At 75.7% G+C, this 110,995-nt stretch carries 110 protein-coding genes (2 of these 110 cut by a window edge); 48 read left to right on the top strand and 62 right to left on the bottom strand.

The genetic code is table 11. The annotated features are described in order from the left end of the window. Positions 1-174, bottom strand: the start of a protein-coding gene (locus GD880_RS05255; protein ID WP_226909396.1) for a FadR/GntR family transcriptional regulator. 606 nt of this gene lie to the left of the window's left edge; 174 of the gene's 780 nt are visible here — the first part of the coding sequence; it begins with the start codon at positions 172-174; its stop codon lies off the left edge, out of view. A 111-nt stretch (positions 175-285) separates the two neighbouring features. Here GD880_RS05255 and GD880_RS05250 point away from each other — a divergent pair, with 111 nt between their 5' ends. The 4 genes from GD880_RS05250 (at position 286) to GD880_RS05235 (ending at position 4,396) form a co-directional block, all read left to right on the top strand. Further along, positions 286-1,377: an ABC transporter ATP-binding protein gene (locus GD880_RS05250; RefSeq protein WP_152230570.1), complete on the top strand. Its 1,092-nt coding sequence runs from the start codon at positions 286-288 to the stop codon at positions 1,375-1,377. 68 nt (positions 1,378-1,445) lie between these two features. Then, positions 1,446-2,636, top strand: a complete 1,191-nt coding sequence (locus tag GD880_RS05245) for an extracellular solute-binding protein (protein ID WP_152230569.1) — start codon at positions 1,446-1,448, stop codon at positions 2,634-2,636. A 53-nt stretch (positions 2,637-2,689) separates the two neighbouring features. Continuing rightward, positions 2,690-3,577, top strand: coding sequence for an ABC transporter permease (locus GD880_RS05240; RefSeq protein ID WP_226909395.1), 888 nt, complete (start codon positions 2,690-2,692; stop codon positions 3,575-3,577). Positions 3,578-3,586: 9 nt separating this feature from the next. Next, complete coding sequence (locus tag GD880_RS05235; RefSeq protein WP_152230567.1) at positions 3,587-4,396, top strand: ABC transporter permease; 810 nt, start codon at positions 3,587-3,589, stop codon at positions 4,394-4,396. A 92-nt stretch (positions 4,397-4,488) separates the two neighbouring features. On the opposite strand, the gene ctaD is transcribed toward GD880_RS05235, so the two are convergent. From ctaD to GD880_RS05205, 6 genes are all read right to left on the bottom strand, one after another. Beyond that, positions 4,489-6,285 (bottom strand): aa3-type cytochrome oxidase subunit I, encoded by a 1,797-nt coding sequence (gene ctaD, locus GD880_RS05230; RefSeq protein ID WP_152230566.1) that lies wholly within the window; start codon positions 6,283-6,285, stop codon positions 4,489-4,491. 315 nt (positions 6,286-6,600) lie between these two features. Next, positions 6,601-7,623, bottom strand: coding sequence for an NAD(P)/FAD-dependent oxidoreductase (locus tag GD880_RS05225; RefSeq protein ID WP_152230565.1), 1,023 nt, complete (start codon positions 7,621-7,623; stop codon positions 6,601-6,603). Next, positions 7,620-8,183: an isoprenylcysteine carboxyl methyltransferase family protein gene (locus GD880_RS05220; protein ID WP_152230564.1), complete on the bottom strand. Its 564-nt coding sequence runs from the start codon at positions 8,181-8,183 to the stop codon at positions 7,620-7,622. The genes GD880_RS05225 and GD880_RS05220 overlap by 4 nt, the downstream gene beginning before the upstream one ends. Further along, a complete protein-coding gene (locus GD880_RS05215) occupies positions 8,180-9,262 on the bottom strand; it encodes a type III polyketide synthase (RefSeq protein WP_152230563.1) in 1,083 nt (360 codons plus the stop codon). Before GD880_RS05215 ends, GD880_RS05220 begins: the two co-directional genes overlap by 4 nt. A gap of 79 nt (positions 9,263-9,341) precedes the next feature. Next, positions 9,342-10,145, bottom strand: coding sequence for a UbiA family prenyltransferase (locus tag GD880_RS05210; RefSeq protein WP_152230562.1), 804 nt, complete (start codon positions 10,143-10,145; stop codon positions 9,342-9,344). Between the two features lie 48 nt (positions 10,146-10,193). Then, positions 10,194-11,336, bottom strand: coding sequence for a PQQ-dependent sugar dehydrogenase (locus GD880_RS05205; RefSeq protein WP_152230561.1), 1,143 nt, complete (start codon positions 11,334-11,336; stop codon positions 10,194-10,196). A 44-nt stretch (positions 11,337-11,380) separates the two neighbouring features. Here GD880_RS05205 and GD880_RS05200 point away from each other — a divergent pair, with 44 nt between their 5' ends. Continuing rightward, positions 11,381-11,866: a pyrimidine dimer DNA glycosylase/endonuclease V gene (locus GD880_RS05200; protein WP_152230560.1), complete on the top strand. Its 486-nt coding sequence runs from the start codon at positions 11,381-11,383 to the stop codon at positions 11,864-11,866. A 172-nt stretch (positions 11,867-12,038) separates the two neighbouring features. Here GD880_RS05200 and GD880_RS05195 read toward each other — a convergent pair whose 3' ends face one another. Genes GD880_RS05195 through GD880_RS05165 form a run of 7 tightly spaced genes read right to left on the bottom strand, consistent with a single transcriptional unit; the run spans position 12,039 to position 17,570 of the window. Beyond that, positions 12,039-12,953 (bottom strand): prenyltransferase, encoded by a 915-nt coding sequence (locus tag GD880_RS05195; protein WP_152230559.1) that lies wholly within the window; start codon positions 12,951-12,953, stop codon positions 12,039-12,041. Continuing rightward, the gene (locus tag GD880_RS05190; protein WP_152230558.1) at positions 12,950-13,273 is read right to left on the bottom strand and encodes a lycopene cyclase domain-containing protein; all 324 of its coding nucleotides are present in this window, start codon (positions 13,271-13,273) and stop codon (positions 12,950-12,952) included. Before GD880_RS05190 ends, GD880_RS05195 begins: the two co-directional genes overlap by 4 nt. Beyond that, the gene (locus GD880_RS05185) at positions 13,270-13,641 is read right to left on the bottom strand and encodes a lycopene cyclase domain-containing protein (RefSeq protein ID WP_152230557.1); all 372 of its coding nucleotides are present in this window, start codon (positions 13,639-13,641) and stop codon (positions 13,270-13,272) included. The genes GD880_RS05190 and GD880_RS05185 overlap by 4 nt, the downstream gene beginning before the upstream one ends. Continuing rightward, positions 13,638-15,209: a phytoene desaturase family protein gene (gene crtI / locus GD880_RS05180; protein WP_152230556.1), complete on the bottom strand. Its 1,572-nt coding sequence runs from the start codon at positions 15,207-15,209 to the stop codon at positions 13,638-13,640. Before crtI ends, GD880_RS05185 begins: the two co-directional genes overlap by 4 nt. After that, positions 15,206-16,081 (bottom strand): phytoene/squalene synthase family protein, encoded by an 876-nt coding sequence (locus GD880_RS05175; RefSeq protein WP_152230555.1) that lies wholly within the window; start codon positions 16,079-16,081, stop codon positions 15,206-15,208. Before GD880_RS05175 ends, crtI begins: the two co-directional genes overlap by 4 nt. Further along, positions 16,078-17,121, bottom strand: a complete 1,044-nt coding sequence (locus GD880_RS05170) for a polyprenyl synthetase family protein (protein ID WP_152230554.1) — start codon at positions 17,119-17,121, stop codon at positions 16,078-16,080. The genes GD880_RS05175 and GD880_RS05170 overlap by 4 nt, the downstream gene beginning before the upstream one ends. Then, a complete protein-coding gene (locus GD880_RS05165) occupies positions 17,118-17,570 on the bottom strand; it encodes an NUDIX domain-containing protein (RefSeq protein WP_152230553.1) in 453 nt (150 codons plus the stop codon). The genes GD880_RS05170 and GD880_RS05165 overlap by 4 nt, the downstream gene beginning before the upstream one ends. A gap of 88 nt (positions 17,571-17,658) precedes the next feature. Here GD880_RS05165 and GD880_RS05160 point away from each other — a divergent pair, with 88 nt between their 5' ends. Next, on the top strand, positions 17,659-18,195 hold the full coding sequence (locus tag GD880_RS05160; RefSeq protein WP_152230552.1) for a MarR family winged helix-turn-helix transcriptional regulator: 537 nt from the start codon (positions 17,659-17,661) through the stop codon (positions 18,193-18,195). A gap of 16 nt (positions 18,196-18,211) precedes the next feature. Here GD880_RS05160 and GD880_RS05155 read toward each other — a convergent pair whose 3' ends face one another. The 3 genes from GD880_RS05155 to GD880_RS05145 form a co-directional block, all read right to left on the bottom strand. Beyond that, positions 18,212-18,769 (bottom strand): TOPRIM nucleotidyl transferase/hydrolase domain-containing protein, encoded by a 558-nt coding sequence (locus GD880_RS05155; protein ID WP_226909394.1) that lies wholly within the window; start codon positions 18,767-18,769, stop codon positions 18,212-18,214. A 35-nt stretch (positions 18,770-18,804) separates the two neighbouring features. Further along, positions 18,805-20,376, bottom strand: coding sequence for an SDR family oxidoreductase (locus tag GD880_RS05150; protein WP_152230550.1), 1,572 nt, complete (start codon positions 20,374-20,376; stop codon positions 18,805-18,807). Between the two features lie 161 nt (positions 20,377-20,537). Next, positions 20,538-20,951 (bottom strand): hypothetical protein, encoded by a 414-nt coding sequence (locus GD880_RS05145; protein ID WP_152230549.1) that lies wholly within the window; start codon positions 20,949-20,951, stop codon positions 20,538-20,540. Between the two features lie 182 nt (positions 20,952-21,133). Here GD880_RS05145 and GD880_RS05140 point away from each other — a divergent pair, with 182 nt between their 5' ends. Together GD880_RS05140 and GD880_RS05135 are read left to right on the top strand one after the other, a co-directional pair. Further along, entirely contained in the window at positions 21,134-22,066 is a 933-nt protein-coding gene (locus GD880_RS05140; RefSeq protein WP_152230548.1) for a hypothetical protein, read from the top strand. Further along, the gene (locus GD880_RS05135) at positions 22,066-22,428 is read left to right on the top strand and encodes a GntR family transcriptional regulator (RefSeq protein WP_152230661.1); all 363 of its coding nucleotides are present in this window, start codon (positions 22,066-22,068) and stop codon (positions 22,426-22,428) included. Before GD880_RS05140 ends, GD880_RS05135 begins: the two co-directional genes overlap by 1 nt. Positions 22,429-22,519: 91 nt before the next feature. On the opposite strand, the gene GD880_RS05130 is transcribed toward GD880_RS05135, so the two are convergent. Then, positions 22,520-24,019 carry an aldehyde dehydrogenase family protein gene (locus GD880_RS05130; RefSeq protein ID WP_152230547.1) on the bottom strand — a complete coding sequence of 500 codons (1,500 nt, stop codon included), beginning with the start codon at positions 24,017-24,019 and terminating at the stop codon, positions 22,520-22,522. A gap of 119 nt (positions 24,020-24,138) precedes the next feature. Here GD880_RS05130 and GD880_RS05125 point away from each other — a divergent pair, with 119 nt between their 5' ends. The 9 genes from GD880_RS05125 to GD880_RS05085 are packed head-to-tail and all read left to right on the top strand — an operon-like array spanning position 24,139 to position 34,536. Further along, entirely contained in the window at positions 24,139-25,833 is a 1,695-nt protein-coding gene (locus tag GD880_RS05125; RefSeq protein ID WP_152230546.1) for a carbamoyltransferase family protein, read from the top strand. Further along, positions 25,830-27,365, top strand: coding sequence for an HAD-IIIA family hydrolase (locus GD880_RS05120; protein ID WP_152230545.1), 1,536 nt, complete (start codon positions 25,830-25,832; stop codon positions 27,363-27,365). The genes GD880_RS05125 and GD880_RS05120 overlap by 4 nt, the downstream gene beginning before the upstream one ends. Then, complete coding sequence (locus GD880_RS05115; RefSeq protein WP_152230544.1) at positions 27,362-28,447, top strand: glycosyltransferase family 9 protein; 1,086 nt, start codon at positions 27,362-27,364, stop codon at positions 28,445-28,447. Before GD880_RS05120 ends, GD880_RS05115 begins: the two co-directional genes overlap by 4 nt. Next, the gene (locus tag GD880_RS05110) at positions 28,444-29,400 is read left to right on the top strand and encodes a glycosyltransferase (RefSeq protein ID WP_152230543.1); all 957 of its coding nucleotides are present in this window, start codon (positions 28,444-28,446) and stop codon (positions 29,398-29,400) included. The genes GD880_RS05115 and GD880_RS05110 overlap by 4 nt, the downstream gene beginning before the upstream one ends. Then, positions 29,400-30,635, top strand: coding sequence for a glycosyltransferase (locus GD880_RS05105; RefSeq protein ID WP_152230542.1), 1,236 nt, complete (start codon positions 29,400-29,402; stop codon positions 30,633-30,635). The genes GD880_RS05110 and GD880_RS05105 overlap by 1 nt, the downstream gene beginning before the upstream one ends. Then, positions 30,632-31,276 (top strand): D-sedoheptulose-7-phosphate isomerase, encoded by a 645-nt coding sequence (locus GD880_RS05100; protein ID WP_152230541.1) that lies wholly within the window; start codon positions 30,632-30,634, stop codon positions 31,274-31,276. The genes GD880_RS05105 and GD880_RS05100 overlap by 4 nt, the downstream gene beginning before the upstream one ends. Then, positions 31,273-32,760 (top strand): PfkB family carbohydrate kinase, encoded by a 1,488-nt coding sequence (locus GD880_RS05095; protein ID WP_226909393.1) that lies wholly within the window; start codon positions 31,273-31,275, stop codon positions 32,758-32,760. The genes GD880_RS05100 and GD880_RS05095 overlap by 4 nt, the downstream gene beginning before the upstream one ends. A gap of 19 nt (positions 32,761-32,779) precedes the next feature. Continuing rightward, on the top strand, positions 32,780-33,505 hold the full coding sequence (locus tag GD880_RS05090) for an SDR family oxidoreductase (RefSeq protein ID WP_152230540.1): 726 nt from the start codon (positions 32,780-32,782) through the stop codon (positions 33,503-33,505). Next, positions 33,502-34,536, top strand: a complete 1,035-nt coding sequence (locus tag GD880_RS05085; protein ID WP_152230539.1) for a glycosyltransferase family 9 protein — start codon at positions 33,502-33,504, stop codon at positions 34,534-34,536. Before GD880_RS05090 ends, GD880_RS05085 begins: the two co-directional genes overlap by 4 nt. A gap of 5 nt (positions 34,537-34,541) precedes the next feature. Here GD880_RS05085 and GD880_RS05080 read toward each other — a convergent pair whose 3' ends face one another. Genes GD880_RS05080 through GD880_RS05070 form a run of 3 tightly spaced genes read right to left on the bottom strand, consistent with a single transcriptional unit; the run spans position 34,542 to position 36,700 of the window. After that, on the bottom strand, positions 34,542-34,703 hold the full coding sequence (locus GD880_RS05080; protein ID WP_152230538.1) for a zinc ribbon-containing protein: 162 nt from the start codon (positions 34,701-34,703) through the stop codon (positions 34,542-34,544). A 60-nt stretch (positions 34,704-34,763) separates the two neighbouring features. Further along, positions 34,764-35,747, bottom strand: coding sequence for a UDP-glucuronic acid decarboxylase family protein (locus GD880_RS05075; protein WP_152230537.1), 984 nt, complete (start codon positions 35,745-35,747; stop codon positions 34,764-34,766). Then, positions 35,744-36,700, bottom strand: a complete 957-nt coding sequence (locus GD880_RS05070; RefSeq protein WP_152230536.1) for a glycosyltransferase family 2 protein — start codon at positions 36,698-36,700, stop codon at positions 35,744-35,746. Before GD880_RS05070 ends, GD880_RS05075 begins: the two co-directional genes overlap by 4 nt. 237 nt (positions 36,701-36,937) lie before the next feature. Here GD880_RS05070 and GD880_RS20250 point away from each other — a divergent pair, with 237 nt between their 5' ends. The 5 genes from GD880_RS20250 (at position 36,938) to GD880_RS05050 (ending at position 41,970) form a co-directional block, all read left to right on the top strand. Continuing rightward, a complete protein-coding gene (locus tag GD880_RS20250; protein ID WP_193314367.1) occupies positions 36,938-37,396 on the top strand; it encodes a pyridoxamine 5'-phosphate oxidase family protein in 459 nt (152 codons plus the stop codon). A gap of 222 nt (positions 37,397-37,618) precedes the next feature. After that, complete coding sequence (locus GD880_RS05060; RefSeq protein ID WP_226909392.1) at positions 37,619-38,707, top strand: YihY/virulence factor BrkB family protein; 1,089 nt, start codon at positions 37,619-37,621, stop codon at positions 38,705-38,707. Positions 38,708-38,787: 80 nt separating this feature from the next. Beyond that, the gene (locus tag GD880_RS20245) at positions 38,788-38,946 is read left to right on the top strand and encodes a hypothetical protein (protein WP_193314366.1); all 159 of its coding nucleotides are present in this window, start codon (positions 38,788-38,790) and stop codon (positions 38,944-38,946) included. Between the two features lie 73 nt (positions 38,947-39,019). Then, positions 39,020-40,336 carry a zinc-dependent alcohol dehydrogenase gene (locus tag GD880_RS05055; RefSeq protein WP_152230534.1) on the top strand — a complete coding sequence of 439 codons (1,317 nt, stop codon included), beginning with the start codon at positions 39,020-39,022 and terminating at the stop codon, positions 40,334-40,336. Further along, the gene (locus tag GD880_RS05050; protein ID WP_152230533.1) at positions 40,333-41,970 is read left to right on the top strand and encodes an NAD-dependent epimerase/dehydratase family protein; all 1,638 of its coding nucleotides are present in this window, start codon (positions 40,333-40,335) and stop codon (positions 41,968-41,970) included. Before GD880_RS05055 ends, GD880_RS05050 begins: the two co-directional genes overlap by 4 nt. Before the next feature lie 79 nt (positions 41,971-42,049). On the opposite strand, the gene GD880_RS20240 is transcribed toward GD880_RS05050, so the two are convergent. Then, positions 42,050-42,223, bottom strand: a complete 174-nt coding sequence (locus GD880_RS20240; RefSeq protein ID WP_193314381.1) for a hypothetical protein — start codon at positions 42,221-42,223, stop codon at positions 42,050-42,052. A gap of 72 nt (positions 42,224-42,295) precedes the next feature. Next, complete coding sequence (locus tag GD880_RS05045) at positions 42,296-43,255, bottom strand: NAD-dependent epimerase/dehydratase family protein (protein WP_152230532.1); 960 nt, start codon at positions 43,253-43,255, stop codon at positions 42,296-42,298. 142 nt (positions 43,256-43,397) lie between these two features. Here GD880_RS05045 and GD880_RS05040 point away from each other — a divergent pair, with 142 nt between their 5' ends. From GD880_RS05040 to GD880_RS05030, 3 genes are all read left to right on the top strand, one after another. Next, positions 43,398-44,132, top strand: a complete 735-nt coding sequence (locus tag GD880_RS05040; RefSeq protein ID WP_152230531.1) for a TetR/AcrR family transcriptional regulator — start codon at positions 43,398-43,400, stop codon at positions 44,130-44,132. Between the two features lie 77 nt (positions 44,133-44,209). Then, entirely contained in the window at positions 44,210-45,103 is an 894-nt protein-coding gene (locus tag GD880_RS20605) for an MOSC domain-containing protein (protein ID WP_226909391.1), read from the top strand. Positions 45,104-45,192: 89 nt separating this feature from the next. Further along, positions 45,193-46,242 carry a zinc-binding dehydrogenase gene (locus GD880_RS05030; protein WP_152230530.1) on the top strand — a complete coding sequence of 350 codons (1,050 nt, stop codon included), beginning with the start codon at positions 45,193-45,195 and terminating at the stop codon, positions 46,240-46,242. A gap of 14 nt (positions 46,243-46,256) precedes the next feature. Here GD880_RS05030 and GD880_RS05025 read toward each other — a convergent pair whose 3' ends face one another. Beyond that, complete coding sequence (locus tag GD880_RS05025; protein ID WP_152230529.1) at positions 46,257-47,159, bottom strand: ATP-grasp domain-containing protein; 903 nt, start codon at positions 47,157-47,159, stop codon at positions 46,257-46,259. 60 nt (positions 47,160-47,219) lie between these two features. Further along, positions 47,220-48,068: a nucleotidyltransferase family protein gene (locus GD880_RS05020; protein ID WP_152230528.1), complete on the bottom strand. Its 849-nt coding sequence runs from the start codon at positions 48,066-48,068 to the stop codon at positions 47,220-47,222. A 159-nt stretch (positions 48,069-48,227) separates the two neighbouring features. On the opposite strand from GD880_RS05020, the gene GD880_RS05015 reads away from it, so the two are divergent. The 3 genes from GD880_RS05015 to GD880_RS05005 all read left to right on the top strand — a co-directional run bounded on the left by GD880_RS05015 (position 48,228) and on the right by GD880_RS05005 (position 50,437). Beyond that, positions 48,228-48,413: a S1 domain-containing protein gene (locus GD880_RS05015; RefSeq protein WP_152230527.1), complete on the top strand. Its 186-nt coding sequence runs from the start codon at positions 48,228-48,230 to the stop codon at positions 48,411-48,413. A gap of 10 nt (positions 48,414-48,423) precedes the next feature. Then, a complete protein-coding gene (locus tag GD880_RS05010) occupies positions 48,424-49,209 on the top strand; it encodes a hypothetical protein (protein WP_152230526.1) in 786 nt (261 codons plus the stop codon). 112 nt (positions 49,210-49,321) lie between these two features. Continuing rightward, positions 49,322-50,437, top strand: coding sequence for a carboxylate-amine ligase (locus tag GD880_RS05005; protein WP_264372268.1), 1,116 nt, complete (start codon positions 49,322-49,324; stop codon positions 50,435-50,437). A 31-nt stretch (positions 50,438-50,468) separates the two neighbouring features. On the opposite strand, the gene GD880_RS05000 is transcribed toward GD880_RS05005, so the two are convergent. Further along, a complete protein-coding gene (locus GD880_RS05000) occupies positions 50,469-50,831 on the bottom strand; it encodes a lipocalin-like domain-containing protein (protein WP_152230524.1) in 363 nt (120 codons plus the stop codon). A 308-nt stretch (positions 50,832-51,139) separates the two neighbouring features. Here GD880_RS05000 and GD880_RS04995 point away from each other — a divergent pair, with 308 nt between their 5' ends. The 4 genes from GD880_RS04995 to GD880_RS04980 all read left to right on the top strand — a co-directional run bounded on the left by GD880_RS04995 (position 51,140) and on the right by GD880_RS04980 (position 54,825). Next, positions 51,140-51,604, top strand: coding sequence for an RNA polymerase sigma factor (locus GD880_RS04995; protein ID WP_226909390.1), 465 nt, complete (start codon positions 51,140-51,142; stop codon positions 51,602-51,604). Between the two features lie 114 nt (positions 51,605-51,718). Then, positions 51,719-53,098, top strand: a complete 1,380-nt coding sequence (locus GD880_RS04990) for a hypothetical protein (RefSeq protein ID WP_152230522.1) — start codon at positions 51,719-51,721, stop codon at positions 53,096-53,098. Positions 53,099-53,234: 136 nt separating this feature from the next. Next, positions 53,235-54,158, top strand: coding sequence for an alpha/beta hydrolase family protein (locus GD880_RS04985; protein ID WP_152230521.1), 924 nt, complete (start codon positions 53,235-53,237; stop codon positions 54,156-54,158). Between the two features lie 196 nt (positions 54,159-54,354). Further along, positions 54,355-54,825 (top strand): DUF4383 domain-containing protein, encoded by a 471-nt coding sequence (locus GD880_RS04980; RefSeq protein WP_152230520.1) that lies wholly within the window; start codon positions 54,355-54,357, stop codon positions 54,823-54,825. Here the strand turns inward: GD880_RS04980 and GD880_RS04975 are convergent. Continuing rightward, positions 54,813-55,928: a YihY/virulence factor BrkB family protein gene (locus GD880_RS04975; protein WP_152230519.1), complete on the bottom strand. Its 1,116-nt coding sequence runs from the start codon at positions 55,926-55,928 to the stop codon at positions 54,813-54,815. The genes GD880_RS04980 and GD880_RS04975 overlap by 13 nt on opposite strands. Positions 55,929-56,057: 129 nt before the next feature. On the opposite strand from GD880_RS04975, the gene GD880_RS04970 reads away from it, so the two are divergent. From GD880_RS04970 to GD880_RS04960, 3 genes are all read left to right on the top strand, one after another. Continuing rightward, the gene (locus tag GD880_RS04970) at positions 56,058-57,752 is read left to right on the top strand and encodes a patatin-like phospholipase family protein (protein WP_152230518.1); all 1,695 of its coding nucleotides are present in this window, start codon (positions 56,058-56,060) and stop codon (positions 57,750-57,752) included. 139 nt (positions 57,753-57,891) lie between these two features. Next, on the top strand, positions 57,892-58,131 hold the full coding sequence (locus GD880_RS04965) for a hypothetical protein (protein ID WP_152230517.1): 240 nt from the start codon (positions 57,892-57,894) through the stop codon (positions 58,129-58,131). Positions 58,132-58,174: 43 nt separating this feature from the next. Next, a complete protein-coding gene (locus tag GD880_RS04960) occupies positions 58,175-58,963 on the top strand; it encodes an ion transporter (RefSeq protein ID WP_152230516.1) in 789 nt (262 codons plus the stop codon). A 34-nt stretch (positions 58,964-58,997) separates the two neighbouring features. Here the strand turns inward: GD880_RS04960 and GD880_RS04955 are convergent, their stop codons facing one another. The 3 genes from GD880_RS04955 to GD880_RS04945 form a co-directional block, all read right to left on the bottom strand. Beyond that, positions 58,998-59,840: an SDR family oxidoreductase gene (locus GD880_RS04955; RefSeq protein WP_152230515.1), complete on the bottom strand. Its 843-nt coding sequence runs from the start codon at positions 59,838-59,840 to the stop codon at positions 58,998-59,000. A 201-nt stretch (positions 59,841-60,041) separates the two neighbouring features. Continuing rightward, a complete protein-coding gene (locus GD880_RS04950) occupies positions 60,042-60,374 on the bottom strand; it encodes a VOC family protein (protein ID WP_152230514.1) in 333 nt (110 codons plus the stop codon). A 24-nt stretch (positions 60,375-60,398) separates the two neighbouring features. After that, on the bottom strand, positions 60,399-61,373 hold the full coding sequence (locus tag GD880_RS04945; protein WP_152230513.1) for a threo-3-hydroxy-L-aspartate ammonia-lyase: 975 nt from the start codon (positions 61,371-61,373) through the stop codon (positions 60,399-60,401). A 469-nt stretch (positions 61,374-61,842) separates the two neighbouring features. On the opposite strand from GD880_RS04945, the gene GD880_RS20235 reads away from it, so the two are divergent. Continuing rightward, positions 61,843-61,980, top strand: coding sequence for a hypothetical protein (locus tag GD880_RS20235; protein ID WP_193314365.1), 138 nt, complete (start codon positions 61,843-61,845; stop codon positions 61,978-61,980). A gap of 144 nt (positions 61,981-62,124) precedes the next feature. On the opposite strand, the gene soxR is transcribed toward GD880_RS20235, so the two are convergent. Beyond that, positions 62,125-62,559 carry a redox-sensitive transcriptional activator SoxR gene (soxR, locus tag GD880_RS04940; protein WP_152230512.1) on the bottom strand — a complete coding sequence of 145 codons (435 nt, stop codon included), beginning with the start codon at positions 62,557-62,559 and terminating at the stop codon, positions 62,125-62,127. Between the two features lie 337 nt (positions 62,560-62,896). Here soxR and GD880_RS20230 point away from each other — a divergent pair, with 337 nt between their 5' ends. Next, the gene (locus GD880_RS20230) at positions 62,897-63,043 is read left to right on the top strand and encodes a hypothetical protein (protein ID WP_193314364.1); all 147 of its coding nucleotides are present in this window, start codon (positions 62,897-62,899) and stop codon (positions 63,041-63,043) included. Positions 63,044-63,074: 31 nt separating this feature from the next. Here the strand turns inward: GD880_RS20230 and GD880_RS04935 are convergent, their stop codons facing one another. Further along, entirely contained in the window at positions 63,075-63,560 is a 486-nt protein-coding gene (locus tag GD880_RS04935) for a GNAT family N-acetyltransferase (protein WP_152230511.1), read from the bottom strand. A 48-nt stretch (positions 63,561-63,608) separates the two neighbouring features. Beyond that, positions 63,609-63,950: a nuclear transport factor 2 family protein gene (locus GD880_RS04930; RefSeq protein WP_152230510.1), complete on the bottom strand. Its 342-nt coding sequence runs from the start codon at positions 63,948-63,950 to the stop codon at positions 63,609-63,611. A 114-nt stretch (positions 63,951-64,064) separates the two neighbouring features. Here GD880_RS04930 and GD880_RS04925 point away from each other — a divergent pair, with 114 nt between their 5' ends. Further along, entirely contained in the window at positions 64,065-64,391 is a 327-nt protein-coding gene (locus tag GD880_RS04925) for an antibiotic biosynthesis monooxygenase family protein (protein ID WP_152230509.1), read from the top strand. A gap of 50 nt (positions 64,392-64,441) precedes the next feature. Here the strand turns inward: GD880_RS04925 and GD880_RS04920 are convergent, their stop codons facing one another. From GD880_RS04920 to GD880_RS04910, 3 genes are all read right to left on the bottom strand, one after another. After that, positions 64,442-65,089 carry a CYTH domain-containing protein gene (locus tag GD880_RS04920; RefSeq protein ID WP_152230508.1) on the bottom strand — a complete coding sequence of 216 codons (648 nt, stop codon included), beginning with the start codon at positions 65,087-65,089 and terminating at the stop codon, positions 64,442-64,444. Positions 65,090-65,150: 61 nt separating this feature from the next. Continuing rightward, positions 65,151-65,705, bottom strand: coding sequence for a TetR/AcrR family transcriptional regulator (locus GD880_RS04915; protein WP_152230507.1), 555 nt, complete (start codon positions 65,703-65,705; stop codon positions 65,151-65,153). Continuing rightward, on the bottom strand, positions 65,698-66,522 hold the full coding sequence (locus GD880_RS04910; RefSeq protein WP_152230506.1) for an alpha/beta fold hydrolase: 825 nt from the start codon (positions 66,520-66,522) through the stop codon (positions 65,698-65,700). Before GD880_RS04910 ends, GD880_RS04915 begins: the two co-directional genes overlap by 8 nt. A gap of 436 nt (positions 66,523-66,958) precedes the next feature. Here GD880_RS04910 and GD880_RS04905 point away from each other — a divergent pair, with 436 nt between their 5' ends. Continuing rightward, a complete protein-coding gene (locus tag GD880_RS04905) occupies positions 66,959-68,302 on the top strand; it encodes a heparan-alpha-glucosaminide N-acetyltransferase domain-containing protein (protein ID WP_193314363.1) in 1,344 nt (447 codons plus the stop codon). Positions 68,303-68,425: 123 nt separating this feature from the next. Continuing rightward, on the top strand, positions 68,426-70,075 hold the full coding sequence (locus tag GD880_RS04900; protein WP_152230504.1) for an FAD-binding dehydrogenase: 1,650 nt from the start codon (positions 68,426-68,428) through the stop codon (positions 70,073-70,075). A 52-nt stretch (positions 70,076-70,127) separates the two neighbouring features. Here GD880_RS04900 and GD880_RS04895 read toward each other — a convergent pair whose 3' ends face one another. From GD880_RS04895 to GD880_RS04880, 4 genes are all read right to left on the bottom strand, one after another. Beyond that, positions 70,128-70,757, bottom strand: a complete 630-nt coding sequence (locus GD880_RS04895; protein ID WP_152230503.1) for a DUF998 domain-containing protein — start codon at positions 70,755-70,757, stop codon at positions 70,128-70,130. 802 nt (positions 70,758-71,559) lie between these two features. Then, positions 71,560-72,387, bottom strand: coding sequence for an ABC transporter permease (locus GD880_RS04890; protein WP_152230502.1), 828 nt, complete (start codon positions 72,385-72,387; stop codon positions 71,560-71,562). Further along, positions 72,344-73,156 (bottom strand): ABC transporter ATP-binding protein, encoded by an 813-nt coding sequence (locus tag GD880_RS04885; RefSeq protein WP_152230501.1) that lies wholly within the window; start codon positions 73,154-73,156, stop codon positions 72,344-72,346. The genes GD880_RS04890 and GD880_RS04885 overlap by 44 nt, the downstream gene beginning before the upstream one ends. A 162-nt stretch (positions 73,157-73,318) precedes the next feature. After that, the gene (locus GD880_RS04880) at positions 73,319-73,522 is read right to left on the bottom strand and encodes a cold-shock protein (RefSeq protein WP_152202843.1); all 204 of its coding nucleotides are present in this window, start codon (positions 73,520-73,522) and stop codon (positions 73,319-73,321) included. Between the two features lie 251 nt (positions 73,523-73,773). Here GD880_RS04880 and GD880_RS04875 point away from each other — a divergent pair, with 251 nt between their 5' ends. Then, entirely contained in the window at positions 73,774-74,208 is a 435-nt protein-coding gene (locus tag GD880_RS04875; RefSeq protein WP_193314362.1) for a GNAT family N-acetyltransferase, read from the top strand. On the opposite strand, the gene GD880_RS04870 is transcribed toward GD880_RS04875, so the two are convergent. The 7 genes from GD880_RS04870 to GD880_RS04840 form a co-directional block, all read right to left on the bottom strand. Continuing rightward, positions 74,190-74,717, bottom strand: coding sequence for a matrixin family metalloprotease (locus tag GD880_RS04870; RefSeq protein ID WP_152230499.1), 528 nt, complete (start codon positions 74,715-74,717; stop codon positions 74,190-74,192). The two genes, GD880_RS04875 and GD880_RS04870, sit on opposite strands and share 19 nt — an antisense overlap. Positions 74,718-74,839: 122 nt before the next feature. Then, entirely contained in the window at positions 74,840-78,904 is a 4,065-nt protein-coding gene (locus GD880_RS04865; protein WP_226909388.1) for a Pls/PosA family non-ribosomal peptide synthetase, read from the bottom strand. Next, entirely contained in the window at positions 78,901-80,241 is a 1,341-nt protein-coding gene (locus tag GD880_RS04860; RefSeq protein WP_152230657.1) for a diaminobutyrate--2-oxoglutarate transaminase family protein, read from the bottom strand. The genes GD880_RS04865 and GD880_RS04860 overlap by 4 nt, the downstream gene beginning before the upstream one ends. Before the next feature lie 156 nt (positions 80,242-80,397). Beyond that, on the bottom strand, positions 80,398-81,714 hold the full coding sequence (locus GD880_RS04855; RefSeq protein WP_193314379.1) for an aspartate kinase: 1,317 nt from the start codon (positions 81,712-81,714) through the stop codon (positions 80,398-80,400). Positions 81,715-82,138: 424 nt separating this feature from the next. Beyond that, on the bottom strand, positions 82,139-82,876 hold the full coding sequence (locus tag GD880_RS04850; RefSeq protein WP_226909385.1) for a 4'-phosphopantetheinyl transferase family protein: 738 nt from the start codon (positions 82,874-82,876) through the stop codon (positions 82,139-82,141). A 68-nt stretch (positions 82,877-82,944) separates the two neighbouring features. After that, a complete protein-coding gene (locus GD880_RS04845) occupies positions 82,945-83,430 on the bottom strand; it encodes a methylated-DNA--[protein]-cysteine S-methyltransferase (RefSeq protein ID WP_152230498.1) in 486 nt (161 codons plus the stop codon). Between the two features lie 105 nt (positions 83,431-83,535). Next, positions 83,536-84,471, bottom strand: a complete 936-nt coding sequence (locus GD880_RS04840; protein ID WP_152230497.1) for a cation diffusion facilitator family transporter — start codon at positions 84,469-84,471, stop codon at positions 83,536-83,538. Between the two features lie 168 nt (positions 84,472-84,639). On the opposite strand from GD880_RS04840, the gene GD880_RS04835 reads away from it, so the two are divergent. The 3 genes from GD880_RS04835 (at position 84,640) to GD880_RS04825 (ending at position 87,853) form a co-directional block, all read left to right on the top strand. Next, complete coding sequence (locus GD880_RS04835; RefSeq protein WP_152230496.1) at positions 84,640-85,578, top strand: cation diffusion facilitator family transporter; 939 nt, start codon at positions 84,640-84,642, stop codon at positions 85,576-85,578. A 96-nt stretch (positions 85,579-85,674) separates the two neighbouring features. Next, the gene (locus GD880_RS04830) at positions 85,675-86,235 is read left to right on the top strand and encodes an alpha/beta fold hydrolase (RefSeq protein WP_152230495.1); all 561 of its coding nucleotides are present in this window, start codon (positions 85,675-85,677) and stop codon (positions 86,233-86,235) included. Positions 86,236-86,347: 112 nt separating this feature from the next. Next, complete coding sequence (locus GD880_RS04825) at positions 86,348-87,853, top strand: gluconokinase (protein ID WP_152230494.1); 1,506 nt, start codon at positions 86,348-86,350, stop codon at positions 87,851-87,853. A gap of 1 nt (position 87,854) precedes the next feature. Here the strand turns inward: GD880_RS04825 and GD880_RS04820 are convergent, their stop codons facing one another. From GD880_RS04820 to GD880_RS04780, 9 genes are all read right to left on the bottom strand, one after another. Then, positions 87,855-88,118 (bottom strand): hypothetical protein, encoded by a 264-nt coding sequence (locus GD880_RS04820; RefSeq protein ID WP_152230493.1) that lies wholly within the window; start codon positions 88,116-88,118, stop codon positions 87,855-87,857. Positions 88,119-88,282: 164 nt separating this feature from the next. Beyond that, positions 88,283-89,209 (bottom strand): dioxygenase family protein, encoded by a 927-nt coding sequence (locus tag GD880_RS04815; RefSeq protein WP_152230492.1) that lies wholly within the window; start codon positions 89,207-89,209, stop codon positions 88,283-88,285. Positions 89,210-89,303: 94 nt separating this feature from the next. Further along, on the bottom strand, positions 89,304-90,407 hold the full coding sequence (locus GD880_RS04810) for a maleylacetate reductase (RefSeq protein WP_152230491.1): 1,104 nt from the start codon (positions 90,405-90,407) through the stop codon (positions 89,304-89,306). Positions 90,408-90,601: 194 nt separating this feature from the next. Further along, entirely contained in the window at positions 90,602-91,282 is a 681-nt protein-coding gene (locus tag GD880_RS04805; protein WP_152230490.1) for a response regulator, read from the bottom strand. After that, the gene (locus GD880_RS04800; protein ID WP_319593245.1) at positions 91,279-93,855 is read right to left on the bottom strand and encodes a DUF4118 domain-containing protein; all 2,577 of its coding nucleotides are present in this window, start codon (positions 93,853-93,855) and stop codon (positions 91,279-91,281) included. The genes GD880_RS04805 and GD880_RS04800 overlap by 4 nt, the downstream gene beginning before the upstream one ends. After that, a complete protein-coding gene (gene kdpC, locus GD880_RS04795; RefSeq protein ID WP_405002725.1) occupies positions 93,852-94,499 on the bottom strand; it encodes a potassium-transporting ATPase subunit KdpC in 648 nt (215 codons plus the stop codon). Before kdpC ends, GD880_RS04800 begins: the two co-directional genes overlap by 4 nt. Then, entirely contained in the window at positions 94,496-96,631 is a 2,136-nt protein-coding gene (kdpB, locus tag GD880_RS04790) for a potassium-transporting ATPase subunit KdpB (protein ID WP_152230489.1), read from the bottom strand. The genes kdpC and kdpB overlap by 4 nt, the downstream gene beginning before the upstream one ends. Then, positions 96,628-98,292 (bottom strand): potassium-transporting ATPase subunit KdpA, encoded by a 1,665-nt coding sequence (kdpA, locus tag GD880_RS04785; RefSeq protein ID WP_152230488.1) that lies wholly within the window; start codon positions 98,290-98,292, stop codon positions 96,628-96,630. Before kdpA ends, kdpB begins: the two co-directional genes overlap by 4 nt. A gap of 119 nt (positions 98,293-98,411) precedes the next feature. After that, the gene (locus GD880_RS04780) at positions 98,412-100,466 is read right to left on the bottom strand and encodes an APC family permease (RefSeq protein WP_152230487.1); all 2,055 of its coding nucleotides are present in this window, start codon (positions 100,464-100,466) and stop codon (positions 98,412-98,414) included. A gap of 210 nt (positions 100,467-100,676) precedes the next feature. On the opposite strand from GD880_RS04780, the gene GD880_RS04775 reads away from it, so the two are divergent. From GD880_RS04775 to GD880_RS04770, 3 genes are all read left to right on the top strand, one after another. Then, complete coding sequence (locus GD880_RS04775; protein WP_152230486.1) at positions 100,677-102,056, top strand: DedA family protein; 1,380 nt, start codon at positions 100,677-100,679, stop codon at positions 102,054-102,056. 114 nt (positions 102,057-102,170) lie between these two features. Beyond that, positions 102,171-102,887 (top strand): rhomboid-like protein, encoded by a 717-nt coding sequence (locus GD880_RS20225; protein WP_193314361.1) that lies wholly within the window; start codon positions 102,171-102,173, stop codon positions 102,885-102,887. Next, positions 102,884-104,386, top strand: a complete 1,503-nt coding sequence (locus tag GD880_RS04770; RefSeq protein WP_193314360.1) for a glycosyltransferase 87 family protein — start codon at positions 102,884-102,886, stop codon at positions 104,384-104,386. Before GD880_RS20225 ends, GD880_RS04770 begins: the two co-directional genes overlap by 4 nt. A gap of 23 nt (positions 104,387-104,409) precedes the next feature. Here GD880_RS04770 and GD880_RS04765 read toward each other — a convergent pair whose 3' ends face one another. The 4 genes from GD880_RS04765 to GD880_RS04750 form a co-directional block, all read right to left on the bottom strand. Next, complete coding sequence (locus tag GD880_RS04765) at positions 104,410-105,069, bottom strand: DUF1345 domain-containing protein (protein WP_152230484.1); 660 nt, start codon at positions 105,067-105,069, stop codon at positions 104,410-104,412. Further along, positions 105,066-105,917 (bottom strand): hypothetical protein, encoded by an 852-nt coding sequence (locus GD880_RS04760; protein ID WP_152230483.1) that lies wholly within the window; start codon positions 105,915-105,917, stop codon positions 105,066-105,068. The genes GD880_RS04765 and GD880_RS04760 overlap by 4 nt, the downstream gene beginning before the upstream one ends. After that, positions 105,914-107,545 (bottom strand): bifunctional lysylphosphatidylglycerol flippase/synthetase MprF, encoded by a 1,632-nt coding sequence (locus GD880_RS04755; protein ID WP_152230482.1) that lies wholly within the window; start codon positions 107,543-107,545, stop codon positions 105,914-105,916. Before GD880_RS04755 ends, GD880_RS04760 begins: the two co-directional genes overlap by 4 nt. An 86-nt stretch (positions 107,546-107,631) precedes the next feature. Beyond that, complete coding sequence (locus tag GD880_RS04750; protein ID WP_152230481.1) at positions 107,632-108,774, bottom strand: alpha/beta hydrolase; 1,143 nt, start codon at positions 108,772-108,774, stop codon at positions 107,632-107,634. Positions 108,775-108,921: 147 nt separating this feature from the next. On the opposite strand from GD880_RS04750, the gene GD880_RS04745 reads away from it, so the two are divergent. Then, entirely contained in the window at positions 108,922-109,815 is an 894-nt protein-coding gene (locus GD880_RS04745) for a PIG-L deacetylase family protein (RefSeq protein ID WP_152230480.1), read from the top strand. 146 nt (positions 109,816-109,961) lie between these two features. Here the strand turns inward: GD880_RS04745 and GD880_RS04740 are convergent, their stop codons facing one another. Together GD880_RS04740 and GD880_RS04735 are read right to left on the bottom strand one after the other, a co-directional pair. Next, positions 109,962-110,201 (bottom strand): hypothetical protein, encoded by a 240-nt coding sequence (locus tag GD880_RS04740; protein WP_152230479.1) that lies wholly within the window; start codon positions 110,199-110,201, stop codon positions 109,962-109,964. A gap of 237 nt (positions 110,202-110,438) precedes the next feature. Next, positions 110,439-110,995 carry the final stretch of a vitamin B12-dependent ribonucleotide reductase gene (locus tag GD880_RS04735; protein ID WP_152230478.1) on the bottom strand. The gene runs 2,260 nt beyond the window's last position, so the window shows 557 of its 2,817 coding nt (coding positions 2,261-2,817); its start codon lies beyond the right edge, outside the window; the stop codon is at positions 110,439-110,441.

Below are 110,995 nucleotides of genomic sequence, written 5' to 3'. Positions count from 1 at the left end.
GCGCTCACCGGCGGCGAGCACCCCTCCGGTGATGGCGTCGGCGATCCGCCGCTCGACCAGCTCCGCGCGCCCCTCGTCGCCGAGCGGCAGGAAGACGGCGTTGTGGACCCGGGAGGGCCGGCCCCGCGCGGGCCCGCGAACGCCCTCGGCCCGAACCGGGTCGTCCTGGCGCACCAGGCCCCCTTCCCTCCCGCGTGCAGTTCCGCTACCTTACGCGAGCGAAACATTACCTATGGAACTGTATGTTTTGTGGTTTTCCCGGACTGCCGGTGAGGAGAGGCCGATATGACGCAGACCAGCACAGATCGCTCGGAGCAGGCCCGCCCCGGCCCGGCCGGCGTCTCCGGTGCGCCGGCCGCGGTCGCGCTGCGTGGCGTGCACAAGCGCTTCGGCGACTTCACCGCGGTGGCCGACCTCGATCTCGACGTCCCCGCCGGGGAGTTCTTCTCGATGCTCGGCCCCTCGGGGTCCGGGAAGACGACGGTGCTCCGGATGATCGCCGGCTTCGAGCGCCCCACCGCCGGCACCATCCTGCTCGACGGCGCCGACGTCACCCGGACGGCGCCGTTCGACCGTGACGTCAACACGGTGTTCCAGGACTACGCGCTCTTCCCCCACCTGAGCATCGCGGCGAACGTCGCCTACGGGTTGCGGGTCCGCAAGGTCGGCAAGGCCGCGCGGGCCGAGCGCGTGACCAGGGCCCTCGAGAAGGTGCGCCTGGCGCACCTGGCCGAGCGCATGCCGCACCAGCTCTCCGGCGGCCAGCGGCAGCGCGTGGCCCTCGCCCGCGCCCTGATCCTCGAGCCCAAGGTGCTCCTCCTGGACGAGCCGCTCGGGGCACTGGACAAGCAGCTGCGCGAGGAGATGCAGGTCGAGCTCAAGCAGATCCAGCGCGATGTGGGCATCACCTTCGTCTTCGTCACCCACGACCAGGAGGAGGCCCTCACCCTCAGCGACCGGGTGGCGGTGTTCGACAACGGCCGGATCGAGCAGGTCGGCAGCCCCGGCGACGTGTACGAGTTCCCGGCCACGGAGTTCGTCGCCGGCTTCCTCGGGGTCTCCAACCTCATCCCCGCCGAGCAGGCGCGTCAGCTGCTCGGGGTCGACGCGGCGATCAGCATCCGGCCCGAGCGCGTGCGGCTCGTGCCCGCCGGCACCGCGGCCGCGCCGGCGGAGACCGCCGTCCCGGGCACCGTCGTCGAGACCGTCTACACCGGTCCCTCCACCCGGTACATCGTGCAGAGCCGCTCAGGTCTGCGGCTGATCGCGGCCGTCCACAACGACCACCGGCCGGGCTCGCGGGCGCCGATCGCCCGCGGCGAGGAGGTCCTCGCCGTCTGGACGAGCGACCACGTGGCCACCATCCCGTCGTCCTGACCGCGGTCAGGCACCGGGCGGGCCGAGACCGGCGCCCGCCGACACCGTCCCACCGAACGGAGCCCCCTATGAAAGTGCGCACGATCGTCCCCGCCCTGGCAGCGGCCGTCGTCCTGGGCCTGGCAGGCTGCTCGTCGTCGTCCTCGTCCTCGGACTCCCCGAGCGGCGGCCTCACGGTCCCCGACGTCCCGGCCCTGGAGAAGCTGGGTGAGTCCGAGGACGAGCTGAACATCATCGCCTGGCCCGGCTACGTCGAGGACGGCACGACCAACCCCGACGTCGACTGGGTCACGACGTTCACCGAGGAGACCGGCTGCAAGGTCAACCGCAAGATCGGTGAGACCAGCGACCAGATGGTGTCCCTCATGCGCACGGGCGACTACGACGTCATCTCCGCCTCAGGCGACGCCAGCCTGCGCCTCATCGTCGGCGGCGACGCCGCCCCGCTCAACACCGACCTCATCCCCAACTTCGCCAATGTCGTCGAGGGGATGAAGGAGCAGACCTACAACAGCCTCAACGGCAAGACGTACGGCATCCCGCTCGGCCGCGGGGCGAACATCCTGCAGTACAACACCGACGTCGTCACCGAGGCGCCGACGAGCTGGGACGTCGTCTGGGAGAAGGACTCCCCGTACGCCGGGAAGGTCATCGCCTACGACTCCCCCATCTACATCGCGGACGCCGCCCTGTACCTCATGGCGCACCAGCCGGAGCTGGGCATCACGAACCCCTACGCCCTCGACGAGGAGCAGCTGCAGGCGGCCGTCGACCTGCTGAAGCAGCAGAACGAGCTGGTCAGCGAGTACTGGGCGCTCTACACCAACAACGTCTCCTCCTTCCAGAGCGGGTCCTCCGTGCTGGGCACGAGCTGGCAGGTGATCCTCAACGAGCTCGGCGACGGCTTCGCCGGCACCGTTCCCGAGGAAGGCGCCACGGGCTGGGCCGACACATGGATGGTCTCGGCCAAGGCGCAGCACCCGAACTGCGCCTACAAGTGGATCGACTACGCGACCTCGCCCGATGTCGACGCCGCCATCGCCCAGAACTTCGGCATGGCCCCTGCCAATGCGCTCTCCTGCGAGGGCTCGCCGGAGAACGCGGCGCACTGCGAGACGTACCACGCCACCGACGAGGAGTACTTCAAGAACGTGTGGTTCTGGACGACCCCGATCGAGCAGTGCCTGGACGGACGCAAGGACGTCACCTGCACCACCTACCAGCAATGGACCGAGGCCTGGGCCTCGGTCAAGGGCTGACCGCGCGGCGGTGGGGTCCGGCAGGACCCCACCGCCGACAGGAAGGATCACACGTGACGACGGCCGCACACCCGCCGCGCCCCAGCCGCGCCCCGCTCTCCTCGCTGCTCTACCGCAGGCCCGGCCTTCGCCTGGCCGGCCTGCTCACCGCGCCTCTGCTCTGGCTGGTCGTGATCTACATCTTCGCGCTGGTGATGCTCCTGGCGACGGCCTTCTGGACGACGAACTCCTTCACCTCGAAGGTCGAGCCGGGCTTCACCCTGGACAACTTCGCCACCGTGGTCAGCAGCCCGGCCTACACCGCGACCGCCCTGCGCACGGTCGTCATCGCCGCGGTGGTCACGCTGTTGTGCACCGCGTTCGCGCTGCCCCTGGCGGTGTTCCTGGCGAAGGTGGCGCCCCCCGCGTGGCGCCCCGTGCTCGTCATGGCCATCACCCTGCCGCTCTGGGGCGGCTACCTCGTCAAGGTCTTCGCCATGCGCGTCAGCTTCGGGGAGAGCGGCCCGGTCAACTGGCTGCTCGCGCCGCTGGGCCTGCACGGGCCCGGCTACAGCGAGGCCACCGTGGTCATCACCCTCGCGTACCTGTGGTTCCCCTACATGGCGGTCCCGGTGTACACCGCGCTCGAGCAGATCCCCGAGAACCTCTTCGACGCCGCGGCCGACATGGGGGCGCGCACGTGGACGACCGTGCGCACCGTCGTCCTGCCCCTCCTCGTGCCGTCGATCCTGGCCGGATCGGTGTTCACGTTCTCCTTGAGCCTGGGGGACTACATCTCTGCCCAGTTCGTCGGCGGCAAGACGCAGCTCATCGGCAGCGTCATCGCGGCCAACATCAACCTCAACCCGCCGCTGGCCGCCACGCTGTCGGTCGTGCCGATCGCCGTCGTCATCCTGTACCTCGTCGCCGTGCGCCGCACGGGCGCCCTGAAGAACCTGTAGGAGCTCGCGATGCTCAGGCTCTCCCGTCCGGCCAAGATCGCTCTCGCGGTCGTGGTGGCCGTGGTGCTGCTCTTCCTCTACGCACCGCTCGGGCTCGTCGTGCTCAACTCGTTCAACGGCGCGCGAGTCGCCGGCTGGCCCATCGACGACTGGTCGCTGCGCTGGTGGGGCGCGGCGTTCGGCAACGACGGCGTCCGGGCGGCGCTCGGCACGTCGCTCGTCACCGCGGCGGGGGCCACGGCCGTGGCCATGGTGCTCGGCACGCTGGCCGCGTTCGCGCTCCAGCGTCATGAGTTCTTCGGCAGAAGCTCCGTCAACCTCATGCTCGTCCTGCCGATCGCGCTGCCCGGCATCGTCACCGGCGTCGCCCTGAGCAACACCTACAAGAACGTCCTCGAGCCGATCGGCATCCAGCTCGGGTTCTTCGGTCTCGTCGTGGCCCACGCGACGTTCTGCATCGTCATGGTGTTCAACAACGTCCAGGCCCGGCTCGGCCGGATCTCGCCGAGCCTGGAGGAGGCCTCGGCCGACCTGGGCGCCGGCCTGGGTCAGACCTTCCGGCTCGTCACGTTCCCGGCGTTCCGCACCGCCTTCGTCGCCGGCGCACTGCTCGCCTTCGCGCTGAGCTTCGACGAGATCGTCGTGACGATCTTCACCGCGCCGCCGGGCGTCGAGACCCTGCCGATCTGGATGTACAACAACATGGCCCGCCCCACCCAGGCGTCGATCCTCAACGTCGTCGCCACCGTGGTCATCGCGTTCTCGATGATTCCCGTCTATCTCTCGCAGCGGCTCGCGCGCAGCATCCACCTCCGGTGATCGCCCGGGCGGGCGGCGCGGGCGCGGGCGACCCCCTCCCGCGCGAGGACCCGGGCGCACGCCCGGGTCCCCGCACCGACGTGGCCGTCCCGTCAGGAGAGCCCCTCGGTCCCGGGCGGTCCCTCGTCGTGGTGCTTGCGCTCGACCCGCTCGCGCACGACCGCGGCCCGGCCCTTGGCCTCCGGTCCGGCGTAGGCGGACTGGAGCACGTTCTGGTTGGGCGGGGTGACGTCCAGGGCGGCGACCTCCGGGTGGTGCAGGTCGAAGGCCGGGCGCTCGGAGCGGATGCGCGGCAGGAAGTGGAAGTTGTGCCGCGGGAACGGCGAGTCGGTCGCCCACTCGAGGGAGTTGCCGAACCCCCACGGGTCGGCGACGAACACCGTGCGCGGGCCACGCTGCGTGATGTAGACGTTCCACAGGAACGGCAGGGTGGACAGGGCGATGATGAACGCCCCCACGGTCGAGATCTGGTTGTAGAGCGTGAACCCGTCCTCCGGCAGGTAGTCGGCGTACCGCCGCGGCATGCCCTGCACGCCCAGCCAGTGCTGGACGAGGAACGTCATCCAGAACCCGATGAACAACAGCCAGAAGTTGATCTTGCCGAGCCTCTCGTTGAGCATCCGGCCGGTGAACTTCGGCCACCAGAAGTAGAAGCCGGAGTACATCGCGAACACCACGGTGCCGAAGACGACGTAGTGGAAGTGGGCGACGACGAAGTAGGTGTCCTGGACCTGGAAGTCCATCGTCGGGCTCGACAGGATCACCCCGGTCAGGCCGCCGAAGAGGAACGTGACCAGGAAGCCCAGCGCGAAGAGCATCGCCGACTCGAACGTGACCTTGCCGCGCCACATGGTGCCGATCCAGTTGAAGAACTTCACCCCGGTGGGCACCGCGATCGCCATGGTCAGCAGCGAGAAGAAGTTCAGCATCACCGCGCCCGTGGTGAACATGTGGTGCGCCCACACGGTCATCGACAAGGAGGCGATGGCGATCGTGGCGAAGACCAGGCCCTTGTACCCGAAGACCGGCTTGCGGGAGAACACCGGCAGGACCTCGGTGATGATCCCGAAGAACGGCAGGGCGATGACGTAGACCTCCGGGTGCCCGAAGAACCAGAACAGGTGCTGCCACAGCAGCGCCCCGCCGTAGTCCGGGTTGTAGATCTGCGCGCCGACCACCCGCTCGAGGCCCAGCCCGAACAGGGCCGCCGCCAGCACCGGGAAGGCCATGAGCACGAGCAGCGAGGTGATGAGCGTGTTCCAGGTGAAGATCGGCATCCGGAACATGGTCATGCCCGGGGCGCGCAGGGTGACGATCGTGGTGATGAAGTTGACCGCGCCGAAGATCGTGCCGAAGCCGGTCATCGCCAGCCCGAACACCCACAGGTCGCCGCCGAGCCCCGGGGAGAACATGACGGTCGAGAGCGGGGTGTACGCCGTCCACCCGAAGGACGCGGCGCCCTTGGGGGTGAGGAACCCGCCGACGACGAGCAGGCCGCCGAACAGGTACAGCCAGTAGGCGAACATGTTCAGCCGGGGGAAGGCCACGTCCGGCGCGCCGATCTGGATCGGCATGATGACGTTCGCGAATCCGCTGAACAGCGACGTCGCGAACAGGAACATCATGATCGTGCCGTGCATCGTGAAGAGCTGGTTGTACTGCTCGTGCGACTGCACGATCTGGAGCCCGGGCTCGAACAGCTCCATGCGGATGAGCAGCGCGAGCACCCCGCCGATCATGAAGAAGATGAACGAGGTGGTGAGGTACAGGTAGCCGACGACCTTGTGGTCGGTGGAGGTGACCCACTTGACGAGCAGCTTGCCCAGGTTCTGCCGCTGGGGCGGGAGCCCCGGCACGGCCTCGATCCGCGGACCGGTGATGGTGGCCATCAGCGCACCCTCCGGCGCTCGACGGGCGGAGTCGCGACAGCTGCCATGCTGATCACCTCGCGGTGTGGCGCGCCCCCGGCACCGTGGTGCCGAGCCACCCGCCACGGTTGGGCGAATGCTCAGGTCTTCCCACTGTACGAGCCGCGAGGTGCCCCGCAACGTGGGGCCGCGGTCCGTTGACGCGAGCGTAGCGCCGCCGGCCGGCCGGCGAAACGGGCATCGCGGATCCCCGCGAAAACTGCCGTTCCCGCCCGGGAACGCGGCCGGGCCGTCACGCCGGGCCGGGCGCCGCGGCCCGCGCGGGCCGGGCGCCGCTCACGCCGGCCGGGCCAGCTGCGCGACGGCGCCGGCGAACACGCCGGGCAGCGCCCGGGCGGCCGGCACGATCGCCCGGCGCACCGGCCCGACGGCGCTCGCCGTCACCAGCACCCGGGTCAGCAGCCGGTAGCGCCGGACGATCCGGCGCCAGTCCGCCTCGTACGCCGCCGGGCGGCCGGCGGCCACCGCGGCGACGGCCGCCTCCGCCTGCGCCAGGGCCAGGGAGACGCCCTCGCCGGTGAGCGCGTCGACGTACCCGGCCGCGTCCCCGACGAGCAGCACCCGCCCCGCGACCCGGGCCCGCGCCCGCTGGTGCAGCGGCCCGGCCCCGCGCACCGTCGAGGTCGGCTCCCCCAGCCGCTCGCGCAGCGCCGGGAACGCCGCGAGCTGGGCGGCGTAGGGCTCCCGCCGGGTGGTGAGGAGCGCGACGCCGACCTCGCCGGGCCCGACTGGGGTCACGTACGCCTCGGCGTGCTCGGCCCAGTGGACCTCCACGTGGTCGGTCCAGGGGGCGACGGCGACGTGGCGGCGCAGCCCGTAGCGGCGCCGGCCCGCCGCCGGGGCGTCCAGGCCCAGGCCACGGCGCAGCGGGGAGTGCAGCCCGTCGGCGGCCACGAGGTAGCGCGCCCGGGTGCCGTCGACCAGGACGCCGTCGTCGTCCTGGCGCACCTGGCTCACCCGCCGCTCCTCCACCACCACCCCGGCCGCGGCCACCGCCGCGCGCAGGGCCTCGTGCAGCGCGGTGCGCCGCACCCCGCGCCCGGGCGGGCCGGGGAAGCGCGCCTCGGCCGCGGTGGTCCCGGCGACGTACCGGATGCCGCGCAGCGGCTGGCCGGGCGGGTCGAGCCCGAGCCGGGCGAGGCGGTCGACGGCGCCGGGCATGAGGCCCTCGCCGCAGGCCTTGTCGATGGCGCCCGGCCGCGGTTCGCGCACGACGACGGTCAGGCCCGCGGCGGCGGCGTGCAGCGCGGTGGCCAGGCCGGCCGGGCCGCCCCCGGCGACGACGACGTCGGGGGTCACGCCGGCCCCCGCGCCGGGGCCGGGCCGCCGGGTGCCGCCGCGGGGGCCGCGGCGCCCAGCGCCCGGTTCTCGGCGCGGACCCGGACGGTGAGCAGCACGGCGTTCGCGGCGGTGAACACGGCGGCGGTGACCCAGGCCGAGTGGACGAGCGGCAGCGCGAAGCCCTCCACGACCACCGCGACGTAGTTGGGGTGGCGGAACCACCGGTACGGGCCCCGCCCCACCAGCGGCAGGCCGGGCACGACGATGATCCGGGTGTTCCAGCGGGGCCCGAGGGTGGCGATGCACCACCAGCGCAGCCCCTGGGCGGCGAGGGTCAGCGCCAGCATGGACCAGCCCAGCGCCGGGACGAAGCCGGGATGGCGCCACCACACCTCGGCCACCGCGCCCACGAGCAGCGCGGTGTGCAGGGCCACCATGACGGGGTAGTGCCCGCGCCCGGTCTCCACCCCGCCGCGGGCGAAGCTCCACCGGGCGTTGCGGGTGGCAACGACGAGCTCGGCCAGCCGCTCGAGCCCGACGAGCAGCACGAGCGCGGTGAACCACGCGGCCGACGTCATGCCTGCAGCAGGACGAGCTCGGCGCTGAAGCCCGGGCCCATCGCCATCATCACGCCCGGCGAGCCGGGCTCGGGCGGGCGGTGGTCGAGGGTGTCGCGCAGGATGTGCAGCACCGACGCGGAGGACAGGTTGCCCACCCGGCGCAGGGACTCGGTGGTCAGGGCGAGCGCGTCGGCGTCGACGCCGAGGGTCTCGGCGAGGGAGTCGATGACCTTCGGCCCGCCCGGGTGGCACACCCACCAGCCGACGTCGTCCACGCCGAGCCCGTGCTCGCCCAGGAAGGCGGCGACGTCGGCGCCCACCCGGTCGCGCACGAGCGCGGGGACCTCCGCGCCGAGGACGATCTTGAAGCCGCTGCCGCCCACGTCCCAGCCCATCACCGCCTCGGTGCCCGGGTAGAGGTGGCTGCGGCTGGCCCGCACCGCCGGGACGGGCGCCCCGGCGGCGCGTTCGCCGGGCGCGGCGAGCGGGTGCTCGGCCCCGACGGCGAGGAGCGCGCCGGCGCCGTCGCCGAACAGCCCGGAGGCCACCAGGTTGGCCGGGGAGGTGTCCTGGCGCTGGATGGTGAGCGAGCACAGCTCGACGGCGACCAGCGCGGCCACGGCGCGCGGGTGGCCGAGGAGGTAGTCGTGCAGGCGGGCCGTGCCGGCCGCCCCGGCCATGCAGCCCAGCCCCAGCATCGGCACCCGCACGACGTCCCCGCGCAGCCCCACCCGGGCGGCGATGCGGGCCTCGAGGGAGGGCACCGCCAGGCCGGTGATCGTCGTCGAGACGATGAGATCGACGTCGCCCGGGGCCAGCCCGGCCCGGTCGAGGGCGCCGGTGAGGGCGCGCGTGCCCAGGTCCACGGCCGCCTCGATGAAGGCGTCGTTGGCGGCGGTGAAGCCCGCGAGGGCGGCATAGCGCTCCAGCGGCAGGGCGAGGTGGCGGTGGTCGACGCCGGCGCTGGCGTGCACCCGGCGCAGCAGCGCGTGGGTGGGGCCCTCGGCGCCGATCATCGCGGCGACGGCGTCGGTGACATCGCCCTGGGCGTAGCGGTGCTCGGGCAGCACCGCCTCGACCGCCACGAGGTGCGTCATCCCGGCAGCGTATGGGCGCGGGGCGCCGGGCGCGCCGCGAACGCGAGTCACACCCGGCGGGGGGCCGGGCCCCGGGCCATCATCCGCGGGCGGCGAGCATGACGACGTCGACCACGGCGAGGACCATCGCGGCCCGGAACGGGGCCTTGCCCCCGAGGCGCAGCGCGCCGGCGGCGCCCGCGACGCCCCCGGCGAGCACCGCCCACGCCCAGCCCGGCGTCGGCCCGGCGGGGCCGAGGACGATGACGGCGGTGGCGGCCACCAGGCAGCCGACCGCCAGGAGCCCGCTGGCCCGGGCGCCCAGGCGGTGCGGCAACCCGCGCACCCCGGTGGCGGCGTCGTCGGCCAGGTCGGGCAGCACGTTGAGCAGGTGCGCGCCCAGGCCGAGCAGGCTGCCCGCCGCGACCATCCACGCCGGCGGCAGCCGGGCCGGGTCGCCGGCCAGCCACACCAGCACCGGCAGCGCGCCGAAGGCCACGGCATAGGGCAGGAACGACCACACGGTGCGCTTGAGGCCGAGGTTGTACGCCCAGCCCGAGCCGACGCCGAGCACGAGGTGGACCAGCCCGGACAGCAGCCCGGCGGCCAGCGAGGCCACCGCGCACACCGCCAGGACGACCGCGAGCGCGCGGCGCACGACGGCGCGGGGCAGCGCGCCGGTGGCGACCGGCTTGTCGGTGCGGCCGACCAGGGCGTCGCGGTCGGCGTCCAGCAGGTCGTTGGACCAGCCGATGGACAGCTGCCCGGCGAGCACCGCGGCGGTGAGCACCACGCCGGTGACCGGGGGCAGCCCGGCAACGACGACGAGCACGGCCACCACCGCGGTCACCGCCAGCGTGGGCGCGAGGTGGCACGCCCGCAGCAGCGCCAGCGTCGTGGCCATGGCGGCAACCCTGGCACCGCCGCGCCCCGGCGGGAAGGGGCGGCCGCGTCAGAGGGACGCGGGGTCGAGCACGACGATCCGGTCGTCGCCCGGCCGGGGCCGGCCGCGGAAGGTGTTGTCGGTCAGCACCCACAGCTTCCCGGTGGGGTCGACCGCGACCGTCCGCAGCCGGCCGTACGTGCCGTCGAGCAGACGCTCGGGCTGCCCGGCGACGCCGCCGTGGATCGGCACCCGCCACAGCGACTGCCCCCGCAGCGCCGCGACGTACACGGCGTCGTCGAGCACGGCGATGCCGCTGGGCGAGGCCTCGGCGGGGCGCCACTGCACGAGCGGGTCGACGAACCTGGGGGCGCCGCCGCGGCCCTCGACCACCGGCCAGCCGTAGTTGGACCCGGGCGTGATGAGGTTGAGCTCGTCCCAGGTGTCCTGCCCGAACTCGCTGGCGTACATGCGGCCGTCGGCGTCCCAGGCGATGCCCTGGACGTTGCGGTGCCCCAGCGTCCACACCGGCGAGCCGGGGAACGGGTTGCCCGGGGCGGGGTGGCCGTCCTGGTCGATGCGGAGGATCTTGCCGCCGAGGGAGTGCAGGTCCTGCGCGGGGGTGCGGGTACCGGCCTCGCCGGTGGTGACGTAGAGGTAGCCGTCGGGGCCGAAGGCGAGGCGGCCGCCGTCGTGGATGCTCCCGCGCGGGATGCCGCCGAGAATGACGGTGTCCGGGGTGAGCGTCTCGCCGGTGAGGTGCATGCGCAGCACCCGGTTCTCGCGGGCGGCGCTGAGGTAGACGAACACCCGGCCGTCCTGGGCGAACGTCGGGGAGACCGCGATGCCGAGCAGGCCGCCCTCGCCGCCGGGGGCGACGCCCGGCACGGTGCCGAGGGGGTGTGGCCGCTCGCCGCCGACCAGGTGGAGGACCTCGCCGCGGTCGCGCAGCGTGACCAGGGCCGAGCCGTCGGGCAGGAACGCGAGCCCCCAGGGCACGTCGAGGTCGGTGGCCACGACCCGGGGCGCGGCGGGGGCCGGAGGCGTCGGCGGCGTCGGCGTGGTGGGCGGCGCCGCGGTGGGGGCCGGGGCCGTCGTCGTCGGGCCCGGCTCGGTGCCCCCGCTGCCGGCGCAGCCGGCCAGGGCCAGCACGGTGGCGAGGACGACGGCGAGCCGCGACCGGTTCGCGAGCCCGCCCGTGTGCGCACGCATGCCTCATTGTCCCGGGCGGCACGGCTGGGTGGGAGGATCTGGCGGTGAGGATCTGGTCCCTGCACCCGCGCTACCTGGACCGGCAGGGGCTGACGGCGTGCTGGCGCGAGAGCCTTCTGGCGCAGGCGGTGCTCGCCGGCCGGACCCGGGGCTACCGCCGGCACAGCCAGCTCGAGCGCTTTCGCGCCCAGTCCGACCCGCTCGCCGCCGTCGGCGCCTATCTCGTGGTGGTCGCCGAGGAGGCCGCGGGGCGCGGGTACCGCTTCGACACCGGGCGCATCGACCGGCCCGCCGCGATCGCCCCCGCCGACGGGGCCGACGGGGCCGACCGGCTCGTCGGCGTCGGGCCCCCGCCGGTGCCGCGTGTACCGGTGACCGAGGGGCAGGTCGGGCACGAGTGGGGACACCTGGCCGCCAAGCTGGCCGTCCGCAGCCCGGAACGGGCCGCCGCGCAGCGCGCCGCGACCCCGGCGGTGCACCCGCTCTTCGTCGTCGTCCCCGGGCCCGTGGAGGCGTGGGAACGGGTCTGAGGGCCGGGCGCCCGCGGGCGCGTCCTCGCCTTGCCGGGACAACCGCGGCGGCGCGCGGTACAGGGGTCCGCGGCGCTTCACCGCCGACGGCACCCAGATGCGGTGGACCTGTCAGCGCCGCTGCGGCTCCGGGCGGCTCCAAGACCAATTTCCACGGCGGTAGGCGCGCCCGTCAGGCCAGCGCTGCCCAGATGAGCAGCTGGGTGACGCAGAAGCCGGTGACGAGGTTGAGCCAGAGGAAGCGGCGCCAGCCCGCGTGCGCCTCCTCGCAGCGCTCGTCCGGCAGGGACCGGAACGGGGCGATGCTGACGATGTAGGGCACCACGAGCACCGTGGCGAGCCGGGCCGGCCAGCCCGCGGCGAGCAGGACGAGCCCGGCGGCGGCGTACAGGACCATGGCGGCCCGGACCGTCCGCGCGGCGCCCAGCCACGTGGCCACGGAGCCGATGCCGGCGGCCCGGTCGGCGCCGACGTCCTGCACCGCGCCGAAGGCCTGGGACGCCATGCCCCACAGGAAGAACGCCAGCAGCGCCGCGGCCGCCGTCGTCGTGGCCGGCGCGCCGACCAGGGCGAGCCCGAACAGGGCGGGGCTGACGAAGTGGGTGCTCGAGGTGATCGAGTCCAGCCCCGGCCGCTCCTTGAACCGCAGCCCGGGCGCCGAGTAGGCGATGACCGCGAACACGCTCACCACGAGCACCGCCGTCGAGGCCGGCGAGCCGAGCGCGACGAGCGCGACGAGGAACGGCACGTTCGTCACCGTGGCGGCAAGGAGGGTGAGCCGGTGCAGGCGGCGGTCGAGGACGACGCCCTCGATGCCGCCCTTGCGCGGGTTGCGCAGGTCGGACTCGTAGTCGAAGACGTCGTTGACCCCGTACATGAGCAGGTTGTACGGGACGAGGAAGTACACCGTGCCGACCACCCACGCCGCCGTGACCCCGCCGCCGGAGGCGAGGTAGGCGGCGGCGAAGGGGTAGGCGGTGTTGATCCAGCTCACCGGGCGCGAGGCGCCGAGCAGCTGCCGGAGCGCCGCCCGGGGGGCCTGGCCGGCGCGGGCCGTGTCCGCCCGGGTCTCCTCGGCGCCGCTCATGATTCCTCCTCTGCCGCGGCCGTCGCCGGCCGCAGCAGCTCCGCGAGCGCGGGCAGCAGCAGGGCGGCGGCCAGCGGCCAGGCGAGGTCCTCGACGGGCGCGAGCAGCAGCCGCGGCCCGGCCAGGGCGGCGGGGTCGTAGCGGAACAGGTCGGCGGCGATCATGACGCTGTCGAAGACGACCGTCAGGACCAGCAGGACGACGGCGACGACGCCGGTGCGCGCCCACCAGGCCGGCCCGAGCCGGCGGCGCCACGTGGCCACCGCCGCCACCGCCGCCGCGGCCGGCAGGAACAGGCCGGCGATCCCGACGTACGTCACCGGACCTCCTCCTCGGCCCGTACGGCCCCGGCGCCGGGCAGCGCCCGGGAGCCCCGCGCCCGCGCGACGACGTCGACCAGGCCCCGCAGCACCAGGGTGAGGTAGCACAGGAACACGACGAAGAACAGCTCCTCGAGCGGCAGCTCGGGCGCGAGGAGGACGCCGGTCATCGCGGCGCTGCCGCCGCGCTCGTAGACGCCCGCCGCGATGGCGGCGGCGTCCCACAGGAGGAACAGCACCGCGCCGGCCAGGAGGACGACGGCGCCGCGCCGGGCGTCGGCCCACAGCACTAGCCGCCACCGGCGGTCGAGGAGCGCCAGGCAGCCCAGCGCCACCAGCAGCGCGGCGAGGTAGAGCCAGCCGGTCATCGTGCCACCACCGCCCGCGCGGCGGGCGGGCGCGTCGCGGCGCGCACCCGCGCGGCCATGATCTCGGCGCTGATGAGGCACATCGGCAGCCCGACGCCGGGGATGGTGCTCGACCCGGCGTAGTACAGCCCGGCGACCTTGCGCGAAGCGTTGCCGGCCCGGAACATCGCGCTCTGGCGCAGGGTGTGCGCCGGCCCGAGCATCCCCCCGCGCCAGGCGTTGAGCCCGGCGGCGAAGTCCGCGGGGCCGATGGTGCGGCGCACGACGACGCGCTCGCGCAGGTCCGGCACGCCGGCCCAGTCGGCGATCTGGTCGATGGCCGCGTCGGCGATGGCCTCGACCACCGGCCCGCCCCGGCCGGCGATGCCGCCGCCGCCGATCCCGACGTCGGCGGGCACGGGCACCAGGACGAAGAGGTTCTCGTCCCCCGGCGGGGCCACGGAGGGGTCCGTCGCCGACGGCTTGCACACGTACGCCGAGGCCGGGGCGGGCACCCGACCGCCGAAGACGGCGTCGAAGTTCGCCCGCCAGTCGCGGGTGAAGAACAGCGAGTGGTGGGCCAGCCCGGGCAGCCGCCCCCGCACGCCGAGCAGGACGAGCACCGCGCCGGGCCCGGAGGTGCGCCGGTCCCACCACTCCTGCGGGTAGGTCCGCAGCCACGGGGGCAGCAGCGCGGTCTCGACGTGGTGGAGGTCGGCGGCCCCGACGACGACGTCCGCGCCGAGCTCGAGCTCGTCCCCGGTGGGGCCCGTGTACCGGACGCCGGCGACCCGGGGCCGCCCGTCCCCGGCGCGGGTGGTGATGGCGGTGGCGGTGCACCCGGTGTGCAGCCGCGCGCCCCGGGCTGTCGCGAGCGCGGCGACGACCTCGATGAGCCGGGCGAAGCCGCCCCGGGGGTAGAGCACGCCCCCGGTCAGGTCGAGGGCGCTCATGAGGTGGTACATGCTCGGGGCCCGGTCCGGGGAGGAGCCGAGGAAGACGGCCGGGTAGCCGAGGATCTGGCGCAGCCGCGGGTCGGTGACGTGCGCGGCGGCGAGGTCCTCCAGCGGGCGCAGCAGCAGCGGCGCCAGCCGGTGGGCGTGGCGCAGCACCTCGGGCGCGAGGAAGGGCCGGACCGAGGTGAAGCTCGTGTAGAGGAACCGGTCCAGGGCCAGGTCGTAGGTGCGCCGGGCCGAGGCGAGGTAGCGCTCGAGCTGGGCGCCGGCGCCCGGCTCCAGGCGCTCGAAGGTGGCGACGTTCGCGGCGGCGTCGGCGACGATGTCCACCGGCTCGGCCTGCCCCTCGAAGAAGACGCGGTACGCCGGGTCGAGGGGCACGAGGTCGAGCTGTTCGGCGGCGCTGGTGCCCAGCTGCCGGAAGAAGTGGTCGAACACCTCCGGCATGAGGTACCAGGACGGGCCGGTGTCGAACCGGAAGCCGCCCGCGCTCCACGACCCGGCGCGCCCGCCCAGCTCGCCGCGCTGCTCGAGCAGGTCGACGGCGTAGCCGTCGCGGGCGAGCAGGGCCGCGCCGGCGAGGCCGGCGATGCCGCCGCCGACGACGACGGCGCGGGGGGCTTGCGCGGTCATCGGCGTCCCTCCAGGACGGCCCGGGCGAGGATGCGGGCCTTGACGAGGCCGGGCACCCGGACCCGGGTGCGGGTCAGCGTCGCGGCGGGGGTCGCCCGCAGGCGCCGGGCGAGCTCGGCGAAGAGGTCGTGGGCGGCGCGCACCGCGCGCCGGCTGCTCGCGGGCAGGTGCGGGATGGCCGCGCGGGCGGCGGCCAGGTCGGCGGCGACGTCGTCGAGCAGCGCGTCCCGGCAGGCGTCGTCGAGGCGGCCGACGTCCACGCCGGGAAAGTAGCTGCGGCCGCGCAGGTCGTGGTCCTCGGCGAGGTCGCGCAGGAAGTTGATCTTCTGGAATGCCGCTCCCAGCCGGGCGGCGCCGTCGGCGAGCTCGGCGTACGCCCGTTCATCGCCGGCGAGGAACACCCGCAGGCACATCAACCCGACCACCTCCGCCGAGCCGTGCACGTACTCCGCGAAGGAGCCGGCGTCGTGCGCGGTGACGGACAGGTCGGCCCGCATGGAGCCGAAGAACGGCTCGACGAGGTCGCGGCCGATGCCGCACCGGCGAGCGGTGAGCGCGAAGGCGTGGACGACGAGGTTGGCGCTGTGGCCGGTGCGCAGGGCCTGGTAGGTCTCCTCCTCCAGGACGGTGAGCAGGTGCGCACGCTGGTCGGCCGGCCACTCCCCCGGCTCGTCGACGATCTCGTCGGCCACCCGCACCAGGGCGTAGACGTTGCGGACGTGGGTGCGCACGGGCTCGGCGAGCAGCCGGGTGGCCCACCCGAAGGACGTGGAGTAACCGGCGATGACGACGGCGGCGCTGGTCTGGGCCACGGCGTCGTACCGGGCGGCGTGGTCGGTCAGGAGGCGGCGCCGCACCGCGGGGGCGCTCATGCCGCCCGCGCCAGGCCGGCGGTGGTGGCGGCGACCCAGCCGCCCAGGTCGGCGCCGAGGTCCAGCGGCTCGGCGACCGCCCGGGCGACCTCGCCATAGCTGGCCGCCAGGTCCTCGATGAACCGGCGCGACCCGGAGGCGGTGAGCAGCTCGCGCACGCGGGCCGCGCCGGTGGGGTCGATGCGCGGGTCGCCGACGTAGGCCGCGAGCTCGGGCCACCAGGGGGTGGTGCGGGCGTGGGCGACCAGCGGGGTGCACTTGCCCTCGCGCAGGTCCGACAGGGCGGGTTTGCCCGTGTCGGCCTCCTCCCCGAAGACCCCGTCGAGGTCGTCGCGCAGCTGGAAGGCGACGCCGAGCAGGCGCCCGAGCTCGCCGAGACGCGCGATGACCGCCTCGTCCGCCCCCGCGAGCACGGCGCCGGCCTGCAGGGGCAGCTCGAAGGAGTACACCGCGGTCTTGTGCTCCTCCATGGTGAGGATCTCCGCCAGGTCCGCCCCGCCGGTCAGGCTGAGGCGCACGTCGGCCAGCTCTCCGGCGGCGCTGATGCGCAGCGCCCGCTCGAGCAGGTCCAGCAGCCGGCGCACCGTGGCGGGCGGCGCGCCGCACAGGGCGACGGTGCGGACCGCGCCGGCCAGGGCGAGGTCGCCGGCGAGGAGGCCGGCGACGTCGCCGTAGCGCTCCGCCCGCGCCGGCGTCACGCCGGCCCGGCGGGCCCGGTCGGTGAAGGTGCCCGAGACGTTGGGGCGCCCCCGGCGCGTGCGGTCGCCGTCGATGACGTCGTCGTGGACGACGAAGGCGGTGTGGAGCAGCTCCATGGCGGCGGCCACCTCCGCCGCCACGGCGACGTCGGTGCCGCCCAGGGCCGCGTGGACGGACAGCAGGAGCCGGGGGCGGACGCGCTTGCCGCCGTCGGCCGCCCGCTCCAGCGCCGTCCACAGCTCGGCGTCGTGGGCGTCCACGCCGCCGCGGCGGGTGGTGAGGAACCGGCGCAGGGCGGCGTCCGCCGGGCCGGTCATCGCGCCGTCGCCCGCGCGGGTCATCCCGCCACCTCCAGGGTCTCCCCGGCCGGCAGGTCACCCAGGCCGCGCACGAGCTCGACGAGCGCCGGGCTCAGCGCCCAGGGCGCGGCGACGACGGCCCGGCCCAGCTCCTCGGGGTCGACCCAGCGGTGGGCGAGGACTCGGGCGGGGTCGGGGTCGCGTCGGCCGGTGACGGAGGCGAGGTAGACCCCGCGGGTGGCGATGGTGCCCGGCCGCACGCACACGGGCTCGACCAGGGCGAGGCCGAGGTCGTCGCGGCCGTGCCGGGCCACCGCCCGGGTCATGGGCTCGGCAGGGCGGGCGCGGCCGTCGAGGGCGTGGCTCCACAGCGCCGGCCACGCGCGGCGCACGAGCAGCACCCGGCCGGCGCCGTCGATGACGAAGCAGGCGAAGCCGCGAAGGTCGGGCACCGGCGGCGGCGCCTGGCGGTGCGGAGCGGTGGTGGTCATGGCTCCTCCTGGGTGGGCCGGTGCGAAGGAGATTACTAGCCAGGCTAGTTAAACGCTAGGGGAGATTTCGGGTGGTAGCCTCGCCCGCATGGCCGACCGCGCGCACTACTGGTACGCCGACGGCGAGGAGACCGTCGCCGTGCTGCGGGCGCTGCGGCGGTTCCGGCGCGCCGACGAGGAGATGCGCCGGCGGATGAGCGCCGACATGGACATGAACGTCACCGACCTGCAGGCCCTCCAGGTCGTCATCGCCGCCGAGCGGACGGAGACGCCCGCCACGCCGCGCATGATCGCCTCGCGGCTGCACATCTCCACCGCCTCGACGACCAAGCTGCTCGACCGGCTGACCGCCTCCGGGCACCTGGTGCGCTCCCCGCACCCGCGCGACCGGCGCTCCCTGGTGGTGCGGGCGACGGCGCACGCGCACGCCGAGGTCCGCGAGCGGCTCGGGCACATGCACGAGCGCATGGGAGAGATCGCCGGCGCGGTGCCCGAGCACTGCCGGCCGGCGGTGGTCGCCTTCCTCCTGGCGATGGCCGAGGAGTTCGACCGCACCGGCACCGTGGCCCCGCTGACGCCGTCGCCGCAGCCGCCCGCCTCCCAGGCCGGCCGGGTCCGGCCCTAGCGGTCGGCCGCCGCGCTCACACCCGGGCGAGCACCCCGGCGAGCGGGGCGGGCACCCGTCCCGGGTCCAGCGCCGCCACCAGCAGCGCGGCATAGCGCGCCTTGCGCCCCGACCGGACGCCGAGGAAGCGACGCAGCACCGCCTCGCGGGTCCAGGTGCGCTGGGCGGGCATGCCGGCGAGGAGTCGCAGCGAGCGCGCCTCGCCCGCGGCCGCGATGACCTCCTCGACGGCCGCCACGCCGAGGGCGCGGATGAGCTCGTCCTCCAGGTCCGCGGTGCACGCGAAGAAGCCCAGGGCGGGCAGCGCCCCGGGCTCGAGGGCGGCGGGCAGGCCGGCCGCCGCCAGGCCGCGGCGCAGGTGGGTCTCCTCGGGGGCGTCGTAGAGCCCCGCGAGCGGCACGCCCAGCCCGCGGGGCCCGTAGCGCGCGGCGAACGCGCGCGTGTTGGTGATACCGCCCATCGCGACGACCTCGACGCCGTCGGCGGCGAGGTCCCGGCCGGTGCGCGCGGCGAGGGTGAGCAGCGCCGTCCGGTCGCTGTTCCCCTCCACCAGCACGACTGCCCGGGGTGTCACCACTCCCCTATTGGCGTGGCCCGCGCAGCCGGCCGTCAACTGATTTCCCCGCGTGATTTCCCCGCGGCGCCGCTCCCGTGCGACCGGTCCCCGCCCGGGGCCGGCGCCGTCGGCCCGGGCGCACCGGCCGCGGCCTCGGCCTCGGCCGCCCGGGCGATGTTGCGCTGCATGCCGCCGAAGACGATCCCGTGGAAGGGGTACACCGCCCACCAGTAGAGCTGGCCGAGCAGGCCGCGCGGGTGGTAGATGGCCCGCTGCCGGAACACCGTGGCGCCGTCGTCGCTCTCCACGCCCAGCTCGAGCCAGGCCAGGCCGGGCAGGCGCATCTCGGCCCGCAGCCGCAGCAGCCGGCCGGGCTCGATCTTCTCCACCCGCCACCAGTCCAGGGCGTCGCCGACGGCGAGGTGGTGCGGGTCGCGGCGCCCGCGGCGCAGTCCCGGGCCGCCGAAGACGCGGTCCATGACCCCGCGGGCCACCCAGCCCAGCCGCCAGGAGTACCAGCCGTGCGCCCCGCCGATGCCCTCGATGACCGACCACAGCGCCTGCGGGTCGGCGGCGACGGCCCCGGCGCGCTCGTCCACCTCCAGGCTCCCGCCGGCCCAGGCGGGGTCCTCCGGCAGCGGGTCGGACGGCGCGCCCTCGGTGGAGGCCGAGCGCCAGGAGGTGCGCACGTCGAACTCGCGGATCTTGGCCAGCGCCAGCTCCACGGCCCGGTCGAAGCCGACGAGGCCCTCCGGCGGGTCGGGCACGTGGGCCGCGATGTCGTGCTCCTTGGCGACGACCTCGTGGACCAGCGAGCCGACCAGCGGGCGCGCGATGCCGGACGGAACCGGCGTGACCAGCCCGACCCACAGGCTGGCCAGGCGCGGGGTGAGCACCGGGACGGCGCGGATCACCCGCGGCGGCAGGCCGGCCACGGCGGCGTAGCGCTGCATCATCTGGCGGTAGGTGAGGACGTCGGGGCCGCCGATGTCGAAGGCCCGGCTCACCTGCGGCGGCATCGCGGCCGAGCCGACGAGATAGCGCAGCACGTCCCGGACGGCGATGGGCTGGATGCGGTTGCCGATCCACCGCGGCGCCACCATGGCCGGCAGCCGCTCGGTGAGGTAGCGCATCATCTCGAACGAGGCGCTGCCCGAGCCGATGATCACCGCGGCCTGGAGCACGGTGGTGGGCACCCCGCTGGCGAGGAGGATCTCGCCGACCTCGCGGCGCGACTCCAGGTGCGGGGAGAGGCTCTCCTCCCCCGGGTGCAGGCCGCCGAGGTAGACGATGCGCCGCACGCCGGCCTCGCGGGCGGCGACGGCGAAGCGGCGCGCGGTGGCGCGGTCGCGCCGGCCGAAGGCCGCGCCGGTGCCGAGGGCGTGGATGAGGTAGTAGGCGACGTCGACACCGGCGAGGGCGCGGGCGAGGTCCTCCGGGTTCGTCGCGTCGGCGGCGACGACCTCCACCCGCGTGCGCCAGTCGCGGCCCTCGAGCCGGTCGGGGTGGCGGGCCATGGCCCGCACCCGGTAGCCGGCGTCGAGGAGCTCGGGCACCAGCCGTCCGCCGATGTACCCGGTGGCTCCGGTCACCAGGGCGAGGGGCGCGGCGGCGGCGGCGCTCATCGGCTCAGTCTGCGACGGGCACTTGCGCCGCGCGAGCGGGTGCGCCCCGGCGCCCGGGGGCGGGAGAGGCCGGGATGCGCCGCTGCCGGGGCACCAGGCCGCACGCCCCTGGTCGTGGACGACGCCGGGCAGGGGCGGGGTCCGCACGCCGTCCGCTCACCTCACCGGGTGGCCGCGCGGATGGCGGCCACGATCCCGGCCACGAGGAGCGCGAGCAGGAGGAGGACCAGGACGACCGGGAGCAGGAGCACGAGCAGCACCACGGTCAGGACGACGAGGACCTTGGTCTTGGTCTCGGCACCCTTCCAGGCCCCCCGGGCGGCCGCCCACACCGGGCTCTTGCCGGCGGCGAAGGCCTGCACCCCCTCGACGATCGCGCCGCCGAGCATGCCCTTCGGGACCACGCCGACGTCGAGGTCCGCGAGGACCTCCCCGACCCGGCCGGCAACCTTCACGACGGCGTAGCGGATGGCGCTCTGGACGAGCTCGCGCAGGGCGTCCCTCAGCCGCTCGAGCGCCTGCGCCAGCGGGTCCTCGCTCGCGTGTGCGGGCGGCGCGACGGTCGTTGCGGTCATGGCGGCGCCTCCTGCGCTCGACCGTACGCCGGCCCTCCTGCGCCGACATACGGGACCAGTGCCGTCGGAGCGTGGGGCGCGCTCGCCCGGCGTCCGGGCACCCGGGCACCCGGGCACCCGGGCTCTTTGTATCAATATTGTTGTGCTACCTTGAGCCAAGACTGATACGAAAGGGGTTGTTGATGGATCGGCACGCACTCGTCCTCCTGCTCGCCGTCGTGATCCTCGGCGCCGCTGCCGCCCCGGGCCTGACCGCGCTGGCCGGCCGGGGACGGCGGCGCCTGGCGCACCGGGTGGCACGCAAGGTCGATCTCGCGCTCGACCCGCCGGTCGGCGCCGTCGTCGTCCGACGGCTGGCGCACCGCGAGCTGGTCGCCTCGGCCACCGGCACGGCGGCGGGGCTGGCGACGCTCCTCGCGGTCGCGCCGCTCGGGACCGCCGGCGAGCCCGGGCAGTACGACCTCATGTGGGTGCTCGTGGCGGTGCTCGGTGGGCGCGCCCTCGGCGCCGCCGCGGCGGCCGTGTACGGGACCCTCGGGCGGGCGCCGCGCGCCGCGGTGCGGATCGCGCGGGCGTCGACGCCGGCGCACCGCGACTACGTCCCGCCGATGGAGCGGGTCGGCGCCTGGGTGGCCGCGGGTGTCGCGGCCACCCTGTCCCTCGCTCTTGTCGTGCTCGACGCGACCGGCGCCGTGGACCTCGGTGACCCGCCGCCGCTGGCGTTCGTCCTCGCCGCGGTCGCGCCTGCCGCCGTGGCGGCCCTCGACGAGGCCCTGGCGCGGCGCGTCCTGGCGCGACCACAGCGCGCCGAGACGACGCTCGAGCTGGCCTGGGACGACGCGCTGCGCGCCCGCGCCCTGCGGGACATGGTGACCGTGCCACTGACGATCGGGGTCGTCGCCCCGCTCGTGCTCCTCGGCGTCGTCGGCGCGGGTCTCGAGGGCGGCTGGCCGGCGAACCCGGCGGTCGGGCTCGTGGCCGGCCTGGTGGCCGCCGTGCTGTTCGGCGTGCTGGTCGTCGTCCTGGTCGCGGCGACCGTGTCGGCGGCCCAGCGGCCGGAGCGGTACTTCCGGCAGCGGCTCTGGGGCGGCCCCGGTCCGGGGGTGCGGTCGTGATCGTCGTCGTCGACGCCGCCTCGCACGTCCCGCCCTACGAGCAGGTCCGGTCCCAGCTCGCGGCGGCGATCGACGACGGCACCTTGCCGGCCGGGCACCGGCTCCAGCCGATGCGCCGCATGGCGGAGGACCTGGGCCTCGCGGTCAACACCGTGGCGCGGGCCTACCGGGAGCTCGAGCAGGCCGGGCTCATCGTCAGCCGCGGACGGCGCGGGACCTTCGTGACGGCCCGCGGTGCCGACCGCGAGCGCGAGGCCCGGGCGGCGGCGCGGCAGTACCTCCGCCGCACGGCCGAGCTCGGGCTGACGCTCGACCAGGCGGTGGACGAGGTCCGGCGGCTGGGCGCGGGCGCTCGCGGCTGAGCCGGCCGCGTGCCGGCGCGGCTGAGCCGGCCGCGTGCCGGCGCGGCCGAGGCTGCCGCGGGCCGGGGCGGCGCCCCGGCGGCGCGCCGGGTCAGGCCACGCTCGATGTCCCGCCCGTCGGCAGCGCCTCCAGGTGCACGGCCTTGAGCTGGGTCATCGCCGCGAGCAGGTCCGGCCCGTACCCGGCGCCGGCTCCGCTGTCCCGGCGCGGATCGGCCGAGCCGCCCGGCGCGCCGCCGAAGACGGCGTTGATCTTGACGGTGCCCACCTCGAGCTCGTCCGCCGCGCGCAGCGCGTGCCCGAGGTCCGGGGTGAGCACCGTGGCGGCCAGCCCGTAGCGCCCGGAGCCCGCCCGGCGCAGCCCCTCCTCGAAGCTGGCCACCCGGGTCACCGCCGCCACGGGGCCGAAGGTCTCCTCGCGCATGACATCCATGTCGTCGGTGCACCCGTCCAGCACGGTCGGCGGGTAGTAGCTGCCCGGGCGGTCCAGCGGCGCCCCGCCCGCGAGGCACCGCGCCCCGGCGGCGAGCGCGGCACGCACGTGGGCGTCGACGACGGCGAGCTGGGCGTCGTCGACGAGCGGGCCCAGCTCGGTCTCCCCCTCGGTGGGCGGCCCGACCCGCATGCCGGCGGCCACCTCGACGAGGGCGGCGAGGACGTCGTCGGCCACGGACTCGTGCACGTAGACCCGCTCCACGGAGGTGCACAGCTGGCCGGTGTTGGTGAAGGCGCCGGTGGCGATCTGCCGGGCGGCCCACGCCGGGTCCACCCCGGCGTCGACGAGGAGGGGGTCCTTGCCGCCGTTCTCGCGCAGCAGCCGGGCCCCGCGCGCCCCCACGGCCTGGGCGATGGCCCGTCCGGACGCGGTGGAGCCGACGTGCGCGACGAGCGCAACCCGGGGGTCGGCCGCGAGCGCCGCGCCGGTCTCGCCGTCGCCGTTGACGACGTCGAGCACGCCCGGCGGCAGGGCCGTCGCGACCAGCCGGGCGAGGCGCCAGCCGGGCACGGCGCTGCGCTCGGAGGGCTTGTGGACGACGGTGTTGCCGGGGACCAGCGCCGCGGCGAGCAGCCCGGCGGCCGCCGGGTAGGGGTCGTTCCACGGGGTGATGACGGCGACGACGCCGTGCGGCTCGCGGCGCACCACGTCGAGCGCGGACGCCGCCCCGGCGAGGGTGCGGCCGGCGGGCCCCAGCCCGGCGGTGGCGGCCTCCTCGAGCAGGTCGGCCGCCACGAGGGCGGACTCGGTGGACTGGCCGAGCAGCCGTCCGGTGCTCGCCGCGAGCGCGGCACCCAGCTCCTCGGCGGCCGCGCGCACCGCCTCCGCCGCCCGGCGCAGCGCCGCCGCCCGCTCCCCCGGCGGGGTGCGCCGCCAGCCGGCCCGCGCCTCGTCGGCGGCGGCGACGGCGGCCGCCACCTCCTGCGCGGTCGCCGGCACGACCACCGCCGCGGGGGCGCCGGTGGCCGGGTCGGCGCGGCGCACCTCGCGGGTGCCCGCGGCCGGCACGTCGCGGCCGGCGAGGTGATGCGAACCGAGCCGATATGGCCGTTTTTCGGCGATTTCCTGCGAGCGGACGGCGGGCGTCGTGGTCATCCGGCCTCCCATTGCCTCGAAGTGCGAGAAGTGGTTCTCTGCCCCAGAGTCGGCGTGTGATGTGAATCACCCATAGGTGACTCGTCGACTCTGACCGACGACCCGGAGGTCCGCCACTCATGCGAGTGCTCGGCGTCAACGCGCTCTTCCACGATCCCTCGGCCGCGCTGGTCGTCGACGGCCAGGTGGTGGCCGCCGCGGAGGAGGAGCGCTTCAGCCGACGCAAGCACGGCAAGCGGCCGGTGCCCTTCGCCGCGTGGGAGCTGCCGGAGCTGGCCATGCGCTGGTGCCTGCGACAGGCGGGGCTGCGCCCGGAGGACCTCGACGCCGTCGCCTACTCCTTCGACCCGGCGCTGGCCCGCCCGGCCGCGGCGATGGGCCTGGAGGACCCGTGGGACCACCTGCGCCTGACCTACGCCGAGCGCGCGCCGCAGTTCCTCGCCGCCGCGCTGCCGGGGCTGGACCCGGCGAACGTGCGCTTCGTCGCCCACCACGTGGCCCACGCCGCCTCCGGGGCGCTGGCCTCCCCGCACCGGCGCAGCAGCGTCCTGGTGCTGGACGGGCGCGGGGAGCACGCCTCCCACCTCGCGGGCCGCTACGTCGGCGCGGAGCTGGAGGTCCTCGCCAGCCAGGAGCTGCCGCACTCCCTCGGGCTGCTCTACGAGTCCCTCACCGAGCACCTGGGGTTCCTGCGCTCCTCCGACGAGTACAAGGTCATGGCGCTGGCCTCCTACGGCACTCCCCGGCATCTGGAGGAGCTGCGCGAGACCGTCCGCGCCACCGACGACGGCGGGTTCCGCGCCCCCATCCCCGACTGGGCGCGCTGGGCGCCGCCGCGCGACCGCGACGCCCGGCTGGAGGAGGAGTCCTGGCGTGGCGCGTGGGCCGACCTCGCCTGCTCGGTGCAGGCACGGCTGGAGGAGGTCCTCGTCGACCTCGCCCGGTGGGTGCACGCCCAGACCGGGGACCGGGTGCTGACCATGGCCGGGGGCACCGCGCTGAACTGCGTGGCCAACTCCCGCATCTGGCGCGAGACCCCCTTCGAGGAGGTGTGGGTCCAGCCCGCCGCGGGCGACGCCGGCACCGCGCTGGGCGCGGCGCTGCAGGTCGCGGCCGGCGCCGGGGAGGAGCCGGTGCCCATGCCCGGCGCGGGCCTGGGCCGCGGCTGGTCCGACGACGAGCTCGCGGGCTGGCTGCGCGGCGCGGCGGTGCCCTTCACCACCCCGGACGACCTGGCCGAGGAGGTGGCCGACGTCCTCGCGGGCAACGGCGTGGTGGCCTGGTTCGAGGGGCGCAGCGAGTTCGGGCCGCGGGCCCTGGGCCGGCGGTCGCTGCTGGCCAACCCGGGCGTCGCGGCGAACCTCGAGCGGCTCAACGAGGTCAAGGGCCGCGAGCAGTTCCGGCCGGTCGCCCCCATGGTGCTCGCCGACCGCGCCGCGGAGATCTTCACCGACGGGCCGCTGCCCAGCCCGTACATGCTCTTCGTCCACACGGTGCGCCCGGAGTGGCGCGAGCGGATCCCCGCGGTGGTGCACGTGGACGGCACCGCGCGGATCCAGACGGTGGACCCCGCCGACCAGCCCCGGCTGGGCGCCGCCCTGCGGGCCTTCGAGCGGCGCACCGGGCTGCCGGTGGTCGTCAACACCTCCCTCAACACCGCCGGGCGGCCCATGGTCGACGACCCGCGCGACGCCTTGGAGCTGTTCGGTTCGGCGCCGGTCGACGCCCTCGTCATGGGGCCGCACCTGGTGCGCCGCGCGGCGCTGTTCGCCGCCGCCGCGCCCGAGGCGGTCGGTATCGGGGGCGCCCGATGACGGGCGGGCAGCTCGTCGTCGTCATTCCCACCGTGGGGCGCCCCTCGCTGCGCACGCTCCTGACCGGCCTCGCGGCCCAGGCGCATGACCCGGGTCATCTGCCGCCGGCTGAGGTCGTCGTCGCCGACGACCGCCCGCTGGGCGACGCGGCGCCGCTGGACCTGCCGCCCCGGCCGTGGCCGGTGCGCCTGGTCCGCTCCGGCGGGCGGGGCCCGGCGGCCGCCCGCAACGCCGGGTGGCGCACGACCGCCGCCCGGTGGGTGGCGTTCCTCGACGACGACGTCGAGGTGCCGCGCGACTGGTCGGCGCGCCTGGCGGCGGACCTCGCCGCCGCGGCGCCGGACGTCGCCGGCGTCCAGGGCCGGGTGCGGGTGCCGCTGCCGGCTCACCGCCGCCCCACCGACTGGGAGCGCAACACCGCCGGGCTGGAGACGGCCTGGTGGATCACCGCCGACATGGCCGTCCGCCGCGAGGCGCTGGTGGAGGTGCACGGCTTCGACGAGCGCTTCCCCCGCGCCTTCCGCGAGGACGCCGACCTCGCGCTCCGGCTGCGCCAGGCGGGCTGGCGCCTGGCGCGCGGGGAGCGGGAGATCGCCCACCCGGTGCGCCCGGCCGACGCGCGAGTGAGCGTGCGGATGCAGGCCGGCGCGGCCTCCGACGCCCTCATGCGGGCCCTGCACGGGCGGGCGTGGCGCGCGCTGGCCCAGGCCGGCCGGGGCCGGTTCCGTTGGCACGTGGTCACCGTGGCCGCCGGCGCCGCGGCGGGCGCGGCCGCGGCGGCGCGGCGCCCGCGGCTCGCCGCGGCGGCCGGGGCCGCCTGGGCCGGGCTCACCGTCGACTTCGCCGCCCGCCGCATCGCGCCGGGACCGCGTGCGGGCGAGGAGGGCTGGCGCCGGGAGTGGGCCACCATGGCGGCGACCTCCGCGGTCATCCCGTGGGTCGCCGTCGCCCACCGGGCCCGGGGCTCGCTGCGGTATCGCGGCGCCGCCGCCTGGCCGCCGCCGGTGCGGGCCGTGCTCTTCGACCGGGACGGCACCCTGGTCCACGACGAGCCCTACAACGGGGACCCGGCCAAGGTGCGGCCGGTCGACGGCGCCGTCGCGGCGCTGCGCCGGTTGCGGGCGGCCGGGCTGGCCGTCGGGCTGGTCACCAACCAGTCCGGCGTGGCCCGGGGCCGGCTCACCCGGGCGCAGGTGGCGGCGGTCAACGCGCGGGTGGCGGACCTGCTCGGCGGGTTCGGCACGGTGCAGGTGTGCCCGCACGGGCCCGACGACCGGTGCCTCTGCCGCAAGCCCGCGCCCGGGCTGGTGCTGCGCGCCGCCGCCGCCCTGGGGGTGGCGCCGTGGGAGTGCGTGGTGGTCGGCGACATCGGCGCCGACGTGGGGGCGGCGCTGGCCGCCGGGGCGCGGGCGGTGCTCGTGCCCACGGCGGTGACCCGCCGGGAGGAGGTCGCCGCCGCCCCGGTGGTGGCCGCCGACCTGGCCGCGGCCGCGGAGATCGTGCTCGCCCTCGCCGCGGAGGTGCCGGCATGAGCCGCGTGCTCGCGGTGCGCCTGGACAGTGACGGTGACGTGCTGCTCACCGGCCCGGCGCTGCGCGCCCTCGCCGCCACGGCGGACCGGCTGGACCTGCTCGTCTCCCCCGCCGGCCGGGCCGCCGGCGAGCTGCTGCCCGGCGTGGACGCGGTGCTCGTGTTCGACGCGCCGTGGAGCGGGTACGCCCCGCCGCCGGTCGACGCCGCCGCGGTCCGCGCGCTGGTGGCCGACCTGGCCGCCGGCCGCTACGACCGCGCCGTGGTCTTCACCTCCTTCCACCAGAGCCCGCTGCCGATGGCGCTGCTGGCCCGGCTCGCCGGGATCCCCTTCGTCGCCGCCACCAGCGTGGACTACCCGGGCTCCCTGCTCGACGTGCGCCATCGCCGGCCCGCGGGGCACGAGGTCGAGGCCGCCCTCGACCTGGCGCGCGCCGCGGGCGGCGCCCTGCCCGCCGGCGACGACGGTCGGCTCGCCGTGCGCGGCCCGCTGCCCGACGTCGCCCACCTGGTGCCTGCCGGCCCGTACGTGGTGCTCCACCCCGGCGCCTCCGTGCCGTCGCGCGCGCCCGCCCCGGCCCACGCCGCCCGGATCGCCGCCGCCCTGCGCGCCGCCGGCTGGCCGGTGCTGCTCACCGGCGGCCCGGGCGAGCGCGACCTCGCCGCCGCCGTCGCCCGCACCGCCGACGACCTCGCCCCCGCCACGGGTGCGGGCGCCGTACCCGAGGCGGACGCCGCAGGCGCCCCGCTGCACGACCTCGCCGGGCGGACCAGCCTGGCCGAGCTCGCCGCCGTCCTGGCCGGCGCGGCGTGCGTCGTCGTCGGCAACACCGGCCCGGCCCACCTCGCCGCCGCCGTCGGCACCCCGGTGGTCTCACTCTTCTCCCCCGTGGTCCCCGCCGAGCGATGGGCGCCCTACGGCGTGGCGGTGGCGCTGCTGGGCGACCAGGCGGCGCCGTGCCGGGGCAGCCGCGCCCGCGAGTGCCCCGTGCCCGGCCACCCGTGCCTGACCGGGGTGGCGCCGTCCGCCGTCGTCGACGCCGTGCGGAGCCTGGCGCCGCACGCGCTGGGGGTGCCGGCATGAGGATCCTCATCTGGCACGTGCACGGCTCGTGGGCGACGGCGTTCCTCCGGGGCGGCGAGGACTACCTCCTGCCGGTCGTGCCCGGCCGCGGCCCGGACGGACGCGGCCGGGCGGACACGTGGACCTGGCCCTCGCGGGCCCGCGAGGTCACGCCGGCGCAGCTGCGCGAGGAGCGCTGCGACGTCGTCGTGCTCCAGCGCCCGCACGAGCTCGACCTGCTCGAGGAGTGGACAGGACTGCGCGCGGGGGTGGACGTCCCGGCGGTGTACGTCGAGCACAACGCCCCGCCGGAGCGGGCCGCGGCCACCGTGCACCCGCTGGCCGGGCGCGGCGACATCCCGGTCGTGCACGTCACCGCGTTCAACGCCCTCATGTGGGACTGCGGCGCCGCGCCGACCACCGTCATCGAGCACGGGGTGCCCGACCCGGGCTACCGCTACACCGGCGAGCGCGAGCGCCTGGGCGTCGTCGTCAACGAGCCGGTGCGCCGCTGGCGGGTGGCCGGCACCGACGTGCTGCTCCGCCTCGCCGAGACCGTGCCCGTGGAGGTGTACGGCATGGGCATGGCCGCCCTGGCCGAACGCGCGCCGACGCTGTCGGGCTTGTTGCACGACGACGTCCCGCAGCCGGCCATGCACGACGCGCTCGCCCGGCACCGGGCCTATCTCCACCCCTACCGGTGGACCTCGCTGGGGCTGTCCCTCATCGAGGCGATGCTGCTCGGCCTGCCGGTGCTGGCCCTGGCCACCACCGCCGCCCCGGAGTCGGTGCCCGCCGCCGCGGGGGTGGTCAGCTCCGCCCCGGACACGCTCGCCGCCACCGCCCGGCGGTGGCTGGCCGACCCCGACGAGGCCCGCGAACGGGGCCTGGCGGCGCGCGCGCACGCGTTGGACCGGTTCGGTCTCGAGCGGTTCCTGTCGGACTGGCAGAGGGTGCTGAAGGAGGTGGTCTGATGAGGATCGCGATGGTCTCGGAGCACGCGAGCCCGCTCGCCGCCCTGGGCGGGGTGGACGCCGGCGGGCAGAACGTGCACGTCGCGGCGCTCGCCTCGGAGCTGGCGCGCGCCGGGCACGAGGTGGCCGTCTACACCCGGCGGGACGACCCGGCGCAGCCGGTGCGCGTGGAGATGCTGCCCGGGGTGCAGGTGGTGCACGTCCCGGCCGGCCCACCGGTGGCGCTGCCCAAGGACGAGCTGCTGCCCTTCATGCCCGACTTCGGCCGGTGGATGGGACGCGAGTGGGCCACCGGCCGCGCGCCCGACGTGGTCCACTCCCACTTCTGGATGTCGGGGCTCGCGGCGATCGAGGCGACCCGCGCGGTGCCGGTGCCGCTGGTGCACACCTACCACGCGCTCGGCTCGGTCAAGCGCCGCCACCAGGGCGCCGCGGACACCTCCCCACCCGGCCGGGTGCGCCTGGAGGCCGACCTCGGCCGCCGCGTCGACCTGGTCGTCGCCACCTGCTCGGACGAGGTGAGCGAGCTCGGCCGCCTCGGGGTGCGCGCGAGCCGGGTGCGCGTGGTGCCGTGCGGTGTCGACGTCCAGCACTTCTCCCCCGCCGACGGCGCCCCGGGCCGGTTCACCCCGGCAGACCCGCTGCCGCGACGCCAGCCGCACCGGCTGCTGACCATCGGCCGGCTGGTCGAGCGCAAGGGCGTCGCCACCGTCGTCGAGGCCCTCGCGGCCCTGCCGACGGCGGAGCTGGTCGTGGCCGGCGGGCCCGCGGCCGAGCGCCTCGACGACGACCCCGAGGCCCGGCGCCTGCGCGCGCTGGCGGAGCGGCTCGGCGTGGCCGACCGGGTCCGGCTGCTCGGCGCCGTCGCCCACGCCGCCATGCCGACCCTCATCCGCTCGGCCGACGTCGTCGTCGCCACCCCCTGGTACGAACCGTTCGGGATCGTCCCGCTCGAGGCGGCGGCGTGCGGGCGCCCGCTGGTGGGCAGCGCCGTGGGCGGCCTGCTCGACACCGTCCGCGACGGCGTCACGGGCCTGCTCGTCCACCCGCGCGACCCCGCCGCGCTCGCCGCCGCCCTGGGCCCGCTGCTCGCCGACCCGGCGCGACGCCGGCAGTACGGCGCCGCGGCCCGCCGCCGGGCGGTGGAGCTGTACGGGTGGGACCAGGTGGCGGCGCGCACCGAGGCCGCCTACGAGACCGTCGCACTGCTTGCCGTGAAGGAGGCGACCGCATGACCGCCGAGGTGTGGATCGACGAGCACGAGCGCGAGCTGCGCCAGGCCCTGGCGAGCCTGCGGGGGGACGCGGCCACGGTGGAGGCCTGGGGGCACCACCTCGCGCACCGGCTGCGCGACGGCGCCCGGCTGCTCGCCGCCGGCAACGGGGGCAGCGCCGCGGAGGCCCAGCACCTGACCTCCGAGCTGGTCGGCCGGTTCGTTGCCGAGCGCCGGCCGTTCTCGGCGATCTCGCTGTGCGCGGAGAGCTCGAGCGTCACCGCCCTGGTCAACGACTACGGCGTGGAGGAGATGTTCGCCCGGCAGGTCGAGGGGCACGGCCGCGCGGGCGACGTGCTCGTGCTGCTGTCCACCTCCGGGCGCAGCCCCAACGTGCTCAGGGCGGCCGAGCGCGGCCGTGAGCTGGGGCTGCACGTGTGGGGGCTGACCGGCCCGGCACCCAACCCGCTCGCGGCGCTGTGCGAGGACGCGCTGTGCGTGGACGCGCCCTCGACGGCGGCCATCCAGGCGGCCCACCTCGTCGCCATCCACGCCCTGTGCGCCGCCGTGGACGAGCACCTGGCCGGCGCGCCGCCCCTGCCCGCGCGGCGCGAGGCGCCCCGGCGCGCCGTCCGCCCGCCGCTGCGCGAGGCGATCGCGTGACCCGGCCCACCGCCCGCCCCCACGTGGTGGTGGTCGGCGACGTCGTCCTGGACGCCGACATGGACGGGCGGGTGGAGCGGCTCAGCCCCGACGCCCCGGTGCCGGTGGTCGACGTCACCGGCCGGCGCGAGAGCCCGGGCGGGGCCGGGCTGGCGGCGCTGCTGTGCGCCGCCGGCGCGCAGGTCACGCTCGTCGCGCCGGTGGCCGACGACGCCGCCGGCGCCCGCCTGGCCACCCAGCTCGAGCGGGACCTCACCCTGGTGCGCCTGGCGCACCAGGGCGGCACCAGGACGAAGACCCGGGTCCGCAGCGGCGGGCAGTCCCTCGTCCGGGTCGACGACGGCGGCCCCGGCGCCCCGGGCGAGCTGGACGCCGCCGTGCGGGAGGCCGTGCGCGCGACGCTGGCGGCAGCCGACGCGGTGCTCGTCTCCGACTACGGCGCCGGGGTCACCCGCCACGCGTCGCTGCGCGACCTGCTCGCGGCCGCCGCGCGCGCCCGGCCGCTGGTGTGGGACCCGCACCCGCGCGGCGGGGAGCCGGTGGCGGGCGCGACGCTGGCCACGCCGAATCTTGCCGAGGCGCGGGCGGCGTGCGCGGAGGACGCCCCGCCCGACGTCCTCGCCGCCCGGCTGGCGGCGGCGTGGGGCGTGCGCGCGGTGTGCGTGACCGCCGGCGCGACCGGGGCCTTCCTCGCCGCCGCCGGCACCGAGCCGGTGTTCGTGCCCGCCGTGGTGGCCGCGGGCGGGGACCCGTGCGGGGCCGGGGACCAGTTCGCCGCGACGGCCGCCGTGGCCCTTGCCGGCGGGGCGCTGCCGTCGGAAGCGGTGGAGCGGGCCGTCGCCGACGCCTCGGCGTGGGTCGCCGCCGGCGGCGCCGAGGGCTACCGCGCCCGCCTCGCCGCGGCCGACGCCGAGCCGGACCGCTCCCCGGCACAGCCGGACGGGCAGGCTGGTCGCCCCGCCGCGCAGCCAGGATGGCTGGTTGGTCGCTCGGCGGCGGAGCCGCACGGGCATCCCGCGCGCACGCTGGAGGAGCTGGCCGCCCGGCTGCGCGCCGCCGGCGGCACCCTCGTGGCCACCGGCGGGTGCTTCGACATCGTCCACGCCGGCCACGTCGCCACCCTCCAGGCCGCCCGCCGCCTCGGCGACCACCTCGTCGTCCTCATGAACTCCGACGCCTCCGTGGCCCGGCTGAAGGGCCCGGGCCGGCCGGTGGTCGGCGCCGCGGACCGGGCCCGCGTGCTCGAGGCCCTCGACTGCGTCGACGCCGTCGTCGTGTTCGACGAGGACGACCCCCGCGAGGCGCTGCGGCGCCTGCGCCCGGACGTGTGGGCCAAGGGCGGCGACTACGGCGGCGCCCAGCTGCCCGAGGCGGAGGTCGTCCGCGCCGGCGGCGGCCGCGTCGTCCTCCTGCCCTACCTGGGTGGGCTGTCCACCACCACGATCATCGAGCGCTCGGCCGCCTCGGTCGGGCGCGCGTCCTGAGACCCCGAAGGAGAACCGCGTGACCCAGCAGAGCACCCGTCCCGCCGCCGACCTCGCCCCCCGGGCGATCGGCACCGTCTACGTCACCGGTGGCTCGAGCGGCCTCGGTGCCGCCGTCGTCGAGGCCGTGCGGCAGGCGGGTGGCACCCCGGCGGTGCTGGACCGGGTGCCGCCCGCCGACGGCGTCGCCTTCGCCGCGGTGGACCTGGCCGACTCGGCGGTGGCCGCCGCGGCGGTGGCGGACCTCGTCGAGCGGGTGGGGCCGCCGTCGGCCGTGGTGACGGCGGCGGGCACCGACGCCTGCGGGCCGCTGGCGGAGATCGACCCGGAGGCGTGGGAGCGGGTGGTGCGCGTCAACCTCTTCGGCACGGTCGCCGTCGTGCGCGCCTGCCTGCCCTCCCTCGAGCAGAGCCGCGGGACGGTCGTCACCGTCTCCTCGACCCTCGGGCTGCGCGGGGCCGACGCCGCCACCGCCTACTCGGCGTCGAAGTTCGCCGTCCGGGGCTTCTCCCAGGCGCTGGCCGCGGAGTACGCCGGCCGGGTGGGCGTGACGTGCCTCGTGCCCGGCGGGATGCGCACGGCGTTCTTCGACGGGCGCGACGAGCGGTTCCGCCCGGCGCCCGACCAGGACCTCAACGATCCCGCGCACACCGCCGCCACCGTCATCACCGCGCTGCGCCAGCCGGTGGGCAGCGAGATCCGCGAGATGCTGGTCATGGCGTCCAGGGAGACCTCCTGGCCGTGACGACGGCGGCCGCCGGGCAGGGCGGGCCGGACGGCGACGTCCTGGTGCTGCGCGCCCTGGGCCTCGGCGACGCCCTCACCGGGATCGCGCCGCTGCGCGGGGTGCGGCGGGCGTGGCCGCGCCGCCGGATCGTGCTGGCCGCCCCGGCCGGCGTGGGCGGGTGGCTGCGCGGCCTCGGGGTCGTCGACGCCGTGCTGCCGACGACGGCCGTCGAGACCCTGGACGGTGTCCGGCTCGACCCCGCGGGGCTGCGCCCCGGGCACGTCGCGGTGAACCTGCACGGCCGCGGGCCGCAGAGCCACCGGGTCCTGGCCGCCACCCATCCCGCGCGCCTGGTCGCCTTCGCCAACGCCGAGGCCGGGCACGACGGCCCGCCCTGGCGGACGGGAGAGCACGAGGTGACGCGCTGGTGCCGCCTGGTCCGTTCGGCCGGCGGCGCGTGCGACGCCGAGGACCTGCGCCTGCCCGTCCCGCCCGGTCCGCGCACCACGGTGGTGCTCCACCCCGGCGCGGCGTCCGCGGCGCGGCGCTGGCCGGTCCGGCGGTGGTCCGCCCTCGCCCGCCGGCTCGTCGCGGCGGGGCACCAGGTGCTCCTGACCGGCTCGGCCGGCGAGGCCGACGTCTGCGGCGAGGTTCTCGCGGGCGCGTCGGCCGGGGGCACCCCGGTCGAGGCGTCCGGGGCCGCGCCGGCCAACGGGCCCCGGACCACCCCGCCCATCCGCTCCCTCACCGGCACGCTCGACCTGTCCGACCTGGCCGACGTCGTCGGCCGCGCCCGCCTCGTGGTCTGCGGCGACACCGGCGTGGCCCACCTGGCCACCGCCCTCGGCACGCCGTCGGTCCTGCTCTTCGGCCCGGTCTCCCCCGCGGCGTGGGGCCCGGCCGTCGACCCGCACCTGCACACCGTCCTCTGGCACGGCGACGGCGCCGGCGATCCCCACGGCACCACCGTCGACCCCGCGCTGGCCGCCATCGGTGCCGACGAGGCGTGGGCCGCCGTCGAGCGTGCCCTGGCCGCCGTGGCGGCCTGACGGCGTCAGCCCTTCGTGCCCGGCTCGTTGCGGCGGGTCTCGAACTCGCTGTGCCCGTTGGGGCACTTGGGGATCTTGTCGCCCTGCGTGACGTGGACCTTCTCGTCGCACTTCGCGCAGTAGAAGTCACCCGTCTTCTGGGCCCTCTCGCCCGCGTGCGCTGCCATGTCCCACCTGTGTCTCCGGGGCGCCTCCTCGGGCGTCCTCTTGCCGGTTCGTCCAGCGAGTCACGCCGTCTCGCTCTGCGCCCGGGCGAACCACTCCACCGTCCGGGCCAGCCCCTCCTCCCACGGCACCCGCGGGCGCCAGCCGAGGACGTGCAGGGCCCGCGTGGTGTCCGGGCGGCGCACCTTCGGGTCGTCCACCGGGCGCGGGACGTGCTCGATCCGCGAGGCGGAGCCGGTGGCGGCGATGACGTCCTCGGCGATCTCGCGCACCGAGCGCTCGTGCGGGTTGCCGATGTTGATCGGGCCCGGGTGGTCGCTCGCGGCCATCGCGAGCACCCCGGCCACCAGGTCGTCGACGTAGCACACCGACCGGGTCTGGCTGCCGTCGCCGGCCACGGTCAGCGGCTCGCCGGCCAGCGCCTGCCGGATGAAGGTCGGGATCGCCCGCCCGTCGTGGGGGCGCATCCGCGGCCCGTAGGTGTTGAAGATCCGCACGATGCCGGTGTCGACGCCGTGCGCGGACCGGTAGGCCGTGACCAGCGCCTCGCCGTAGCGCTTGGCCTCGTCGTAGACCCCCCGCGGCCCGATCGGGTTGACGTGGCCCCAGTAGTCCTCGCCCTGCGGGTGCACCTGCGGGTCGCCGTAGACCTCCGACGTCGAGGCCAGCACGAACCGGGCACCCTTGTCCCAGGCCAGCCGCAGCGCCCGCTCGGTACCGACCGATCCCACCCGCAGCGTCTCGATGGGCAGCTCGAGGTAGTCCACCGGCGAGGCCGGCGAGGCGAAGTGCAGCACGAGGTCGACGTCGCCGCGCACGTGGGTGTTCTCGGTGACGTCACAGTGCACGAGCTCGAAGCCCGGGTGCCCCAGCAGGCCCGCGACGTTCTGCGGGGTCCCGGTGAGGAAGTTGTCCAGGCACACCACCTGCCAACCGCGGGCCAGGAGCGTCTCGCACAGGTGGCTGCCGAGGAACCCGGCGCCCCCGGTCACCACCGCACGGCCCGGCGCGCCGGCCGGCCTGTGCACCGCCTGCAGCGTTCTCATCGGCGTCCTCCTTCGGACATCGGTTCGGGCGCCGGCCCGGCTGGCGCGGCCCGCTCCAGCAGGTCCAGCTGCTCCAGCACGTGGGCGGTGGTGCGGTGGCGGGCACGCCGGGCGGCGGGCAGCTCGCGCAGCGCGTCGCGCACCCCCGCCCGCGCGGGCGCCCCCGCCCGCGCCGCCCGCCAGCCCCGGGCGACCGCCCGCCGCCACGGCAGGCGCATGGCCCCGGTGAGCACCGAGGCACGGGTGATGGCGCGCACCCGCTCGTCCGGGGCGTGCCGCCGAGGTGACGGGTGGTGGTGGACGACGACGTCGTCCAGATAGCTCATCGCCCACCCGAGCCGGGCGAGGTCGAGGGCGAGGCGCTCCTCCTCGCCGGGGAAGCGCACCACCGGGTCGAACCCTCCCGCCATGAGGAAGGCGTCCGTGCGGACCATGGCACCACAGGCGACGAAGCCGAGCAGCGGCGCACCCGGCACCCCGTCCGGCCGGGGCAGCGGCGAGGCCGCCATCTCCGCGCACACCGGGTCCAGCCGCTCCTCCGGACCGACGAGGATGCGGGCGTTGACCACCGCGAGGCGGGGGTGCGCCGCCAGCGTCGCCGCGGCGGCGCCCAACGCGCCGGGCGCCCACCAGGAGTCGTCGTCGGCGAACGCGACGAACTCCGTCGTGGCGCGGGCGACGCCCAGGGTGCGGGCGAAGGCGCCCATGTTCCGCCGTAGCCGGACGACGGTGACGTCCGGATGCGCGGCCCGCACCGCTTCCGCGCTGCCGTCGGTCGAGGCGTTGTCGACGTAGACCACCGGGGCCCGGTGCCGGGCGAGGCTGGCCAGCAGCTCCTCGCGACGGTTGCGGCTGGCGACGACGACCGTGACCCGGACGTCCTCGATGAGGGAGCGGCTGACATGGGCATGCTCGAGGCGGTGGACCCCCTCGGCCACGGTGCGCTGCAGCATCGCCCTCCCTCGCGAACGGCGGCGGGACGCGCCGGGATACCGGCCCGGAGTAGGCGCCACCGTGGCACGAGCCCCGGGCGCCCGCATCCCGAGCCCCGGCCCGGCTGGATTGCGCCGGACGTCCCGTGGTTTCCGCCGGTGGGCGGTGCCACACTGGTGGTGTCGCGACGCACGGGTGCCTGTCCTGGCATGCGCCGTGGCGCGACCGGTTTTCTCGTCGGGGGAAGGGGAACCGGAATGCCCACCGGGGTCGAGTTCGACGTGCTCTCGCGGGCCGAGTGCCTGCGGCTGCTGCCGCCCGCCGGGTTGGGCTGGGTGTGCTACGCCGGTGCCGAGCACCCGCGCATGGTGCCCGTGCGCTTCGTCGTCCACGAGCGCGAGATGGTCTTCCGCACCGGGTACGGCGAGCGACTGGCGGCCGCGGTGCACGAGCCCGTGATGACGCTCGGCGTCGAGGCGCTCGACCCCGTCATGGGCACCGGCTGGTACGTCACCGTGACCGGGCGGGCCCGGCTCGTCGGCGACCCCCTCGTCAACGTGGGCCTGCCGCCGCTGTGGTTCGGTGCAGGGCAGCTCCTGGTGGGCATCCCCGTCGAGGAGGTCGCCGGCCGGCGGATCCTCCCCGAGGCCGCGTCGTCCCCGCGGGTCCGTCCGCTGCGCCGGGTGGAGCGCGACGCCACGCTGCAGATCGCCTGACGGCCGGGCCGACATCCTTCAAGTGCCGGCGGGGCGCTCGGGTCCGGCGCCCACGGCGGTGCACCCGCGCGGCTTCGTCGAGTTGCCGACCGGTCCGGCCCGGCAGAACCTGGGGGCCGAGCCATCCGGCCGCCTCGGCCTCCACGGCATCGCGCCGCGCGATCGTCGAGGGACCGGGCACCCACGCCGGCGCCCCGCCCGGCCTTCCCCCGAGGAGACGCCATGGCCACGGCCCGTCAGGCCCCGCACGAGGAGCATCCCGCGAAGCCCGACTCCCCCACCGACCTCCGCAAGCCGTCGTGGGTCTACGTCACCAAGCGCACCTTCCGCGAGTTCATGGCCGACGACTGCACGGACCTCGCCGCGGGCCTGACGTACTACGCGGTGCTGTCGCTGTTCCCCGCGATCATCGCGCTCGTCTCCATCCTCAGCCTCGTCGGCCAGGCGGAAACCACGACGAAGACGCTGGAGAGCATGCTCGCTGACGTCGTGCCCGACACGACGATGCAAACCCTCGGTCCGGTCATCGACGCCCTCACTCACGTCCCCGCCCCAGGCGCCGGGCTCGTCATCGGTCTCCTCATCGCCCTGTGGAGCGCATCGAACTACGTCAACGCCTTCGGCCGGGCGATGAACCGCATGTACGAGGTGCCCGAGGGCCGGCCGATCTGGAAGCTGCGGCCCTTCATGTACGCCCTCACCGCCGTGGTGCTGGTGCTCGTGGCCATCGCCGCCGTGCTGCTCGTGGTCAGCGGGCCGATCGCCCGGGCCATCGGCGACATCATCGGGCTCGGCGACGTCGCGCTGACGGCGTGGAACATCGCGAAGTGGCCGGCGCTGCTGCTCGTGACCATCGTCGTCGTCGCCCTGCTCTACCACTTCACGCCCAACGTCAAGCAGCCGCGCTTCCGCTGGATCAGCCTGGGTGCCGTCATCGCCATCGTCACCGCGGCCCTCGCCGTCCTGGTGTTCGGCTTCTACGCCTCGCAGTTCGGCAGCTACAGCAAGACCTACGGCGCCCTGGCCGGTGTCATCATCTTCCTGCTGCTGCTGTGGATCACCAACCTCGCCCTGCTCTTCGGCGCGGAGTTCGACGCCGAGCTCGAGCGCGGCCGCGAGCTCCAGGGCGGCATCGAGGCGGAGGAGACGCTCCGCCTGCCGCCGCGGGACACCCGCGCCAGCGACAAGAAGGCCAAGAAGGCCGAGGAGGACATCGAGCGCGGCCGCGAGCTGCGCGAGCAGTTCGCGGACGAGCACGACGAGCGCGAGCCCGAGCCCGAACGCGTACCCGAGCGCGACCCGCGCCCCTGAGCCGCCGCGGCCGAGGGCCGAGGGCCGAGGGCCGAGGGCCACCGGATGCGACCGCCCTGGGCCGGTGCCACGGTGGATCCATGAGCGAGAACACCGGTGTGAGCCCGTCCGAGGAGCCCTACGACCCGGACAAGGACCCCGACGCCGACCCCGAGTCCCTGACCTCTCACGAGGCGTCCCACCAGCCCTCGCAGGCCGAGGGCGAGGACGACGAGGAGCAGTCCACGGGCAACGCCTGACGGACCGAGCAGCCACGTCGCCGCCCGCCTGGCCCGCGGCCCGCGGGCGGCACCACCGACGACGGGAGACCATGTGCGCGCACTGACCTGGCAGGGCAAGGAGGACGTCCGCGTCGAGGACGTCCCGGACCCGGAGATCGCCGAACCTACCGACGCCATCGTCAAGATCACCTCGACCGCCATCTGCGGCTCGGACCTCCACCTCTACAGCGTGCTGGGGGCGTTCCTCGACCCCGGCGACGTCCTCGGCCACGAGCCGATGGGCATCGTCCAAGAGGTCGGCCCGGAGGTCACGCACATCAAGCCCGGCGACCGGGTCGTCATCCCGTTCAACGTCTCCTGCGGCAGCTGCTGGATGTGCGCCCACGGGCTGCAGAGCCAGTGCGAGACCACCCAGGTGCGCGAGCAGGACAAGGGCGCCGCCCTGTTCGGCTACACCAAGCTCTACGGCCAGGTCCCCGGCGGCCAGGCGGAGTACCTCCGCGTGCCCCAGGCGCACTACGGCCCGATCCCCGTCCCCGACGACGGCGAGCCGGACGAGCGCTACCTCTACCTCTCCGACGTCCTGCCCACCGCCTGGCAGGCGGTCGAGTACGCCGACATCCCCGACGGCGGCTCCGTCGTCGTGCTCGGGCTCGGCCCGATCGGGCAGATGTCCGCCCGGATCGCCCGCCATCGCGGGGCGGCCGAGGTCATCGGCGTCGACCTCGTGCCCGAGCGGCTCGCGATGGCCCGTCGCCACGGCATCGACACCCTCGACCTGCGCGACGTCGAGGACCTGCCCGAGACCGTCCGCGGCCTGACGGGCGGGCGCGGCCCGGACAGCGTCATCGACGCGGTCGGGATGGAGGCCCACGGCTCGCTCGGCTCGAGCGTCGCCGAGGCGGTCCAGAAGGGCGCCGGCCTGCTGCCCGACGCGCTGGCCCGCCCGATGATCAAGAACCTCGGCGTGGACCGCCTCGGCGCGCTGCACCTGGCCATCTCCACGGTCCGGCGCGGGGGGACGGTCTCCCTCTCCGGCGTCTACGGCGGCGCGGTCGACCCCATGCCGATGATGGAGCTGTTCGACAAGCAGGTGAACCTGCGGATGGGGCAGGCCAACGTGCGCCGCTGGGTCGACGACCTCGTGCCGCTGGTGAGCGACTCGGCCGACCCGCTCGGCGTGCTGGACCTCCGCACCCACCGGCTGTCGCTCGAGGACGCCCCGGCGGCGTACGAGACCTTCCAGAAGAAGCAGGACGGCGCGATCAAGATCGTCCTCGACCCGACCATCCCGGCCACCCGCGCGCTGCACACGCCGGCCACCGACGCCGAGATCGCCGCGAACACCGCCGCCGACGTCGCGCCCGGGGCCCCCGAGGGGGCAGGACCGGCGGTGGACCGGCCATGAGGGTCGCCGTCGTCGGGGCCAGCGGCAACGTCGGCACGGCGGTGCTGCGGGCCCTGGCGGCCGAGCCGGCGGTGACGTCGGTGGTGGGCGTGGCCCGCCGGCCCCCGGACCGGCGGGCGGCCCCGTACGACGCGGCGGAGTGGGTCAGCGCCGACGTCGGCGCCCTGGCGATGAACGACGCCGCGGAGGAGGCGGTGGTCGCCCGCCTCGCCCGCGCGTTCGCGGGCGCGGACGCCGTCGTCCACCTGGCCTGGGTGCTCCAGCCCAACCACGACCGCGACGAGTTGCGGCGGGTCAACGTCGAGGGCACCCGCCGGGTCGCCGCGGCGTGCGCGCGGGCGGGCGTCGGCCAGCTGGTGGCCGCCTGCTCGGTGGCGTCCTACTCCCCGGTGGACGACGACGTCCCGCGCGAGGAGTCCTGGGCCACCGGCGGCATCCGCTCCTCGCACTACAGCGTGGACAAGGCCGCCGAGGAGCGCATCCTCGACGCGTTCGAGGCCGAGCACCCCGAGATCGCCGTCGCCCGGATGCGCACCGCCCTGGTCTTCCAGGCCGTGGCCGGCGCGCAGATCGCCCGGTACTTCCTCGGCCCCTGGGTGCCGGCGGGGCTGCTGCGCCCCGGCACGCTGCCGGTGCTGGCGCTGCCGGCCGGGCTGCGCCTGCAGGTGGTCCACGCCGACGACGCCGCCCGGGCGTACCTGCTCGCGGTGCTGCGCCGGGCCCGCGGGGCGTTCAACGTCGCCACCGACCCGGTGCTGCGGGCCGACGACCTCGCCCGGGTCCTCGACCACGGCCGCCTGGTCGAGGTGCCGCCGCGGCTCGTCCGCCCCGTCGTCGACCTGGCGTGGCGCTCCCGGGTCCTGGCCTCCGACGCCGGGTGGCTCGACATGGCCATGGGCGTGCCGCTCATGGACACCGCCCGGGTGCGCGCCCAGCTGGGCTGGGCGCCCCGGCACGACGCCGAGGAGACCCTCCGCGAGATGCTCGAGGGCATCGCCGACCGCGACGGCACGCCCAGCCCCACCATGCGCCCAGGCGACCGGCAGTTCCGCGACGTCCGCGAGACCGGCGGCCGCCACCGCGAGAGTCCGACCCCTGGAGACGTCATGGCCGCCCGCGTGCCTTCGCACATCGACGCCCACCTGCTGGGCCTGTACCTGTCGGACCACCTCACCGGGGCCACCGGGGGCGCCGACCGGATCCAGCACATGGCGCACGCGTACGCGGACACGGCAATGGGACCCGACCTGGCGGCCCTGGCCGACGAGATCACCGCGGCCCGGGAGGCGCTGCGCGCGATCATCGAGGCGCTCGACCTGCGCCAGCGGCCCTACCGGCAGGCGGCGGCGTGGGTGGCCGAGCGCGTCGGCCGGCTCAAGCTCAACGGCCGGGTCCTCACCCGGTCCCCGCTCACCCCCCTGCTCGAGCTCGAGCTCATGCGCGGGGCGGTCAACGGCCAGGCGGGGCTGTGGGAGACGCTCGCCGAGCTGGCCCCGGACCTGGGCCTGCCGCCCGAGCGCTTCGAGGAGCTCGTCGAGCGCTCGAAGGGCTTTTCCCCGCGACTGGAGCGGCTGCACGAGCTGGCCCGCGGGGAGGCGTTCCGCGCCGAGGTGGGCACGCAGCAGCCGGCCTGACCTCCCCACAACTTCCCCACGGCCAAAATGACGTTCTGGCTGCGACCAGAATGGCGTCCTGGTCGTACGGGGTGGGGGGTCAGCGGGGGTTCTCGTCCGGCTCGGAGCGCAGCAGGTCCGCGGCCTCCTCCTCGGGCCGCGGAGGCACCGTCTCGTCCTCCTCGAGCAGGACCGGCTCGTCGAAGTGCGGATCGTGGCGCAGGTGCGCCTCGTCGCGTCCCGCGACGCGCGGGGGTTGCGGTTCCGGCACCATGGCGACCTCCTCGCCGTCGTCGCCTCGTGCCCCCCAGCCTAGTGAGCATGGTCCGGGCCGGGTGCCTGGGGGCTACGCAGTCACGTGGCCGGCCGGCGCCAGCCGCCCGGCCCAGTCCGCAGCCGTCGCGGCGAGGATCTCCGACCATGGCGTCGGCTCGACCCTCAGGGCGGCGACCGTGGCCGCGGCGTCCATCTCGAAGGGCCGCTCGAACTGGTAGAGCAGCTCGCGGAGCTCGCGAAGGACCGGGACGACCGGCGAGAGCGCGGTCACCGCCACCCGCGGCAGACGACGGATCCGCGGCGCCGGCCGGCCGGCGATCCGGGCGAGCTCCTCGAGGACGGCGCGCACCGGGACGGGGCGGTTGGTCGGCACGTGCCAGGCCTGGCCCCAGGCCCGCTCGTCCGCCGCCGCGGCGGCGAGCGTGCGCGCGGCGTCGGGCACGTACGTCCAGCTGTGGGGGGCGTCCGGGTCGCCGAGCACCCACGTCGGCCGGCCGCTGAGCACCGGCCCGGCGTAATGGGCGAGGAGCCCGGTGGCGGGCGTGACGGCGGGCCCGAGGTAGTCCGAGGCACGGATCTCCACCGCCCGCAGACGACCCGCGTGGTGGGCGTCGAGCGCCTGCTCCCACAGCCTCGCCCGGAGGCGACCCTTGCGGGTGGTGGCGGCGAGGGGGTGGTCGGCCGTGATCGGGCCGCTGACGGGGCCGTAACCGTAGAGGTTGCCCATGGTGACAAGGACCGCGCCGCTGTCCTCGGCCGCCCGCAGCATGCCGGCGGCCAGCGGGGGCCAGTCCCGCGCCCACGCCTGGTAGCTCGCCGGGTTGGCGCAGTTGTACAGCGCGACCGCGCCCGCGACGTGGGGCATGAGCGCGCCGGGGACGGCGACGTCGGCGCTCACCCGGGCGATGCGGGGGTGCACCGGACCGCGCCCGGAGCGGGTGACGACACGGACGTCGTGCTCCTGCCCGGCCAGCAGCGTGGCAAGCGCGGAGCCCACCGGCCCGGCCCCGATGACGACGTGCAACGACATGCCAACCTCTACTGAAGAGAGCGGTGTTCTCGATTGCGATCACTGTCCTCTCCTGCCCGCCTGCGTGTCAAGAGCGGTGCTCACGTTGCAGAGCAGCGCTGCACAACCGGTGCACTGTTCGCTCCGATGGCAGACTGGGCCCATGGCCGCCACCCCGGGAGTGCGCGAGCGAGCCCGCCGCGAGCTCGTCCGCGAGATCACCGATGTCGCCCGACGCCAGCTCGCCGAGCTCGGCGCCGCCAACCTCTCGGTCCGTGCCGTGACCCGGGAGCTGGGCATGGCCCCGTCCGCGGTCTACCGCTACTTTCCCAACCGGGACGCGCTCCTCACCGCGCTGATCGTCGACGCCTACGAGGGCGTGGGGGCGGCGGCAGCGGCCGCCGAGGAGGCCTGTCCCCGCGAGGACCACGCCGCGCGCTGGCTCGCTGTCTTCCACGGCGTGCGCGAGTGGGCGCTCGCGCACCGGCACGAGTACGCCCTCGTCTACGGCTCGCCGGTGCCGGGCTACGAGGCGCCGCCGGACACCGTCGCCCCCGCCACCCGCGTGGTCTTCCGGCTGGCCGGCATCGCCATCGAGGCGGCCCGCGGCCCGGGGCTCACCCCGCTCCCCGCCCCGCCCCTGAGCGAGACGCTGCGCCAGGACGCCGCAGCCCGCGCCGCGGACGCCGCCGCCACCCTGCCCACGGACGTGTCCGCCGGGCTGCGCGAGGTCGACCCGGCGGTGGTCATCGCCGTCGTCGACGCCTGGACGCTGCTCTTCGGTGCCGTCAGCTTCGAGCTCTTCGGGCACTACCACCGCACGATCGAGGCCCGCGCCGACCACCTCGACCATCTCGCCCGCACCAGCGGACGGGCCGTCGGCATCCGAGGCCTCTAGGCCCGCCCCGGTCCTCGGCACGCTCGCCGGTAGCATCGCGGTGTTTCGCCATCGCCGGCGCCCACCATGGAGGCGAGATGCTCGAGGTCGATCTGCCCGACGGGCCGGGCAGCGCGCTCGTGCGCGGCTTCGCGGCCTGCCTGTCGGCCGTCACCGAGGTGCCCCTGGCGGAGCTCCCGGCCCTGGCCGACGAGCCCCTCCCCCACGCCCTCGCGGCATGGAAGGGCTGGCTGGCCGGCTGGGGCTCCGGCCTGGTGCCCCTCGCCGACCCCCGGTCCTTCCAGTGGGCGGGGTGGTGGATCGCCGTCGTCGACGGCAGCGCGAGCCCGTCCGCCGACGGGCCCCGGCGGCAGGCGGCCGCGCTGGCGTTCGGGACCCCGCCCGGCGTGGTGCTCAGCCCGCAGGACCCCGCCCTGCTCGGCCGGGCCACCGCGGACCTGCCCATCGACGCCGCCTACGTCGTCGCGTCGCTGGACCCGGTGCTCGCGCCCCAGGCCGCGCAGCCGGCCCTCTCCGGCACCGTCGAGCAGATCGCGATCGCCCCGGACGCCGAGGCGCCGATGCGGATCGTCGACGTCGCGCGGGCGATCGCCGGGCGGGGGCTGGACGGCGACCGCTACGCGCGCCAGGCCGGCACCTTCAGCCCCCGGGCGGGCCACCGGCCCGGCTACGAGCTCACGCTGATCGCCGCCGAGGTCGTCGAGGAGCTCACCGCCCGGGACGCCGCGCTGGACTTCGCCAGCACCAGGCGCAACGTCCTCACCCGGGGGATCGACGTCAACGCGCTGGTCGGCCGCGACTTCCGCATCGGCGACGTCCGCTGCCGCGGGCTGCGGCTCGCCGAGCCGTGCGCCCACCTGGAGCGGCTGGCCGGGCCGGGTCTGCTGCGCCCGCTGATCCACCGCGGCGGGCTGCGCGTCGACATCCTCAGCGACGGAGAGATCCGGCCGGGCTCCGCGATCACGACGTAGCTGGGCCAGCGGCCGCGCGGCGGCGGTGCATCTCCGCCCCGCACCGCGCGGCCGCGCCCGGATCGCGGCCGCGCCCTACGATCGGGCTCGTGCGTGCGACGACGATCTACGGCCCCCAGGACGTCCGGCTCGAGGAGGTGCCCGACCCGCAGCTGATCCGGCCCACCGATGCCGTGGTCAAGGTGGTCGCCGCGTGCGTGTGCGGCTCGGACCTGTGGCGGTACCGCGGCGTGGTGCCGGTGAAGCCGGGCAGCCGGATCGGGCACGAGTTCGTGGGGGTCGTGCAGGAGGTCGGCGACGAGGTCCGCACCCTCACCCCCGGGGACTTCGTCGTCGCCCCGTTCTCGTACAGCTGCGGCGTGTGCGTGAACTGCCGCAACGGCATCCAGACCTCCTGCGTGCGGGGCGGCTTCTGGGCCGGGCCGGACCGCGACGGCGACCTCGTCGACGGCGGGCAGGGCGAGTACGTGCGCGCGCCGCTGGCGGACGGCACCCTCGTCAAGGTGCCCGAGGCCCCGGCCGAGGACCTGCTCGCCTCCGTCCTCACCCTCACCGACGTCCTGGGCACCGGCCACCACGCCGCGGTCCGCGGCGGCGCCGGACCGGGCAGGGTCGTCGCCGTCGTGGGCGACGGTGCCGTGGGGCTGTGCGCGACGCTGGCCGCCAAGCGGCTGGGCGCCGACCGCGTCATCACCTTCTCCCGGCATCCGGACAGGCAGGCCGTCGCCCGCTCCTTCGGCGCCGACGAGATCATCGCCGAGCGCGGGGAGGAGGGCGCCGCCGCCCTGCGCGACCTCACCTCCGGCCCCGGCGCCGACGTCGTCATCGAGGCGGTGGGCAACCAGGCCTCGATGGAGCAGGCGATCGCCAGCGCCCGCCCGGGCGGCAACGTCGGGTACGTCGGCGTGCCCAACGGCGTCTCCCAGCTGCCGATCAAGGCCTTGTTCAACGGCAACGTCAACCTGCTCGGCGGCGTCGCGCCGGTGCGTGCCTACATCGAGGAGCTGCTGGCCGACGTCCTGGCCCGCCGGATCGCGCCCGGCCGGGTCTTCGACCGCACGGTGCCCCTCGCCGACGTCGCCGACGCCTACGCGGCGATGGACCGGCGCGAGGCCATCAAGGTGATGCTGCGCCCCTGACGTGCCCCGCCCGGTCAGCCGAGCAGCGTCAGGAGGTGGTCGGCGAAGCGGCCGGCCGCGCCCGGGGCGTGGGTGAGGAACAGGTCCGGCTCGATGAGCTCGAGCTCCATCAGCGCCGGGGCGCCGTCGAGGTCCACGAGGTCCACCCGGGCGTAGGCGGCCTCGCCCGGCACCGCGGCGAGGGCGTGGGCCGCCACCGCCAGCTCCGCCGCCGTCGGCTCCACCGCCCGGGTCTGCCCGCCGTGGTGGCCCTGCACCCGGTAGTCGCCCGCGGCCGGCACCTTGCGCACGGCGTGGCTGTAGGCCCCGCCGAAGAACACCAGGGAGGTCTCGCCGCGCTCGACGACGGCGGGCACGAAGGGCTGGACCAGCGCGTCGCCGGCGGTGGTCAGCCCCGCCAGGTGCTCCAGGGCGCCGGGGGCGTCGGCGGGCACCCGGAGCACCCCGGCCGCGCCGGCGGAGACGGCCGGCTTGAGGACCACCTCGCCGTCGAAGCGCCCCAGCACGGCGCCGAGCTCCGCGGTCCGCGCGGGGACGTGCATGGTCGGGACCACTGGCACGCCGGCGGCGGCGAGGTCGGCGAGGTAGCCCTTGTGCGCGTTCCACCCGAGCACCTGGGCGGGGTTGACGAGCGCGGACCGTTCGGCCACCGCCCCCGCCCAGGCGAGGAACTCGGCGCAGCGGGTGATGTAGTCCCAGGGGCTGCGCACCACCGTCAGCGGCGCCGCGGCCCAGTCCGTGCCCGGACCCCACGGCCGCACCTCGGCCCGCACCCCGCGGGCCACGAGCTCGGCCACCAGCAGCGGGGCCTCCGGGTCGGCCTCGGTGTGCCCGGTGACGAGGAGGACGTCGGCGGGGGCGTCCTCGGTGGCGGGCGGCGGGGCGGCCACGAGATAACGGTCGGAGGTGTTCGGCATGGGAGGACCCCACCACGTCGCACCCGCCGCGCGCCAGCCCGGGCCCAGGCGGAGCCGTCCTCAGGCGGCGGGCCGGCTCCGCAGCCGCTTGCCCACGTCGCGCACGAGGACGACGGCGGCGGCCAGCGCGCTCTCCAGGGGCTCGGCGGCGGTGTCGAGGCCGGCGAGGATGGCGTGCGCGCGGGCGGCGAACCCCTCGGGGGCCCCGGGCAGCCGGTCGGCGGCGGCGATGGCGCCTCGCTCGTCCACCAGCCAGCGCCCCGCCCGGCCGTGGATGGCGTGGGCGCACATGAGCAGGGCGCGGGCGAGGCACGCGGCGACGTAGGTGGTGTCGTGGCGCGGCACGCCCCGGTGCGCCACCTCCACCAGCAGGTTGGCCTCCCACAGCGAGGCCACGAGCGCCTCGGCGAGTGCCTCCGGGTAGTCCTGGAACCGCTCGTGCCAGACCGCCAGCTCGCCGGTGGGGTCTGCCAGCACGACGCCGAGCGCCAGCTCGCCGACGTAGGCGAAGTCGGGCACCCCCAGCGGGTGCCCCACGGCGTGGTGGAAGTCAAAGGTGCCGTCGCGGGCGTCGTCCCAGGCGCGCAGCACCCGGCCCAGGTCGCGGTAGCTCCAGTCGACGACCACCCCGCCCACGTGCAGCCAGGCGCCGCCGTCGGCCCACCGCCCCCACTCGCCGGGTGCGGTGACGGTCGCCGTCGGCCGGTCGACCTCGCGGGCGATCGTCCCGAGCGCGGCGATGTCGAGCGGCGGGCGGTAGTACAGGGCCAGCTCCACGTCGGCGCCGGGGTGGTGCTCGTCCCGGGCACGGCTGCCCCCGAGGACCGTGCCGACGACGCCCTCGACGGCCGCGAGCCGCTGCGCGAGGCTGTCCAGCGCCTCGCGGCCGAAGGCGGTGCCGCTCGTCACGGCTCGATTGTGCGCGCGCCGCCCCCCTCGGGCGAGCGGATACCCCTCGCACCGTCCATCGGACGATGGTCGTCTCGCCCTGCCTCGAGCAACCGCGCTGGCCTACTGTCAGGGCACAGCGCGTCGGGCGACCGGACCGTCCAGCGGGGGGAGTGCGCCATGACCACCGGATCGGTGACGTGGGTCGACACCGGAAGGGGAAACGGGTTCCTCGCTGCTGCCGACAGCGGCGGCGACGTCGTGGTCCCCGCCTCCGCGATCGCCTTCCGATCAGCGGAAGTGCGCCAGGCGGGCGAGCCGGACGTCGGCCGGGGCTCCCAGGCCGCCAGCACCTGGCCCCTCTAGGACACCCGCCGTGCGGAATGCTCCGGCTCGCGAACCGCCACCCGCCAGCGTCGTCAGCCTGACCGTTTTCCACGGGGCCGGCCTCGCCGACCAGACCCCGCTGCTGCGCCCCTGGGGCGCCTCCCTCTACCTCGAGAGCCACGGCGCCCCGACCCTCCTGCTCGGCAGCTCCATGGGATTCCTCGCCGACCTCCGCTCGGGCGGGAATGCCGTCGCCGACCAGCTCGATGTCCTCACCCGGGACTCCGTCGCCAGCACCGCGCTGCTGCGCCGGATCAACCGCGCGCTGTCCCGGCCCACCAGCGCAGCCCACGTCACGTCCCTCATGAGCGACACCGCCGCCATGAGCGCGCTGCTGCGCCGGACCGGCGGCACCTTGTCCCCGCACACCAGCGCCCAGGCCGCCCTGCTGATCCAGCACGTCACGCTCGAGCCGTGGTGCCGCGGACACGGACTCGGCGCGCCCTTCGCCGGCACGCTCATCGACGGGTTCTCCCTCGGCCGGGACCACCTCCCCGTCCTGCTCGTCCCCCGACCCGACGGCTGGGCCGAGATGCTCGCCGCCGAGCGTCGCGTGGCGCAGACCGCGATCGAACGCTCCTGGGCGCGCATGGGCTTCACCCGCCACCGGGCCAGCGCCGAGGTGTGGTGGCTCGAGTCCGCGTCGCTACCACCGACGACCTGGCCGCCGGTGGACCACCTCACCCGGCCCCCGCACGGCTACCAGCCGGGGCCGCCCCGCGACATCCGGCGCCCCGACGCGAGCAACCATCAGCGCCGCACCCCGCTGGAGTGAACCACCCGCCGACGTGGCGGTCGCGGTCCGCACCCGGCGCGGGCACGTTCCCGGTGCCGAGCGCCCGCGGAAGCCGGGTGCCGAGCGGGCCGGACTGCCTCAGACTGTGCACGTGCGCACCGTCGGGATCGAGGAGGAGCTCTTCCTCGTGGAGGCCGGCAGCGGGCGTGCGCTCGGTGCGGCCGGGCAGGTCCTCGCGCAGGCGCGGGCGGCGGGCACGGATCGGCTCCCCGGCGAGGGGCCCGGCGGCGAGATGGTCCACGAGATGTCCGAGCAGCAGGTCGAGGCCGACACTCGCCCGCACGCCAGCATGACCCGGCTGGAGACGGAGCTGCGCGCCTGGCGGGCGGCGACGGCGGAGGCGGCCCGGGCGGTCGGCGCCGCGGTGGCCGCGCTCGGGACCTATCCCGCCGCGGTGCAGCCCCAGATCGTCCCCTCGCCCCGCTACACGGCGATGGTCGAGCGGTTCGGCATCGTGGGTCGCCAGCACCTCAGCTCCGGCTGCCACGTGCACGTCGCGGTCACGGACGCCGAGGAGGCCGTGGCGGTGCTCGACCGGGTCCGCGTGTGGCTGCCGGTCCTGCTCGCGCTCACCGCCAACTCCCCGTTCTGGCAGGGCGAGGACACGGGGTACGCGAGCTACCGCCACCTCGTCATGCACCGCTGGCCCTCGACCGGCCCCATCGAGACCCAGGGCTCGGCCGCCGCCTACGAGGCGCTCATCGCCCAGATGGTCGCGACCGGCGTGCTGCTCGACCGCGGGATGATCTACTTCGACGCCCGCGCCTCGCACCGCTTCCCCACCGTGGAGATCCGCATCGCCGACGTGTGCCTGCACGCCGCCGACGGCGCGCTCGTGGCCACGCTGTGCCGGGCGCTGGTGGAGACCGCGGCCCAGCAGTGGGCGGCCGGGGAGCCGGCGCCGCCGATACCCGGCGTGGTCCTGCGCCTCGCCGCCTGGCAGGCGGCGCGGGAGGGGCTCGACGGCGTGCTCCTCGACCCCGTGACAGCGGCGCCGCGGCCCGCACCGGAGGTCGTGGCCGACCTCGTCGAGCACGTCCGGCCGGCGCTGCGCGGCCTGGGCGACGAGGACCTGGTCGACGAGCGGGTGGCCACCGTCCTGCGGCGCGGCACGGGCGCCCGGCGTCAGCGCGAGGTCCTCCGGCGCACCGGGAGCCTGACCGCCGTCGTCGACGACGCCGTCCAGGTCACCGCGGGCGCCGACTGAGCGGATCGCGCCGGGAGCCGCGCGCCGGGCTTCAGGCCGCGACGACCCGCGCGCGCCGCCACGTCAGCGCCGCACCGTCGCGGTGCAGCCGCAGCTCGTCGCCGTCGAGGGTGACCTGGTGCTCGGCGCCCAGGCGCTCCACCAGCGCGGCGGCGGGCAGGTCGAAGGTGAGGGTGCCGGCGGCCTCGTCCAGCCGGACCGGTCCCACGGAGGCCAGCGGCGCGGCGTCGCCGCCGGCGAGCTGGACGGCGGCGTACCCGTCCGGGGTGAGCAGCAGCAGCCCCTCGGCGTCGTCGTCCGGTCCCACCAGGGTCCAGGCCCCGACGAGCTGGTCGCCCAGGCTCAGTGGGAGCCGGTCGCTGCGATCGCGCACCGGGGTGTTCACTTCGGACATGTCCGTCCCCCTCCATGGACAAGCGGTGCGGCCGCACCCGGAGGCCGGGCGCGCCGCGCGAAGGCCCAGACGGTAGCCCGGGCCCCGGGCATCTTCGCACCTCAGAGGCTCGGCCGCCGTGCCGTCCCGCTGCGCGGCGGGTCTAGACCCACCCGCGTCGCCCGCTCGTCGTCCGATTCTTCGGCCGTTCGCGGCACATGACCGGCCCCCACCGGCAAGATGACCAGTGCCGCCGACGACGGCGCGCAGCGCCGCGCGCCGTCGCCACGCAGCGGCGCCAGCCGGAGGACCGGGACCAGGGAGCCGCGGTGGACGAGGAGTGGTTCGAGCGTCTGTTCCGCGCGCACGCCCCGCGCGTGCACCGCTACCTCCTGCGCCGTGCGCCGGCGGACGCGGAGGACCTGGCCGCCGAGGTCATGGCCATCGCCTGGCGACGCCGCGCGGACGTGCCGGCCGGCGCGGAACTGCCCTGGCTGTACCGCACGGCGGGACACGTCCTGGCCAACCACCGCCGCCGGCGGCGCGCCACTCCCAGCGGGCAGACCCCGCCAGAGGCGCACGACGTCGACCCCGCCGAGCTGGTCATCGCGGACCAGGCCGTGCGCGCCGCCCTCGCCGCGCTCTCACCACGAGACCGCCGGATCCTGCTGCTGCACGCGTGGGAGGGACTGACCGGGGAGGACCTTGCGGCCGTGCTCGGCATCAGCCGCGGCGGCGCCGACGCCGCCCTGTCCCGGGCACGGGCCCGGCTGGCGGCCGCCTGGGACGCCTGAGGAAGCCGGTCCGGGCCGCGTACGGGCCGTCGGTGCAAGATGCGCGGGTCCCGAGACATATGCGGGGTGAGACGGTCCGGGACGACCGGACGCGCGACCCCGCAGGAGGCAGACGTGACCCACCGTGAGGACAAGGCCGACGACGCCCTCGCAAGAATCGGCGCGGCCGACCCGGCCGCGACCGCCCTGACGGACCTGCCCCGCCTGCGCGAGGCGGTCGACGCCCGACTCGCCGGCGACCTCCCGGCGTCCGGCACTCTCGGCGCCGTCGTCCCCCTGGCCGCCGCCCACAAGCGGCGTGCCGGATGGGTCCGGGTGGCCGCCGCCGTGGCCGGCGCGGCCGTGGTGGGCGCCGGCGGCTTCCTGCTCGGGCGGTCGGAACCCGCGGCGCCGCCGATCGGACTGCCGGTCCCGGCGATCGGCTCGTCGTCGGCTGGGCCCGCACAGGAGCGCGGCGTCGCAACGGACGCCACGATGCTCTGGCCGTCGGCCACCGGCCGCACGGTGTTCCGGGCCGAGGGCCTGCCGACCGCGGCCGAGAGCGCGGCAGCCTGGGCCTTCGACGCCCCGGCGGTGCTCTCCGCCGACCGGGTGGGAGCGGTCGCGGCCGCGCTCGGAGTGACCGGCGACCCGCAGCAGCGCGACGGCGTGTGGCAGGTCGGGCCCGCGGACGGCACGGGCGCCTCGCTCAGCGTCTTCCCCGACGGGCAGGCCGGGCTGAGCTACCACGACCCCGCGGCGGACCCGTACCTATGCTCCGGGACGGCGGAACCCGCCATGCCCGTCCCCGAAGCGGAGCCCGCCGCGGCCGCCCCCGGCGGGGCGGAACCTGCGCCGGCGGACGGCGCGGGCTCCTCCAGCTCCTCTGGCTCCTCTGGGACGGCGGGCGCCTGCTCGACGGAGACGGGACCCGGCCCCGACGCCGAGGCCGCCACCGGCCGGGTGCGGGACCTCCTCGCCGCGATCGGCCTGGACCCCGCGGGCTTCGAGTACGAGGTGCCGGGAGCCACCGAGCCGGTCACGACCGTGCTGGCGCACCAGGTCGTTGCCGGTCAGCGCACCGGGGTCCAGTGGTACGTGGGTCTCAGCGGGGCCGGGGTGGTGTCGGCCTCGGGGCCGCTCGCGCCCCTCGTGGACCTCGGCGACTACCCCGTGGTCGCCCCGGCGGCGGCGGTGGAGCGCCTCATGGACCCGCGCTTCGGGCCCCTCGGCGGCGTCTCGATGCTGGCGGCCGGCGGGTCGGTGGAGCCGCGACCCGCCCCGGACACCGCGGTTGCCACCTCCCCCGGCCGGCCCCCCGCGCCCGCCCGGCGCGGCGCGCCGGTTGCCTGGCCGGTGCGCGAGGTGACCGTGACCGGGGCGCGCCTCGGGCTCACCGCCTACACCGACCCGGATGGCACCGCCCTGCTCGTGCCGGCCTACGAGCTGACGTCCGACGACGGGACCTGGTCCGTGCTGGCGGTGGCCGAGGAGGCGCTGGACCTGGCGTCCTGATCGTCCGCCAGTAGGAGCACGGTGGTGAGCAGCCGGCGGGTGCGCCCGTCGCCCGGGCGGTTCTCCTGCAGCGGGCGGACCGCGTCGCGGACGGCGACGAAGGTCATGACAACAGCCAGCCCGATGGAGGCCCCCGATGCGCGAGACCACCCTGACCTTCCCCTCCGGCGCCCTGACGCTCGCCGCCACCCTGGCGGTGCCCGAGGGCGCCGGCCCGTGGCCCGCCGCGCTCCTCGTCAGCGGCAGCGGCCCGATCGACCGGGACGGCAACCACAAGAGCCTGCGCCTGGACATCCAGCGCCAGCTCGCCGTCGCGCTGGCCGAGGCCGGCGTCGCCACCCTCCGCTACGACAAGCGCGGGGCGGGAGCGAGCCAGGGGGACTTCCTCCGCGCCGGGTTCTGGGACAACGTCGACGACGCGGGCGCGGCCCTGGCCGCGCTGCGCGGCCAGGGCGGTGTCGATGCCGACCGCGTCCTCGTCGTCGGGCACAGCGAGGGTGCGCTGGTGGCCACCGCGCTCGCCGGCCGCGGCACGCCGCTCGCCGCGCTCGTGCTGCTCTCCCCCACCGCCCGCCCGGGCGAGGAGACCCTCCGGTGGCAGGCGCGCGCCGTCGAACCGAGCCTGCCGACCCTGGTCCGCGGCGTGCTGCGGCTCCTGCGCATCGACTTCGCCGCCCAGGTGAGCAAGAACCACCGCAAGATCAAGGCCACGCGCACCGACGTCGCGCGGATCGGCGGCCGCCGGCTCAACGCCCGCTGGCACCGCGAGTTCCTCGCCTACGACCCGCGCACGGACCTGGGCACCATCACCGCCCCGGTGCTGGCCCTCACCGGTGACCACGACGTGCAGGTCCCGCCCGAGGACCTTCAGACCCTCGCCGGCCTCGTCCCGGGCGACGTCGAGACCGTCCTCGTGCCGGACCTCAACCACATCCTCCGGCACCAGGCCGGAACCCCGACGCTGAAGACCTACAGGACGGACGTACGTCATCCGGTGGACCCGCGGGTGACGGAGCTGGTGGCGTCCTGGGTCGCTCGCCGGGTGGTCTCGACCGCCTGAGACGGCATCGGCCCGACGACGTCCCGATGCGCGCCGCCGGGCCGCTCCCTAGCCTGGGAGCGACCCGCATGCATTCAAGGAGGACAGCATGGTGGGCCGCCGGGGTGGACAGCGCCCGGCACCGCCCGGGGCCCGCCGCTCGCACACCGGCGGGCGCGGCCTGCCCCGCCGAGGTCGGTCACCCCCGGAGGCCCCGATGTCCACCAACCCGACGCTCGCCGGCCAGCCCAAGCGCACCAGCGTCCAGACCGCCGCCCTGGTCCTCGGCATCGTCTTCCTCGTCGTCGGCGTCCTGGGCTTCGTTCCCGGGATCACCAGCCACTACACCCTCATCGCCGTCGCGGGGCACCGGTCCTCGGCGATGCTGCTCGGGATCTTCCAGGTCTCGATCCTGCACAACATCGTCCACCTGCTGTTCGGGATCGCCGGCATCGTGCTGTCGCGCTCGGTCGCCGCCGCGCGCGGCTACCTCGTCTGGGGCGGTGTCATCTACCTGGCGCTGTGGCTCTACGGGCTCATCATCGACCAGGCGTCGCCGGTCAACTTCGTGCCGGTCAACACCGCCGACAACTGGCTGCACTTCCTCCTCGGCGTCGTGATGATCGTCCTCGGCGTGGCGCTCACCCGGCGCAAGGCGGCCCCGACCGCCGCGGGCTACGTGCCCTGAGGCGGGCCGTCGTGGCCCGCGGCGCCGCCCTCGGCCGCGTCGGGGGCCGGGCCGGCGTCGTCGCCCTCGTGGAACCAGCCGTGCGACTCGCGCAGGCTGCGCGAGCGCGCCTCGTCGGCCTGGCGCCGGCGCGCCGAGCGCTCGATGGCCCGGGCGTCGCGCACCACCACGCGCACACCCCGGTCGGCGTGGATGCCGGACCGGAGCTGACGGGCGCGCTCGATCTCGGCGTCGAGCTCGGCGCCGAGCAGCAGGGACATGTTGATGATCCACAGCCAGACGAAGAAGACGACGACGCCGGCCAGCGCCCGGCCGTACGTGAGGTCCAGGCGCCCGAAGGCCTCGATGTAGACGTTGAACGCGTAGGACGCGGCCGCCCCGAGGCCGAGGGCGAGCACCGCCCCCGGGGAGATCCACCGGAACCGGGGGTGGCGCACGTTCGGGGTGGCGAAGTAGAGCAGTGCCACGACGAGGATCGCCGCGGCGAGCAGGGCCGGCCACCGGGCGACCTCCCAGACGACGAGGGTGGCCTCCTGCAGGCCGAGCACCTGCCCGACGGCGCGGGCCACGGGCCCGGAGACGAAGAGGAGGACCGCGACCAGCGCGGCGAAGGCCACGAGGATGACGGTGGTGACCAGGTGCCACAGCGTCAGCTTCCACAGCGGCCGCCCTTCGGCGACCCCGTAGATCTGGTTCATCGCCCGCCCGAAGGACCCCACGTAGCCCGAGGCCATCCACAGCGCGGTGGCGAGGCCGATGACGAGCGACCAGCCCGCCCCCGGGTGGCGCAGGACGGCGAGCACCGGCTCGCTCACGGTGGCGAGCGCCTGGTCGTCGGGCACGAGGATGCGCAGGACGTCGAGGATCGCCTCGGTGCTCGCGCCCTGGCCGAGGACGGCGAGCACCGAGGCGAGGGCCACGGCAAGTGGCGGGAGGGAGACGACGCCGAAGTAGGTCAGGCCCGCCGCGCGGTCCCAGCAGTCGTGCGAGAAGAAGTCGCGCACCGCCTTGCCGAGCATCAAGCGGCGCGAGGGGCGCCGGCCGGGCACGACGGGCTCCACCCGGCGCAGCGGCGGGCCCGGGTACCCGAGGTCCTGCGGCATCTCGCCCTCCTCCTCAGGTGGCGGCGCGACCGGGACGCGCCGACGCCGCCGACGAGGCTCAGACAAGCACGCCCGACGGGACGCCGCGCGCCGGGCCGGGCCGCGGAGGGGGCCCGATAGCCTGGGTCCATGAGGTGGAAGCCCTGGTCGCGGCGCCCCGTCCGCCCCGAGGTGGTCGGCCTCGTGCTCAGCGGCGGCGGGGCCCGGTCGGACTTCCAGATCGGGGCGCTGCGCTACCTCTACGACCGGGCCGGCATCACCCCGCAGGTCATCACGGGCACGTCGGCCGGCGCGATCCTCGGCGCCGTGCTGGCACAGTCCGCCGAGCACGAGGGCCAGCGCCGGGCCCTGGACCATCTCGAGCGCATCTGGCGCGCCATGCGCGCGGACGCCGACATGTTCACCGAGCAGGAGTGGTACCGCCGGCTGCGGGAGCGCGGCCCCGAATGGGTCAAGGCCTTCTCCCGGCAGCAGCGGCGGCAGGGCTCCCTCGGGCGCACCTTCTCGCGGGTGGCGAGCCACGCCACCCACTACGCCGGGCCACCCTTCCGCCGCGGCGCCGCGGCCGCCGGCAAGCTCCCCCGGGCGGGGGCCGACGGCGCGGAGCCCACCTCGCACGACGGGGCCCTGCCCTCGGCCCTGACCCCGGACAGTGCGCCGAGCCCGTCGGCGTCGAGCCCGGCCGCGGCGACGGCGCCCGAGGGCACGCGCGCCGCGGGCGCCCCTCGGGAGGCGGTGGAGGCCGAGCGGCCGACGGCGGGGAGCAGCTGGAACCCCATCAACGTCGTCGAGATCCTCACCGCCCTGCGGGAGGCGGGCCGGGCGCGCCCGGACCTGGAGGTCATCGTGCGCGGCGCGCGGCGCGAGCGGTCCATGTACCGGCCCGGGCCGATCGTCGCGCACCTGCTCGACCCCGAGGTGTTCCGTCCCGAGCGGGTGGCCACCTCGGGCGTGACGCTGCGGGTCGCCGTCGTCGCCCTGGAGTCCGGCGAGCTGCGCTACGTCACCGAGACCGGGCGGCTGGTGGGCCGGACCGACGCGCCCGTGCCCGGCGTGGCACCGCTGCCGCTGGTCGACGGGATCGTCGCCTCGTGCGCCATCCCCGCGGTCTTCCCGCCGGTGCGCCTGGGCGAGGAGCACTACGTCGACGGCGGGGTGCGCGAGTCGCTGCCGGCGGAGATCGCCCTCGAGCACCTCGGCGTGACCCGGTGCTTCGCCGTCGTCGCGTCCCCGCCGGGGGTGCCGCGCCAGGAGAGCTATGCCGAGAAGGACATGCTCTCGATCGTGCTGCGCAGCACCGCCGGCATCATGTCGGACGAGGCGCTGCGCGACGAGGTGGCCTACGCCCGGGCGGCCGGCTGCGTCGTCGTCGCGCCCGAGCTCGACGTCCACGACGCGTTGACCATCGACCCGGGCCTGGTGGCGATCGCGATCGACTACGGCTACCTGCGGGCGGCCGAGGTGTGCGAGGGCGCGACGGCGGAGGAGGCGCAGCTGGTGCGCGACATCGTCACGCTGCGCCGGCAGATCTGGCACCACGAGGCCGAGCTGCTCGCCCCGGCGGCGGGGGCGTCCGGCAACGGTGCGCTCCGCGGCGCCCCGGACGAGGATCGTGACCGACGCGGCGCCGGCCAGAACCGGCCGGACGCCGACCCTGGCACCGACGCGCCGGACCTCACCGAGCTCGTGGCCCTCAAGCACCGGCTGCGGGCGCTGGTCGACCAGGCGCCCGTGGGCTGGCTGCCGCCCGGTGCGCGCGACTGGTGGCGCACCTTCGAGGCCCACCCCTGGGAGCCGGCAATCGCCCCGACCTGGGCCCGCTGAGGACGGGTACCCGAGCTGGGCCCCGCGCCTCTGGGTACCGGTGACGCCGTCGGGGCCTTGCCCGGGCCGGGCACCACGCCGCACCCTCGTTGTCGAGGGTCCGCCCCACGGCGGGCCGCCTTCGGAGGTTTCGAGCGCCATGGCGACGCAGCACCGCGACAGCGCCCCCGACCCTGGGCGCGACCACCTCGACGACCTCCGCGCCCAGCTGCCGGCGCCGTACCGGCAGGCACCGGGCTCCCAGGTCGCCGGCCTCTGGGTGGCCTGGTCGGCGGCCCGTCACGGCCACGACGTCGCCTACCTCGAAGACGTCCTCGGCCTGCCCCCACCGGTCGCCGAGGGCCTCGTCGCTCACGCACGCCGGGCCCACCCCCGGTAAGCCGCTGTCGCGGACCCGATCGGCGCTGCGAGGAGGGATGGGGATGACCGGCACCACCGCGGCCCACCGTGAGCTGGGGAACACCGGATACGAGATCTTCGTCGGGGCGCTGTCGATCCTGTCGCTGGTCAACCTCGTGCTGGTGGTCCTGCTGCGGGATCCCGCCACCCAGACGGTCATCCAGGCGATCGACCTGCTCCTCAGCGTCGTCTTCCTGGCTGATTTCGTCGCCCGTCTGCGCCGAGCCCCCTCGCGCTCGGGTTACTTCCTGCGCCAGTTCGGCTGGGCGGACCTCCTCGCGAGCCTGCCGTTCCCGCAGGTCAAGATCCTGCGGGTGTTCCGGCTCGTCCGGGTGGTCCGGTTGCTGCGCCGCTACGGTGCCGCCAACATCGCCCGCAGCCTGGTCTCGGACCGGGCCGGCAGCGCCCTGTTCACCGTGCTGCTCATCGGCGTCCTCGTGCTGCAGTTCGGCAGCGTGGGCATGCTCCAGCTGGAGCGCACCGAGCCCGCCGCGAACATCACCACCGCCTCGGACGCGCTGTGGTACACGATCGTGACGATGTCGACCGTGGGCTACGGCGACACCTATCCGGTCGGCAACCCCGCCCGGGCGCTCGGCGTCGGCATCATCGTGGTCGGCGTCGGCATCTTCGGCACCCTGACCGGCTGGCTGGCGAACTTCTTCCTGACACCGCACCGGGGGCAGCCCACGTCCGAGGCGCCTCCGACGCTGCGCGAGGCGCAGCAGCGCATCGACCAGATGTCCCGGCTGATCGACCAGCAGCGGGCCACGCTCGCCGAGCTGCAGACGCTGCTGCGCAAGCGCGGCTGACCGCGCCGCCGGCGGAAGGCGGTCGCGCGCCGGCCTACCTGCGGGCCAGGAGCTCGGCCAGGGAGGTGGCGGGATGGCCCGTGAGTCGGGGGACGACGTCGGAGACGCCGGCCATCTCGCCCGCCGCGATGGCGGTGTAGGTGCTCACCCAGCCGTCCACCTCCCAGCCGGGGGCGCCGAAGCCGGCGCGGGAGGCGTAGGCCTCCTCCACCGTCTCGTCGTGGAAGCGGATCTCGCGGCCCAGGTGCGCGGAGAGGATGGCGGCGGCCTCGGCGAGCGTGAGCTCCTCGGGCCCGGTGAGGTCGTAGACCCGGCCGTCGTGACGGGCGGGGTCGAGCAGCACGGCCGCGGCGACGTCGGCGATGTCGTCCTGGGCGACGGCGGAGACCCGGCCACCGTCGGCCGGGCCCCGGATGACGTCGTCGTCGCCCACGAGCGCGGGCATGAAGTCCAGGTAGAGGTTGTCGCGCAGCGCCACGAACGCCAGGCCGCAGGCGCGCAGGTGCTGCTCGGTGGCCCAGTGCAGGCGGGCGTGGGTGAAGGTGGCGTCCGGCGCGGCGCCGTAGAAGGAGATGTAGACGACCCGCTCGACCCCGGCGGCGGCCGCGGCGTCGATGAAGGTCTCGTGCTGGCGCAGCCGGTCGGGCGACTCGCTCGCGGAGACCAGGAGCACGGTCGGCACCCCGCGCAGGGCCGCCTCGACGGCCAGGCCGTCGTCGTAGCCGGCGGTGGCCACCTCCGCGCCCGGCAGCTGCGGGGCCCGCTCGGGGTCGCGCACCACCAGCCGCTGGGGCACCCCGGCGGCGGCGAGCCGGCGGGCGACCCGCCCGCCGAGCCGGCCGGTCGCGCCGGTGACGGCGATCGCGGGACTGGGCATGGCGGGTCCTCTCGATCGTCCCGCGCCCAGGCCCTCAGGCGGCGGGGACGCCGTCGCGCTCGGGGTGCAGGTTCGGCTGGAACGGCTGTGCCTGGGACATGTCCCCTGCCTACCATCGCCCGTCGGGCCGCGCGCGGCGGGTCGGCGCGGGGCAGGCGCGAGCCGCGCGCGGCGGGCCCGCGCCGGCGCGACCGGGCGGAGTCACCTCTGCAGGATGCAGAACTCGTTGCCCTCGGGGTCGGCCAGGACGGTCCAGCGGGTGCCGTCGTCGTGGTCGGCGAGGCGGGCGGCCCCCAGGGCCACCAGGCGCTGGACCTCGGCCTCGCGGTCCTCGGCGTCGAGATCGAGGTGCATCCGGTTCTTGGCGGTCTTGGCCTCCGGCACCTTGATGAACAGGTAGGCGCCGTCGTCGACGACGGCGAAATCAGCCGTCCCGCCGTCGCGCACCGCCTTGCCGAGGGCGGCGGACCAGAACTGGGCGAGGCGCAGGGCGTCCTCGGCGTCGAACGTGACGGCGTGCGGCGTGAGGCTCATGCCCGCACGGTACGGGCGGGCCGGTCAGGCCGGAAGCGACCCGCCGAGCAGCGCGGCGTAGCGGTCGACGTCGACGTTGCCGCCGGTGACGATGACGCCGACGCGCCCGCCGGCCAGTTCGGGGGCCAGCCGTCGCAGCCCCGCCAGGGCCAGCGCCCCGGTGGGTTCGACGACGATCTTGAAGGTGGCGGCGAAGGTGCGCATGGCGTCGACGAGCTCGGCGTCGGTGGCCGTGAGGACCGCGGCGACCTCGCGGCGCAGGATGGGAAAGGTCAGCTCGCCCAGGTGCTGCGTCTGCGCCCCGTCGGCGATGGTGCGCGGCGGGTCGATGTGCACGATGCGACCCTCCTGCAGCGAGCGGCGGCCGTCGTCGCCGGCCGCCGGCTCCACCCCGTACACCCGGGCCCGCGGGCTCAGCGCCCGGGTGGCCAGCGCGGTGCCGGCGAGCAGGCCGCCGCCGCCCAGCGGCGCGACGACGGCGTCGAGCTCGCCGGCCTCCTCGAGCAGCTCCCGGGCGGCGGTGCCCTGGCCGGCGATGACGTCGAGGTGGTCGTAGGGCGGCACGAGGGTCAGGCCCCGCTCGGCGGCCAGCGCCCGGCCGATCGCCTCACGGTCCTCGGTGTAGCGGTCGTAGGTGACCACCTCGGCGCCGTAGCCGCGGGTGGCGGCCAGCTTGCTGCCCGGGGAGTCGAGCGGCATGACGATGGTGGCCGGGACGCCGAGCAGCTGGGCGGCGAGAGCGACCGCCTGGGCGTGGTTGCCCGAGGAGTAGGCCACCACCCCGGCCCGGCGCTGCTCGGGGGTGAAGCGGGACAGCGCGTTGAACGCGCCGCGGAACTTGAAGGCGCCGACCCGCTGGAAGTTCTCCGCCTTGACGAACACCCGGAGCCCGAGCTCGGCGTCCAGCCGGCGAGAGGTGAGCACCGGAGTGCGGTGGGCGTGGCCGCGCAGCCGGTCGGCGGCCGCGCTGACGTCGTCGTAGGTGGGCAGGTCGACCATGCGAGGAGTCAACCACCCACGACGGCGCAAAATACGTTGCGGCCCGGCGCGGCCACCTGCTGGGATGAGGTCATGTTCACCGACCACCTTGAGATCGTGTGCCGCGCCGGCAACGAGGTCGTCGGCAGCGCCGTCCGCGGGGCCACTCCCGCCGGCATCGCGGGCGCCGCCCGCATGACGACCGCCTGACGCATCCGGCGGGGGACGCCTCCGCCGACGTCCCGCCACGCGGCCTCCACCGCGCACCCCCCGATCACGCCCGCTCCCCCTGCGGGCCGCGACCGCGCGCGCACCGGCGTGCCCGCGCCCCACGCTCCAGCGACCGCCCGGCGCTGGGTCCCACCGGAGGAAGGACACCCATGGATCCCCGCACCGCACGCACCATCCGGCGCGGCGCGCCGGTGGCCAACACGCCCACCCCGTACCGCGCTCCCGTGACCAAGCAGCAGTACATGAGACGGAGAAGCAGATGAACTGGCTGGAACTGCACGACCTGCGGGCGCTCGACCTCATCCGCGAGGCCGAGGCGGCGCACCGCCGCCGCGGCGCCTCGCGTGAGCGACGCTCGACGGTCTACCTGCGGCGTCACCGCAACGCCGGCCTGTGAGCCGGACCGACAGGACCGCCGACCCCACGGGGTCGGCGGTCCTGTCGTTCTCCCGCGCGGCGCGGGGGGTAGATGGATGCCCGACGCCGCGCCCGCCGGGCCGTCGCGGCCGGAGCCCGGAAGGTCCTGTCAGAGGAAGACGGCTCAGAGGAAGACGGCGCCCGGGCCGCGAACGGCCGCCTCGTCGTCGGGGTTGCTCAGCGCGCACCGGTCCAGGCTGAGGCAGCCGCACCCGATACAGCCGTCGAGCTTGTCGCGCAGCCGCTCGAGCCGGGCGATCTGCGCGTCGAGGCGGGGCCGCCAGGTGGCGGAGAGCCGGGCCCAGTCCGCCCGCGCGGGGGCGCGTCCCCCGGGCAGCCCGGCCAGCGCCTCGGCGATCTCGTCGAGGGAGAGCCCGACCCGCTGGGCGGTTCGGACGAAGGCCACCCGGCGCAGCATCGCCCGGGGGTAGCGCCGCTGGTTGCCGGCGGTGCGCTCGGAGGAGATGAGGCCGCGCGACTCGTAGTAGCGCAGCGCCGACGGCGCGGCACCGGACCGCGCGGCAAGCTCACCGATGGTCAGCGTCGCGGCGGGGGGCACGGGCCCACCGTAGCGGGACGCCGCCACCCGGGGAGCGCACCGGCCACGACCGGACGCACCCGTCGCCGCGTGGCCTGGGCGCGCGACGCCCGGCTTGACCTCAAGTCGACTTGAACATGCATCGTCCTCTCAGGTGCTCCCACCGCGGCACGACACCTGACCTGGGAGAACGATGTGATGACCGACGACGCCGCCGGCCCGGCCGCGGCCCTGGCCGACAGTCGCGACGGCGAGCCCTCGACGCACCTGAGCCGCGCTCGGCACCGCACCGCCCGCTGCCCCGGCCGACCCGGCCGACCGGCCCCGACCTCGACTCACCAGATCGAAGGAGACCCGCATGGAGCACTGGCTCCAGCTGCACGAGTACCGCAACGCTGAACTCATCCGTGAGGCCCGGGACGCCGCCTGGGTCCGCCGCCTGGGCCGGCGCCCGGAGGGCACGCGGTTCCTGCCCCGCCCGCGCCACGGCAATCAAGGGCGGTGAAGGCGCCCGGCGAGGCCTGGCGACCGCCGTCTCACGCCAGGGCGAGGGCGTAGCGCTCCTGGCCCCGGCAGGGGTCGGAGGTCAGCTCCAGCACCTCGCCGGTGGGCTGGAAGCCGAGGCGCTCGTAGAGCCGGCGGGCGGGTTCGTTGCCCTCGGCGACGAAGAGCGTCAGCCGGGTCGCCCCCTCGGCCGCGGCCGCCCGGCGCACCACCCCCACCAGGGCCGCTGCCACCCCGGACCCGCGGGCCTCCGGCGCGACCCACATGCCGACGAGCTGACGCTCGTCCTCCCGTCCGGGCTCGGCGTAGAACGAGGCGATCCCCACGACCGCGCCGTCGCGGCGGGCGAGGAAGGTCCGGCCGGTCGCGACCCGCTCGCGCCAGAGGTCGTCATCGAACGCCAGCTCGCGCGCGAGGGTGGAACCGAACGCGGCCGGGTCGGCGGCCAGGGCCCGCAGGCGCACCTGCCTGACCGTCCGCCACTCGGCGACGGCGGCGGCGCTGACGGTCACGCCCATGACGTGATGGTGCCAGGACGCGGGGGCGAGCGGCGCCGGCTCGGGCGCTCAGGTGACGGGCGTCTGCTGGTGCAGCGCCAGGCGCGGGACGCCGTCGCGCAGGACGTAGGTGCTCGAGAGCACGGCCCGGTACGTCGTGCCCGACCGCACCCCCTCGAAGGTGTAGACGACGGCGGCCGCGGCGGCGCCCATGGGCACGAGGGCGGCGTCGGCGAAGTCGGCCCGCTCCCACGGCGGGCTGGCGTCCATGGCCCGCGCGCACGCCTCGACGTCGAGCACCATGCCGGGGACGACCACGAGGGCGTCCTCGGTGAGCAGCCGCCGGTAGGTGGCGCCGTCGCCGTGCGCGAGCTCGCGCTCGGAGGCCATCAGGGTCGCGAGGCTCAGCATGAGCAGCAAGGTAGGGGCGCGACGCCCGCGGCGCACGGTCAGAACGACGGCGACGTCGGCCCCGGGACACCGGCCGGGGAGCGCCCGCGCTCGCGGTGGGGCGATGATGGCGCCATGAGCATCGTCAAGATCAACGCCATCACCGTCCCGGCCGACAGCGGCGACGAGCTCGCCCGGCGCTTCGCGCACCGCGCCGGCGCGGTGGACGGCGTGGACGGCTTCGAGGGCTTCGAGCTGCTCCAGCCCACCGACGGGCGCACCACGTGGTTGGTGGTGACGCGATGGCGCGACGAGGAGGCCTACGACGCCTGGGTGCACTCGGAGAGCTTCGGCCACGGGCACCCGCACGGCGGCGGCGAGCACCCCCGGCCGGTCGGCCTCGCCGCGGAGCTGTGGAGCTTCGTCCCGGCCGGTGGCAGCCGCGGGGGCGCGGGCGCCTGAGGGCGACCTGCCGCACGGGCGGGTTCGGTCGAAGCGATCGGCCGGCGGGGTCAGGCGTCCGAGGATAGGCCCAGCTCGTTGTGGCCGAACTCCTCGAGGAAGCGCGGCCCGCGCTCGGCGAGCTCGGCGTCGAACCGGTCCCGCCAGGTCGCGAACGGTGCGCCGGCCAGGGCGTCGTTGGCGAAGCGGGGGTCGTCGGTGACCTCGGTGACACAGAAGTCGGGGATCGCCAGGTCGGTCACGGGCCCGCCGCGCTCGCACTCGGCGACGACGAGCGGGGCGTTGGCGCCGAGGAACTCGTCCAGCACCCACCCGTCGCTGCCCAGCCACACCGAGTGCCGGTACTTCACCACCCGCTGGCCGCCCAGTCGCACCATGTGGAGCCCGACCGTGGGGTCGAGCTCACGCTCCGCCTCGTAGCGGGTGCCCCCGACGTAGGGCCCCTTGGCGGTGAGCTCGCAGAAGCTCACCTTCCCGGCGAGCGCGGCGAGCAGCGCGTCGTCCGCCGCCGCGGCGGCGGCCGGGTCGAGCTCGCCGGCGGGTGCCGCCAGGCGGATCCGCAGCGCGTAGCCCTCGGCGGCGAGGAAGTAGCTCTGCACGATGAGGACCGGCTCGGGCTCGGTGCGCACCACCGCGGGGAGCTCGCGGACGAAGAACTTCCGCTCGAACTCGAAGTCGCCGCACCCGGTGTCGCTCATGGCACGAACGTACCCGCGGCGGACCCGTGCGCGGGCCGGGCGCGCGGGCCGCGGCCGGCCCTCAGGCCAGCGCCCTCAGGGCCGCGTCGAGCCCGGTGACCATGCGCTCGAAGGTGCGCCCGACGTCGCGGGCCATGCGAAACCCGCCACCGGCGTCGAGGGCGACGAAGCCGTGCAGGGCGCTGCGCACGATCCGCACGGCGTCGACCAGGTCGTCCCCCTCCAGGCCGTAGGCGGCCATCGCGCCGTCGATGACCTCGAGCAGGGCACCGCCGGCCGCGGCGAGCTCAGGCTCGTCCGGGCCGGCCGCCCGGATCACGGCCGGGTACCGGCCCGGGTGGGCGCGGGCGAACGTCAGGTACGCCCGCGCCAGCCCCGCCAGCCCCTCCCCGCGCTCGAGGGCGGGGACGAGGGCCGCGCGCAGCTCGTCGAGGGTGCGCACCGCGATCCGGGTGCGCAGGTCCTCGACGTTGCCGACGTGCTTGTACAGGGAGGGCAGCCGCACGCCGGCGCGCTGGGCCACGGCCGCGAGGGTGAGGCCCTCCCAGCCGACGTCGTCCGCCACCGCGCAGCCGAGCTCGACGACCCGCTCGGGGGTCAGGCCGGCCCTAGGCATCGGCGCGCAGTGCCAGGCGGGCCAGGAACGCGGTGACGGCGGGGCCGACCGCCGTCGGGTCGTCGGCGTGGGGATAGTGGCCCGAGGCGGGACGCACGAGCACCTCGGCGCCGAGCGTCTCGCCCAGCCACGCCGCCTCGGCCGCGGGGTCCTTGAAGTCCGGGTCCTTCCCGCCCATGACCACCAGGGCCGGCGCGCCGATCTCGCCCAGCCGGGCCGCGACGGGGGCGTGGGTCAACGTGGTGACGGTGGCCCGGAACGCCCGCCAGCGCGCGGGGTCGCGCAACGAGGCCCGGATCCGGGCGCGGTGGGTGGCGTGGTCGGCCGGGGGGCGCCCGGCGAAGAGCGACTGCTGGTAGGCGGGCCAGACGGCGGGTCCCCACGGCCGGGTGAGGGCCGCGCGCATGAGCCAGCCCAGGACCGGGGACATCGGGACGTCACGGGCGACCGGACCGAGCAGCACCAGGCCGGCGACGCGATCGGGCCGCTCGGCGGCCGCCCAGCACACCGCGGCGGCGCCCATGGAGTTGCCGACGAGCACCACCGGAGCGTCCGGCGAGAGCGCGTCGGCCAGCGCCAGCACGTCCTCGGCCGTGGGGATGTCGCCGTAGGCGTCGAAGCCGGCGTCGGAGTCGCCGTGGCCGCGCAGGTCGGTGGTGGCCACGCGATACCCCGCCGCCAGGAGCTGCGGGCCGAGGTAGCGGTACTCCTGGCGCAGGTCCCCCATGCCCGGGACGAGGACGACGAGCGGCCCCTCACCCTCGACGTCGTACGCGACGCGACCACCGGGCCGCTCGATCCACTGGGTCGCGCCCATTTTCTGCCTCCAGCTCTCATGGCTAACCCTATTAGCCGATTGGCTAATATTCTTAGCCTGCTTGCTCGCCCTGTCAAGCGCTTCACCCCGCACCGGGTGCCGGTGCCTCTCGGGAACGCCGGCAGGTGCACGTCGGGAACGCCGTCTCGGGCTCACCTCGGGAGCGCTCGTGAGCGCCCGGGATGCGCCTCGGGAGCGCAGCGAGATGGGCTGGCGCACCGGGACAACTCCGCGTCACCCGCACGGTCCGACCGGCCTCTCGGCACATTTCAGGCGGTCTCTCGGCACATTTTCAGGTTCCGGTCCTTGGATCACATCCCGTACCGCATCACCACCGCGGCGCGTCATCCGACCACCTGTCCAGCCGGCGCAGCGCCACCTCTCGGTCCCCGCCGACGACGTCATGACGCACGAGCAAGAGATCGAGGTGACGAGGATGCCCGCACACCACGAGGTGGGTGCCGCACCGGATGCCGCCGTCGCGGCGCCGGTCCGGAACACCGGCGCGCCGAGCAAGCCGAGGTTCCTGGGCGTCGACGTCACCCGCGGGATCGCCCTCGTGGCGATGCTGGCCGCGAACATCTACGACCCGCTGGGACCCGACGGCGGGCCGTCACTGGCCGGGATGACCGTGATCGGACGGTCGGCCACCCTGTTCGTGATGGTCGCGGGCATCAGCCTGGCCTTCATCACCGGCGGGCGGCACCCCGTGCAGGGCCGCGCCCGGCGCGCGGCCCGCGCGAACATCGCCGCCCGCGCCGTGCTGATCGGCGCCATCGGCCTGGCCCTTGGCTACGTCGCGACGATCTCGGTCATCCTGGCCTACTACGGGGCGTTCTTCCTCCTCGCCATCCCGCTGGTCGGGCTGCGCCCGCGGACGCTCGCGGGTATCGCCGGCGGACTGGTCGTGGTCAGCCCGCTGATCCTGCTGGCGTCCTACGCCCTGGGCTGGAGCCCCGCATTCGACCCGCTCACGCTCACCTCCCCCCTCACCGACCCGGTCGGCTTCGCCCAGCAGCTGCTCGTCACGGGCGACTTCCCGGCCGTGACCAACATGGCCTACATCTGCGCCGGCCTGGCCATCGGGCGGCTCAACCTGTCCTCCACGACGGTGGCCCGCCGTCTGCTCGTCGGCGGCCTGGCGACGGCGGTCGTCACCTGGTTCGTCTCGTGGCTGGTGCTCTACCCCCTGGGCGGTCTGCAGCACCTCCTCGCCGCGGGCGCGGGGGCGACGCCGGACCAGGTGGTCTGGGACTCGGAAACCGTGCCCTCGTGGTGGTGGCTCGGCCTCCTCGTCCATCACTCCGGCACACCGCTGGACATGCTGCACACCCTGGGCTGCGCGATCGCCGTCCTCGGCGCCGTCCTGCTGGTGACGAAGCTCCCCGCCGCCCGGCGCCTGCTGTGGCCGATCGGCGTGGCCGGGGCGATGACGCTGACCATCTACTCGGCCCACACCCCGTTGGCGGACTCCGACCTGATGGGCGACAACCTCCTCGCCCGGTACCTCGTCATCATGGCCGTGGCGCTGCCGTTCGCGGTCCTGTGGCACAAGTACCTCGGGCAGGGCCCGCTGGAGCGGTTCGTGGCGGCGGGGGCGAACCGGGCGCGGGCCGCGGTGCTGGCCGCTCCTGACCGGTCGGGCGTGGATCGGCGCGGCGGCCACCTCGCTCCTGTTCCCGCGGTTCCGCGCACCGAGTCCCGCCCCTCCGATCGCCGCATCGGGTCCGACCCCGCGGACCGGCCGGCGAGCGACCCCCCGGGTAGCACGGCCCGGTGACCGGCTGAGGCGTCGTAGGCGGCGGCCCACACCCTGCCCCGCGGCGCGCGGCGCGCGGCCGGCGAGCCGAACCTGTCGGACCGCGTCCCTTACGCTGGCGCCAGCCGAGCCGAGGGAGCGCCGATGGACGCCGACGTCATCGTGGTGGGGGCCGGACTGGCCGGGCTCGTCGCCACCGCCGAGCTGGCCGCGGCGGGCAGGCGCGTGCTCCTGCTGGACCAGGAGAACGCGGCCAACCTCGGCGGCCAGGCGTTCTGGTCCTTCGGCGGCCTCTTCCTCGTGGACTCCCCCGAGCAGCGCCGCATGGGCGTGCGCGACAGCCACGAGCTCGCCCGGCAGGACTGGGCGGGCACCGCCGGGTTCGACCGGGACCGGGAGGACCGCTGGCCGCGGGAGTGGGCGCGCGCGTATGTCGAGTTCGCGGCCGGAGAGAAGCGCGCCTGGCTGCACCGGCTCGGGGTGCGGTTCTTCCCGGTGGTCGGCTGGGCGGAGCGCGGCGGCTCCGGGGCGGCCGGGCCGGGCAACTCCGTCCCGCGCTTCCACGTCACCTGGGGCACCGGGCCGGGGCTGCTCGAGCCGTTCGTGCGCCAGGTGCGCGCCGCCGTCGACGCAGGCCTCGTCCAGGTGGCCTTCCGCCACCGGGTGGACGGCCTCACCATGACCGACGGCGTGGTCGACGGCGTGCAGGGCACCGTGCTCGAGCCCAGCTCCACCCCGCGCGGCGCGCCGTCCTCCCGCACCGCGGCGGGGCACTTCGAGCGGCACGCCGGCGCCGTCGTCGTCACCTCCGGCGGCATCGGCGGCAACCCCGGGCTGGTGCGCCGGTACTGGCCCGCCCGGCTCGGCACGCCGCCCGCGCACCTGCTCACCGGGGTCCCGGCGTACGTCGACGGACGCATGCTCGAGACCGCGGTGGCCGCCGGCGCCAGCGCCGTCAACCGCGACCGCATGTGGCACTACACCGAGGGCATCACCAACTACGCGCCCGTGTGGCCCGGCCACGGCATCCGGATCCTGCCGGGCCCGTCGTCGCTGTGGCTCGACGCCACCGGCCGGCGCCTCCCGGTGCCGCTCTTCCCCGGCTTCGACACCCTCGCGACCCTGGCGCACCTGCGGCGCACCGGGCACGACCACAGCTGGTTCGTCCTGACCCAGCGCATCATCGAGAAGGAGTTCGCCCTCTCGGGATCGGAGCAGAACCCGGACCTGACCGGCAAGGACCTGCGCCTGCTCGCGCAGCGGCTGCGCCCGGGCGCCCCCGGACCGGTCGAGGCGTTCAAGGAGCATGGGGCCGACTTCGTGGTCGCCGACACGCTCGCCGACCTGGTCGCCGGCATGAACGCCCTGACACCGGAGCCGCTGCTCGACCCGGCGCGGGTCGAGCGCGAAGTGGTGGCGCGGGACCGGGAGCTGGCCAACCCGTTCACCAAGGACCTACAGGTCGCGGCGCTGCGCCAGGCCCGCACCTACCGCGGGGACCGGCTCATCCGGGTGGCCGCGCCGCACCGGCTGCTCGACCCGGCGGCCGGACCGCTCATCGCGGTCAAGCTGCACGTGCTCACCCGCAAGACGCTCGGCGGGCTGGAGACCGACCTGGACGGGCGGGTGTTGCGCACCGACGGTGCGCCGCTCCCGGGGCTGCACGCCGCCGGGGAGGTGGCCGGCTTCGGCGGCGGGGGGATGCACGGCTACCGCGCCCTGGAGGGCACGTTCCTCGGCGGGTGCCTGTTCTCCGGACGCCAGGCCGGGCGAGCGGCGGCCGCGGCCGTCTGAGCGCGCCCCGCCAAGAGCTCCACCTCGTCCCTCGCCGCTCCGGTTGCGTGGCTCACCGCTGCGCCGCGGCCTCCCGGTACAGGCGCGCCGCGACGAGCGAGACCCAGGCGGCGAGCAGGACGACGTCAACGGCGAGCCGCACGCTGACCAGGGTGGGACCGCGCCACCAGGCGAGGACGGCCAGGGGCGCGGCGGTGGCCAGGCAGTAGCCGGCCCACCCGCGCGCGCCGGCACGGGAGAACCGGTGGGCGAGGACCACCGCGGCGGCGATGCCGGCGTTGAGGCCGACCGCCGTCGCCGCGGCGTGGGCGAGCCCGTGCCAGGTGGTCCCCGCCGCGGCGTCCTCGGGCGGGAAGCCCAGACCGCCGGGATCGGTGACGAACGCGCCGGCCCCGACGAGCCCGGCGCCCAGCGCGGCGAGCGCGACCGGCGCCGCCGCGGCGGCCGGGCCGGGCCGGAGGAGCCGGCGGACGCCGACGGCGTAGCCGCCTACCAGGACGCCGGCGACGACGAAGTTGGTCACCTGGACCCAGCCCGCCGCGCCCCGGCTGAGGAGGCTGAGGGGGTGGTGCAGGACGTCGAAGCCCTCCCGGGTCAGCATCTGGGTGGTCGTGACGGCGACGAACACCGGCCCGGCGGCCACGCCGGCCCCGAGCAGGCGCCGGGTGAGTCGGTCCGCCATGGGTCCACGATGCCCCGCGACGGCGCCCCGAGTATTGCGGACGTTATACAAGCGTTACCCTCGGCCGAGCAGGAACGCGCCGCGGCGGGACCGCGAGCCGGACGGAGCCGGGGCGCCGAGGGGAGCTCGGCGCCTCCATTGGTCCCGCACGAGACGAAGGAGCGGACACATGCGTGCACCGAGACTCCGCCGCCGCAGCTGGGCGGAGGGGGCGGCGGTCGTCGTCGGGCTCGGGATCGGGCTCGGCACCGCCGCGGGCCTCTCGGCCGTCGGCCTCGGCGCGGAGCCCGCGCGCGCCGAGGTCGCCGAGCCCGTGCCGGTGCCCGGTCCGACCGGCGTCCCCGCCGTCGTCCCGCAACGGCCCCCCGCGCCACCGTCGGTCGCCCCGGCGCCGGAGCCGTCCACCGAGCGGCCAGACCCATCTCCGGCCGAGCCTCACGAGCTCCCGGCCGCCTCCTCCGAGGCGACGTCCGACACAACGTCCGAGGCGACGTCTGAGGCGCCGGCTCCTTGGCCAGCGCCCGCGGCGCCCCACACCCCCGCCACGAGCGGCACAACGGCGCCCGCGCCCGTCCCCACTCCCGCCGGTGCTCACGAGGCCGCCGGCCCCACGACCGCCGCGGACCCCGGGGCACAGGACGGCACGCCGCAGAACCCCGGGTCTCAGGGCGCCCCGACCGAGGCCCCCACCGAGCGGACCGACGATCACCGGCGGCGCGCTCCCGGCACCCCGCTGCTCTGGTGGCTCGGCGGTTGACGACCCGTCGTCGTCAGCCCGGAGCGTCGCGCTGCAATCGGGGGGCTACCGGGCGAGCCGGCCGAGCAGCGCGGCGGCGGCCGCGATGGCCGCCACCGCGGCCGCCAGGAGCACCGCGAGGTCGAGCGCGAGGTGCGCGGGGGTGCCGATGAGGAGCCCGCGCAGGGCGTCGACCTCGTAGGAGAGCGGGTTGACCCGGCTGATCGCCTGGAGCCAGGCGGGCATGATCGCCAGGGGGTACAGCGCGTTGGAGGCGAAGAACAGCGGCATCGTGATGGCCTGCCCGATGCCCATGAGGCGGTCTCGGCGCAGCACCACGCCGGCGATCGTGATCGACAGGCAGGCGAAGAAGGCCGAGCCGAGCATGACCACGACGACCATGCCCAGCAGGTCGAGCGGGTTGCGCGACAGGGCCACCCCGAGGAGGGCCGCCAGCACGAGCACCACGACCGCCTGGGCGAGGGCACGCACCCCGGCGGCGAAGGCCTTGCCCGTGACCAGGGCGGCCCGCGGGGTGGGCGTGACGAGCAGCTTGGCCAGGACGCCGGCGTCGCGGTCCCAGATGATCTGGATGCCGTAGAAGATGGCGACGAACAGCGCGGACTGGGCGATGATGCCCGGGGCGAGGAAGTCGAGGTAGGGCACGTTCCCGGTCGGGATGGCGTGCAGGTGGGTGAACGTCTGGCCGAACACGAGCAACCAGAGTGCCGGCTGGACCGCCCGGGTGAACAGCTCGGTGCAGTCGTGGCCGAGCTTCTGCAGCTCGACGAGGCAGAAGGTCACGACCCGGGAGGGCAGGACCTGCCACCCCGACGGGTCCGACGTCGCCTCAGCCGCGACCGCTGGCGGCGCGGCGCGTGCTGCGGATCGCACGGAAGTCCTCCCCAGTCTCGGCGCCCAGGTGCGTCCCGGCCCAGCGCCGGAACACGTCCTCGAGCGTGGCGCCCTCCCCCTCCGCGGCGCGCAGCTCACCGGGCGTCCCGGTGGCGCGCAGCCGGCCCAGGTGCATGAGGGCGACGCGGTCGCAGTGCTGGTCGGCCTCCTCCATGTAGTGGGTGGTCACCAGGACGGTGGTGCCCTCGGTGGCGACGAGCCCGCCGATGTGGTCCCAGACCTCGTCACGGGCCACCGGGTCCAGCCCGATCGTCGGCTCGTCGAGCACGAGCAGGCGCGGGCGGTTGACCAGCGCCTGGGCCAGCTCCAGGCGGCGCACCATGCCGCCGGAGTAGGTGGCGGCGAGGCGGCCCGCGTGCGGGGCCAGTCCGACCTTGTCGAGCACCTCCGCCACGCGGCGGCGCCGCTCGCGGCGCGGGACGTCGTAGAGCCGCGCGAACAGCGCGACGTTCTCCAGGCCGGTGAGGGCGGGGTCGGCAGAGAGCTGCTGGGGGACGTATCCGAGCATGCGGCGCGCCCGGAGCGGGTCGCGGCGGACGTCGACGCCGAACACCCGCACGGCGCCCTGCTGCACGGGCAGGAGGGTGACGATGAGGCGGATCGCCGTCGTCTTGCCGGCGCCGTTGGGTCCCAGCAGGCCGAACACCTCCCCGGGGCGGACGGCGAGGCTGACGCCGTCGACGGCGCGATGCTCGCCGAAGCGGTAGGTGAGGTCGACGCACTCGACCGCCGTGACGCTCTCGGTCACCTGTTCACGGTACGTCCGGCGGCTGGGAGGAGCCAGGGCGCGCCGGGACGGGCGCCGGGACCGGCCCGAGGGTGCCCGCAGGGCCGGCCGGAGATGCACGAGGGCCCCGGCGCGCAACGCCGGGGCCCTCGGTGAGGCGGAGGTCAGTCCACCCTGATCAGATCAGAGCGGGCGGACGTTCTCGGCCTGCGGGCCCTTGGGGCCCTGCGTGATGTCGAACTCGACCTTCTGGTTCTCGTCGAGCGAGCGGTAGCCGCTCGAGTTGATGGCCGAGTAGTGCACGAACACGTCGGCGGAGTTGTCGTCGGGGGCGATGAAGCCGAACCCCTTCTCAGCGTTGAACCACTTCACGGTTCCGGTTGCCATGGTGTCTCCTTCAAAGAAGCTCAAACAGTGCCGCGGATTGGGCCCTGCTTGTCACGGTGTTCGTCGTCTGCTCCCTGAAGGAAGAGCAACCCAGCTGGATGCGGGGGCCGTACAAACTCTGAGTGCACTGTAACTGTGGCTAGGAGCCTACGGCATCACCCCCGGCCGCGCTAATGGTTTTCCCCACGTTCGGGCGGCCGGTCCCGGCCGGCGGGGACGGGGCCACGTCCGGCGCTCCTACCATGGTCGCCGTGCTGATCGTCTCGCCCCCGCCGCAGGACCCGGAGCTGGTCCGCCTGCTCGTGGCGGCGGTGGACGAGCTGAACGCCCGCTACCCCGAGGACCCCACGGCCCACGGGCTCGACCCGCGCGCCCGGTTCCTCCTCGCCGATGTCGAGGGCGAGGCGGCGGGTTGCGTCGCGCTCGTGCCCTACGCGCCCGGCGTCGGGGAGATCAAGCGGATGTTCGTCGCTCCCGGGCACCGCGGCCGCGGCATCGCCACCCAGCTGCTGGCCACCCTCGAGGACCGCGCCCGCGCCCAGGAGATCCGCACGCTGCTCCTGGAGACGGGCGTGCGGCAGCCGGAGTCGGTCGCGCTGTACGAGAAGCTCGGCTTCCGCGCCGTCGAGGCGTACGGGCCGCACGCGGGCAACCCCCTGAGCCTCTGCTACGCCAAGGCGCTCTGAGCCGGCCCCTCCCGCCCGTAGATGACGGCGAGATTGGCGAAGTCGGTGGCGTCCGGGATGGGGTTGGTGTGCTGGTCCGTGTGGGAGTTCATCACCGAGGCGGTGTCGAGACGGTGCACCAGCCCGAGGGCGTGGCCCATCTCGTGGACGACCGTCGCCAGGGCGCCCTGGTCGGTGTTCCGGTCCAGCAGGGCGGTGTAGAGGGTGATCTTGCCGCCGTGCCGGTACTTCTTCCCGTCCTTCCCCTTGAACTCGCCGTCGGTGGAGCGTCCGTCCGCCTTCTGCTCCACCACCCGGACGCAGTTGTCGCCCTCGGCGCACCGGTCGGCGGCGACGGCCGCGATGCACGGCGAGGCGGACCAGATGTCGGCCGCCCGGGTCACCATCTGCCGGTAGCGGTCCGAGAGCGCGTGCGTCTCGAAGACCACCCGGACCTTGGCGTCGCCCTCGCGTCGCCACGGCTTCTCCGGTGAGTCCTTGGGGTCCACGTCGGTCTGGGTCGCGGTCACGGGCGCCTCGCAGGCTGTCGGGGCCGTGTCGGTCCACGGTTGCTCGGACGGGGTCGTGGAGCAGCGGCACACGCACGCCGCACCGATCAGCACGACGGCGGCCAGCAGCCCACGTCGGCGCATCAAGCTCGCCGCTGGGCCGGGACCGGCATGCGGCTGAGCGGGCGCGCCGGGTTGCCGCCGTAGCGGGTGCCCTCCGGCACGTCCGTGCCCTTCATGAGGAAGGAGTCGGCGGCCAGTGTCGCCCCGCGCTCGAGGGTCACGCCGTAGTGGACGAAGGCGCGCACGCCGAGAGTGGTGTCCGGACCGATCTCGATGGCCTCCATCTTGAACGCCCCGTCCTCCATCGAGTGGCACTGGATGTCGCTGCCCGCGTTGAGCGTGGCACGGTCGCCGATGCTGACGAGGGTCTTTTCGACGATGCCGGCGCCGTCGTCGAAGACCCGGCGGCCGATCCGGACCCCGAGGAGTCGCCACACCAGAGGCTTGAACGGTGTGCCGTTGAAGATCGCCGCGCTCTCGCCGAAAAACTTCCAGTGGCGCTCGTGCCGCCAGAAGCGCGCGTCGTAGATGGAGCAGAAGAGCGGCTCGAGGGGGCGGAACCGGCGGGAGGCGTTCTCCAGCAGGACCGAGGACCCGACGGTGAACAGCACGAGGGCGACGCCGGCGCCCACGACGGCAAGCGCGCCGACGTCGTCCGCCGTGCCCGCGCCCACGGCGATGGCCAGGAGGGCGAGGACCATCCGCACCCACTGGGCGAGCAGGTACAGCGCGAGCGTGCCGGCGTTGTGCCGGTTCTTCCCCGGCAGCGCGGCGGCCAGCCCCTCGGGGGTGCGGCGGTCGTCGAAGGACCGGTCGCGGTCGACCGTGCGCGGGATCTCGAACGGGGGCGAGCCCAGGAGCCCGACGCCCTCCCGGAGCGGCCCGTCGACCGGCACCATGACCTTCGTCGCCAGGAGGCAGTTGTCCCCCACGCGGGCGCCGGCCGGGAAGTTGATGTTGTTCCCGAGGAAGTTCCTGGCCCCGATGGCGGCGGTGCTCACCCGGAAGGAGGTGCTGGAGTAGTCGGCATTCATGACGGACAGCGCGTCCGAGATCATGGTCCCCGACCCGATGACCGTCAGGTGCGGGTTGACGTGCTGGAGCGCGACGCCGAAGTTCGAGCCGGTCTGCACCAGCCCGGGCTGGTGGTAGCCGAGCAGGCGGAGGTAGTGGACGACCAGCGAGCTGTCGCCGGAGATCCGCATGAGGAACCGGTTGTTGGTCAGCCGCCAGACGGCCCGGTGCGCGGCGTAGGCGAAGCCGTACAGCGGGTAGGTCCTCCCAGGGACCACGAACCTGCTCAGCAGCCGGGGCACGGTCACCACCGCGACCAGCATCGCGGCGAGCCCGCCGAAGTACAGCACCGTGGCGGCGACGAGCAGCACGACCCAGAACTCCGCACGGTTCGCCTGGATGTGCCCGAGGTTGGCGTAGGCGTAGAAGTTCGTCCCCCCCATCGCGAGGAGCAGGAACCCGACGGGGGCGACCAGCCCGAGGCGGTTGAGCACCACCATGACGCCGTAGGCCGCGCGCCGGCCGGCACCGCGGGGCACGGGCGGGACGACGTCGTAGTCCGTGGCGGTGCGGCGGGCCGGTGACCCGTGCCAGTGCTCCCCGGCCGGCACCCGCTGACCGCGGTGCAAGGAGGAGGTGTGCCCGAGCTGGGACCGGTCGCCCATCTCCGTGCCGATCTCGATGACGGAATGCTCGCCCACGAGGACGTCGCGGCCGATCGTGACGCGCCCGGTCTGGATGCGCCCGGCCTCGGCGCGGTAGCACCGCACGTCGGTGTCCTTGCGGATGACCGTGCGGTCACCGACGGTGAGCAGGTCGGGGCAGCCCACGGGCGCCGTCGTCAGGATCGTCACGTCCCGGCCGATGTGGGCGCCGAGCGCGCGCAGGTAGAGCGGATAGAGCGGTGTGGCGACGAAGAACCGCATCGGGTTGATCGTCAGCGTGGCCTTGAGGAACCAGAAGCGCACGTACCGCAGGCTCCAGACCGGGAGCTCTCCCTCGGTCCAGCGCCCCACCAGCAGCCACTTCAGCGCGACCGGGACCAGGGCGGTCGCCAGGACGGTGCCCATCCCGAAGCTCACCGAGCGGACCCACATGTCCACGAGCCCGGTGCCCGCGGCGACCCAGTTGTACCCGACGACGGCCCCGAGCGCGAGGAGGTAGGAGTACGCCAGCACGAGGGCGGTCTGCAGGGCCCCGCACAGCACGAACGCCCCCGCGCCCACCTGGGCCACGGGCTCCGGTTCCTCGGCGGCGTCGGCAAGGTCGGTGGCGTCCTCCGCCGCCGCGTCGGAGACCTCGGCCAGCTGCCGCACGGTCGGGTGCTGGTAGAGGTCCTGGATGGCCAGCGGCGGGAGGGTGGTGTGCTGGCGGACCCGCGCCGCGAAGTGGGCCAGCAGCAGGGAGTTGAGCCCGAGGTCCTCGAAGAAGTGCGCCTCGACCGAGACCCGGTCGAGGCCGAGGACCTCGGCGAGCTCGCGCGCGAGCGCCTCCTCGGTGGGGGTCGCCGGCGGCACGACGTCTCCCTCGGGGGCACCGCGCCGGGTCGGCGGCGGCAGGCTCTTGCGGTCCGCCTTGCCGCTGGGCAGCATCGGGATCGTCTCGAGCCGCTCGAGGTAGGCGGGCACCATGTACGCGGGCAGCCGCTCGCGCAGGCGCCGCACCAGCTCATCCTCGGCGGCGGGAGCGTCCCGGCGCGCCGTGTAGTAGGCGGCCAGTTCCACCACGCCGGGCCGCGGCTCGTGGGTGGAGACCACCGCCTGGGCCACCCCGGGGGCCTGCAGCAGCACGGACTCGATCTCGGACAGCTCGATCCGGTAGCCCCGGACCTTCACCTGGGTGTCGATGCGGCCGTGGTACTCGATCCGCCCGTGCTCGTCGAGGCGGCCGAGGTCCCCGGTGCGGTAGATCCGTCCCGTCGGGTTGTCCGGCATCCCGAGGAAGTCGGGGATGAACGCCTTGCGCGTCAGGTCGTCCCGGCCGACATACCCGCGGGCCAGCCCCACCCCGGCGATGCCGATCTCGCCCATCTCGCCCGGCGGCAGGGCGCGGGCCTCCTCGGGGTGGAGGATGACCGCGGAGTACGTGGGCAGCGGGACGCCGAGGGTGACCGGCTCGTCCGGGTCGACCACGTCCCACGTCGCCGTCACGGTCGCCTCGGTAGGGCCGTAGACGTTGAGGAACCGGCGCCCGTCCCGGTGCCAGCGCACGATGAGGTCGCGCGGGCACGCCTCGCCGGAGACCAGCAGGAACCGCAGCTCGGGCAGGTCCTCCTCGAGCGTGGCCAGCAGGGTCGGCACGCAGCACATGGCCGTGACCCGGCGCTCGCGCAGGAAGGTCGCGAGCTCGAGGCCGAGCAGGCTGCCCCCCTGGGGCCGCGGCACGAGGGTGGCCCCCACCATCCACGGCACCCAGATCTCCTCGACGGAGAAGTCGAAGGCGATCGTCATGCCCTGGTAGACCCGGTCGGTCGGGTCGTAGCCGTAGACCTCGGCCGCCACGCGCACGAAGTTGCAGATGCTCGCGTGCTCGACGGCGACGCCCTTGGGCCGCCCGGTCGACCCGGACGTGTAGATGATGTAGGCGAGCTCCTCGGCCGCTCCCCCGGCCGGCCCGGGCTGGAGGCGGGAGTCCTCGGCGGTGGCCAGCGCGGGGGCCGCCTCGTCCAGGCAGACCACCCGGGCGCCGGTCCGTGTCAGGCGTTCCCGCAGGTGGGAGACGGTCAGCACGGTCGTCGCGCCGGCGTCGGCGACGATGTAGTCGATCCGGTCGTCGGGAAACCCGGCGTCGAGCGGGACGTAGGCGGCCCGCAGCTTCAGCACCGCCAGCATCGCGGTGTAGGCGCTCACGGCGTGGTCGAGGAGCAGGGCCACCCGGTCCCCGGGCCGGGTGCCCCCGGCGAGCAGGTAGCGGGCCAGGCCGTTGGCGCGCCGGTCGAGCTCGTCGTAGGTGAGCGCCTCCTCGGGGGCGTCCACCGCCAGCGGGCTGGACCCGTCCGGACGGCGGAGCCGGTCGCACGTCTCCTCGAACAGCGACTCCATCCGCTCCCCCGGGCGCCACCGCAAGGTCCGGTCCGCCCGCGGCACGAGCACCGGCCCGAGCAGGTCGACCTCGGTTCGGGTCGTGGTCATGCAGCCCTCCCCTGCTCCCCGACGGCGCTGACGGCGTCGACGAGCACGCCGCAGGCCGCGGCGACGTGGTCCTCCGTGACATTCAGCGGTGGCAGGAGCCGGACGACGCAGCCGTCCCGGCCGCCGGTCTCCACGATGACGCCGTGGCGCAGTGCCTCGGCCTGGACCGCCTCGGCCAGCTCGCCGTCCGGGCGGCCGGTGCCGGGGTGGACGAGCTCGATGCCCCACATCAAGCCCCGGCCGCGCACCTCCAGCACCCAGTCAAGGGTCTCCAGCGGCGTCAGCAGCGCGGCGACCTGCGCGCCCCGCTCCCGCACGTTCTCCAGCACCCGGTCCCGGCGCACGATCTCGACCGCGGCCGCGCCGGTGGCGAAGGCCAGCTGGTTCCCGCGGAACGTGCCGATGTGCGCGCCGGGGGCCCAGCGGTCGAGCTCCTTGTCGTACAGGATCACGGCGACCGGCGTGCCGATGCCGCTGAGCGCCTTGGACGCGACGATGACGTCCGGCTCGATGTCGTACTGCTCGAACGCGAACCAGGTCCCGGTGCGGCCGCAACCGGTCTGGACCTCGTCGACGATGAGGGGGATGCCGAGCTCCCGGGTGAGGCGGCGCACCCGCTGGGCGAACTCGTACGTGGCGGGGATGACGCCGCCCTCGCCCTGGACCATCTCCATGATCACCGCGGCGGGCAACGGGATGCCGCCGAGGGGGTCGGTGAGCGCGTTCTCGAGGTAGTGGGCGCACCGGGTGCCGGAGGACTCCTTGCTCAGCCCCAGCGGGCAGCGGGCGCAGTAGGAGTAGGGGAAGAAGTGGACGCCCGGCATGCCGCCGCCCACCGGCGCCTTCTGCTCGACGAGCCCGGTCACCGCCATGGCGGCGGCGGTGCTGCCGTGGAAGCCGCCGGCGAAGCTGACGATGTCGTCCCGGCCGGTGGCGGTCTTGCACAGCTTGATGGCCGCCTCGACCGCGTTCGCCCCGGTGGGGCCGCAGAAGTGGATCTTCATCCGGTCCTTCAGCGCGGCGGGGAGCATGGAGAGCTGGGCGGTGACGAAGTCGTCCTTCGCGGGGGTGGGCAGGTCCAGGCCGTGGGTGAAGATCTCCAGCTGGCGGGCCGCCACGCGCACGAGCTCGGGGTGGTTGTGCCCGAGGGAGAGCACCCCGGCGCCGGCGAGGAAGTCGATGAAGACGTTGCCGTCGACGTCGCGGACCAGCGAGCCCCGCGCGTCCGCGATGGCGATGGGGAGGTGGCGCGGGTACGTGCGCGCGTTGGACTCGCGCTGCTCCTGACGCTCGAGCAGGACGCGGGAGCGGGGACCGGGAAGGTCGCCGGCGACCATCGGGCCGGCGAAGCCCTCCTCGGTCAGGGCCGGGGGTGAGGTGGGAACGGGCAGGGTCAGGGGCTGGATTGCCACGCGGATCGACCTCCGTCATCGAGGGGGCGGGATGGTGCGGCACCCGCCGAGGACGCGCGCCGCCCGGGCGCGCACATCTGGTCACACGAGCGCCGGCACCTCCGCCCACGTCGCGGAGAACGCCTCGCCGACCGCGTCCTCGGCCCGGGCCAGCGCGTCGGCCCGGACGACCACGGCGATCCGGAACTCGGAGGCCGAGATCATCTCGACGTTCACGCCGGCGCGGGCCAGTGCCGCGAGCACACGGGGGAAGACGCGGTGGCCCTGACGCATGCCGAACCCGCGCACCGAGAGCAGGGCGATCTCCTCGTCGCGGTCGACGGCGAGGAACCCGACGTGCTCGCGCGCCTCGCGGAGCAGCTTCACGACGGCGGGCCCGTGCTCGGCGGGGACGGTGAAGGAGATGTCGGTGCGCCCCGACCCGAGGGTGCCGGCGTTCTGCACGATCATCTCGACGCGGACGCCGGCGCGGGCGACGAGGCGGAAAATCCGGGCCGCGGCACCGGCCGCGTCGGGGACGCCGGTGACGGTGACCTTCGCCTGGTTCGGGTCGGCCGTCACCCCGGTGACGATGGGTTGCTCCAGCTCCACGGGCTCGCCCGGGACGCTCCGTCGGTCAGGCAGGACGAGGGTGCCGGGCTCTTGCGTGAAGGACGACCGGACGTGCAGGACGACGCCGAAGCGGCGGGCGTACTCCACGCAGCGCGGGTGCAGCACCTTGGCGCCGGCTGCCGCCAGCTCCAGCATCTCCTCGCTCGTGAGGGAGGGGATCTTCCGGGCGGCGGGCACGACCCGCGGATCCGCCGAGTAGACGCCGGCGACGTCCGTGTAGATCTCGCACTCGGCGGCCCCCAGCGCGGCGGCCAGCGCGACCGCAGTGATGTCGGACCCGCCCCGGCCGAGCGTCGTGACCTCCTTCGTCGACCGGGACTCCCCCTGGAATCCGGCGACGACGGCGATCCCGTCCTGGCGCAGGAAGCTGCGGATCCGGCGGGGGTTGACGTCCACGAGATGGGCCTTGCCGTGGGTGCCGTCGGTCACGAGGCCCGCCTCCGGACCGGTGAAGGCCCGCGCGCTCACCCCCCGATCGGTCAGGGCGAGGGCGAGCAGCGCCGTGGAGATCCGCTCCCCGGCGGAGAGCAGCACGTCGAGCTCGCGTGCGGACGGGAACGGCGTCACGCCGTTGGCGAGGTCCAGCAGCTCGTCGGTGGTGTCGCCCATCGCGGAGACCACGACCACGACGCGGCGGCCGGCGGCACGCGCCTCGAGGACCCGGTGCGCCACGCGCCGGATGCTGACGGGGTCGGCGACCGAGGACCCGCCAAACTTCTGCACGACCAAGGCTTCGCGCGGGCGCCGTCGCACGGCGGCGTCGGGAACCCATGCGTCCGTCGTGATGTCGGGCTCCAACCCTGGCGAGCGACCGTACACGGCCCCTCCTCTGCTGTCCCGGAGTACGGATGTGGTTGCTGGTCCTCGGACCTGACGTGCTGCCGAGCCGGTCCGGCAAGGACGCCCCCGGCCCCGGCGACCCGCCGCCGCTGGCGGGTCGCGCGCGTCCGGTGGTGGGAGACCGGTCGGGTCAGGAGCTGGCGGACGCGGTGCGCACGTCCGCCGCCGAGTGCCCGGCGCGGCGCTGCTGGGGTCCTTGCCGTGGTCGTCATCGGTCTGGCCTCGTGGCGTTCGATCGATGAACCATGAAGGACCTGGCTGAGTGAAACCTGAGGAATCTGAACAATTCGTCAGGCAGGTGAACCGGTCCGCCCGCGTCGTGTGGGGGCGGCGCGGACGGCGTCGTACCGGGCCCGCGCTGCCGGTGCCGCTAGCGGGCGGGCGGTCCGCCGGCGCCGGGGGCGGCGGGCACGGCGAGCGCCGTCGCGACGTACCCGCGACCGCCGCGGCGCGCGGTGCGCCACCGCCCGGCGAGCCCGCTGATGCGGGCACCCCCCGCGGCGGGCCTGGCCATCCGCAGCGCCACGGTGAACGTACCCCCGGGCGCCGGCCGGACCAGGCAGTCGCCGAAGTCCAGCCACCGCCGGGTGAGCGGGAACCAGGCCTTGTACACGCTCTCCTTCGCGCTGAACACCAGCCGGTCCCAGGCCACGTCCGCCCGCGTGCCGGACAGCCGGGCCAGGAGCGCGCGCTCCTCGTCGGTCGTGACCAGCTCCCGGACCCCAGCGGGGAGCGGCTCGTTGGGCTCGGCGTCGACACCGACGGCGGCGATCACGCTGGCGCGCGCGACGGCCGCCGCGTGGTAGCCGTCGCTGTGCGTCATGCTCCCGACGACGCCCTCGGGCCACCGCGGCGCGCGGGCGGCCCACGCCGGGACGTCCCGGTCGAGGAGGATCGGCTGCGGCGCCACGCCCAGCTGGGCCAGGGCGCGGCGGGCGCAGGACCGTGCCGCGGCGAACTCGCGGCGCCGCTCCGGGGTCGCCGCGGCGACCAGGGCCGCCTCCTCGGGAGGCAGAGCCGCGGCCGGGCCGGTGGTGAACGTCTCGACCACGACCACGTCCGGGACCAGGCCCGCGAGCAGCGGTGCGCCGTCGCCGATCTCGCTCACCGACCACCTCGCAGGGCCGCGGGCACCTCCCGGCATTCTCCGCCGGGTAGCCCCCGGGCGCGGGCCGATCAGAACAAGGTGGCATCCTGGCGCTCGAGGTCGAGCAGGTACCGCTTGCGCTCGACGCCCCCGGCGTAACCGGTGAGGCTGCCGTCGGCGCCGATGACCCGGTGGCACGGCACGATGATCGAGACCGGGTTGCGGCCGTTGGCCCCGGCCACGGCCCGCACCGCCTGCGCGGTGAGGCCCAGCTCCGCCGTCAGCTCCCCGTAGGAGCAGGTGGCCCCGTACGGGATGCGGGTGAGCGCCTCCCAGACCCGCCGCTGGAAGGGGCTACCGGCCGGGCGCAGCGGGACGTCGAAGGTGCGCCGCCGGCCGCCGAAGTACTCCCCCAGCTGCCCGGCGACGACCGCGAGGGCGTCGTCGTCGCGCGGCCCGAAGGTCGCGGCGTCCGGGACGTGCTTGGCGCGCTCCATGTAGAGGCCGGTCAGCGCCTCGCCGTCGGCCACGAGGGTCAACGTGCCGACGGGCGAGTTCACCAGTGCGTACGTCATGGCGCCTCCTCTGTTGTCCCGACGGTAGACGCCGGCACCGACACGTTCGTGAGGCGCCGCGCGCGGCGCCGGCACCGGGCGCCTGCCGGGTCCGCGCGCGACGGGTCACCGCACGTGGGCGGCGGGGGGCAGCGGCAGGCTCGGCTCGTTCGGGCCGGCCACCGTGACGACCGCCTTGCGCACCAGCGGCACCGCCTCGCACGCGGCCTCGACCCGGCGCAGCTGCGGCGCGACGGCGGACTCCACGACGTCCCCCTCGAGGTCGACGCTCGCCACGAGGAAGACCTGCCGCGGGCCGACGAACTCCAGGTGCAGGTACGTCACCCGGGCCACCTCCGGCAACGAGCACAGGTGGCCCAGCGCGCCGGCGGTGAGCCGCTCGTCGGCGGCCTCACCCACGAGGAAGCGGCGGTTGCGGTCGATCAGCACCACCGCGACCACGCCGAGGAGCAGGCCCACGGCGATCGAGCCGAGGGCGTCGGGCACCGGCGAGCCCGTGAGCTGGTGGGCAAGCAGCCCCGCGAACGCCAGGACGAGGCCGACGAGCGCGGCGGCGTCCTCGGCGAAGACCCCCCGCAGGGTGGGGTCGGAGGTCTCCAGCGCGTGCTCGAGCGGATCCCGGCGCACCCGCCGCGCCTCGCTCCGCACCTGCCGCAGCGCCTGGAGGAAGGAGACGCCCTCGAGGCAGAACGCGACGGCCAGCACGACGTAGCCGACGGCGAAGTGGGCGGCGGGCTCGGGGTTGACGAGCTCCTGCACCCCGTGGGTGATGGAGACCGCCGAGCCGAACGCGAAGAGCCCGAGCGCGGCGAACATCGACCACACGTAGGCCTCGCGGCCGTAGCCGAGCGGGTGGGCGCGGTCCGGCCGGTGTCGCGAGCGCCGGTCGGCCACGAGCAGGAGCACCTCGTTGCCCGTGTCCGCCCACGAGTGGGCCGCCTCGGCCACCAGCGAGGCCGACCCGGTCAGCGCGGCGGCGACCGACTTCGCCACCGCCACCAGGGCGTTGGCCCCCAGCGCGACGACGACCGTGAGGTTCACCGGCCCATTGCAGCACCGGGCCCGACGGCCCGCCGCCGGAGGACCCGCCGCCGGAGGACCCACCGGAGCACCCACCGCCGCAGGATCCGCTCCGGGGCCCGGCGGGTGCTCTCCCGGGCGATCGTCCCGGCGCGGGATGATGGCGCCAGGACGTCGGAGGGAGCCGGGTTGGACGGGCACGCGGGCCACGGGCACGCGCACGGGCACGGGCACGGGCCCGAGGACACGGGCCGGCGCCGCCTCGCGGTGGCCTTCGGCATCACCGCGACGGTGCTGGTGGCGGAGATCGTCGGCGCGGTGTGGACCGGCAGCCTGGCGCTGCTCGTCGACGCCGCGCACATGCTCACCGACTCCGCCGGCCTGCTGCTCGCGCTGATCGCCGCGTCCCTGACGCTGCGCCCGCCCACGCCCCGGCGGACCTGGGGCTTCCGACGGGCCGAGGTGCTCGCCGCCGCGGCGCAGGCCGCCGTGCTGCTCGCCGTCGGCGTCTACGCCCTGGTGGAGGGTGTCCGGCGGCTCATGGCGCCGCCGGAGGTCCCCGCCGACGGGCTGCTGGTCTTCGGCGTCATCGGCCTGGCGGCCAACCTCGTCTCCATCGCGGTGCTCGCCGGCGGCCGCTCGTCCACCCTCAACCTGCGCGCGGCCTTCCTCGAGGTCGTCAACGACGCGCTGGGCTCGGCCGCCGTCATCGTCTCCGCCGTCGTCATCGCCACGACCGGCTGGACCCGGGCCGACGCCGTGGCCGGCATGCTCATCAGCGCCCTCATCGTGCCGCGCACGATCATGCTCCTGCGCGAGACGGGCAGCGTGCTGCTCGAGTCCACCCCGCGCGGGCTCGACCTCGACGACGTGCGCGCCCACCTCCTCGAGCTGCCGCACGTGCGGGAGGTGCACGACCTGCACGCCTCGCAGATCGCCTCCGGCCTGCCGGTGCTCTCCGCGCACGTGGTGGTCGACGACTCCTGCTTCCACGACGGGCAGGCGCCCGGCCTGCTCGCGGCGCTGCAGCGGTGCGTGGCGGACCACTTCCCGGTCAGCGTCGCCCACTCCACCTTCCAGCTCGAGCCGGTCACGCACCGCCCGCACGAGGGACCGGTCCATCCCTAGCCCCGGCCGCGGAGCCGGCGGGGCCGGCCGCGAGATGTGGCCAGCCCCTCGTGCGCGGCGCACGCCGGGGCACGTCGCGGACGATAGCCTCAGGCAGTGAGGATCTTCGACGGGGACGCCGGCAAGGTGGCCATCATCTTCCCCGGCAGCGGCTACACGCCTGACCGACCATTGCTCCACTTCGCGCGCATGATCGTCCGTGACGACGGCTGGTCCGGCCGCGACGTGTGGTGGCCCGAGCTGCCCCCCGACGGCACCGACGCCCTGGGCACCATGGTGCGCGACATCGCCTGGCGCGAGCTGCACTCCGACGCCGGGGCGACCCACCGGCTGGTCATCGGCAAGTCGCTGGGGAGCCTCATCGCGCCCCTGGCGGCGGACATGCGCGTCCCCGGCATCTGGCTGACGCCGCTGATGCGCAACGCCGACGTCCTCGCGGGCCTGGCACGTCAGGAGGCCCCGAGCCTGCTCATCGGCGGCACGGCGGACCCGCTGTGGGACGGCGACGCCGCGCGCCGCACCGGCCACCAGGTCCTGGAGATCGAGGGCGCGAACCACAGCCTGGAGTTCCCCGGCGACGCGCGCCGCTCGGTCGCCGCGCTGGCCAACGTCGTCGCCGCCATGTCCGACTTCGTCGCCGGGCTCGACGGGAGCTGAGCGGGTCCGCGGGGGCGCGCCGCGTGCGCCCCCGGCCGGTGCGGGCCGGTCTCACCCGGCAGACGCGGCGTCGGCGTCCGTACGATGGGCCCCCGACCTGCGAGGGAGCCCCATGCCGAAGACCGCCAGCGTCGAGCTGGACCACGCGCTCGAGCCGTTCGTGCTCGCCCTGGACGTCGGCTCGACGGCCTCGCGCGGCGGGCTGTACGACGCCGCCGGGCGGCCGGTGCGCGGGCTGCGCCACAAGGTCCCCCACCAGTTCCGCACCGCCTCGGACGGCACCTCCGAGATCGACCCCGACGCCGTCCTCGCCGAGGTCGCCGAGGTCATCACCGAGGTCACGGGCCGCCTGCCGGGCCGGCGCCGGATCGCGGGCGTCGCCCTGGACACGTTCGCCTCCTCGCTCGTGGGCGTGGACGACGACGGCGCCCCGCTCACCCCGTGCTACACCTACGCCGACTCCCGCTGCGCCCCGCAGCTGCGGCAGCTGCGCGGCGAGCTCGACGAGGCGGCCGTCCAGCAGCGCACCGGCACGCGGCTGCACACGAGCTACCTGCCCCCGCGCCTGCGGTGGCTGCGCGAGACCGCACCGGACACCTTCGCCCGCGCGGCGCGCTGGCTGTCCCTGGGCGAGTACGTGCACCTGCGGCTGCTGGGCACCACCGCGGTCGGCACGTCGACGGCGGCGTGGACCGGGATGCTGGACCGGCGCGCCGGCGCCTGGGACGCGGAGATGCTCACGGCCGCGGGCGTCGACGCCGGCCACCTCTCCGAGATCCGCGACCCCGACCGGCCCCTCCGCGACGACGGGCGTGCCGGCCGCCGCTGGCCGGCGCTGACCGGTGCCGCCTGGTTCCCGGTCATCACCGACGGCTTCGCCAGCAACATCGGCGCCGGCGCCGGGGACGAGTCCGTCATCGCGGCCGCCGCCGCCACGAGCGGGGCGATGCGGGTGGTGCTGCACGGCCACCCCGACACCATCCCGCCGGGGCTGTGGTGCTACCGGGTCGACGCCTCACGCACCCTGCTCGGCGGGGCGCTCAACGACGTCGGCCGTGTGGTCAGCTGGCTCGAGGACACGCTCCGGCTGGACCAGGACGGCCTCGCCGTCGACCGCGAGGCCGCCCTGCTCGCCCCGCCGGACGACGGCGCCCCGGTGGTCCTGCCCTACCTCACCGGCGAGCGCAGCACAGGCTGGGCGGGCGGCGCCCGCGCCCTGTTCGCCGACGTCACGGCCGCCACGACGCCGACGCTGCTCTACCGCGGGGCGCTCGAGGGCGTGGCGCTGACCTACGCCCGGGTGGCCGAGCAGCTCCAGCAGGCCGGCGGGCGGGCCCACCGCATCGCCGCCAGCGGCCGGGTGACGGCCGACCACCCTGCGTGGTTGCAGGTGCTCGCCGACGCGCTCGGCGCTCCCGTGGAGCACGTCACGATGAAGCGCACGACCCTGCACGGAACGGCGCTCATCGCGCTCGAGGTGCTCGCCCCGGACGTGCCGCGGGCGCCGGTCGAGACGGGCCGGACCTACGTGCCGGTCGCCGGGCGCACCGAGTACTACGCCACCCGCCGGACCCGGTACCAGCAGCTGTACGAGGCGGTCGTGGCCCCGACCGGGTGAGTCAGAGGTAGTCCCACCAGTCCTTGAACCTCTTCGGCTCCCCGTGGTAGCCGTGCCGGGTGTCGAAGAGCGGGTTCTTCTTGGGGTGGTCGGTGCCGCCTTGCCTCGGGCTGTCCGTCGGGTGCTGCGCGGGAGCCGGGGCGGAGGCGGCGGGGTGCGCGGCCGCCGCGGCCGCGGCCGTGGTGGCGAGCGCGCCGCTCGCGCCGCCCAGCACCGCGGCGCCCAGGCCGACGGCGGCAAGGCCACGGACGATCCGGCGGTACATAGGACGCCCTCTTCCGCATCGAGCTACGAGCCACATCGTGGGACCTGCGGCTGACAAGGGCCTGAGTGCTCCTGACGGACGTGTCAGCCAGATAACCGGCCGCCGTCGCTCGGCGGCGCGGCGCGGAGGGACGGGGTCGGGCCGAGCGGACGTCCCGCTCGGGATCAGGCGGTGGCGGGGGCGAGGACGATGTCGAAGCGGGTGCGGGCCCAGGCCTGGCCGGCCAGGTCGCGCCCGTCCGGGGTGGGCGTCCCTGGGGCCTGCTCCTCGAAGCGCTTGATGAGGGAGTCCTTGACGCCGAACACCGAGTCGCCGATCTCCAGCTGGGGGTCGCCCTCGACGAAGATGTGCGTGACCAGGGTCCGGTACCCCGGCGCGGTGACCATGAAGTGCAGGTGCGCCGCCCGCACCGGGGAGCGGCCCACCGCGGCGAGCAGCTGGCCCACCGGCCCGTCGTGCGGGATCGGATACGGGGTGGGCGTGAGCCCCCAGAAGGCGTAGGCGCCCTGGGCGTCGGCGGTCAGCCAGGCCCGCCCGGCCACCCGGTCGTCGTCGTACTGCACGTCGTAGAAGCCGTCCTCGTCGGCCTCCCACACCTCGATCCGCGCCCCCGGCACCGGGCGGCCGTCGGTGTCGGTGACCGTGCCCTCCACCCAGCACGGCGTCCCGGCCGCGCCGCCGGCGATGTCCCCGCCCCGCGGGATCTCGGGGGCGTCGGCGACGAAGAACGGCCCGAACACGGTGGCCTCGGTGGCATTCTTGTACGCCGCGTTGTTCACCGCGATGGTCTGCATCGAGGCGCCCAGGACGTCGGAGAGCAGGATGAACTCCTGGCGCTTGTCGTCGGTGAGGTGCCTGGCGGCGGTCAGGAACGCGATCGCCGCGTCCCACTCGGCCTCCGTCAGCCGCACGTCCCGGATGAAGGCGTGCAGGTGCCGGGTCAGGGACTGCATGACCTGGCGCAGGCGCGCGTCCTCGCAGCCGGCGAAGCTGGCCACGACCCGGTCGGTCAGGTCCTGCTCGCGGGCGGACTGCTCCAGAGCCGCGCCGGCCGGCGCGGTCGGGGTCGTGGGGGTGACGGTCTCGGACATCACGGGTCTCCTCTGCGGTGAGGGCGCCGACCGGTGGGGCGGCTGGATGGGGTGGCGTCCCTCAGCGCGCCAGGGCGGCGGGAGGGGTGAGTGCTCAATGAGCGAGCGTGGCGGTGGGGGCGGCGCCGGTCAGGGCGGCGGTCAGCAGCGCGGTTATCGCCGCCTCGGTGACCGGCACGGGGTTGGACGGCGGGGCCGCCTTCACGATCCGGTCTACCGCCTCGGGGATGTCACCGGCGGTCAGCCCGTAGTCGGCCAGCCTCGACGGCGCCCCGAGCGCCTCGTACAGCCGGTTCAGCGCGCCCACGGCCGCGGGCACCGGGTCCTCGCCCTCCCCCACGGGTGCGCCGAGGGCGGCGGCCAGCCGGCCGGCCAGGGCCGGCACCGCCGGCGCGTTGTAGGCCAGCACGTGGGGCAGCACCGTCGCGTGCGTCTCGGCGTGGGGGAGGTCGAACGTGCCGCCCAGGACGTGGCAGATCTTGTGGTGCAGCCCCGACCCGGCCGAGGCGAACGCCACCGCCGCCAGGTAGCCCCCGTACAGCGCCTGCTCCCGCCCGGTCAGGCCCTCCGGCTCGGCGACGATGCCGGGCAGCGCCACCGCCAGGGCCCGGACCCCCTCCAGGGCCAGCGCCTGGTTGATCGGGTCCGCCCGCGGCGCCCACAACGAGTCCACGCAGTGCGCCAACGCGTTCAGGCCCGACGCCACCGACAGCCCCACCGGCAGCGACGTCGTCAACGCCGCGTCGTAGACCACCGCGGCCGGCAGCACCCGGTCATCCACCCCCGTCGTCTTCGTCCGGTCCTCGGTCAGCCCCCACACGTTCGTCGCCTCCGACCCCGCGTACGTCGTCGGCACCGCCACCACCGGAATCCCGGTGGTCAGCGCCACCGCCTTGGCCAGCCCGGTCGTCGACCCCCCGCCCACGCTGACCAGCAGGTCCACGCCGTGCTCGGCCGCCGCCGCCCGCGCCGCGTCGGCCGTGGCCACCGGCACGTGCTGGACCACGTCGTCGAACCACACCGCCACCTCGACCTGTCCGCACACCCGGGCGGCCAGCTCGCGCTCGCGCGACGAGGCGATCGCCATCACCCGGCGCGCCCCGCGGCGGGCGACCTCGGCGGCCAGGTTCTCCGCGCCCCGGCCCGCACCGAAGACGACCCGCTGCCCCAGCGTGACGTGGTCGAAGCTCATGGTCATGGCTCGGTGCTCCTTCTCGGGCGAGGGCCGGGACGGGTGGGTGCCGGCCGAGGGCAGGTCGGTGAGGACATGATCGAGCGCCTTGCAGGTGCACGGTAGCGGGCGTCGTGGCCGCGACCGAGCAGTCCGGACGCCGGACGACGACGTTGGTCCGGATCCGGCAAGGAGGTACTTCCCCGGACGCCACCCCGGCCTCACGTCGTCTCGAAGACGTACCCCATCCCCGGCTGGGTGAGGATGTGGCGCGGGTGCGCGGGGTCCGGCTCCAGCTTGCGGCGCAGCTGGGCGGTGTAGACCCGCAGGTACCCGGTCTCGGTGCCGTATCCCGGGCCCCAGACCTCCTGGAGGAGCTGGCGGCGCCCGACCAGCCTGCCCCGGTTGCGCACGAGGACCTCCACGATGGCCCACTCGGTGGGCGTCAGGCGCACCTCCCGGCCGGCGCGGAGGACGCGCCGCCGCGCCAGGTCGATGGTCAGCTCGCCGGCCTGGACCACCGCCTCGGACCCGTCCCCCGGCGCCGCCCGGCGCACCGCGGCCCGCAGCCGGGCGAGCAGCTCGTTCATCGCGAACGGCTTGGTCACGTAGTCGTCGGCGCCGGCGTCGAGCGCCTCGACCTTGTCCTCCCCGTGCTGGCGGGCGGAGAGGACGACGATGGGCATCCGGCTCCAGCCGCGGATGCCCGCGATGACGTCCATGCCGCTGACGTCGGGCAGCCCCAGGTCGAGCAGGACGACGTCGGGGTGCCAGCTCGCCGCGAGGTCGAGGGCGTGCCGCCCGTCCAGCGCGGTGGCGACCTCCCAGTCGTGGGCGCGCAGGTTGATGGCCAGGGCGTGGACGAGGCCGGGTTCGTCGTCGACGACGAGCACGCGGCTCATGCGGCCACCTCCTCCGCCAGCGGGATGGTCAGCACCATCGTCAGCCCGCCGCCCGGGGTGTCCTCGGCGACGAGCTCGGCGCCGACCGCGGCCGCCAGCCCCTGCGCCACGGCGAGCCCGAGCCCCAGCCCGTCGCTCGAGGCGTCGCCGAGCCGCTGGAACGGCTCGAACATGTGCTCCTTCTTCTCCTCGTCCAGCCCCGCTCCGGTGTCGATCACCCGCACCTCGAGGTGCTGCTGCGTCGCGGAGGCGGTCACCCGCACGGGCGCGCCGGGAGGCTGGTGGCGCACGGCGTTGGACACCAGGTTGGCCACGACGCGTTCGAGCAGCCCGGGATCGGTCTGGACCAGCGGCAGGGTCTCCGGGACGTCCACGTCGACCGCGGCGGCATACCCCTCGGTCGCCAGCGGCACGATCTCCTCGAGGCTGGTGGTGCGCACCACCGGCCGGACGCTGCCGGTCTGCAGCCGGGACAGGTCCAGGAGGTTGTCGATGAGCCGCTCCAGCCGGGCCGTGGCCTCCCCGACCGTCCCGGCCAGCGCCGCGGTGTCCGCCGCGGAGAGGTGGAGGCCGGGGGCGAGCAGCCCGTCGATGGCGGCGCGGATCGTGGCCAGCGGCGTGCGCAGGTCGTGGGAGACGGCCGCCAGGAGCGCCGTGCGGGTCGCCTCGGCCTGCTCGAGCACCTGAGCCTGAGCCGCCTGCTCGCGCACCCGGCGGTACTCCAGCACGTTGTGCGCCTGCGCGGCGAAGGCCTCCAGCACCCGCCGGTCGGCGGCGGCGAGCACCCGCCCGCGCAGCGCGAGCACCCGGCCGGGGTCGATGTCGACGACCGTCTCGGCCTCCTCGGGCACCCGGGCAGGCTCCGCGCCGTCCTCCGCCACGGTGCGCCAGCCGCCGTCGTCCTCGGCCAGGAGCGACACGGCCGCCAGGTTGAACGTCTCACGCAGCCGCGCGACGAGCGCCCGCGCGGTGTCCTCGCCGGACAGGACCGAGCGGGAGATCTCCGCCAGCGCCGTCGCCTCCGCCCGCGCCTGGGCGGCCTGGGCGGTGCGCCGCCCCGCCCGGTCGACCACCGACGCCACGGCCGCCGCGACCAGCACGAAGACCGCCAGGGCGAGCAGGTTCACGGGGTCGGCCACGGTCAGCCGGCCGGTCGGGGGGACGAAGAAGTAGTTGACGGTGAGGAACGCGAGCACCGCGCTGGCCAGCGCCGGCCACAGCCCCCCGATCAGGGCCACCACCACCGTCAGGGCGAGGAACAGGGCCAGCTCGGTGGACAGCCCGGCCTGGGAGTGGGCCAGGTGCAGCGCGCCGGTGAGCAGGGCGGGCCCCACGACTGCCAGCACCCAGCCGGCGGCGGTGCGCAACGGCCGCAGGGGCATGTCCGGGCGGCGGGCGCGCCGGCCGGCCCGCGCCTTCTCGTGCGTGACCAGGTGGACGTCGATGCTCTCGGCGTGGCGGGCCACCTCCGAGCCGATGCCCCCGGTGAGCGCCTCCGACCAGCGGCTGCGCCGGGAGACGCCCACGACGATCATCGTGGCGTTGACGCCGGTGGCGAAGTCGACGACGGCGGTGGCGACGTCCTCCCCCACGACCGTGTGGAACGTCCCCTCGAGCTCCTCGACCAGCCGGCGCTGGGCGGCGAGCGCGGCCGGCGGGGCGGCGGGCAGGCCGTCGGTGGGCAGCACGTGCACCGCGAGCAGCTCCGAGCCGGCCGCGCGTTGCGCGATCCGGGCGCCCCGGCGGACGAGCGTCTCGCTCTCCGGGCCGCCGGTGACCGCCACGACGACCCGCTCGCGGGTGGGCCAGGGCTCGGCGATGGCGTGCTCGCGGCGGTAGCTCAGCAGCGCGTCGTCGACCCGGTCCGCCAGCCACAGCAGCGCCAGCTCCCTCAGGGCGGTGAGGTTGCCGATCCGGAAGTAGGAGGACAACGACGCGTCGATCTGGTCGGCGCGGTAGATGTTGCCGTGGGCGAGACGCCGCCGCAGCGCCTGCGGGGACAGGTCGATGAGCTGGATCTGGTAGGCCCCCCGCACGACGTGGTCGGGCACGGTCTCGCGCTGGCGCACGCCGGTGATCGCCTCGACGTCGTCGTTGAGGGACTCCAGGTGCTGGACATTGACCGTGGTGACGACGTCGACGCCGGCCTCGAGCAGCTCGTCGACGTCCTGCCAGCGCTTGGCGTGCCGGGCGCCGGGCACGTTGGTGTGCGCCAGCTCGTCGATCAGGGCGACCTCGGGGGCGCGGCGGAGCACGGCGTCGACGTCGAGCTCGGTGAAGGTCCGGCTGCGGTAGGTCAGCGTCTGCCGGGGCACCACCTCCAGCCCGGCGAGCAGGGCCTCCACCGGGGCCCGGTCGTGGGTCTCGACGTAGCCGACGACGACGTCGGTGCCGCGCGAGAGGCGCCGGTGCGCCTCGTCGAGCATGGCGTAGGTCTTGCCCACCCCCGGGGCGGCGCCGAAGTACACCGTCAGGCGCCCCGGCCGGGCGGCGTGGCCGGGTCGCGCGGCGTCGCCGGGTCGCGCGGCCCGGTCCGGCTGCGCGGCCTCGTGACCCAGCCCGACGGTGTTCACCGCACCATCGTCGCCAGGGCGAGGTCGAGCTCGAGGACGTTCACCCGCGGCTCGCCCAGCACGCCGAGGTCCCGGCCCTGGGTGTGCCGGGACACCAGCGCCGCGACGGCGGCCTCGGGCAGGCCGCGGACCCGGGCCACCCGCGGCACCTGCAGGCGGGCGTACGCCGGGGAGATGTGCGGGTCGAGGCCGGACGCCGAGGCCGTGACGGCGTCGGCCGGGACGTCGGCGGGCGGCACGTCCTCCTCGGCGGCCACCGCGGCCCGGCGCCGCGCGACGGTGGCGGCCAGGGCCGGGTCGAGCGGGCCGAGGTTCGAGCCGCCGGAGGCGAGAGTGTCGTAGCCCGGTCCGGCCACCGAGGGTCGGGGGTGGAACCACCCGGGCCCGCTGAGGTCCTGGCCCACGAGCGCCGAGCCGACCGCGTCGGCGGCCGCGGTGATCCGCTCGCCGTGGGCGCTGACGAGGGAGCCGTTCGCCTGCCAGGGGAACGCCAGCTGGGCGAGGCCGGTGACCACGGCGGGGTAGACGAGCCCGAGCAGGACGGTCAGGGCGAGCAGCAGCCGCAGCCCCGCCAGGCTCTGCCGGGCGAACGCCACGACGGTGGGCCCCAGGGCCGCCCTCGGGGGGCGGGGGGCGGGGGTCACGACGCGATCCCGGGGAGCAGGGAGACGAGCAGGTCGACGAGCTTGATGCCGACGAACGGGGCGATCAGCCCGCCCACGCCGTACAGGAGCAGGTTCCGGCGCAGCAGCACCCCGGCCGCGGCGGGCCGGTACCGCACCCCGCGCAGGGCCAGGGGGATGAGGGCGACGATCACGAGGGCGTTGAAGATGACCGCCGAGAGGATGGCCGACTGCGGGCTCGCCAGGCGCATGACGTTCAGGACGCCGAGCTGGGGGAACACGCCCGCGAACATCGCGGGCAGGATCGCGAAGTACTTCGCGACGTCGTTGGCGATGGAGAACGTGGTCAGCGCCCCGCGGGTGATGAGCAGCTGCTTGCCGATCCCGACGATCTGGATGAGCTTGGTCGGGTTGGAGTCGAGGTCGACCATGTTGCCCGCCTCCTTCGCCGCCGTCGTCCCGGTGTTCATGGCGACACCGACGTCGGCCTGGGCCAGGGCGGGCGCGTCGTTGGTGCCGTCGCCGGCCATGGCGACCAGCCGGCCGCCCTGCTGCTCGCGGCGGATGAGCGCCAGCTTGTCCTCGGGGGTGGCCTCGGCGAGGACGTCGTCCACCCCGGCCTCCGCGGCGATGGCGCGGGCGGTGAGCGGGTTGTCCCCGGTGACCATGACGGTGCGGATGCCCATGGCGCGCAGCTCCTCGAACCGCTCGCGCAGCCCGCGCTTGACGACGTCCTTGAGGTGGACCACCCCGAGGGCGCGGGCCGGGGCCGTCCCGCGCTGCTCGGCGACGACGAGCGGGGTGCCCCCGGTGGCGCTGATCTCGTCGACGAGGCGCTCGACGTCCTCGCCCACGTGCCCGCCGGCGGAGTGGACCCAGGCGGCCACCGCCGCGGCGGCGCCCTTGCGGATGCGGCGGACGCCGCCGTCGACGGGCAGGTCGAGCCCGCTCATCCGGGTGCGGGCGGCGAACGGCACCAGCTCGGCGCCGGGCAGCTCGCCCGTCTCCCGGGCGCGCAGGCCGTGCTGCTCCTTGACGAGCACGAGGACGCTGCGCCCCTCCGGGGTGTCGTCGGCCATCGAGGAGAGCTGGGCGGCGTCGGCCAGGGCGGCCGGGTCGACGCCGGGGGCGGGGAGCAGCGCGGCCGCCTGCCGGTTGCCCAGGGTGATGGTGCCGGTCTTGTCGAGCAGGAGGACGTCGACGTCGCCCGCGGCCTCGACGGCGCGCCCGGACATCGCCAGGACGTTGCGGCGCACCAGCCGGTCCATCCCGGCGATGCCGATGGCCGACAGCAGCGCCCCGATCGTCGTGGGGATGAGGCACACGAGCAGCGCCACCAGCACGATCAGGGACTGCGGGGCACCGGAGTAGACCGCGAACGGCTGGAGGGTGACCACCGCCAGCAGGAAGATGACCGTGAGCACCACGAGCAGGATCCCCAGCGCGATCTCGTTGGGGGTGCGCTGACGCTCGCTCCCCTCGACCAGCGCGATCATCCGGTCGACGAACGTCTGCCCCGCCGGGGCGGTGATCCGCACGACGATGCGGTCCGAGAGCACCCGGGTGCCGCCGGTGACCGCGCTGCGGTCGCCGCCGGACTCGCGGATGACGGGCGCGGACTCCCCCGTGATGGCCGACTCGTCGACGCTGGCGATGCCCTCGACGACGTCGCCGTCCCCGGGGATGGTCTCTCCGGCCTCCACGATGACGACGTCGCCGACCCGCAGGGCCGAGGAGGGGATCTCCGCGGTGGGCAGGCCGGTCAGGGCGGTGGTGAACTCGAGCGTGTCGTGGGGCGCCACGACCCGGCGGGCGGTGGTGAGCTTCTGGGTGGCCCGCAGGCTCGCCGCCTGCGCCTTGCCGCGCCCCTCCGCCACCGACTCGGCGAGCGTGGCGAACAGCACGGTGGCCCACAGCCAGAGCGTGACCGCGATGGCGAAGAGGGTCGGGCGGACCGCCGAGAGCACCGTGCAGATCGCCGCGCCGATCTCGACGACGAGCATGACCGGGCTGCGGTAGAGCTGACGGGGGTCGAGCTTGCGCAGCGCGCCCGGCAGTGCGCGGAGGAGCTGGCGCGGGCCGAACGGCGTGACCGGGGCGGGCGTGTGCACCGCGCCGCGGGCGCGGGTGCGGGCGGGGCGGACGGCGGTCATGACAGCGACTCCACGACGGGGGCGAGGGAGAGCACCGGGACGAAGGTCAGCCCGGTGACGAGGACGGTCACGGCCACCAGCAGGCCGACGAACAGCGGCCGGTGGGTGGGCAGGGTGCCGGCGCCGGCCGGGACGGTCTGCTGGCTCGCGAGGCGCCCGGCCAGCGCGAGGACGAGCGCCATCGGCACGAAGCGGCCGAGGAGCATGGCCAGTCCGAGGGCGGTGTTGTAGAAGGGGGTGGCGGCGCCCAGCCCCGCGAAGGCGCTGCCGTTGTTGTTGGTCACGGAGGCGAAGGCGTACAGCACCTCCGACAGCCCGTGCGGGCCGGGCTGAGAGATCCCGGCGAGGCCCGCCGGCACCGACATCGCGACGGCGGTACCCACCAGGACGACGGCGGGCATCGTCAGCACGTACAGCGCGACCAGGGTGATCTCGCCGCGGCCGATCTTCTTGCCCAGGTACTCGGGCGTGCGCCCGACCATGAGACCGGCGATGAACACCGCCACGACGGCGAACACGAGCATCCCGTACAAGCCGGACCCGACGCCGCCGGGGGCGACCTCGCCCAGCAGCATGTTCACCAACGCCACCCCACCGCCCGGCGCGGTCAGCGAGTCGTGCGCGGCGTTCACCGCCCCGGTGGAGGTCGCGGTGGTGGAGGCGGCGAACAGGGCGCTGGCAGTCGGACCGAACCTGACCTCCTTGCCCTCGAGGGCGGCCCCCGCCAGCCGCGGCACCGTGCCGGGACCGGCCATCTCCGCCCAGGTCAGCAGGACGACGGAGGCGAACCAGATCGTGGCCATGGCGGCGAGGATCGCCCGGCCCTGCCGGGTGCTGCCCACCATGATCCCGAACGTCCGGGGCAGGGAGAACGGGATGACGAGCAGGAGGAAGACCTCGAGCAGGTTGCTCACCGGGGTGGGGTTCTCCAGCGGGTGCGCCGAGTTGGCGTTGAAGAACCCGCCGCCGTTGGTGCCGAGCTCCTTGATGGCCTCCTGGGAGGCCACCGGGCCGCCGAGCGCGTGCTGGGTGCCCCCGGCCAGCGTGGCGACCCCCGTGGGGCTCGTGAAGCTTTGGACCACGCCGGTCGCCACCAGCGCGAGGGCGGCGACGACCGCGATCGGCAGCAGGATTCGCACGGTCGTGCGCACGAGGTCGGCCCAGAAGTTCCCGACGCGGCCGTCCGCGCCGGAGCGCGCGAAGCCGCGCACCAGCGCCACCGCCACGGCGATGCCCACGGCCGCGGAGAGGAAGTTCTGCACGGCGAACCCGGCCATCTGCAGCAGGTAGCCCGCCGCCTGCTCGCCGGAGAACCACTGCCAGTTCGTGTTCGTCACGAACGACACCGCGGCGTTCCACGCGCCTGCCGGGTCCATGGGCGCCATGCCGAGGGAGAGCGGAAGGTGGTTCTGCAGGCGAGCGAGGGCGAAGAGGACGAGCACCGAGGCGAGAGAGAACCCGAGCAGCGAGAGCAGGTAGGTGCTCCAGCGCTGGTCGGCGTCGGGGTCCACGCGCAGGGCCCGGTACGCCAGGCGCTCGGCGCGCAGGTGCCGCGGTGAGGTGAACGTGCGCGCCATGTAGGCGCCGAGCGGGCGGTGCGCGACCGCCAGCGCGGCGATCAGGACGGCGAGCTGCCCGAGCGCCGCCGTGGCCGGGCTCATGAGCGGTCCGCGCGCCGCGCGAGCACGGCGATGGCCACGAAGAACGCTAGCGTCAGGAGGATGTAGGCGAGGTCCGCCATGGGGAACCTCCGGTGTGGAAAGGAGCAGGGACGTCAGGCTCACGGACCCCCGGACCGGCCGGGCGGGCGCCCGGTTGGCGGCCCAGCCACGCCGTACACCGCCCCGGCGCCGGGCGGCAGGGTTCCTGGCCGGTCGGGCCGGTCCACCTCGTGCAGCTGGAAGGGGACGGACGCGAGGACGACCCCGGGGGTGAAGAGCAACCGGGCCTTGAGGCGCAGGGCGCTCTGGTTGTGCAGCACCTGCTCCCACCAGTGGCTGACGACGTACTCGGGAACGAAGACGACGACCAGGTCGCGGGGCGACTGCCAGCGCACGGCGCGGACGTGGTCCACCACCGGCCGGGTGATCTCCCGGTACGGCGAGTCGAGCACCGTGAGCGGGACCGGGATCTCGAACTCCGCCCACGCCCGGCGCAGGGCGGCGGTCTCCTCGTCGTCGAGGTTCACCGTGACGGCCTCGAGCGTCGTCGGCCGGGTGGCGCGGGCGTAGGCGATGGCCCGCATGGCGGCCTCGTGCAGCTTCGAGACCAGGATGATGCCGTGCACCCGCGGCGGCAGCGCGCGCGAGGCGGACGGGTCCGCGACGGTGATCTGCCGCCCGACGGCGTCGTAGTGACGCGCGATGCCGCGCATGGCGAGGAGCACGAGCCCCATGAGCAGGATGGTGATCCAGGCGCCGTGGGAGAACTTCGTGACGAGGACGATGACGAGCACCACCGACGTGAGCACCCCGCCGAAGGCGTTGATCGCGCGCGAGCGGTGCATCCGCGCCCGGGCGCGCCGGTCCTGCTCGGTGAGCAGGTACCGGCTCCAGTGCCGCACCATCCCGAACTGGCTGAGCGTGAAGGAGACGAACACGCCCACGATGTAGAGCTGGATGAGCCGGGTGACCACGGCGTCGAACGCGACGATGAAGGCGCAGGCTCCCGCGGCCAGCAGCACGATGCCGTTCGAGAAGGCCAGCCGGTCCCCGCGGGTGTGCATCTGCCGGGGCAGCAAGCCGTCGCGGGCGAGGACCGAGCCGAGCGCCGGGAAGCCGTTGAACGCGGTGTTCGCGGCCAGCACGAGGATGAAGCCCGTCGTGATCGTCACCAGGACGAACAGCACCGGCACGCCATGGAAGACCGTCGCGGCGATCTGGCTGATCACCGGGTCCTGGTTGTAGCCGGGCCCCACCGGCTGACCGTTGTCGAGCAGCTGGGTGGCGGGGTCCTGGGCGAAACGCAGGCCGGTCGCACCGGCGAGAAGCAGGATCGACATGAGCATGGTCGCGGCGATGAGGCCCAGGAGGAGCAGCGTCGTCGCCGCGTTGCGGGACTTCGGACGGCGGAACGCCGGCACCCCGTTGCTCACGGCCTCGATGCCGGTCAGGGCCGCGGAGCCGGACGAGAAGGCCCGCAGCACCAGGAAGCCGCCGGCCAACCCGGTCAGCCCCTGGCTGAAAGCGGCCTCCGGGACCAGCTGGAAGCCGGCCGAAGCCGCAGGATGCAGCGTCCCGGTGACCGCCTGCACCAGCCCCACGAGGATCATCAGGCCGATCGACCCGATGAAGGCATACACCGGGATGGCGAACGCCGTGCCCGACTCGCGCACGCCCCGCAGGTTGAGCACCGCCAGCACCACCACGACCGCCACCCCGAGCGAGACCTCGTGCCCCCGGGCCGCGGGCAGGGCCGCTGCGAGGTACTGCATCCCGGAGGCGACCGACACCGCCACGGTGAGCACGTAGTCCACGAGCAGCGCGCTGGCCACCACCATGCCCGCCCGGTGCCCCAGGTTCTCCCGCACGACGGCGTACCCGCCGCCGCCGGAGGGGTAGGCGTGCACGGTCTGCCGGTAGGAGGCGACCACCGCCATCATGACCACGACCACGGCAAGGCCGACCCAGGGGGCCAGCGTCACCGCCGCCATGCCGGCCAGCGACAGTGTCAGCAGGATCTCGTCGGGCGCGTACGCCACCGACGAGAGAGCGTCGGAGGCGAACACCGGCAGCGCGATGCGCTTGGGCAGCAGCGTCGCCGCCATGCGCTCGCTGCGCACGGGCCGCCCGACCAGGGCTCGCTTGAGGAGGTCTGGGACGCTCGGTGCGCTCATGACGTCTTGCCCCGTTCGCCGGCCCCGCAGCCGACACCAGCCTGATTGTCGACCCTGACGGCACCGGTCGGCACCCCCGGTGACGCCGTCTTAGCGCGGCGACGGCGGATCTTGACGGATCCCTGACGCCCGACCGGTCCCCAGGGCCGGCGCGTAGAGTCCGCCGCGCACGCCGCCGACCCGGGCGGCCCCGGCGCCGAGGAGGGCCCCATGCAGGCGGTGGCCGCGCACATCCTCGACCTGCCAGGGTGGGTGGCCCTCGCCGTGGTGTTCCTCGTCCCCGCGCTCGAGGCCTCGGCGTTCGTCGGGTTCGTCTTCCCGGGCGAGGTGGCCCTCATCCTCGGTGGGGTGCTCGCCTTCGAGCAGCGGGTCAGCCTCGCCGCGGTGCTCGTCGCCGGGGTGCTCGGCGCGGTCATCGGCGACAGCGCCGGCTACGCCATCGGGCGGCGCTGGGGACGCCGGCTGCTCACCGGCACGGTCGGCCGATGGGTCCGCCACGACCATCTGGACCGGGCCGAGCACTTCCTCGCCGAGCGCGGCGGGAAGGCGGTGTTCATCGGCCGGTTCACCGCCGCCCTGCGGGTGCTCATCCCCGGCCTCGCCGGGATGGCGCGGCTGCCCTACCGCACCTTCGCGGGGTACAACATCGCCGGCGGCACGCTGTGGGCCGTCGCCGCCGTCCTCCTGGGCTACCTCGGCGGCAGCAGCTGGCAGCACGTCGAGCACATCGCCTCCCGGGTCGGCCTGGGGATCCTCGTGCTCGTCGTGCTCGCCCTCGTCCTGGGACGGGTGCTGCGCCCGGAGCGGCGCGCGCGCCTCGCGGCCCGGGTTCGCGCGAGTCCCCGGCTGCAGCGGCTGCGGCGGCGCTTCCCCCGGCAGGCGGCGTGGCTGGGCCGCCGCGTGGCCCGCCGGCCCACCGGGCTGCCGATGACGCTGGCAGTCGCCGTGGGCGCCGGCGCGGTGTGGTGGTTCGTCGGCACCACCCAGGACGTCGTGGCCCACGAGGAGTTCGCCCTGCTCGACCCGGTGGTGCGGGCCTGGGTCGAGGCGCACCAGTACGCCTGGGCCACCGCGGCCGCCCAGGTGCTCATGTGGCTGGGCAGCTCGGTGGTGCTGGTCCCGGCGCTGGTCGTGGTCGGCGCTCTCATCCGGGGGCGCACCGGGCGGTGGGGTCCGGCGGTCGAGCCGCTGGCGATGTACCTCGGGGCGGTCGCGGCGCGCGACCTCGTGGCCGCGCTCGTCAACCAGCCCACCCCCGGCGGCGGCCCCGTCCCCGCACTGTCCACCTACCCCGCGGCCCACACCGTCCAGGCCCTGGTGGCAGCGGCGGCCCTCGTCCACGTCCTGCTGCGCCACGTCCCCGGCACCAGGCCGGGCCTGCTGGTCCCCGTCGCCGCGGTGCTCGCGAGCGCCGTCGCCGCCACCGACCTGTACCTGGGCACCCACTGGCTCACCGACGTCACCGGCGGCCTCGCCCTGGCCACGGCCTGGCTCGCCGCCTGGGCGGTGGTCCACCTGGCTCTGCAGGGACGTCCGGACCTGACGCGCGGGGCGGGCGGCGCGCCGCCCGCCCCGACCCGGCCGCGCTGAACGCGACATCCTGCGCCCCGACCCGGCCGCGCCGAGCGGGCGACTCGCACGCTCCCAGCCGGCGTCCCGCCGCCCCGGTGGCGGCGTCACGGTTCGGCGCGCACCATCGCCGCCGTGGGTGCCTCGACGCGGCGCGTGACGGGCGAGCCCTGGCGGGCGCGCCTGGGACCCGCCGCCGCCCGGGCGTGGCACGACGCCCCCGGCACCGCTCGCGCGGCGCTGCGGCTCGTGCTCTCCAGCGACCTGGCCCTGGGGTACGCGGCCGTGGTCGCCGCCGTGACGATCGTGCTCCAGCTCGTCCCGCCCGAGGTGCGCGCCGACGTCGTGCAGCGCTGCAGCACGAACCTGGAGAACCTGCGGGACCGGCCGGTGTTCGTGCTCGTCGTCAGCGCCTTCGTCGTGCCCAGCCTCTCCGGGCTGCTGCAGCTGCCGCTGCTCCTGCTGGTCTACGCCACCGGGCAGCGGTGGGTCGGGCGCGCGGGCACCGTGCTGGCGGCCGGGTTCGGCCACGTCGGAGCCACGCTGTTCGTCGCCGCGCTCATCGCCTCGGGCATCACCCACGGCCGGCTGGCCGAGAGCGTCGCGCAGGCCTCCGACGTCGGCGTCAGCTACGGCATCGCCTGCATGGCCGCGTTCATCCTCTCCCGGGTGCCGCCGCAATGGCGCGGCCTGTACGTCGCCGCCGCGGCGGGATACTTCGTCGGGCCGCTGCTGCGGCACCAGACCTTCACGAACGTCGGTCACGCGACCGCGTTCCTGCTCGGCCTCGGCCTGGCCCTCCTCGCCGCCCGGGTGGCGCGGGCCGCCCGGGCGGTGGCCGCGCCCCGATGACCGGGCCCGACCCGGGGTCCGGGCCGCCCACCAGGAGCCGGCGGCGCGACCTCGTGCCGGTCGCGGCGCCGGTGGCCGCCGTGGCCGCGGCCGTCCGCCTCCTGCCCGTGCTGGCCGGTGGGGGGCTGCGGGGGGCGGGCGGCTACGACGACGGCGTGTACTTCACCGCCGCGACCGCGCTGGTGCACGGCCGGGTGCCGTACGCCGACTTCGTCCTCCTCCACCCGCCCGGGATCACCCTCGTGCTGGCGCCGTTCGCCGCGCTGACCTGGTGGGTGCCCGACAGCGTCGCGTTCGCCGTCGCCCGGGTCGCCTTCGTGGCCCTCGGGGCCCTCACCGCCGTCCTCGTCGCCCGGCTCGGCGAACCGGCCGGCCGCGCCGCGGCGCTGACGGCGGGCCTGGCGTACGCCCTCGCCCCGGCCGCGGCGTACGCCGAGCGGACCACGATGCTCGAGGGCCCGGCCAACCTGTGCCTGGCGGGGGCGCTGGTCGTGCTGCTGGCGCGGCCGCTCCCCACCGCCCGCGCGGCGCTGGGGGCGGGCGCGCTCCTCGGGCTGGGGGCCGGCGTGAAGGTCTGGGGCGTCGTCCCGCTCGCCGTCGTGGCCGGGTGGGTGGCCCTGCATGGCGGGAGGCGCCGGCTCGCGCAGCTGCTCACCGGGGCCGCCGCTGCCCTGACCGCCGTGTGCCTGCCCTTCTTCCTCGCTGCCCCCGGCGAGATGGTGCGCTACGTCGTGCTCGCCCAGCTCGGCCGTGCGCGCATGGCGGCCGGCTGGACGGACCGGCTGGCCGGGGTGGTGGGCCCGGCCCTCGGCCCGGCCGCGGCACCGCGCCCGGCCGAGGTGGCGCTGGTGGCGGCCGGCTGCGTGGTGGTGGGTCTGGCCGCCTGGTCGCTGCGGCGGGACCGGCGCGCGCGCCTCTTCCTCGCGCTCGCCGGCGCGGCCGTGCTGACGCTGCTGGCCAGCCCCACGACGTTCCGCCACTACGGCGCGCTGGCGGCCGTGCCGGTCAGTGTGGTGCTCGGCCTGGCGGTGCAGCGAGCGCGCGACGGCCCCGTGCGCCACCGGCGGGCGGCGCAGGCGCTCGTGGCGGGCGGTGCGGCGGTGCTCGTCACCGCCGCCGTGGTGTCGCTCGGACCGGCGAACGCCCCGTTCCCCCGCGTGCTCGCCGACGCGGCGCGCAGGGTGGACGGCTGCGTCACCGCCGACGACCCCACCGCGCTGGTGCTCATGGACACCCTCGCCCGGGACCTGACCCGCGGCTGCCGGGTGTGGGTCGACGTCTCCGGCCTCACCTACGACCCGGCCCGGCCCGGTCACGGCACCCCGCGATCCCGGGACCAGCGGTGGCAGCGGGAGGTGCTCGGCTACCTCGCCTCGGGGGCGGCGACGCTGGTGCACCGCCCGGCCACGGGCCTGGGCGCGGCCTCCCGGGCCACGGTGGCCACCTGGCCGGTGCTCGCCGAGGCCGACGGGTTCCGGCTCCGCGCGCCGCGCCCGTGACCCCGCCAGGTCCCCCGCCGCGGTCAGCCCTTCAGGCCGGCGAGGAGGTTGACGGTCGCGGCGATGGCGACCACGCCGATCAGGTAGGAGAAGAGGGCGTGCTCGAGCACGGCGCGGCGCATGTCGGTGGTCTTCAGCTGGGTGTCGCTGACCTGGAAGGTCATGCCGACGGTGAAGGCGAGGTAGGCGAAGTCCGTGTAGGACGGGTGCGTGACGGCGCCGAAGTCCACGACCGGGGCGGTGCTGGTGTAGTACAGGTGCGCGTAGCGGGCGGTGAACGCGGTGTGGACGGTCGCCCACGCCAGCGCCACGCTCGCGACGCTCAGCAGGGCCCGCCCCACCTCGGCGGCGGCCCCGCCCGAGCGGCCCACGAGCAGCAGCGCCACGGCGCCGAGGCTCACCAGCGCCGCGCCGTTGACGATGAGGTGCACCGGGCGGCGGCCCGGGTCCTCGCGGGCGGCGTGGGCGGCCGTGGCGGCGCCGTCCATGTGCCCGATCGTGATCCACATCCAGCCGACGTAGACGCCCGCGGCGACGATCCAGCCGAGCAGCAGCCCGATCGGCCAGTCGACGACGGTGCCGGCGGCGACGCCGCTCGCCGCCCCGAGCACCGCGGCGACCACCAGCCGGGTCGCGGCGGTCGGGCCCAGCTGCGCGTTCGCGCCGCGCCGGTCGGGCGTCATGACAGCCCCCTCCCCGTTGCCGCGCCCGTGGAGGGGTGCGGTGCGTCGGCCGGGCCCAGCGCCAGGACGGCGCACCCCGCCACGGCGAGCAGCACCGCCGCCGCAGCCACCCCCGCCCAGCCCGGCCGGACGGCGTCGCCGAGCAGCGCGACCCCGACGACGGCCGGCACGACCACCTCGACCGTCCACATCACGGCCGTGGCGGGCCCGACGGCGCCGCGCTCGAGCGAACGGGCGTAGGCCAGCAGCCCGACCAGCCCGAACACCGGGATCACCCAGAGCAGCGGGTCGGCGAGCAGGCCCACCACCACCCGGGTGCCCGGCGTGCCCGGCCCCGGCGCGCGCACCGCTCGAGCGCTCAGCGCCGCGCCGGAGAACGCCGCCCCGGCCACCACCGCGAGCGCCGCCGACCGGCCGCGGGGGTACAGCGCCAGCAGGGCCAGCGCGCACAGCGCGAGCGCGCCGAGCATCGCGGCGGTGAACGGGGCCGGCGGGCGGTGGGGCGCCTGCTCGCCGGCGGAGGCGGCGACGGCCACCAGCGCGAGGGTGACCACCGCGATCGCGGCGATGTCACGGCGCCGCAGCCGGGCGTCGAGGAACACCCGCCCCAGCACGGCGGTGACCGCCAGGGAGCCGGCGAGCAGGGCCTGGACGGCGAAGAGCGGCAGGTGGCGCAGCGCCACGAGGGAGGCCAGCCACGCGACCAGGTCGCATCCCAGGCCGGCGAGGTACAGCGGGTGGCGCAGGGCGGCCGGCCCGCTGGCGCGGGAGGTGGCGGCGGCCTGGAGCACCGAGCCGGCGCCGTACCCGACGGTGCCGGCCAGCGCGGCGAGCAGCGCGAGCGTCACGGCCCGCTCCGGCCGACGAGGCGCCCGATCACCGGCACGTCGGTCACGCCCTCGGCGCCGGCGATGGCCACGCCCTGCGAGGCCAGGAGGTCCACGGTGCCGACCGCGGCGTAGCGCGGCACCCAGCGCGGGCCGTACTTGGCGTTGAACCGCCACAACGACTCGATCTGGGCGCTGGCCGAGGCGCGCCGCAGCACCCGGCGGGCCAGCCGCCCGCCGGCCGAGGCGTCGTGCTCGCCGGCGACGATACGGCGCCACACGGCGAAGTTCAGGCCCAGCGCCTTCCCGCCGACCTCGCGCACGTGCCGGATCGTCTCGACGATGAGGAAGTCCATCACGCCGTTGGGCATCTGGCCGGTGCCGCGGCGCATGACGTCGAGCGACCAGCCGGGCAGCCGCGGGGCCGGCACCCACTGGATGAACGCCGCCGGGCGGCCCGCGGGGTCGTGGGCCACCGCGACCAGCACCCCGGCGTCGGCCGGGTCGAAGAGCCGGGACAGCGTCATGGAGAAGCCGCGCTCCTCCCCGCCGCGCCGGCCCTCCTCGGACAGGGCGAGCAGGGCCCGCCGGGTGGCCTCGTCGAGCCCGGCCGGGTCGTGGAAGGTGGCGGTGTAGCCGGCGGCGCCCACGCGCCGGTGCGCCCGGCGCACGCTCTGCATCTCGTGCCCGCTCAGGGTGAACGCCTGGCAGTCCACCACGCCCTCGTCCCCGAGGTAGACGCTGCGCAGCCCGCTGGCCTCGTAGAGCGGCAGCCAGTCCTGCGCGGCGCCCACCACCGCGACGGACCAGCCGCAGCTCTCCGCGTAGGCCATGAACTCGGCCCAGACGTCCTCACGTTCCACCGTCGGCCCGATGGGGTCCGGCGAGACGAGGCACACCGTGCCGCGCACGGCGTGAGCCACCACGCTGCGTCCGGTGAAGAACCACTGTTTGTCGTCGCGCAGGGCGAAGAAGTCGAGGCTCCCCCCGCCGTAGCGGGCCACGAGCGTGCGGGCCCGCTCCCGCTCGCGCCGGTGCGCCTCCCCCACCAGCGGCTCCGGCTGCCGGGGGCTGAGCAGCAGCCAGGCCACGCTGGCCAGCAGCGCCACCCCTGCGGCGGCGAGCACCGGGCCGTGGAAGTGCCCGTGCAGCACCGCCACCGTCTGGTTCTGTCCGGTGAGGTCGCGGATGACGACGCCGGCGAGGTCGTTCAGCTCCCGCACGCCGCCGCGGCGGGCCTGGACGGCGACGGCCAGGGACATGCCCACCACGACCACGAGGCCACCGATGCCCGCGACCGCAGCCCGGCTGGCGGCGACCCGGGTGGGCAGCACCGGGAAGGCGCGGTGCTGGGTGGCCAGCCACGCGGCGCCGGCCGCGGCGAGGAGCGCCTCCTCGATGTCGAGGCCCTTGGTGAGGTGCAGCACCACCGAGGCCACCATGAGGCCCTCGGCCGCCACCCAGGCGAGCCGGTGCCCGCGGCGCAGGCCGCGGGCGGTGAGGACCAGGGCGACGGAGACGAACACGAGGGTGAGCACCGCCGTCCGCGGGACGACGATCGGCATGACCTCCAGCAGCACCCGCACCCGGCCGCGCAGCGGCCGCGACAGGGCCGAGAACAGGCCGATGACGCCGAGGCCCGCCGCCACGTACGCCGCCCACCGGCGCGCGTGGTCCCGACGCGCCCACGCGGCTGCCCGGCCGGCGGCCGCGCGTGGGCGGGTCTCGACCGCCGTCACCCGGGCGCGCCGGAGAGGCGGGAGCCGGCGAAGGCCAGCGCGTACGGCAGGCCGGCGACCGTCTCGGTCCAGGTGTGGTGCTGGCCCGGCTCGACCCGCAGCTGCACCTGCTGGCCCCGGGCGGTCAGCTCGGCGGCCAGGGTCCGCACGCGGGCCACGTCGTGCCCGGTGTCGGCGCCGACGTCGAGGAAGACGCCGACGGGCTCGGGAAAGGCCATCGTGGGGATGTAGTGGCGCGGCGAGTTGGCCCGGAACCGGGCGACGTCGCCGCCGAGCAGGTGCCGCAGGTTGGCCGGCCCGGGGTCGCCGTAGGGCTCGAACCCGAGGATGGTCCCGTACAGGTCGAGGTGGTGCAGCCCGACGTTGAGCGCGGCGAAGCCGCCCGAGGACATCCCGCCGATGACCCGGTGAGCCCGGTCGGGAAGGGTCCGGTAGTGCGCGTCGACGTAGGGCAGGACCACGCGGGTGTAGTAGCTCTCGACCTGCGGGCCGCGGACGACGTCGAGGCTCTCGGTGTCGCCGGTGATCCCGCCGCAGGTGTTCATCGCCACGACGATCGCGGGCGGCATGGCATGGGCCTGCACGAGCGACTCCATGACCTGGTCCACCCGCCCGGTCCGGAACCAGTCGCTCGGCGTGCCCGGCGAGCCCGGGATGAGGTAGATGACCGGGTAATGGCGGGTGGGCGAGGTCGCGTAGCCGGCGGGCGTGTAGACGTACGTCGTGCCGTCGGTGACGCCCAGGGCGGGGGCGGCGACGCGGACGGTGGTGAGCTGGCCGGGGTCCGCGGTGGGCGTCGGACCGCCCGGCCCGGCGGCGGCGACCCCGGAGAGCCCGGCCGCCTGCGCCAGCGCGCCGGGGGTGGGGAAGTATCCGGAGTAGGCGTTGACGTAGGCACCGGTGGCCAGCGCGACCACGCCCAGGACGGACACCGTGCGGAAGACGAAGCGGCCCCGGCCCATGCCGGCGGGCCCGCCCGCGCGGCGCACCCGGCGCAGGAGCAGCAGCGCCAGCACCGCACCGACCACGGCCAGGGCGGTGCCGACCAGCGGCGAGGTCAGGAGCCCGTGCTGGTGTGCGAGGCGGGCCAGCAGCTCGTGCGGTGCGACCGCGCTCGACGGCGTGAGTCCCACTCGCATCTCTCCATTGAGTCACACGGACCTGGGACGCACCTGAGCGCGGGCTGAGGGCTCCCGCTCCACGGGTGCTGAGGTCCATCCTTGTCCCTGTGACCCTCCGGTGTCACCAGCCCTCGGCCCCGCCGTGCCGACGCGGGGGGCGCTGACGTGGTGCGCGCGGCACCGGCGACCCGGCCCCACCGCTCCGGCCCGCCGGGCGACGTCTGGGGCCTGTCCCGGCCCGGGTCGGGAGGCGCCCTGGGCGGTCGCGTGGTGCGCGCCCTCGCGGCGATCGCCGTCCTGGCGCTCGTCGTGCCCGCCGTCCTGAGCGACCCGCCCCTGGCCGAGAACCCCCGCTTCGCCGGCGACGTCGTCGTCTTCTACCCCGAGCACCCCGACGACGAGGTCCTCCTCGGCGGCAGCGCCATCCGCGCGGCCCTGGCCCAGAAGGGTCCCGGGAACGTCTACGTCGTCCTCGTCTCGGAGGGTCGCGGGGTGGGAGCGCTCTGGCCGGGTCCGTCCCTCGCCGGGATGACGATCGCGGAGATCGGGGCGCGGCGCGTCGAGGAGTTCCGCGCCGCCATGCGCGCCCTCGGCGTCGAGGCCGGTCACGTCGTCGTCCTCCCCGACCTCAGCCCCGGCCCGGCCGACAACCTCGCCGAGATGCGGGCGACGGCGCTGGATCTGGAGCGGACCGAGGCGCGGGCCGGGCGGTCGGTGACCCATGTGGCGCACTCCTACGCCGCCGATCCCAACGTCCTGCACCGCGCGAACGGGCGGGTCCTGAAGGACCTGGCCGACGCGGGGCTCGTCCACGACGCGCTGTTCTGGGTGCGGCCGTTCGAGAGGCTCGTGATCCCGCGGCGGGACCTGCGGCGCTTCCAGGCGCTGACGCGCGCCGACGTCCGGGCGGTGCGCGCCGCCGCGGCTGCGTACGCGCGCGCCGACCCCGCGGCCGGGCTCGACGCGATCGGATACCGCAGCACGCCCTGGTCCTTCGCGATGCTGACCTCGGACCGGCACCTGACGTCGTACCTGCACACCGCCGCCGTCCCGGGCTGATGGCCGCCCGGACGCGGCGGAGGGCGGCCGGGAGTCCCCGGCCGCCCTCGTTGCGCTGGTCCGTCACCCGGTGGTGGCGGTGCCGGCCCGGCAGCCGTCGCGGCGGTCGACGCTGACCGGCCGGGTGCGCCCTGTGCGTGCCCTCGCTACATGCGGTGCATCGTGTGGTGCCGGACGTGCCGCACGTGGTGCCGGACATTGTGCCGCACGTGCCGGGCGTGTTGCCGGGCGTGGTGCCGGACGTGCCTGACGTGGTGACGCACGTTGTGGTGGGTGCCCCCGTACGGCCCGGTGGCCGTGGTCGAGGCGAAGGCGGTGCCCGCGCCACCGAGGATGGTCCCACCGAGGATCACCGCTGCCAGCGCACTGAGAATCTTGCGACGCATATCAGATCCCTCACTGATCTGCTTCGGGTACTGCTTCTGGCGATCCTCACGCTGCGAGCGGTTACTGGAAGCACGCTGTGAAGACCTGGGGGCAACCTGATAAACCTGACCGACCTGTCAGGTGCCGGCCCGTCAGCGACGACCGTGCCAGCGTGGCGGCAGCCCGAACGCCGTTCCGGCCGCGGCCAGGGTGCCGATCCGGCTGCGGCCAGCAGGGCATCCTGGTCGCGGGGCGGGTCAGCTGCAGCCCGACGTCGACCCGCAGTTCTCGCACACGTAGCAGCTGCCCGCGGGGCGCATCTTCGTCCCGCACGCCAGGCACAGCGGCGCGTCGGCCGCGTGGCCCTGCTGCAGCTCGAGCAGCTCGGCGGTCGAGTGCGCCCGCGACGGCAGCCGCGGCTCGTCCCCGGCGGTCTGGTTGAAGGTCTCCAGCTCCGCCGCGACGTCCTCGGCGGCCTCCTCGTAGGAGCCGGTCTCGGCGTAGGAGCCGGTCTCGGCGTAGCGCTTGCGCTCGGCGGTGGTGTGGACGTTCATGCTCGCCCGGGTCTCGTAGGGCAGGTAGTCCAGGGCGAGGCGGCGGAAGATGTAGTCGACGATCGACTGCGCCATCCGGATGTCCGGGTCGTCCGTCATGCCGGCCGGCTCGAAGCGCAGGTTGGTGAACTTCTGGACGAACACCTCCAGCGGCACGCCGTGCTGCAGGCCGATCGAGACGGCGATGGAGAAGGCGTCCATGACCCCGGCCAGGGTCGAGCCCTGCTTGCCGAGCTTGAGGAAGACCTCGCCGAGGCCGT

Origin of the sequence: Georgenia ruanii (assembly GCF_009193175.1) — a bacterium.
In the GTDB taxonomy this organism is placed as follows: Bacteria; Actinomycetota; Actinomycetes; order Actinomycetales; family Actinomycetaceae; genus Georgenia; species Georgenia ruanii.
This window is presented reverse-complemented; position numbering and strand designations above follow the sequence as displayed.

Excerpts from the sequence above, each read along its gene's own strand:
- GD880_RS05130 (WP_152230547.1), bottom strand. The coding sequence starts at position 24,019 with ATGACCACGACGCCCGCCGTCCGCTCGCAGGAAATCGCCGAAAAACGG.
- GD880_RS04980 (WP_152230520.1), top strand. The coding sequence starts at position 54,355 with ATGTCCACCAACCCGACGCTCGCCGGCCAGCCCAAGCGCACCAGCGTC.
- GD880_RS05075 (WP_152230537.1), bottom strand. The coding sequence starts at position 35,747 with ATGAGAACGCTGCAGGCGGTGCACAGGCCGGCCGGCGCGCCGGGCCGT.
- GD880_RS05170 (WP_152230554.1), bottom strand. The coding sequence starts at position 17,121 with ATGACCCGCGCGGGCGACGGCGCGATGACCGGCCCGGCGGACGCCGCC.
- GD880_RS04930 (WP_152230510.1), bottom strand. The coding sequence starts at position 63,950 with ATGCTGAGCCTCGCGACCCTGATGGCCTCCGAGCGCGAGCTCGCGCAC.
- GD880_RS04815 (WP_152230492.1), bottom strand. The coding sequence starts at position 89,209 with ATGTCCGAGACCGTCACCCCCACGACCCCGACCGCGCCGGCCGGCGCG.
- GD880_RS05015 (WP_152230527.1), top strand. The coding sequence starts at position 48,228 with ATGACCACCGGATCGGTGACGTGGGTCGACACCGGAAGGGGAAACGGG.
- GD880_RS05215 (WP_152230563.1), bottom strand. The coding sequence starts at position 9,262 with ATGACGCACCTCGTGGCGGTCGAGGCGGTGCTGCCCGAGCACCGCTAC.
- GD880_RS05250 (WP_152230570.1), top strand. The coding sequence starts at position 286 with ATGACGCAGACCAGCACAGATCGCTCGGAGCAGGCCCGCCCCGGCCCG.
- GD880_RS05060 (WP_226909392.1), top strand. The coding sequence starts at position 37,619 with ATGGCCACGGCCCGTCAGGCCCCGCACGAGGAGCATCCCGCGAAGCCC.
- GD880_RS05045 (WP_152230532.1), bottom strand. The coding sequence starts at position 43,255 with ATGTCGTTGCACGTCGTCATCGGGGCCGGGCCGGTGGGCTCCGCGCTT.
- GD880_RS04780 (WP_152230487.1), bottom strand. The coding sequence starts at position 100,466 with ATGAGCGCACCGAGCGTCCCAGACCTCCTCAAGCGAGCCCTGGTCGGG.
- crtI (WP_152230556.1), bottom strand. The coding sequence starts at position 15,209 with ATGACCGCGCAAGCCCCCCGCGCCGTCGTCGTCGGCGGCGGCATCGCC.
- GD880_RS04965 (WP_152230517.1), top strand. The coding sequence starts at position 57,892 with ATGGCGACGCAGCACCGCGACAGCGCCCCCGACCCTGGGCGCGACCAC.
- GD880_RS04950 (WP_152230514.1), bottom strand. The coding sequence starts at position 60,374 with ATGAGCCTCACGCCGCACGCCGTCACGTTCGACGCCGAGGACGCCCTG.
- GD880_RS05145 (WP_152230549.1), bottom strand. The coding sequence starts at position 20,951 with ATGACCGCAACGACCGTCGCGCCGCCCGCACACGCGAGCGAGGACCCG.
- GD880_RS05050 (WP_152230533.1), top strand. The coding sequence starts at position 40,333 with ATGAGGGTCGCCGTCGTCGGGGCCAGCGGCAACGTCGGCACGGCGGTG.
- GD880_RS04765 (WP_152230484.1), bottom strand. The coding sequence starts at position 105,069 with ATGACGCCCGACCGGCGCGGCGCGAACGCGCAGCTGGGCCCGACCGCC.
- GD880_RS05235 (WP_152230567.1), top strand. The coding sequence starts at position 3,587 with ATGCTCAGGCTCTCCCGTCCGGCCAAGATCGCTCTCGCGGTCGTGGTG.
- GD880_RS04820 (WP_152230493.1), bottom strand. The coding sequence starts at position 88,118 with ATGTACCGCCGGATCGTCCGTGGCCTTGCCGCCGTCGGCCTGGGCGCC.
- GD880_RS04805 (WP_152230490.1), bottom strand. The coding sequence starts at position 91,282 with ATGAGCCGCGTGCTCGTCGTCGACGACGAACCCGGCCTCGTCCACGCC.
- GD880_RS04750 (WP_152230481.1), bottom strand. The coding sequence starts at position 108,774 with ATGCGAGTGGGACTCACGCCGTCGAGCGCGGTCGCACCGCACGAGCTG.
- GD880_RS04970 (WP_152230518.1), top strand. The coding sequence starts at position 56,058 with ATGAGGTGGAAGCCCTGGTCGCGGCGCCCCGTCCGCCCCGAGGTGGTC.
- GD880_RS05120 (WP_152230545.1), top strand. The coding sequence starts at position 25,830 with ATGACGGGCGGGCAGCTCGTCGTCGTCATTCCCACCGTGGGGCGCCCC.
- GD880_RS05110 (WP_152230543.1), top strand. The coding sequence starts at position 28,444 with ATGAGGATCCTCATCTGGCACGTGCACGGCTCGTGGGCGACGGCGTTC.
- kdpA (WP_152230488.1), bottom strand. The coding sequence starts at position 98,292 with ATGAGCCCGGCCACGGCGGCGCTCGGGCAGCTCGCCGTCCTGATCGCC.
- GD880_RS05195 (WP_152230559.1), bottom strand. The coding sequence starts at position 12,953 with ATGAGCGGCGCCGAGGAGACCCGGGCGGACACGGCCCGCGCCGGCCAG.
- GD880_RS05175 (WP_152230555.1), bottom strand. The coding sequence starts at position 16,081 with ATGAGCGCCCCCGCGGTGCGGCGCCGCCTCCTGACCGACCACGCCGCC.
- ctaD (WP_152230566.1), bottom strand. The coding sequence starts at position 6,285 with ATGGCCACCATCACCGGTCCGCGGATCGAGGCCGTGCCGGGGCTCCCG.
- GD880_RS05115 (WP_152230544.1), top strand. The coding sequence starts at position 27,362 with ATGAGCCGCGTGCTCGCGGTGCGCCTGGACAGTGACGGTGACGTGCTG.
- GD880_RS05100 (WP_152230541.1), top strand. The coding sequence starts at position 30,632 with ATGACCGCCGAGGTGTGGATCGACGAGCACGAGCGCGAGCTGCGCCAG.
- GD880_RS05000 (WP_152230524.1), bottom strand. The coding sequence starts at position 50,831 with ATGTCCGAAGTGAACACCCCGGTGCGCGATCGCAGCGACCGGCTCCCA.
- GD880_RS04845 (WP_152230498.1), bottom strand. The coding sequence starts at position 83,430 with ATGACGTACGCACTGGTGAACTCGCCCGTCGGCACGTTGACCCTCGTG.
- GD880_RS20605 (WP_226909391.1), top strand. The coding sequence starts at position 44,210 with ATGCTCGAGGTCGATCTGCCCGACGGGCCGGGCAGCGCGCTCGTGCGC.
- GD880_RS04775 (WP_152230486.1), top strand. The coding sequence starts at position 100,677 with ATGCAGGCGGTGGCCGCGCACATCCTCGACCTGCCAGGGTGGGTGGCC.
- GD880_RS04810 (WP_152230491.1), bottom strand. The coding sequence starts at position 90,407 with ATGACCATGAGCTTCGACCACGTCACGCTGGGGCAGCGGGTCGTCTTC.
- kdpB (WP_152230489.1), bottom strand. The coding sequence starts at position 96,631 with ATGACCGCCGTCCGCCCCGCCCGCACCCGCGCCCGCGGCGCGGTGCAC.
- GD880_RS05220 (WP_152230564.1), bottom strand. The coding sequence starts at position 8,183 with ATGACGTCGGCCGCGTGGTTCACCGCGCTCGTGCTGCTCGTCGGGCTC.
- GD880_RS04900 (WP_152230504.1), top strand. The coding sequence starts at position 68,426 with ATGGACGCCGACGTCATCGTGGTGGGGGCCGGACTGGCCGGGCTCGTC.
- GD880_RS05210 (WP_152230562.1), bottom strand. The coding sequence starts at position 10,145 with ATGGCCACGACGCTGGCGCTGCTGCGGGCGTGCCACCTCGCGCCCACG.
- GD880_RS05025 (WP_152230529.1), bottom strand. The coding sequence starts at position 47,159 with ATGCCGAACACCTCCGACCGTTATCTCGTGGCCGCCCCGCCGCCCGCC.
- GD880_RS20245 (WP_193314366.1), top strand. The coding sequence starts at position 38,788 with ATGAGCGAGAACACCGGTGTGAGCCCGTCCGAGGAGCCCTACGACCCG.
- GD880_RS04880 (WP_152202843.1), bottom strand. The coding sequence starts at position 73,522 with ATGGCAACCGGAACCGTGAAGTGGTTCAACGCTGAGAAGGGGTTCGGC.
- GD880_RS04825 (WP_152230494.1), top strand. The coding sequence starts at position 86,348 with ATGCCGAAGACCGCCAGCGTCGAGCTGGACCACGCGCTCGAGCCGTTC.
- GD880_RS05080 (WP_152230538.1), bottom strand. The coding sequence starts at position 34,703 with ATGGCAGCGCACGCGGGCGAGAGGGCCCAGAAGACGGGTGACTTCTAC.
- GD880_RS04945 (WP_152230513.1), bottom strand. The coding sequence starts at position 61,373 with ATGGTCGACCTGCCCACCTACGACGACGTCAGCGCGGCCGCCGACCGG.
- GD880_RS04905 (WP_193314363.1), top strand. The coding sequence starts at position 66,959 with ATGCCCGCACACCACGAGGTGGGTGCCGCACCGGATGCCGCCGTCGCG.
- GD880_RS04860 (WP_152230657.1), bottom strand. The coding sequence starts at position 80,241 with ATGGTCGCCGGCGACCTTCCCGGTCCCCGCTCCCGCGTCCTGCTCGAG.
- GD880_RS05105 (WP_152230542.1), top strand. The coding sequence starts at position 29,400 with ATGAGGATCGCGATGGTCTCGGAGCACGCGAGCCCGCTCGCCGCCCTG.
- GD880_RS05040 (WP_152230531.1), top strand. The coding sequence starts at position 43,398 with ATGGCCGCCACCCCGGGAGTGCGCGAGCGAGCCCGCCGCGAGCTCGTC.
- GD880_RS04955 (WP_152230515.1), bottom strand. The coding sequence starts at position 59,840 with ATGCCCAGTCCCGCGATCGCCGTCACCGGCGCGACCGGCCGGCTCGGC.
- GD880_RS05165 (WP_152230553.1), bottom strand. The coding sequence starts at position 17,570 with ATGACCACCACCGCTCCGCACCGCCAGGCGCCGCCGCCGGTGCCCGAC.
- GD880_RS04895 (WP_152230503.1), bottom strand. The coding sequence starts at position 70,757 with ATGGCGGACCGACTCACCCGGCGCCTGCTCGGGGCCGGCGTGGCCGCC.
- GD880_RS05185 (WP_152230557.1), bottom strand. The coding sequence starts at position 13,641 with ATGACCGGCTGGCTCTACCTCGCCGCGCTGCTGGTGGCGCTGGGCTGC.
- GD880_RS04865 (WP_226909388.1), bottom strand. The coding sequence starts at position 78,904 with ATGACCACGACCCGAACCGAGGTCGACCTGCTCGGGCCGGTGCTCGTG.
- GD880_RS20240 (WP_193314381.1), bottom strand. The coding sequence starts at position 42,223 with ATGGTGCCGGAACCGCAACCCCCGCGCGTCGCGGGACGCGACGAGGCG.
- GD880_RS04770 (WP_193314360.1), top strand. The coding sequence starts at position 102,884 with ATGACCGGGCCCGACCCGGGGTCCGGGCCGCCCACCAGGAGCCGGCGG.
- GD880_RS05140 (WP_152230548.1), top strand. The coding sequence starts at position 21,134 with ATGGATCGGCACGCACTCGTCCTCCTGCTCGCCGTCGTGATCCTCGGC.
- GD880_RS04925 (WP_152230509.1), top strand. The coding sequence starts at position 64,065 with ATGAGCATCGTCAAGATCAACGCCATCACCGTCCCGGCCGACAGCGGC.
- GD880_RS05245 (WP_152230569.1), top strand. The coding sequence starts at position 1,446 with ATGAAAGTGCGCACGATCGTCCCCGCCCTGGCAGCGGCCGTCGTCCTG.
- GD880_RS04740 (WP_152230479.1), bottom strand. The coding sequence starts at position 110,201 with ATGCGTCGCAAGATTCTCAGTGCGCTGGCAGCGGTGATCCTCGGTGGG.
- GD880_RS05160 (WP_152230552.1), top strand. The coding sequence starts at position 17,659 with ATGGCCGACCGCGCGCACTACTGGTACGCCGACGGCGAGGAGACCGTC.
- GD880_RS20250 (WP_193314367.1), top strand. The coding sequence starts at position 36,938 with ATGCCCACCGGGGTCGAGTTCGACGTGCTCTCGCGGGCCGAGTGCCTG.
- GD880_RS04910 (WP_152230506.1), bottom strand. The coding sequence starts at position 66,522 with ATGGGCGCGACCCAGTGGATCGAGCGGCCCGGTGGTCGCGTCGCGTAC.
- GD880_RS04920 (WP_152230508.1), bottom strand. The coding sequence starts at position 65,089 with ATGAGCGACACCGGGTGCGGCGACTTCGAGTTCGAGCGGAAGTTCTTC.
- GD880_RS20230 (WP_193314364.1), top strand. The coding sequence starts at position 62,897 with ATGGAGCACTGGCTCCAGCTGCACGAGTACCGCAACGCTGAACTCATC.
- GD880_RS05150 (WP_152230550.1), bottom strand. The coding sequence starts at position 20,376 with ATGAGCGCCGCCGCCGCCGCGCCCCTCGCCCTGGTGACCGGAGCCACC.
- GD880_RS04935 (WP_152230511.1), bottom strand. The coding sequence starts at position 63,560 with ATGGGCGTGACCGTCAGCGCCGCCGCCGTCGCCGAGTGGCGGACGGTC.
- GD880_RS04985 (WP_152230521.1), top strand. The coding sequence starts at position 53,235 with ATGCGCGAGACCACCCTGACCTTCCCCTCCGGCGCCCTGACGCTCGCC.
- GD880_RS05125 (WP_152230546.1), top strand. The coding sequence starts at position 24,139 with ATGCGAGTGCTCGGCGTCAACGCGCTCTTCCACGATCCCTCGGCCGCG.
- GD880_RS20235 (WP_193314365.1), top strand. The coding sequence starts at position 61,843 with ATGAACTGGCTGGAACTGCACGACCTGCGGGCGCTCGACCTCATCCGC.
- GD880_RS04975 (WP_152230519.1), bottom strand. The coding sequence starts at position 55,928 with ATGCCGCAGGACCTCGGGTACCCGGGCCCGCCGCTGCGCCGGGTGGAG.
- GD880_RS05070 (WP_152230536.1), bottom strand. The coding sequence starts at position 36,700 with ATGCTGCAGCGCACCGTGGCCGAGGGGGTCCACCGCCTCGAGCATGCC.
- GD880_RS04915 (WP_152230507.1), bottom strand. The coding sequence starts at position 65,705 with ATGCCTAGGGCCGGCCTGACCCCCGAGCGGGTCGTCGAGCTCGGCTGC.
- GD880_RS05205 (WP_152230561.1), bottom strand. The coding sequence starts at position 11,336 with ATGCGTGCGCACACGGGCGGGCTCGCGAACCGGTCGCGGCTCGCCGTC.
- GD880_RS04960 (WP_152230516.1), top strand. The coding sequence starts at position 58,175 with ATGACCGGCACCACCGCGGCCCACCGTGAGCTGGGGAACACCGGATAC.